Below are 115,343 nucleotides of genomic sequence, written 5' to 3' on the forward strand. Positions count from 1 at the left end.
TTGTTTATAATTCCACCAATACTAGGCACCGCAATCGCCGCAATAATCCCTAGAATAACAATAACCGCTAAAAGCTCAATTAAAGTCAAACCTCTCTCATTCTTCAACATCTTTCTCATTTTCTTCAACATTTTCATTATTCCTCCTCGACATCATATGTAGTACTTTAGTACTCTTTTAAACTATCTTTATTATACAACATGGAAAATAAAAAATAAGTCTAAATGTGTAAAATATTATCAAAATTGCTAGAAATTTTGAACATTGTTAAATATTTCAAACATCGGGACCATGATGGCCGTGACGATGGTCCCCACAAGACCCGCTAACAGGACGATCATCAGTGGTTCGATTAGGGCTTTCAATTGATCCGTTGAGTTTTCGACTTCCTTTTCGTAGAAATCGGCCACTTTCGAAAGCATACTGTCAAGTGAGCCCGTCTCTTCTCCTATCGATATCATCTGGGAAACCAGGGGAGGAAAGGCCCAATGCTTTTTCATTGGCTCCGTCAATGTCCCGCCTTTTTCCAATGACTCCCTTGACTCCCTGAGAACCGCTGCCATCACTTCATTTTCCACGACCCGTTCCACTATCGCCAAGGACTGTAGTATAGGGACTGAGCTTGAAAAAAGGGAGCTCAACGTTCTGGTCATTCGGGCGAGAACCGCTTTTTGAATCAATTTACCGAAGACGGGGATCCTCAAGATGAAGTAATCCAGGTAGTATTTCGTTTCTTTTCTTTGCCGCACCATCCCGATTCCCGTGATGATAAGTATGACTAGGAGCAAAATCACATACCAAAACCTCTGGACGGTTTCACTTGCCCCAAGGACGAAGCGGGTGATTAAAGGTAGTTCTCCCCCGAAATCGTCAAACATATCCACAAAGGTGGGAACCACGGCAGCAAGCAGGAAAATGACAACGCCGATGGCAATGACCCCGACGACAGCAGGATAGGAAAGGGCAGCGATTACTTTTTGTCGTGTTCCATGCTGTTTTTCATAATGATCTCCCAGTCTTTCAAGGGTTTCATCCAGACTACCCGTCGCTTCCCCCGCTTTAAGCATATTGATGAAGAGAGGCTCAAATACTTTCTGATGCTTTCCGAATGCTTCAGAAAGTGGATGTCCTTCCTTCAGCTCAATTTCTATGTCCATGAGGATTTTTGTCAAGGCTTTGCTATCCGTTTGGCTGCTCAAGATCCGGGTCGCATCCACGACTGTTACCCCCGCTCTTAAAAGGGTGGAAAATTGCCTCAGGAAAATCACCAGATGCTGAAGCTTGACAGGATTCCCGAATGTGATTTCTTTTGTTAGGAGGGTTTCCGGGATTTCCTGCACGGAAATAATGCGAATGCCTTGATTTTTCAGGCGAAGCATGGCGTCCTTTTTGGAAGGAGCCGTGACCTGGCCTTTTTTCTTCCCTTTTTTATCCCGTCCCTCGTACTTGAATCTGGCCATGATTAACTATTCTCCCTGAGAAACGGAGAAGCGGTTTCTTTTGAAATGATGCCAGCATGGAGGAATCTGCTTACATTCGCTTCGAATAATTCCATCCCAAGTGCTTTAGAAGTTTGCATCACTGTCGGGATCTGATGGATCTTCTCCGACCGAATCAGGTTCGCCACTGCTGAAGTATTCAGAAGGATTTCTGAAACGGCGATTCTTCCCTCCTTATTAGCCGTAGGCAGCAGGCGTTGAGCGATGACACCCTGAAGAACGGATGCGAGCTGGACGCGGACCTGGGATTGCTGCTCTCCAGGAAAGACATCGATGATCCGTTCAATTGTTGAAACCGCACTGGATGTGTGAAGGGTCCCCAGAACTAAATGCCCGGTTTCGGCTGCCGTAATGGCGGTTTGTATGGTTTCCAGATCGCGCATTTCCCCAACAAGAATGACATCGGGATCCTGCCTTAAGGCACTTCTGAGACCGTAGGCAAAGGACTTGGTATCAAACCCGACTTCCCGTTGATCGATTAAGGAAGAACCGTGCTTATGTAAATATTCGATGGGATCCTCAAGTGTAATGATATGCTTCCTCATGGTCTGGTTCATATAGTGAATCATGGAAGCAAGGGTAGTGGACTTCCCGCTTCCAGTGGGACCCGTTACCAATACCAACCCCTGATGTTTTTCGGCTATTTTCATGATGACAGGAGGAAGCTTGAGCTCTTCCAGTGTCGGGATATTCCTTGGCACTACCCGCAACGCGATGGAAATGCAGGAACGTTGAAAATAGGCATTCACCCTGAAACGCGAAACACCCGGTAAAGCATAGGAAAAGTCCAACTCTCCCCTTTCCTTGAAGTCACTCCATAGATGCTCAGGGATTATGGCTCTTGCCATGATCTCCGTATCTTCAGGTTTCAATGGTTCCTGGCCGTACCTTTTTAAATCTCCATGAATGCGGAAGACAGGGGCTGATCCTATCGTTAAATGAATATCAGAGGCCTTTAATTCATATGCTGCCCTTAATAGTTGATCGATTCGTTCCTTCATGCCATACACCTTCTTTACTCTATTGCTACTCGCAGAATTTCTTCTGTCGTGGTCAATCCTTGCTTTACCTTAAACAACCCATCATCCAGAAGAAAAATGGTTTTGTTTTTTAATGCTACTTCCCTTAAGGTATTAAGAGATTGATTGTTCATGATGATCCTTTTCATTTCATCATTTACGACCAGTACTTCATGGATGGCCATCCTGCCCTTATAGCCGGTCATGTTGCATGACGCACAGCCTTTGCCCCGGACAATCCGGTCAATCGTCATGCCCCTTCGTTCAAAGATTTCTTTTTCCCTGTTAGAAGGTGCATCTTCACGTGCACAATCCCGGCACACTTTCCGGACCAGTCTCTGGGCCACAATTCCACTGACGGACGTGGCAACCAGGAAGGGCTCTACCCCCATATCGATCAGCCGGGACACCGTACTTAACGAATCGTTCGTATGAATGGTACTGAGTACCAGATGCCCCGTCAAAGAAGCCCGTATCGCCACTTCCGCCGTTTCACGATCGCGCACCTCCCCTACCATGATGATATTGGGGTCCTGCCTCAGTATGGACCGGAGACCTGTTGCGAAAGTAAGGCCAACATTTGAATTGACCTGTATCTGGTTGACTCCTTCTAATTGATACTCCACTGGATCTTCAACGGTAATAATATTGACTTCTTCACTATTCAGCTTATTCAATGCGGCATAAAGAGTAGATGACTTACCTGAACCGGTCGGACCTGTAATAAGGACAATTCCGGTCGGCCGGTCAATCAGATCCTGAAATCGTTTCAGGTTCAAGCTGTTGAATCCCAGCTGAGCCAAATCATTCAAGGATGAACTCAGGTCCAGTATACGGAGGACGATTTTTTCTCCATAAACCGTCGGAAGCGTAGATACCCTTAAGTCGATGGGACGAAAATCGATATTCGTTTTGATCCTTCCATCCTGAGGGACCCTGTGTTCTGTGATATCCAATTGAGACATAATTTTGATCCGGGCCGTCAACATGCTTTGCATGTGTTTAGGAAGGGCTCTATCCGTTCGCAGAATGCCATCCACCCGGTAGCGAATAAGTACTTTTGTTTCATGAGGATCAATATGAATATCACTTGCCTTTTGGGTCATGGCGTTCGACAATAATTGATTCACTAATTTGGCGATGGGCGAATCCTGATCTGTTAATGTTTCATCCTCGAGCTGGGGACGATCATTTTCCATCCCTTTCAGCTCTTCAAAGCTTTCATCCATGTCATAATACTTATTAATCGATCGCAGAATATCATCCTTTGTTGCGATCGCTGTTTCAATATAGAATCCTGTGGACAATCGTAAATCCTCTATCGTATAGAAATCCATTGGGTCCGCCATGGCAACAAAAAGCTTATCTCCTTCTTTTTTTAAAGGGATCATTAAATTCCGCTTGGCCAATTCTTTGGGGACGAGATGGAACAACTTAGGATCGAATGGATACCTGAATAGACTGACATGTGGAATACCCAGCTGAAATTCGAGCACTTCGATTAACTGTTGCTCCGTTATATACCCCCTTTGTAAGATGGCATCTCCAAGTTTCTGATCTTTTCCTTTTTCTCGTAATGCGGATTGAAGCATTTCTTCGGTTAACAAACCCGATTCAACCAATAAGTCCCCTAAACGTTTCCTCTCTTGGGCCATGATATTCCACCTGACTTCTTTTTATTTCATATTTGATAATGAAAGATCTGTTTCAGATGGAAGGACATCCTCACCATCTGCATTCTCAGGTGAGGCAGCCCCCCCTGTTTCAATCGGGTCTGAAGGACCATTTTGATCGGTTGAATCTGAACTTTCCCGAGCGGGCACAACTTCATTCCTGGAATCGGTCCCATTCTCATTTGTTTCTGTTGTGGGTCCAGGTCTCTCAACCACATAGTCCTTCATGCTATGTATCTCTTCTTTAAATACCGGAAGATAAAAGTCCTCAGAAATTCTCTCTTCCTTAAGAAGTTCACCGTTCTTTGACTCGAAACTTCTCCATACTTCGATTTTCATCCCGTTACGTCCTTCTTCTTTTACCTTCACTTCCCCTTTATTCAGATAAGGACTGTACTGTTTAATCACTTTCGGTTTGAACGTTTGCTCATTCCGACGGTCTACGATGACCGTATAGGGCATTTCTGCACCGGTGAGGGCTAGGGAAAAACTGTCCCCTTGTCTAGTCAATATAATTTTATACACGGCATCATTTGGATTGGTGAAAATAAGATCATCACCCTGGTCCTGATTGACGTATGCCTCAAACCCTAAATCAATATCGACTGGAATTTCCCTTCCCTGGTGTCTCTCGATCACTTCAAAATTGGTAGGCAGGATCAACTGATATAAATAGGATGCAAAAGTACTTAATTCTTGATTGGACATGCCTGTAAAAGCTTCTTCGTCCAAGAATGTCAATAGAGAGAACGGGGAGGTTCCTTCTAATTCTATTTCTTCGTATGTATCAAATAGGGTCTGAAGTCCGGGAGTGGATGTTACACCTTCCATATTGATTTTAGAAATAGTTTCAATAGAATCAGACTGAATGAAAAAATCTTCTATATGAAGGTTTTCGCCAGTTTCATCTAAATTCGCTGCATGTTCCATGATTTTTTGCCCTAGTCCTTCTAAATCGAGCATGCTGGGATTCACTTCGTTTGAAGATAGGAGTGAGTCAAGTCCTTCAAAGTTGACCAAAAGCGGGGTTTCCCCTTCTTTAGTCGCTCTTTGAACGGACGTGGCAGGATCGAAATGAAATAATTTGGAGTCTAAAGGTATGGCTGTGTCCATATAGGAGAGAGTCATGGACTGATTTTCCTTCCAATCCTCTATTTTAATATGTAGTTCTTCTTCTGCTTTTGCGTAAGAAAGGGTGGATACATCGATATTCCCAATCTTCGTCCCCTCTGGAAAGGCCTGATTCGGCGAAAGTAAACGATCATATGCAAAAGCTCCCAAATGAGCAAAACTGAACACATAAATGCTGCATAACACAAAAAAAACGGATAGTTTCGTAAATGGAAACGTTTTGCCCATCAGAGATGCCCCTTTTTAACTAGTTTCGTTTAATTATTTGATTCGAAAAATAAGCGATTATATTCTTCCTCTTCTTCTTTAGAAAGTCCCGAAGAGGGAATCAAAGTAGACGATTCGCGATCCCCTTGTTTTAAATGAGTGTCCCAATCTTGTAATTGCAGTTCGAAATCATCCAGTTCCTCCCCTTCCATTTGAGAAGGATTGTCCGGGTATTTCTCTGCTTCTTTATACAAGTACTCATCTGGCTTTTCTTCTTTATTACTTACTGATAAAGGGAATTCTTCTATAAACCCTTCTTTTTCAACCACACTCTCTACCTTTGAAAGAGTAATAGTATCCTGACTAGTCTCTTCCAATATTTCTTGTTTACTATTTTCTTTGTTGTATGATTCGAAATGATTTTCAGATGGATTTGAGGAATGAAGGAATAAAGGTCTTAATCTCGTCTCAAGGAAGTAGGTACTTAGAAGCAGTAACAAAGTAAATATAATCATTGTCTGATAAAGAGGAATAAAGCTGCTGATCACAATACACAATAAAGTAAGGAAAAAAGCCCCTGTTGAAATCAGGACTTTATGCTTAAACGTCCATTTCATAGGGTTGAATACGATCACAGGGAGCAACAGCAGATAAGCTACCACAGCAAATGCGACTAAATCAATCATTCTCATCCCTCCATTTCATGATTGATTCGATGAAAAACAACAAAATTCGACTACTACTATTTTAGTATAAAGAGGAAATAATTGAAAGTCATTGTCTCTTGGAAAAATTGAATTAATTGAAAAAACTTTCCCATTTTCGAGTTATTTCAACAATATTGTAAGTTATTCAATAAATTGGTTGAAATTCAGACCAAATAATACATTCTAGAGTATAATGGTGATATGAGCATATTATCCTAATTCTTTAAGAGGAAAATGCATACATCTATGATTTAAAAAGGTTTAAATAAATTGATTTAAGGTGGTTAAAACTTGAAGCGCAATGGATTTACACTAATAGAAGTATTAGTAGCCACTACATTAATAGTAATCATTCTAACTACTTTTCTTGGTTTCATAAGAATGTCATATAAAAATACATCTTATAACGAAGAAAGCTTGAAATCTTTTAACACCTCAGAAATGGTCCTTACCTATTTTCAAGAAGAAAAAAAAGTCCCAGTGAAACAAGATTATCCTGATATTAAATTATTTCATATTACCCAAAATACATATGAACTTACAGTTGAAGGTAACAAACTTTATGTAGTAATTAAATTCCCTCAGGCAGCTGATAATTCTCTGCAAGATGAACTTCAGAATATTTCCAATCTCACACCTGTAGAGGTAAATGTTTATAGTGATGAAACGTTAATGGATGAGACATCACGATCAATTGGGTTTATAGAGGTGATAGAATAAATGGTTAATAATCAACGAGGGGTTACTTTAATTGAAGTACTCGCGGTTTTAATTGTGTCTAGCATTGTGATGACCGTTTTGTTTAGCATCTTCAATTCTTATACGAAGACAAGTAATAATAATCAAGCTCAGCAAATGTTACAACAGGAAGTTAATTTGTTTATAAGCAGTATTAACCAATACCAAAAGAAAAAGGATTTCAGTGAGTTAGCCATTCTACTCAAAAACCCCGAAACTCTTAATGGTGAACAATATTTTTCTACTGTCGAACTGGTAGATAAAAAGCAATCTGAAACTGATGACGCAGACAGACTAATAAAAAAATTAAGTGCTGATAATTATCTATATCAACTTTCGCTAATTAATGACGAAGCATCTTTAGATACTTTAATCACCCCTGCCAACCCGTATTTCTTAACGGATTCATTTATACTCAATATAAAGATCATTAATAAATCAAACCCCAATGGAAACCACTATTCAGCTGCTCACGGGTTCCATAGATTAGACTGAACAGTAAAGGAGACTCATTATGGCTAGAAATGAGAGGGGGTATGCCCTTGTATACTCACTTTTTATCATCGTAATCATCACGATCATAGGTTTAAGTTTATTAACTATGACTGTAAATTTATTTAAACAAACGAATATGACTAAAGCCAACGCTGTTTCAGAGAATCTAGCTGAAATGAGTATTCAACTTAAAGAAACAGATATTAGAAATCAAATTAAAGTAGCCTATAACCAATTACTAACAGAAGAGATGCTAAAACATGATAGGCCTTCTAAAAATAATGGGAAAAATAAAGATAGTACCGATGTCTTGTATATTAATTATAAAGACATTGACAAAAGAATATGTGAACGCATCCAAAACGATTCGATATTTAAGTACGGTGAATACGAAGAACGTGAATATGATTTCTCAGCTATAATTACTAACCTGAGTATAAGTGAATGTTCAGATAGTGGAGGCTTGTATACTGTTGAGCTCCAAGGCAAAGGGCAGTGGAATGGTAAAGAAGAAATAATTCTATCACGATCTACCTTTATACTTAATATACCTACATACGAAGATACTGCAGATTTAGAAAAGAAATGCTACAACAAGCACGGAAAAGAAATAGGCCACGGAGCATGTAAAAAGAATGGCAATGGCAATGGCAACGGTAATGGCAATGGCAATGGTAACGGCAATGGTAACGGCAATGGCAACGGCAACGGCAATGGCAATGGCAATGGCAACGGCAATGGCAATGGCAATGGCAATGGCAACGGCAATGGCAATGGCAACGGCAATGGCAACGGCAATGGCAACGGCAATGGTAACGGCAATGGAGTGAATTATGGAGTTGGTCTAGGAGGCTGTCCTCCAGGTTGGAGAAAAAAAGGGTGGTGTAATAATGATGACGATTCAAACCCTAATACTCCAGACTTACCCACAAAAATAACGATTGATGACGTTAGTATCATTAGAGAAATTGAGTACAAATAAAGGAAAAGACCCTCTTACTTCCGAGAGGGTCTTTTCCTTCCTTATTTCACATACTGCGCCACCCGGTTCCTCCCCGCCTGCTTCGCTCCCGTATAAAGGGCACGGTCGGCATGACGGATGAGGGCCATGGTGTCATCTGCATCCTCGGGTGCGGTCGATACGCCGATGCTCGCCGTGATCCTGACCATCATCTGTTTGTTGGATTCGTCCAGGCTGTCATGGAGAGTGAACGGCTGATTGGCAATCGTGCCCCTGACATATTCTGCGATGCGCAGTGCCTCTTCCCGTTCCGTGTCGGGAAGGAGGATGACAAATTCCTCCCCGCCGTATCTTGCCACGGTTCCTTTAGTGGATATCAATGCACGTAAGCGTTCGGCCAGCTGCATCAGGATTTCGTTACCGCTCTGGTGACCGTAGTTATCATTGATCACTTTGAAGTGGTCAATGTCCAGCATGATTAAAGACAGGTTCTTTCTCTTTCCTGCCTCGAGATTGTTGTATTCCATGGATAGTAGATCTTCGAAGTAGCGGTAATTGTAAAGGCCAGTAAGAGCACATCGTTCACTGTTCTGTTTTGTCCGCTCATGGTGCCTTGCATTGGCAATGGCAATCCCGAAATAGGAGCATAGGATATCGACGATCATCAATTGGAATTTCTCATACGCTTTCTTTTTGGAGGAAGCGAGCAGGAGGATCCCTCTCACCTTCTGGCTCCTGACGATGGGCACGCATAACACGCTTTCCACATCCTCCGGCATATACCCTTCGGCGATATCGGTCCATTCCGAACGGGAAGTGTACAGGACGGATTCTCCCGTTTCCCAGACCACTCCGCTGATCCCCTGATTTTTCTTGAGGGGACGAAGATTATTCGATTTCATTTCGCCATTTTCAAAGCGTCTGAGCAGGACCAACCCCTCCTCTTGGCAATCGAGGATATACGCATATTCGACAGGGAGTGTCTCGATGATCTTCTCGATGAAAATATCCAGGACTTCTTTGACCTTGAGGCTTTCTGTGAGTTGATGACCGATTTCCCCTGCTTTCTGGAGGTATTCATTGATATTCTCGGATGAATTATAGAGCTTTAAGATGATGGAGAGACTGACGAACGGGACTCCAATCAGCAACGAGGCAAACGCCCCCAGTTCAAATGTCAAATAGTAGAGTGAGAGAGAAAGAGGGAACATGATCATATTGGCGGTGAAATCCCACACAAAGTCCTTACTGTAAAAACGCACGTCATTGTTAGCCACATAATGATGGTAGAGAAGGAGGAGGACCTGATTGATCATAATGGATACGATCTGGTAACAAAGGATCGGTAAGATCAGCTGACCAAGTTCCCTCTCGGCGATTTCCCCTCCAACCATAAAATAGATCAGCCCACTGATGTATGAAACCAAAAAGAACATCAGTGAATTCAGCGGGATCCTGTGCCAGTCGCTTTTCGTCACCCGGAGCCTTATGAGCAGGGGGATGATGGAGAACTGCATCAGTACGATTTCAATAAATAGACCATACTTGATGAAACCGACGAGAGTCACCCACTGGATGAAGAAGATGGTCGCACCGTTGATGACGATCGGCATAAGAGGGATAAAAGTGGCAAATGCCACCAATGTTATAAACTCTAGCTCATTACCTGCAATATTCTCAGGAGGATAGTATTGATATGTAAAATATAAACCAGCCGGTACAACCGCAAGCCATGCGAGCAATATGTACAGCTTTCTCTTCAATGGTAACGTCATATCTATCCCCCATAGGTTTTCAATGAATTTAATATAGTCTGATCATACTATACTAGTTAAATAGTCACAAGTTTAAGAATATTTTATCAAAGCACCCGAATAAAGTCACTTACTTTTTTCTGTAATTTTCCAATAGAGGAAGTAAATATGGTTTCACTTCCGATAAAAAGTACAAGGAGCCTGTTATGAGCAGGACTTCATCGTCTTCCATCACGGCGATTTTCTCTTCAAGATACTTCTTCCAATCATGGACGCCTTCCTTATTTGGGTGTGAGGAAGCTTTGTAAAGTTCTTCAACCGATGCCACTCTCGGAAAATCAAAGGTCGTGAATCCGATGTCATCTACGGCTTCTTCCAATTGAGCGATCATCGGCCTTAACTCTTTATCGTGAAGTGCCGAGAACAGGACGGTCACTTTTTTATGAAGGAATCGTTCCTTGATCGTCTTCACAAGGGCATCCACCCCTTCCGGATTATGGGCACCGTCAATGTAAATCTCACGTGTATCGGATAATGCCTCCATCCTCCCTGGCCATGATGCTTTCTTTAATCCTGTCTTGATGTGCTCCTGATCTACTTTCATCCCCTGATTTTTCACAAGGAGCTCGACGACTTTGATGGCAAGGGCTGCATTATTGATTTGATGGGTTCCGATCATGGAAAGATCGAACTCGTCATGCTGCAAGGGAGAATTATACTCGAATTTTTCCCCCTTATCCAATAAGGCGACACGCTCGGCAGTAAAATCCTGTCCAAGTTGAAATAGCTCACTTTCCTTTTCAATGGCTGTTTCTTTGATTACGCTCCTTGCTTCAGGTTGATGGACCCCTGAAATGACAGGTACACTGTGCTTGATGATCCCCGCTTTCTCAAATGCGATATCTTCCAATCTGTTCCCAAGAAACTGCATATGATCCATTCCGATGCTCGTGATCACTGAGACCATGGGAATGATGACATTCGTCGAATCCAGTCTTCCCCCGAGCCCAACCTCATAAAGGACGAGGTTGACGGGTTGCAACTCTGCAAAATAATAAAAGCTCATGGCCGTGATGACTTCAAATTCCGAGGGCGCACCCCATTCCGATTGTTCCATCTTTTCTGCGATAGGCTTAATCTTTTCGACAAGCAGCGTTAAATCATTGTCGCTCACGGGATCTCCATTCATGCTGATGCGTTCATTGAAGCGTTCAAAATAAGGAGAGGTAAACGTTCCGACTGTATATCCTGATTCCTGTAACACATTCCTCAAATAGGTAACGGTAGACCCTTTTCCATTCGTACCGGCAATATGGACGGTTTTCAACTTTTGATGAGGGTTCCCGAGTTCCTCCAACAGGTGATTCATCCGCATCAATCCCGGCTTGATTCCAAGTCTTAGTCTTGAGTGGATCCACGCGACAGCTTGTTCATAATTCAACAATTTTTTCACTCCCACATAGGCTTCATTAGAAAAAGGGCCCCAATCGGGTCTGGTTGATAAGGGATCCCCCCTTCCAATCAGACCCGATTTTAAAGCCCTCTTCCTTACCTTCTATTTATTCAGTAACATTAAACCGATTTAAGCTCTTCGATTCTCGCTTTTACAGTCGCTTGTTTCTCTAAATAATCTTTCTCTTTCTCTTTTTCCTCGTCGACTACCTTCTGAGGGGCTTTGCTTACAAACTTTTCATTGTTAAGCTTGCCTTGGACACGGGATACTTCCTTCGTCCATTTATCCAGTTCTTTTTGAAGACGTGCGATTTCTTCCTCGATATTGATCAGTCCTTCTAATGGAAGGTACAGATCCACGCCTGTCACGACTGCCGTCATCGCTTTTTCCGGTGCTTCTAAATCCGTTCCCATCTCAAGCTTTTCCGGATTACAGAATTTCTCTATATAGGATTGATTCTTTTCGATGATCGTCAGGGTATGTGCATCTTTAGCTTTCAGCATCAGGTTGATTTGTTTACTCATCGGCGTGTTCACCTCGGCACGAACATTCCGTACGGCACGGATGATATCAACCAGAAGCTTCATCTCTTCTGCTGCCCCTTGATCTGTCAGCTTATCGTCAACCGTCGGCCAAGCCGCTACAGTGATCGATTCGCCTTGATGCGGCAAGTTCTGCCATATTTCCTCGGTAATAAACGGCATGAATGGGTGCAGTAGTCTCATCGTGTTGTCGAGAACATAAGCCAGGATTGAACGGGTCGTCTTTTTCGCCGCTTCGTCTTCGCCATATAGAGGCAGCTTCGCCATTTCAATGTACCAGTCACAGAAATCATCCCAGATGAAGTTGTATAGTAAGCGTCCAACTTCACCGAACTCATAACGGTCTGCCAGGCGCGTCACCGTTTCAATCGTTTCATTTAATCGGGTGAGGATCCATTTATCCGCAACAGACTTCTCACCTGATAAATCAATTTCGTCGTATGTCATGCCATCCATGTTCATCAGGGCAAATCGGGATGCGTTCCAAATCTTATTGGCAAAGTTCCAAACCGACTCAACCTTTTCAAATGAGAAGCGCAGATCCTGTCCCGGTGAGCTTCCTGTGGTCAGGAAGTAACGAAGGGAGTCAGAACCGTATTTTTCGATGACATCCATCGGGTCTACACCGTTTCCAAGTGATTTACTCATTTTACGCCCATCTGCATCCCGGACCAAACCATGAATAAGAACATCTTTAAATGGTCTTTCTCCAGTAAACTCTAACCCTTGGAAAATCATACGTGATACCCAGAATCCGATAATATCATAACCTGTTACAAGTGTATTGGTCGGGTAGTAACGCTTAAAGTCTTCTGCATTCAGATCCGGCCAGCCCATCGTTGAGAAAGGCCATAGTGCTGAGCTGAACCAAGTGTCCAACACATCATCTTCCTGTGTCCAGTTTTCAATGTCTTCAGGTGCTTCCTTCCCTACGTAAATCTCACCAGTTTCATTGTGATACCATGCAGGGATTCTATGACCCCACCAAAGTTGACGGGAAATACACCAATCACGTGTGTTTTCCATCCAACGCAAGTAAGATGTTTCAAATCGATCAGGAACAAAGTTAATTTTGTTTTCACCTTCTTGCAGTTTCACCGCTTCTTCTGCCAATGTATCCATCTTAACGAACCATTGAGTAGAAAGATAAGGTTCAACCACTGCCCCGCTACGCTCCGAATGCCCCACCGAATGCATATGCTCTTCAATCTTGAACAATACACCAGCATCTTGAAGATCCTTCACAATTTGCTTACGGCAGTCAAAACGGTCCATGCCGTTATATTTATCAGCTTTCTCGTTCATCGTACCATCTTCATTCATCACAAGGATGCGTTCAAGATTATGACGGTTCCCGATTTCAAAGTCATTCGGGTCATGTGCAGGTGTGATTTTCACCGCTCCGGAACCGAATTCCATATCCACATAATCGTCACCGACGATCGGGATTTCACGTCCTACGATTGGAAGGATGACGTTCTTCCCGATCAGGTGCTTGTAGCGGTCATCTTCAGGGTGTACGGCAACCGCCGTGTCCCCAAGCATCGTTTCAGGTCGGGTTGTAGCAATTTCAATGTGGCCGCTTCCGTCTGCCAATGGATATCTCATATGATAGAATGCACCCTGTACATCTTTATGAATAACCTCGATATCGGATAGTGCCGTTTTTGTCGCAGGATCCCAGTTGATGATATATTCCCCGCGGTAAATCAAACCTTTGTTATACAGGTCGATAAATACCTTTTGAACGGCATCGGACAGGCCTTCGTCAAGTGTGAAGCGCTCGCGGCTGTAATCGAGTCCCAGCCCGACTTTCGCCCATTGCTGGCGGATGTGCTCGGCATATTCTTCTTTCCATTTCCACGTTTCTTCCACGAATTTCTCACGACCGAGGTCATAGCGTGAAATCCCCTGGCTGCGGAGTTTTTCGTCCACTTTTGCCTGTGTGGCAATCCCGGCATGGTCCATACCCGGCAGCCACAGTACATCGTATCCCTGCATCCGTTTCATTCTTGTCAGGATGTCCTGTAATGCTGTATCCCAGGCATGCCCCAGATGAAGTTTCCCCGTTACGTTCGGCGGAGGGATGACGATGGTGTAAGGTTCCTTTTCCTTATCGTTTGTCGCTTCGAAGTATTTGCCTTCGAGCCACCATTTGTACCGGCCCTGTTCAATGGCATTCGGATCATATTTTGTCGGCATTGATAATTGTTGATCTTGAGTTTCCATGTGATTTCCTCCTATATCGTTCTGAAAAAAATAAAAAAATCCCCCGTCCTGTGAAAAGGACGAAGGATTCCATTCGCGGTACCACCTTTTTTCTCAGGAGAAAGAAGACTCCTGAACTCTCGACGATCATAACGGCTTTTAACCGGCTTCTACTACTCTCATTTCATAGAAACAGCTCTTCAGGCGACCTTCCATTGTCTTATCGTAGAAAATCTCTCAGCAAACGATTTTCCTCTCTGAACGTAAGGATCAATGTACTCTTCCTGTTCATTGCTTTTCATGATTATTTATTTACTCATTATAGTATAGGATAAGATAAACTTTCGTCAATCATTATTGGCATTTTCATTGAAAAATATTCATTTTGCCCATACATAGGCACCATTCCATCAGGGTTTCATAAGATAAAGTAGTGAATACACCCAGGAAAGTGAGTGGATGATGATGAAAAAAATCAACCAGTACACGTTACAGAAATGGATGGGGAACGCCCGATTAATATGTAAGCAATTCATCATACCCTTTACCATCTTTCAAGGCATCCGCACGATTCTGCTCCCGACCACGTTTGACGTCCTTCTGTTAACCCTGTTTATCGGTATCGGCCTCGCCATATATTTTGATTGGATTTAAGGAACTGACGAAAAGTGGATTCGTCAGTCCTTTTTTTATTCAGCCTGTTCGGCCTGCTCTTTCTTCTGCTTTTCCATCTCATCGAGACGCATGACCACGTATTCAGTATTCTTCAAGAGCCAGTAGTGACGTTGCAGTTTCTTCAGGGACTTCCGTTCATTTCTCTTATCCTTCGGGGTATGGAAGTATTTTTCCACCACGGCAATCACGGAGCTCGGATATGCCAGGTAGCTCATGAACAGGAGCCTCTCTTCATTCCGGACGGTAAAATGCTGAAAGTAAGTGGTGAGCCATTCAATACATTCCTCATAATACTTAGGATAGGTCTTCAAGGTTCTCGATAAAAACGGCAGCAGATCATGAAAAGGAGACGCCATCTTGGAGTTCTCAAAGTTATGGAAATACCCCAAGCCCCTTTCATCGAATAAAAAATGCTCCGTCGAAACCTTCCCGTGAGTGATCACGGTCCTTACCTTTTCGAGCTCCTTCGTCTCCTCATACCATTCATCCAGCATTTTACGGGAAAACTTCAATGCTTGTGAAGCATCTTTGTAATACATGCAATAATGAAATTGAAAAGGGGACATGTAGGTGGTCTTTTCACAAGCTTCCACATATTCATCCAGGAACGCCTGCTCTTTATCCCATCTTGACGTGAGCTGCTCATAATGGGACTCTCTCTCTTCCTTATCGATTTTCACTTCGTGGGAGGAAAGAGTATGGAGCCTCGCCAATTCCCTGAACATCTTCTGATGCTTTTCAAACTGATCTTCTCTTTCCTGGTTCATCATCCACGGCATGACGTAGTATAAATCCCCCTGATTCCACACAGCATAGCGGCCATCCATGGTGGGATAAATCGGGACGATCCGATTATAGCCCCGCTGAAACAGCATTTGAACATTCCGGACGAAGTCCACTCCATTTTGGGCTGGAAGCTGTTTGACGGCCAGAGTGCCTTTATTTGAAAATACCTTCGAAATCCTTCCGTAACTTTCAACAAAATGAGGTTCGACCCCATAAGGTTGCAAGACAGGCTTCAATCCCTCCAGCGTTTGCGCCATTTCTCTCACCTTCTACGATTACTTTTCTAAAAAAAACGGACCAACCCCAATGAATTTGGTGTCAGCCCCGTCATTTCCACTATGATACTTTGACTCGCTTCTATGGTCCTCTGATGGGAGTGACCTTGCTATTTTCCTTTATCCCTTGAAAACGAATTCGCTGTTCGGGATATATAGAACCTGACCGGCATATACGTCCTGATTCGCTTCGAGTTGATTCACCCTTAATAGCTGTGGAATGGTCAAATCATATTTTTCCGCTATATAATCCAGGTTTTCTCCCTCCTGGACGATGCACACCCGAAGAGTCGCTCCCCGTTCTTCTTCTTTCCGGGCAAAGAAGTCAGTCAAGGAAATGGATTCATACTTCTTTTTGCCCTTCGTCTTTTTCTTTTCTTCCTTTTCTTCCTCTTCCATCTCTGCTTCTACGGCTGATGAGGAAGATGACTCTTCTTCTTCCATTTCCTGCTCCTTGTACTTAGGTGCAGGAGGCGGCGTATAAGCGGCCTTCGGTTCAGCAGGCTGCTCCTCAGACGACTCACTCAGCTCATGCTGTGGAAGCTGGAATACATTTTCTTTCCGGTAGTCGACTTCCTCATAGGAAGGAGCCGGCTGTGTATCGTATTGAATCTGGACAGGAATTTCATCTTCCTGTTCAGCCGGTGGAGTCCTTCCCTCCAGATTAAACGGCTGATACTCGTCATCCTGGTCCTCTTCTTCCTCATCTTCTTCAGCATAACCCGTGATCTCTTCTTCATTGTAGTTTTCGTATTCATACACTTCTTCTCTTTCTTCTTCGGTTTCCACATCTTCTTCCACTTCTTCTGCTTCTTCTGCTTCAGCTACGGCACTTGAACGGTAAAGGGGCTCGAATTCTTCTTCTCTCTCATACTCTGCTTCAAGAGGAGTGTGGGCCTGCTGTTCACCGTAGATGCCGGTGATGGTCAAGTCTGCGTTCAGCTTTAGACAGGCATTTTCAGGGACGATGTAGTCAAATGACTCGACATATACATCAATATCCCCCAGATTCGCGATACGATTTTTGGGGATCGTGACGTCCACCGGGAACCTGTGGACAAATTCATATTCACCCCTCTCCCTCTTTTCCACTGTCTGCACGAACTTGCCGCCTGCTTCGAACTCATCTTCCTCTTCTTCTCTGAGTGATGTCGGTAAATACTCACCCGTCAGATCAAGGCTGCCCCTGATAAGTACGTACTGCTCTTGTTCTTGTATCGTTATATGAGGATCTAAGGAGATAGATAGCAATTCTTCAACTTCCTGTCCTTTTTTGAACCAAATTGATTCTTCCAAAGAAAATCGTAAGCACGATTGTTGTTCTTGTGACAAAGAAAATTCCTCCTTTCAGGTTCCAAACAAAGAAATAGTAAACAATGCCATTATCACTTTATGAAACGGGAAGGAGGAATATGATAGGAAAACGAAAATCCATAAAAAAGAGCCGACCCCAAAAGGATCAGCTTCTACCATTACTTCTTACTGATTTTTTCAAACGCTCTTTCCGCTGCCTGCAGCGTCTTTTCGATATCTTCATCCGTATGGGCTGTCGATAAGAAAAGTCCTTCAAACTGAGACGGTGGCAGGAATACCCCTTCATGGGCCATTTCACGGTAATAGTCGGCAAACATTTCAAGATCGGATGATTTGGCACCTTCGTAGTTCGATACTTCGTCATTTGTAAAGAAAATCCCGATCATGGAGCCTGCACGATTGATTCTGTGAGGAATGTTGTATTTTTCCGCAGCTTTCTTTAAGCCTTCCTCCAGTAAATCTGCTTTGCGTGCAAACTCGGTATACGTTTCTGGAGTGAGCTGGCTAAGCGTTTCGTATCCAGCCGTCATGGCTAACGGATTCCCTGAAAGGGTTCCGGCTTGATAGATCGGTCCGCTCGGCGCGATCCTTTCCATGATTTCCGCTTTTCCGCCGTATGCCCCGACAGGAAGTCCCCCGCCGATGACTTTACCAAGGCAAGTTAAGTCAGGTGTCACATTGTAAAAGCCTTGTGCACAGCCATAGCCGACACGGAAGCCCGTCATGACTTCATCGAAGATCAACAGTGCGCCATGATTTTCCGTCACCTCACGCAGGCCTTCCAGGAAGCCCGGTTGTGGAGGGACGACACCCATGTTACCGGCAACAGGCTCGACGATCACACCGGCAATGTCATCACCATATTGTTCGAAGGCATAACGGATGCTTTCCAGGTCATTGTAAGGCACCGTGATCGTATTCTTTGCAACCCCTTCAGGAACACCGGGACTGTCCGGTAAACCGAGGGTCGCGACACCGGAGCCTGCTTTAATTAATAAAGAGTCCCCATGACCGTGGTAACAGCCCTCGAACTTGATGATCTTATTGCGCCCAGTGTATCCACGGGCCAGCCGCAGGGCACTCATCGTCGCTTCCGTACCCGAAGATACCATACGGACGATCTCGATGCTTGGCACCCGGTCGATCACCAGTTGAGCAAGCTTATTTTCAATTTCTGTTGGAGCACCGAAGCTCGTCCCGTTTTCGGCCACTTTTTTAATGGATTCCACGACCCGGTCATTGCTGTGACCAAGAATGAGCGGACCCCAGGAAAGGACATAGTCGATGTACTCATTCCCATCGATATCATAGATTTTCGATCCTTTTCCCCTTTCCATGAAAATCGGATCCATCTTGACGGATTTAAACGCACGGACGGGACTGTTCACTCCGCCGGGCATAAGGTTTACTGCTTCCTTGAATGCTTGTTTCGATTTCTCATATGAACGCAATATCGGTTCCTCCTTTAGTGATCGTTCAGTCATCCTGACAGGAATTCTCCACCAATTAGGATAACCAGTTTGCTACGTCTTTTGCAAAATACGTAATGATGAGGTCTGCCCCTGCACGTTTCATGCTGGTCAGTTTCTCCATGACGATTTCCTGTTCGTTCACCCAGCCGTTTTGAGCCGCTGCTTTCACCATGCTGTATTCCCCACTTACGTTATAAGCGACAACCGGTGCATTGAAACGGTCTTTCACTTCACGCATGATATCCAGATACGAAAGGGCCGGTTTCACGATGAGGAAGTCGGCACCCTCTTCCATATCAGACTGCGCTTCTCTCAGGGCTTCCATGCGATTCGCCGGGTCCATTTGATACGTTCTGCGATCTCCGAATTGAGGTGTTGAGTGAGCCGCGTCACGGAAAGGACCATAGAAGCTTGATGAATATTTCACAGCGTATGACATGATCGGCACATCATGATAGCCTGCTTCGTCCAGTCCGTGACGGATAGCTGCTACGAATCCATCCATCATGTTGGACGGAGCGATGATGTCTGCACCTGCTTCAGCCTGGCTGACCGCTGTTTTGGCCAACAGATCAAGGGTTTCATCATTCAGGACTTTCCCGTCTTTGACGATCCCACAGTGACCGTGACTGGTATATTGACAGAGGCACGTATCGGCTATGATAACAAGATCCGGGTATCGTTCCTTTACAAAACGTGTTGCCTCCTGGACAATTCCATGGTCATGATACGCCTGTTTACCCAGCTCATCTTTTTCAGCAGGAACACCGAAAAGAATGATGGCCTTGATCCCGAGTGAAACCACTTCATCCATTTCAGCTTGTAAATTATCGAGTGAAATATGATAAACACCCGGCATGGATGGAACCACATTCTTGATGTTTTCCCCTTCCACGACAAATAACGGGTAAATTAAATCTTCTTTTCTTAGATGTGTTTCCCGCACGAGGGCACGCATCGTTTCCGATTGACGTAAGCGGCGGTGTCGATTAAATTGCAGGTCTTTCATAATAAAAGCCTCCTAATTGTTTGATAGCTAACAGGCAGAGATGAACTTTTTCATCTCATTCACCATTTCATTTACAGTATAAACGCTTGGACAGATTTTTACATGTAATCCGTATTGCTCTGCGGTTTTTTTTGTGATCGGGCCGATGCACGCGATGGGAATGTCCCTGATGTGATCATAGAGAGAATATTGACGGATGACCTTCATAAAATGATGGACCGTCGATGAACTGGTGAATGTAATGATATCCACTTGTTCTTTTTCAATGATGGTTTTCAACTGCACGATGCTGTTCTCTGGAAGGACCGTTTCATAGACGATCCATTCCTGACAGCTGACTCCGACTGAGGCTAATTCCGTTGCAATCACATTCCTTGCCAGATTCCCTTTTGGAATCAGGACGTGACCATCAGGCTTCACTTTAGATATGAACTCCTCGGCGAAGTCATCGCCTGTGAAATTTTCCGGGACAAATGAAATCGGTATTCCGTATTTATGACAGTACTGCTCCGTCTTGGTCCCGACGGCCGCGAATTTTCCCGTATAAGAGGATAAAGTGATCCCCCGTCTTTCTAATGCTTCCAGGAAGAACTTCACCCCATTTTTACTGGTGAAGATAATCCATTCGTATGTATGCAGGGTAGTGTGAAGCGATATTTCCAACGGATCTATGTGGGGGTGAAAATGAAGGAGCGGCACCAAGATGGGTACCCCTCCCTCGTTTTCAATGAGAGACCCGGTTTCACTGGATCCCTCATTCCCACGAGTAATCAAAACCTTTACTTGTTCTAAAGGCCTCTTACCCTTCATTATTGATCCAGCTCCTCTTTCACCTGATCAATCAAGGCTTTTGCACCTTGTTTTGTTAAACTTTCAGCCACTTTTTCTCCAACTTCCTTCGGATCCGGACCCGTCATGTATTCTTTGTAGATCGTCTGTCCGTCCGGAGAAGCGACAAGTCCGGTCAATGCAACATCTCCATTGTCTTTAAGTTCCGCAAACCCAGCAATCGGCACCTGACAGCCACCTTCCATCTTATGCAGGAAAGCTCGTTCAGCCGTCACGGTACTCGTTGTCTCTTCGCACGCGAACTTCTCTAGCAGTTCAAGAACTTCATCGTCATCATTTCTGCACTCGATTGAAAGGGCCCCTTGACCGACCGCCGGCAAGCAAAGGTCCGGATCAAGGAATTCCGTTACGACATCCGACGTCCATCCCATGCGTGATAATCCAGCCGCTGCCAGGATGATGGCATCGTAATCTTCGTTTTGAAGTTTGGTAAGGCGTGTATCGATGTTGCCGCGGATCCACTTGATTTCAAGATCCGGTCTCACAGACAGGATCTGAGCCCCTCTCCTGAGACTGCTCGTTCCGACGATCGCTCCACCAGGGAGGTCTTTGAGGGCAACATGATTCTTACTGATAAACGCGTCGCGGTGATCCTCACGAACCGGGATGCTTCCGATGGTCAGTCCTTCAGGCAAAACCGCCGGCATATCTTTCATACTGTGAACGGCCATGTCGATTTCTTTATCCAGCATCGCCTGCTCGATTTCTTTTACAAATAAGCCTTTACCGCCCACTTTGGATAAAGTGACATCCAGGATCTGATCCCCTTTCGTCACAATCTCCTTCACTTCGAAATCGAAAGAAGGATCGAGTGCCTTCAACTGATCGATTACCCAATTGGTTTGGGTAAGGGCTAATTTACTTCGTCTTGAACCAACAATGATTTTTCTCATAATGACCTCCTGAAAACTTATGAATACCAGAAATGAAATGAAGACAACCGACTAGCTAAGAAAAAGTTGATCAATATAATCAAGAAGGCTGCAACATTAAGAAACGCTAATGATTTACCAAAGACATTCTTTTTAATGCGAAGGTATAAATAAATGCTATATAAAATTAATAGAATGAATGATCCCACTATCTTGGGATCATACCATAGAAATTCCGGGAGCTTGATGTATGCCCATTGCAGTCCCAATATCAGGCTCAACAGGAGCATCGCTACCCCGATGGAATTAGAGATATAGGATATCTTCTCAAGCTTCGACAAATCACTGATCCTCCATAACCTCTGCCCCCATTTTTTCTCCTTTAATAATTTAAACTGAAGGAGATAAAGAAGGGAAAACACAAAGGAAAGACTGAAAGCCCCGTAAGACAGGATGGCCATCGTAATGTGAATCAGTAATAACTCTGATACCATCTGTTCTGCCATCGCCTGGGACTCCACCTGAACGGGCGCAAATGTATGGATCGCCATGATGATGAAACCGAGTACATTTGTAAAGAAGACGGTGAAATCCACCCTTAGCAATCGGTTGATGATAAGGGACAGGGTGATGAGCACCCAGGCATAAAAATAAAGCCCCTCAAAGATGGTGAGGACCGGAAACCTGCCTGTATTCATCATGTATAGAAATAAAAAGATTGTTTGAAGGACCCAAACAATCGCAAGTAACCAGAAGGCAAACAGGTTCGCCTTCCGGTTTTTGTTTAAGAAATCTATAAAATAAAAGAGAATACTAATAGCATACAGAACAATCATAAGTTCGTGCAGCCTAGTCATCGTTTGTTCAAACATCGACATTAACCTCACTTATGCTTGAAAAGAGGGTTGTGGTGTAAAGCTATGATCGCTCTCAGTCTTTTCGTTGGCTGCTTTCACTTGTTTCTGCTCTAACACTTCTTGTTCAATGTTAAAAATGTTGATGAATAAATCCAGCTTATCTTCAGCATCCGGCAGTCCGGCAAATTCCTTTGCCTGGAGGATCGGATCTTTTAATAACTGATTGATGATGCTCTTCGTGTGCTTATTCAATACTTTGCGTTCACGATCGGTTAAATCAGGTATTTTACGTTCGATGCTTTCCATCGTATCTGCCTGGATGGAGAGTGCCTTCTGCCTAAGGGCAGAGATGACCGGCACCACACCGAGCATATTCAACCATTCTTTGAAAGCCACGATTTCCGCTTCAATCATGATTTCAATTTGCTCAGCCGCCTTTTTGCGTTCGGCGAGATTCGCCTGGACGATGCCTTCCAAATCATCGATATCATAAAGGAATACGCTCTCGAGCTGGCCGATCGCCGGGTCTAAGTCCCTCGGTACCGCAATGTCCACCATGAAGAGGGGACGGCCCTTCCTCATGCTTTCCACATGGGACATCATTTCTTTCGTGATGACAAAATCCTTTGCTCCTGTAGAGCTGATCATGATATCCGCTTCTACAAGGGCGCATTGAAGCTCCTGCATCGTTTTCGCATTACCGCTGAAACGCTCTGCCAGGGTTTGGGCCTTCTCATACGTACGGTTGATCACGGTCACCTTGGTGGCTCCACTTCCATGGAGGTTCTTGATGGCAAGTTCCCCCATTTTCCCGGCACCAAGTATGAGGACATGCTTCCCCTCAAGGCTGCCGAATACCTTTTTGGCCAATTCAACGGCCGCATAGCTGACTGATACTGCATTGGAACCAATCTCTGTTTCCGAGTGACCCTTTTTCGCAACCGTCACCGCCTGCTTGAACAGGTGATTAAATACAGTACCCGTCGCTCCCGACTCCTGGGCATTCAGGAAGCTTGAACGGATTTGACCAAGGATCTGGGTTTCCCCGAGTACCATGGAGTTCAATCCACAGGCAACCTTAAACAGGTGTTCGACCGCTCCTTCCTGTTCATAAATGAACAGATAAGGCGTGAACTCCTCTTTATCTATATCAAACCATTGAGATAAAAATTCTTTAATATAATAACGACCTGTATGAAGCTGATCCACTACCGCATAAACTTCCGTTCTATTACATGTAGAAACAATCACATTTTCAAGGATGCTTTTCTTTTCCTTTAATGTTTTCATGGCTGATGGAAGGTCAGTTTCATTGAAAGATAAACGCTCACGAATCTCTACAGGGGCCGTTTTATAATTTAAACCAACGACTATTGTATACATGCTATGCACTACACCCCCAAGTAAAATCATTACTGTTATTATAACATGTCCAAATAAGTCCTCAGGCCCTGAAATGTGAACAGAAATTGAAACCTGTGCTACAGTTAAAGGGGGGTAGAATCTAATGATTCTTCCGGGACTTGCTAAACATTAATTTCATCATTACATTTAAGTAGAAGAAAGAAATAAGCTTGAAAGCATTTTCAATTCTTCATAAATCTTTTAAATTTCGACATTTCCCTACTAATGTAGGGTACCAAAACTAGCCTAAAGAATCAAGTAATGGAAAGGTTTCTCACGATTCATCGGAGAAAAGGGATTGATTTTTCATATTATGTGTCATTTTCCCTTAAAAAATAGGAATTAAAACCGAAATTTTACTCATTTCAGGAGGAAAAGGATGAAACAGCAGCGGATATTCCCAGGAATCATCTTAATTGGCTTTGGAGCTTACTTTTACTTACAACAGGCAAATATTGTATTATTTCAGGAGTTTTTCACGTGGCCCACTTTGCTTATCATTGTCGGACTTGCTTTTCTTGGTCAGGGATACGGAGGAAGGGATTATGAAGCCATCCTGCCCGGTACGATCCTGGTGGGATTCGGCCTGCATTTCCATGTGGTTAACAAGCTTGACGTTTGGCCGGATCATATGGGGACCTTCATCCTCATCATTGCCCTCGGTTTTCTTCTCAGATATCAGAAGACACGTGCAGGGTTATTTCAAGGAGTTCTCTTTCTGACACTCTCTATCATTCTTCTATTCTCTGATAAAGTGGTGCGATGGTTCGGTTTCATTGAAGGAAGCGTGGGAAGCGCTTGGGAATTCTGGCCCATTGTCATTATCGGGATCGGTGTCTATTTATTATTTGTAAGAAAAAAGTAGGCAAGAAAAAGCCCGGAATGGCATCCGGGCTTTATTACGTCTATTAGAGAACCGAATCCAAAAATTCTTTCGTCCTCTGTTCTTTTGGAGAATGGAATAATTCCTGAGGGGGTCCCACTTCGACGATGCGTCCATCATGCATATAGACGACCCAATCGGCCACTTCACGGGCAAATCCCATTTCATGTGTCACGACGACCATCGTCATCCCTTCCAAGGCAAGCTCCTTCATGGTAGCGAGTACCTCACCGACCAATTCCGGATCAAGTGCCGAGGTGGGCTCATCGAACAGCATGATATCCGGCTTCATGGCAAGGGCCCTGGCGATGGCGACACGCTGCTTCTGTCCCCCGGAAAGCTTGGACGGATAGACGTCTTCTTTATCCCCAAGTCCGACCTTCTTTAACAGTTCTTTGGCATCCTTCCTTGCTTCCGCCTTAGAGACACCCTTTACATACACCGGTGCCTCCATCACGTTTTCCAATACGGTCTTGTGGGGGAATAGATAGAAATGCTGGAACACCATCCCTACCTTTTGACGGATTTTATTCAAATCATGGGTATCCTGATTGACTTCATCGCCTTCGATGACAACCTTCCCGTTATCTTTCAGCTCAAGGAAGTTCAAGCAGCGAAGCAGTGTACTCTTCCCTGATCCACTTGCCCCAATGAGGCAAACCACGTCACTTTCCCTTACGCTGATATCAATATCCTTTAATACATGTAAATCACCAAAGGATTTATTTAATTTTTCTACTTTAATCATTTCCTGACTCATACTAAATCCCTCCTGCGTCATTCTTAATCACTGATGGACATACGTTTTTCAATTACATTGACAATCGTTGAGAATAGTAATACAAGAACCAGGTAATAGATCGCTACGACGAGCAAATATGTCATATAATCGAAATTATTCGATCCGAGTGTCGTCGCCACACTGAACAATTCGAACATCCCGATGAATGAAGCAAGGGATGAGTCCTTCAATGCAATGATGAATTGATTTCCAAGAGGCGGCAGGGCACGTCTGAATGCCTGGGGAAGGATGATCCTTCTCATGGACAAGCCAAGGGACATCCCAAGGGAACGCCCGGCTTCCATTTGCCCTTTGTCGATGGACTGAATGGCTCCGCGGAAGATTTCTGCGATATAAGCCCCGTTATGGAAAGCAAGACCCATGACGACGGACCAGAAGCCTGAAATATTCAATGAAGTCAAACCGAAATAGAAAATGAAGATTTGAACGATTAATGGTGTACCCCTTACAACGAAAATGTATAAATCCGCAATCAGGGACAAAGGCTTGACCCCTGAAATCTTCAGGAAAGCGAAAAACAGACCGATCACGATCGCAATCAGGACAGAAACAAAGGTTAACTGGAATGTTAACAACATCCCTTTCAGAAAAACATCATATGTACCTGCAAAGGTTTCTAAAAAGTGCATGGACTTCCCTCCGTTCGATTTTTTCTACTTTAAGACAAAAAGCGAATGCGCATAGAAGCACATTCGCTCTGTGTCATGCTGCTCTTACTCTTTCTCGGGATCTGATGTAATATCGGTTTTGAAATATTTTTCACTGATTTTCTTCAATGTACCGTCTTCTCTTAATGCTTCAAGAGCTTGATTGACTTCTTTCAATAGTTTTTCATTATCTTTACTGACGGCTATCGCTTGCTCACTGCGGCCGATCAGTTCACGTGCTTCGATATTGAGGCCTGAAGCAATCGCTTCTTTACCTGTAATGAAGTCTGTAATGACGGCATCATGTTTTCCTTTGTTTAACGCTTCAAGTGCAACAACGTCACTATCATATGCCTGAATTTTATCCGTTACTTTCTTTGCGGTATCTGAGTACGTCGATCCCTTGGATACGGCAATTTCCTTATCCTTCAAATCATCCAGGGTTTCAACATCACTGTCTTTACGGACGAAAATCTGTGGACCTGAATAATAATAAGGAGTTGAGAAGTCTACTTCCTTCAAACGATCTTCCGTGATCGTATGACTGGCGACCGCCACGTCGAAACGTCCGGATTTGACCCCTTCTACAATTCCTGCAAATTTAAATTTCTTCTGTTCGGGTTCAAGACCCATTTCTTTGGCAACGGCTTCTGCCACATCAATATCGAAACCTGACATGGTTCCATCGTCATTCGTCACACTGAATGGCTTGAATTCACCGGAAGCTGCATAAACGAATTTGCCTTCCTCCACTAACTTCGCACCATTCTCGGTTGTAGCTTTGTCTCCGCAAGCGGATAGAAGAAGTGCAGCAAGTACTAACAAGACCAGGCTTTTCAAATTCTTCACTGTCTAGAGTCCCCCTTATGTAGCTTGTAATATTTTTAATCTTTCATAATTTTATCAACAAAAGAGAAAATTCTCAAAATTCAAATATAGCTTCCACAGCTTATAATTATCCATTTTGGTGGATGAACTCGATTCAGCTTTGATATGGATACATATACGTCCCTATCCTTTCATTTCCTTTCATATGCTTTCATCATATAGGCCAAAAAACCTTATACGGATTTCGGTAGACCATCTTTATTACTACTTTTTCAGTCAAAAAAAGAACCGATCTCCATAGATGGAAATCGGTTCTTTATAAGTTTATTTATAATACGATTTGATGGCGTCCCAGGCTTTGTCTTTTCCAAGGCCCGTTTCGGAGGAGAACATGATAAGGTCGTCTTCACTGTCCATGTTCAGGGTTTCTCTTGTGACTTTCAGGTGCTTCTGCCATTTACCTTTCGGGATCTTGTCCGCTTTGGTGGCAATGACGATACATGGAAGCCCGTGATGCTTGAGGAAATCATACATCATCACATCATCTTTGGTCGGGGCATGGCGCAGGTCCACGATCAGAATGACCGCCCTTAACTGCTCACGGGAAGTGATGTAGGTTTCAATCATCTTTCCCCATGCTTCCCGCTCTGTTTTGGAAACTTTGGCAAAACCGTAACCGGGCACATCTACATAATAGAGGGTTTCTTCTATTTTATAAAAGTTCAGGGTCTGGGTTTTACCAGGCTTGGAGGAAATCCTCGCCATGCTCTTCCTGCCGATCATTTTATTGATGAATGAGGATTTCCCTACGTTTGAGCGCCCCGCTAAGGCAAACTCAGGAAGGATATCGCCAGGGTATTGTTCAGGCCTGACCGCACTGATGACTAACTCAACTTGATTTACTTTCACTTCTTTTCACCTACTAATGCTTTCTCTAAGACTTCACCGATGTGGGATACAAGGATGAACGTTAATTCTCCCCTCACACTTTCAGGAATATCATCTATATCCTTTTCATTATCTTTCGGAAGGATAATCGTTTTAATTCCGGCACGATGAGCGCTTAATGTTTTTTCTTTCACTCCGCCGATTGGAAGGACTCTTCCTCTCAGGGTCATTTCACCTGTCATCCCCACTTCACGGTTCACGTATTTCCCTGTCAGGGCTGATACGAGTGCCGTTGTGATCGTGATCCCGGCTGAAGGACCGTCTTTCGGGACTGCTCCTTCGGGAACGTGGATATGAATATCGTGTTTCTCGTGGAAATTCTCATCAATCCCAAGTTCCCCCGCCTTCGAACGTACGTAGCTGAAGGCTGTTTGAGCAGACTCCTTCATGACGTCTCCCAGTTTCCCGGTCAGGACAAGCTTCCCTTTACCTGGTGCGAGGGATACTTCAATTTGAAGGGTATCTCCACCAACCGTCGTATAGGCAAGGCCAGTTGATACACCGATCTGATTCTCAATTTCTGCCTGGCCGTAACGGAATTTTCTCTTTCCGAGGAACTCTTCTATATTGCTTGAAGTGATCACGACTCTCTTCTTATCACCCGAAACGATGATCTTCGCCGTTTTTCTGCAGAGAGCGGCCAGCTGACGCTCCAGGCTCCTTACACCGGCTTCCCTGGTATAATAGCGGACGATATCAACGATCGCTTCATCTCTCACTTGAAGCTTGGATTTAGTTAAACCATGATCTTTGATTTGCTTTTCCAGTAAATGATGCTTCGCAATGTTTAACTTTTCAAGCTCTGTATAACCGGCAATCGTAATGATTTCCATCCTGTCCCGGAGTGGTCCCGGTATGGTGGAAAGGTCATTGGCCGTTGCGATGAACATGACTTTTGATAAGTCGTATGTCTCTTCAATATAGTGATCACTGAAGTTAGAATTTTGTTCAGGATCCAGTACCTCAAGCATCGCAGAAGAAGGATCTCCCCTGAAATCACTGGACATTTTATCGATTTCATCGAGAAGGAACACAGGATTGATCGTACCTGCCTTTTTCATACCGCGGATGATCCTGCCGGGCATGGCCCCTACATACGTACGTCGGTGACCCCTGATTTCGGATTCATCGCGGACGCCTCCAAGGGAGATGCGTACAAAATTCCGTCCCAGGGATTCAGCCACGGAACGGGCCAAGCTCGTTTTCCCTACCCCTGGAGGTCCGGCCAAACAAAGAATTGGTCCTTTCAGGGATTGAGTCAGCTGCTGAACGGCAAGGTATTCTAGAACCCTTTCCTTGACCTTTTCAAGACCGTAATGATCCCGATTTAAAATCTGTTCAGACCGCTTGATGTCCAATTGATCTTCCGTTTCGGTGGACCATGGTAAAGAAACAAGCCACTCGATGTAATTTCGGATCACAGAGCTTTCAGCAGAGCTTGAAGGCACTTTCTCATAGCGGGCGAGCTCCTTTAATGCTGTAAGTTCCACTTCTTCAGGCATATTGGCCTGTTCGATCTTTGCCGTTAAATCTTCAATCTCACCCGTTTTACCTTCTTTGTCACCCAACTCTTTTTGGATGGCTTTCATTTGCTCCCGAAGATAATACTCTTTCTGGGTCCTTTCCATTGAACGTTTGACACGCTGCCCGATTTTTTTCTCTAAGCTCAGCACTTCTTTTTCATTGTTGATCGTTTCGATCACCATTTGAAGCCGCTTCTTAATATCGAGTGTTTCAAGGACGTTTTGCTTTTCCTTCATCTTGAGGGGCAGATGGGATGCCACGATATCTGCGAGCCTTCCCGGTTCTTCAATATCTGAAACGGTTGAATACGTTTCGGCTGAAACTTTCTTTGATAGCTTTATGTATTGTTCGAAATAATTGAGTAACGTCCTCATCAAGGCGTCTGTTTCCGATTCCTTCCCTTGAGAATCATGAAATTCCTTCACCGTTACTTCATAGAAATCCTTTTGCCCGGTGAATGAAGTAATAGACGCACGATTCATTCCCTCGACTAGCACCCTGATGGTCCCATTTGGCAGTTTGAGCATCTGCTTGACCTTTGTAAGAGTACCCATCTCGTAGAAATCTTCCTGTGTTGGCTCATCTATATTCATATCTCTTTGAGTCGTTAAGAAAATTAAATGATCATCCATCATCGCTTTTTCTAAAGCTTGAACGGAGCGCTCACGTCCAACATCTAAATGCAAGACCATTGTTGGATACACAAGTAAGCCTCTTAATGGAAGGAGGGGAACCGTTAAATTATTTTGTTTTGTCACATATAACACCTCCGAATTTTGCTCATGAGTCTTTGTACAATTCTAACTTATTTACTAGGTAGTGTCTATTAAATAGGTATTTACAACTTTATTCGAAAGGGGTGTCGCTTATTCCTTTTCAATCTATTCAAAAACAAACCGATTCGGATAGACCCGAATCGGTCAACAGTCTATACACTTTTCTTATTTTGTTCAGGCACGAGGTCAGGTGACGATACGTGATCCTTCATCAGGGCCAGATCAAGAACTTCCTTGAGCTGTTTGACCGGTACCACTTCAATTCCTTCTATCTCTCTTAACATTGCCTGCTGGTTGTCGTAAGGAATGATGGCCATGGTGGCACCGGCGAGTTTTGCGCCTTTCACCTTAGGATATACCCCTCCGACAGGCTTAACAGATCCATGTATACTGATTTCACCTGTGACCGCAATCGTATGCTTGATGGGTATCCGGTAAATGGCCGAGTAGATCCCAAGAGCCATGGCAATCCCTGCAGAAGGACCGTCGACCGGCACCCCGCCTGGAAAGTTCACATGGATATCATACTGATCGGCAGGTACTCCCATGGAACGAAGGACGGTGATCACATTTTCGATCGAGCCTTTCGCCATGCTTTTTCTCCTGATGGATTTACTCCGATCACCGATGCTCTCTTCTTCCACGATTCCCGTCACATTGATGGTACCCTTATCGACAGCTGGAATCACGTTTACTTCAATTTCTAGTAGAGAGCCGGTATTCGGTCCTGTCACGGCTAACCCATTGACTAGACCAATCGTTGCCTCTTCATTGATTTTTTTCTGATAGCGCGGGGAAAGCTGACTGGATTGAATGATCCACTCGAGCTCATGATCATAAATTTCTTTTCTATTTTCTGTGATGGCAACCCCGGCTGCTATCTGAACCATATTGACTGCTTCACGTCCGTTACGAGCGTAAGATGCAAGGGTTTCGAGTCCTTTGTCGCTGATGGTCATTTCTACTTTCTCAACGGCTCCTGCCGCTACCTTCTTCACTTCATCATGCTCAAGCTCCCTGAAGAAAACTTCCATGCACCTGGAGCGGATCGCCGGAGGCAGTTCGTTCGGTGTACGGGTCGTCGCACCGATCAAGCGAAAATCAGCCGGAAGGCCGTTTTTGAAAATATCATGTATATGGGTGGGAATTTGATGATTCTCTTCATTGTAATAGGCGCTCTCAAGGAACACTCTGCGATCTTCTAACACTTTTAAGAGCTTATTCAATTGAATGGGATGCAATTCCCCGATTTCATCAATGAACAATACGCCTCCATGGGCATTCGTCACAGCCCCTTGTTTTGGTTGCGGGATCCCGGCCTGTCCCATGGCTCCTGCCCCTTGATAGATGGGATCATGGACAGAACCAATCAGCGGATCGGCAATTCCCCGTTCATCGAAACGTGCCGTGGTGGCATCCAATTCAACAAAAACGGCAGAAGACCTAAATGGGGATTTCAAATTTTTCTTTGCTTCTTCCAGGACCAAACGGGCTGCTGCCGTTTTTCCGACACCGGGCGGTCCATAAATGATGACATGCTGTGGATTCGGGCTGCATATGGCTGCTTTTAATGCTTTGATGCCATCTTCCTGTCCGACAATATCTTCAAAGCTTGAGGGTCTTACTTTTTCGGCAAGGGGTTCGGTTAATGAAATGGACCTCATCTTTCGGAGTTCTTCCATCTCCTTTTTTGATTCACGGTCAATGGAAACTTTTTGCGTTCGCTGGTTTTTCAACAGATTCCAGAAGTACAATCCAATGATGATTCCGAAGAATAATTGGATGAATAAAGCGATGCTAGTAAAGCTCATTCGTCTCCCTCCAAGTAGATACAAGTTGTTATCGGTTAGTATCTCCTTGACCTTGTGGGAATAAACAAAAAAATTCGGTGATGGGATGGTTCAAAAAGGGATATTTCATTAACTAATACAATCAATTTAACGTTACTTCTCTAATAATTGACAATCTTCTATATCCAAAGACCAGAGTCCTGAGTTTAAGACTATTCCTGATTTTACTAGGTGGATTTTTTTTGAGAAGATTGGACCGTCCAGGACGAAGGTGTGGTATTCACCCGCTTCTCCCATGACGCAGCAGTCTTGTTTGTTGTGAATGCTCTGGTAAAATTCCCAATCGAGCATTCTGCCGGCCCATGATGGATCGAATACTTTGGCGGAAGCCCTGCAGATGACTGCAGAGAATCCTAGTGTGATGAATTCTTTCAGTAATTGACTGCTTTCCCCCTCCGATATCCATACGGGAAATGAGGGTTTCAGGCCCGCTTTCATTGCCACTTCTTCATTCCACTTTCGATCTTCTTCTGCATACAAGCTTCCAAAGACGATTTCTTCCACACCCCTTTTTTCCTTTAATTCTGATAGCTCCTGAATGAGGGCTTGTTCGTAATCATCCCCGGAATTCACCAGTACGAGTGGGAGTTCCAATGCTTTAGCCTGTTGCTTCAGGATTTCCAATCGCAGACCATGGGCATGATTCCGTTCATATTTTTCAGAAACCATAGAAACGAGACACTCTACTTTATTGCCGGCTTTTAATGCACGATACAATGCCAGACACCCGTCTTTCCCTCCACTCCAGCTGATGGCCATCTTGGTCTTCATATTGTCCAATTGTCCCATCTCCTTTCTATATCTTCAGGCGTTAAAAAAGCCGGGAATGAAGGATCATTCCCGGCTTTACGTTAAGCTATTAAGCTGATGTTTTTTCTTCGTTTGGATCGATCATGGTGCCATCCTCAAGCAATAAATGAGGAGCTGCATCTTCAAGGATCGTCTCTTTCGTAATGATACATTTTTTAATATCGTCACGGGAAGGAAGATCGAACATTACATCGAGCATCATTGTTTCGATGATGGATCGCAGTCCACGTGCACCTGTTTTACGTTCAATTGCTTTTTTAGAGATTTCAAGCAGGGCATCTTCTGTGAACTCAAGCTCGACATCATCCAATTCAAGCATTTTTTGGTATTGTTTTACCAATGCGTTTTTAGGTTTAGTCAGGATTTCAACCAGTGCTTCTTCATCAAGAGGCTCAAGGCTTGAAATGACCGGTAAACGACCGATGAATTCCGGAATCAATCCGAACTTCAATAAGTCTTCAGGAACAACTTTAGAAAGCAGGGACTTATCTTCTTTCACTTCAGCGTTTTTAGGATCCGAACCGAATCCGATTACCTTTTGACCTAAACGGCGTTTGATGATTTGTTCAATCCCGTCGAATGCTCCACCACAAATGAATAGGACATTGGACGTATCGATCTGAATGAATTCCTGGTGAGGATGCTTGCGTCCGCCTTGTGGTGGAACGCTTGCTACCGTACCTTCAAGAATTTTCAATAGGGCTTGTTGTACCCCTTCACCTGATACATCTCTCGTGATGGATGGATTTTCAGATTTTCTTGCCACTTTATCGATTTCATCGATGTAGATGATCCCTTTTTCAGCTTTCTCCACATCGTAGTCAGCTGCCTGGATCAGTTTCAATAGAATATTCTCTACATCTTCCCCAACGTAACCGGCTTCTGTTAAAGAAGTCGCGTCCGCGATGGCGAAAGGAACGTTAAGAATACGAGCCAGAGTTTGGGCGAGTAGGGTTTTCCCGCTACCAGTCGGTCCAATCATGGCAATATTACTCTTAGACAATTCAACGTCATCGACTTTACTGCTGGAATTGATGCGCTTGTAGTGATTGTAGACGGCTACGGCAAGTGATTTCTTCGCCTGGTCCTGTCCGATGACGTATTCGTCGAGAATTTCCCGGATTTCACGGGGTTTCGGTACGTCTTTAAATTCCACTTCTTCTTCTGTACCCAGCTCTTCTTCTACGATTTCTGTGCAAAGCTCGATGCACTCATCACAAATATACACACCTGGTCCAGCGACTAGTTTACGAACTTGGTCTTGAGTTTTTCCGCAAAAAGAACATTTTAATTGTCCTTTTTCATCATTAAATTTAAACAATGATTTTCACCCCTTCGTTAAAACTTCATAAAATCGTGCCTGTTTCATCAAACGAACGATTCCTTACATCCCTATTACCTAAAGTTATGTACTGCATTTTATCATATTATATGTTCGTAAAGAAATTGATACGATTCTTAAGAATCATCTTATTATGTATCGTGCATTTTAGCAAATCTTTTACATTGCTAAAGTTTATTTTGTCCAATTGAAGTAAGGTGATGTAAGGAATCTTATTATGTATGTTCATGGTGAAAAGTAATACAACCCCGCTTCATAAGCTTTTTCCAAAAATAGTGGTTCTTATTCTTAATTGATGGAGAAAGTTTCTTAATCAACAGAGTATAGTATTTTGGCTCATTTTGCCACAGAAACAAAAAACGCCTGGAGCAACCTCTTGAGCTCGTAAAAAATATTGGAATGAAGCTTAGTGTAATGGTGGTTTTGGCTCATTTACGCCATCATCATCAAAAGCGATGGAGCAAACTCGTTTGCTCTTTCGCTTTTGATGATGATGGCTACTTTTCAGCTGCGCTGAAAAGCGTGTGAAACATTCGTTTCACACGAATGAGCCAAAACCATGGAGTTTCTTTACTTCATTGTACAAAACAAGGCACGAATGATTCGCGCCTTGTTTGCTATTTTTATTATGCTACAGTTTTACTGTTTTCAACAAGGAATTCTACTGCTTTACGAACTTTAAGGTCAGCTTTTAGTGTGTCAAGGCCGCCTAGTGCTTGTTTGATGTTGTCAGCAGACATGTTGTATTGTTCAGCCATTTTGTTTACTTCTTCTTCTGCTTCTTCGTCGGTTACTTCAAGGTTTTCCGCTGCCGCGATTGCTTCAAGTGTTAAGTTTGTGCGAACGCGTTTGCCAGCGTCTTCTGTCATTTGACCGCGAAGATCTTCTTCTGTTTGACCAGAGAATTGGAAGTAAAGGTCAAGGTTCATACCTTGCATTTGAAGGCGTTGACCGAATTCCTGCATCATGCGGTCCACTTCAGCTGTCACCATTACTTCTGGGATTTCAACTTCAGCATTGTCAGAAGCTTTATTTACAAGAGTTTCACGCACCGCTGTTTCAGCTTCGTTCTTTTTAGACTCTTGAAGGCGTTTTTCGATTTTTTCTTTTAGTTCAGCAAGCGTTTCAACTTCTTCGTCAGCGTCTTTTGCGAACTCATCATCAAGAGCCGGAAGTTCTTTTGCTTTGATTTCGTGAACTTTCACTTTGAATGTAGCAGGCTTGCCAGCAAGTTCAGCTGCATGGTATTCCTCAGGGAAGTTTACTTCTACTTCTTTCTCTTCTCCTGCTGCAACACCAACCAGTTGCTCTTCGAATCCTGGGATGAACTGACCAGAACCTAATTCAAGTGAGTAGTTCTCAGCTTGGCCGCCTTCGAATGCTTCACCGTCAACGAATCCTTCGAAATCCATTGTCACTGTGTCGCCTTCTTCAGCTTTTCCATCTTCTTTGACAGCAAGCTCAGCTTGTTTTTCCTGAAGTGAAGTAAGTTCTGCTTCAACGTCTTCAGCTGTTACTTCTGTTTCCATTTTTTCAACTTCAAGACCTTTGTATTCGCCAAGTTTCACTTCTGGTTTCACTTGTACTTTAGCAGTGAAGATCAGGTCTTTTCCTTTTTCCATTTGCTCAACATCGATTTCAGGACGGTCGATTGGATCGATTCCTGTTTCTTCGATTGCTTTTGCATATGCTTCAGGTAAGATGAAATCTAATGCATCTTGGTAAAGTGATTCTACACCAAAACGTTTTTCGAACATTCCGCGAGGCATTTTCCCTTTACGGAATCCTGGTACGTTCACTTGTTTCACAACTTTTTTGAACGCCGCGTCCAAACCTTCGTTTACTTTCGCAGCTTCTACTTCAATTGTAAGTACTCCTTGGTTTCCTTCTTGCTTTTCCCATTTTGCAGACATACTGTTCCCTCCAACAAATCTATAGTTGATCTTAATTTTTTTACGCATAGTAGTAGATAGTCCCGTGTGAATATAGCACTATCATCGTAAATATATGAAAAACTTTTACATTACAACCATTACATTATAACATACAGCCACTGTCTTTCAACAGAGGGGGTTTAAATATTCGGAGAGGAAATTTCCTCTAGTTCCGTAAGCCTTGATAAAATCCCTTCAGCTTGACTGTTTTCAACCTGCTCTTTCAACTCTTCCTCAAGGATCGCATCGGCAAACATCCCGGCGGTGTAATATGCGTATACCGCAGCGATTTCTTCCGGCTCTTCTTTAAGTGTAAAAGGATAGAGCAGAAAGGCATGACGTTTCAATAATTCCTCTGCATGCTGAAACAGAGTAGGATTCGTTTGTGCCAGAAGCTCATCCAGGCAATGCGTGACCCCGGTGAAGAAATCCGACTCGAAAACGTCTTCCAATGCTGCGGGATAAACCCGATCTTCCATCCCTACCTTCACCACAACTACTTCTTTATCCATTCCATGCTCTTTTAAAACATTTAAAATCATCGTTTGTAAAAATGGATGAGCATCAGGATCCTGTAAAACCCCTTGCAGTTCCCCGATGAACGGGTGAATATTACGATGAACGAGCTGAGCCACGATCAGCGTCTGTTCCTCGAGGCTTTTCCCTGTCAAGATGGACGGTTGATCTTCGGTCTGAACTTCTTTCTCAGGAACAGCCTCTTTCCCGTTCACTACCTTTTCACTGAAATGGAGAAGCTTCCTGAAGTGTTCTTCCTTTTCAAAGGGTACTTCCCTTTCATCAAAAAGGGCATTAATTGTATCGATCACTTCTCTGTGCTTGAGAAGTTGTATAAGAATCATTAAATACATATCAACGACCTCGAAATAGTCACCGATTCCTTCGAGGAGCATCTCTTTACATATGGATCCGGCCTGATCGTATTGCTTGCTTTCATAAAGCGATAATACGAGTGCCGTATTGATATCCGGGTTATCCGGTTCAAGTTCATAGGCTTGTGCGAGGAGCTGGGAAGATTCATGGACTTCCCCTTTTTCCAGGGCCTGCACCCCTTTTTCCAGCAGCCGGTCCTTCAATCCTGGAAACTGTACGATCTTTCCTTTTCCTTCTTGGTTTCCCTTATTCATAAAACGTACCTGCCTATACTGTTTAGTTTGTATTAGTTTAGCACGATATCATTTGGATAACAAAAAAAGCCTACCTCATTGTGGTAAGCTTTGCGTATGTAGGGTTTATGGCGTCCCAGAAGAGATTCGAACTCCCGACCTACAGTTTAGGAAACTGTTGCTCTATCCTGCTGAGCTACTGGGACACATTGAAATGCTGGCAAAATGACTCAAAAAGCATCGTGCCATGTATCGGATAAAAAAAGAGATACCTCACAATTTACTGTGTCAGTACCCCTTGTTAGTCAAAACCCTGATCTCAAGGTTCGTATGTAATGATTATGGCGTCCCAGGAGAGATTCGAACTCCCGACCGACGCCTTAGAAGGGCGTTGCTCTATCCAGCTGAGCTACTGGGACGTGATTTTTTGTTATTTGTTTTTCAAGGACAATATTTATTATATTCACATAGCATAAATAAGTCAACAGATTTTCAAAAAAAGTTTTATTTTATTTTTCAGCCTTGCTTTTTACATCTCAAAATATAATGGGAACCCGTACGAGACGGGTTCCCACACTATATTTCACAAGCTAAATGTTTGCGTCAATTCATCCAGCACCACATGATCGTGGGTCAGAAATGTGACGTTGATTTCTTGACCTTCCGTCTCTACTAATGCGTAGGTACGTTCTCTTCTCCCCCGTGGCAGCAGGATGCTTCCAGGGTTCAGGAATAATGTGCCGTTAATTAATTCTGCCGCCAGAGTGTGCGAGTGACCAAAGAACACAAACTCCGCCCCGACCTCTTCCGCTCTGTATCGGAGTTTCATCAATGACATCTTGATTCCATAGTGATGGCCGTGAGTCACCATGATGGTGTGGTTGTCTACCTTTTCTACCAGGTCGTCAGGTAATCGTGCATCCATATCACAGTTACCCCGGACAATGAGATAAGATGACAATGCAGGATCATCCGCACTCAACTCCGAGTCTCCACAGTGGATCATGGCGTCTACACTGGACTTGTACTTCTCTGAAAGATCCAACAATTCTTCCTTGGATCCATGACTGTCACTTATAACTAATAATCTCATTCAGATTCACCCTTTAAACTAAGTCTGAAATCATATTTCTGAGCTTTTCTAGTGCGTTGCCGCGATGACTGATCTGACTCTTTTCATCTTGTGTCAATTCGGCCATGGCCTTCCCAAGGGAAGGGACAAAGAAGATCGGATCGTAGCCAAAGCCGTTCGTCCCCCTCTTCTCACGCAGGATCATCCCTTCGCAAGTTCCTGTCACCGTTTTCGTTTCCATGTCAGGGCCGGCAATGGCCAACACACAGTAAAAACGGGCCGTGCGGTCGGATTCTTCCACTGACTCAAGCTCCTCCAATACCTTCTCCATATTCGCTTCGTCGCTTTTTTCTTCCCCGGCATAGCGCGCAGAATACACGCCTGGACGACCTTCAAGGGCATCGATGGCGAGCCCTGAATCATCGGCAATCACAAGTTCCCCTAATTCACTGGCTACGGTTTCCGCTTTTAAAATCGCATTCTCTTCAAAGGTTACGCCTGTTTCTTCCACGTCCTCAATATGAGGAAGGTCTAGTAATGTTTGTACCTCATACCCGTAGGGCGCAAACATATGTTGGAATTCTTTTGCTTTTCCCCTGTTCTTTGTGGCTATGATCACTCGTTTTGTCATCGGTTCTCTCATCCCTTTATTGAAATCTTTTTACGATATCACCTAATGATTGCTGCTGGATTTGGAATATTTCGTGAATCCCAACTTGTCCGAGCTTTAATAATTGATGCAATTGATCCATTGTAAAAGTGGCTTCTTCACCGGTTCCCTGAAGCTCTACAAATTCACCCTCACCCGTCATGATGATGTTCATATCCACCAATGCACTGCTATCTTCAATATAATTCAAATCAAGGACCGCTCCGTGTTCTTCCACAATCCCCACACTTGTCGCTGCAAGAAAGCTCTTGAGTGGGAAAGAAGAGATCTTTTTACTGTCCTGAAGTTTTGCAAGGGCGATTGCCATGGCAACGAATGCCCCTGTGATGGAAGCCGTTCTTGTCCCGCCATCTGCTTGAATGACATCACAATCGATCCAGATCGTGCGCTCTCCCAAAGCATCCAAGTCAACGACCGCTCTAAGGGCACGTCCAATCAAGCGTTGAATTTCCATCGTCCTACCTGAGATTTTCCCTTTGGACGATTCACGGATATTTCTCGTTTCCGTCGCTCTTGGAAGCATGGAATATTCCGCCGTGATCCACCCTTTTCCACTGTTTCTCATAAACGGAGGCACCCGCTCTTCGATACTGGCGTTACAAATGACCTTCGTTTCACCAACCGTTATCAATACAGAACCTTCCGGATGCTTGACGTATCCTGTCTCGATTTCGATATGACGCAATTGATCCTTTTCTCTACCGTCTGTTCTCATATAATTCCCTCCTGTTTGTTCGTACGTTATGTAAAAAATGGCCTAATCAAAAATAGAAGAGGCGGCAATCTGCCAACCTCTTATCAGGTGATTCTATTCATAGTATATCAAAAAATCGCGATTTAAAAACTAATTGTATTCACATTTTCTGGTCTTGTCACCGGTTCAATCACCGTTTCCCCATCTTTTGAGACGGTGGTCGCTTCACCATTCACGAGTACCGAGACCCCTTTGATGCCCTTTTGCTCGGTCAGGGAGAGAACGAGGGAATTCAGCATATGCTCAGAAACCATTTTTTCTTCAAGGCTTCCATACACCGCTTCATTAAAGTTCAGCGTCACGGTTCCATCCTCTAGCTTCGGATCATCCAACAGCTTCGCCCCCGTAAAGTCACTTGCCAGGGAAGAGGAATAACCCGGTCCTTCGATCAACTCATTCACCACTGCCTTGACATCATCCGCGGATTTGGAGCTGACGCGTTTCGTCACAGGAACATAATAGGTCTTATCATCTGATTGGGATACATAATACACCGTAAGGGGTTTGGTACTCGTCGGATCCACAACGCCGGAAGTATCCACATTGATCCCGACTTTTCTCGTTAATCCATTTTCGTCGATCGGCGTACCATTCACCGGCATCTCCGTTAAAGGATACCCGTTAACTCTAATTTCGACTTTTTCAACCGAGTCGAACTGGGTCAATGTCCATGTCACGGACTGCAGGATCTTCTGTTCATCTTCAGGCTGATAATTATTGAATTCCGGAGAAAAATCGGCGATCGCCTTTCCGTCTTTAATATCAACCGTCACTTGTGTGTCTGCCGGCAGTACGGCCCTGAATCCGTTTGGCAGGATGTTTTCGACAGGACCATTCTTCACAAGGTATTCCACGGCCTGTTTGGCCACGCTTTCCTGATTCGGAAGAGGGATGGACTGGGAAACGACATAGCCGTTTTTATCAATTAAATACAATTCCGTCATGACGGTTTCTGCACCCGCTTCTTCTTTGCTCACCTTTTTATCTGAATCCTCATTCTTAGCGGTATCGACTTTCTCCCCTTCTTTCAAGTAGGATAAGTCTTGAGGAGGATCGATCTTCTCCTTGTCATCACCGAAACTGAGTAATCCACAACCGGAAAGATATACAGAAGAAGCTAAAACCGTTACAGCAATTGACACCTTCGCTTTTTTTGCCATTGGGAAACCTCCTAAAAGACAGTTTGTACTAACATATATACGAGCCCCCTCCAAAAAATAGACCGAAACTTTTCACAATAAAAGCAACAAAATAAAAAACCACCCGACCACAAGATTCTACTCTTGTAATCGGATGGTTTCTGCTGTTACTTCCCCGACTGTCAGCCAATCGGATGCAATCCGGGAAAAAATCGCCGAAGACCCTGTGTTGAAAAAGCGGTGTTCCGGCTGAAGGACTCCCCTGTACAGGAGATTATAATAATCAAGGATCGTACTGACTTCACGGGCGGTTTCGTCCCCGGAACTGATCACACTGATCTCAGGGCCCATATAAGCCTGTATCTTCGGCTGCAGCAATGGATAATGGGTACACCCCAGGATCAACGTATCGATCCCGGACTCTTTAAGAGGATGGAGCGTCTCCCCTACAATATCAGTCGCCATGGAGCTGTCGTACTCTCCACTTTCCACTAGCGGAACAAATTTCGGGCAGGCGAGGGACGTGACGTCCAGACTTCCGTGAAGGGAGTGAAGGGCATCCACATAGGCGCCGCTATTGATAGTCCCCACGGTTCCAAGGACACCGATCCTCTTATTATGAGTATGCTTGATCGCTGCCCGGGCTCCCGGATGAATGACCCCAATCACCGGTATATCCAAATGGGTCTGTATTTCATCCAGTACCACCGCGGTGGCTGTATTGCAGGCAATGATCAGCATTTTGATATCATATTGCATGAGATATTGAGTCATTTCCCACGTGAACGCTTTTACTTCTTGAGCTGATCTGGGTCCGTAGGGACAACGGGCTGTATCACCTAAGTAATAGATGGTCTCTTTCGGAAGCTGACGCATCACTTCTCTCGCGACGGTGAGCCCCCCTACCCCAGAATCAATGATGCCGATTGGTTGAATCACATTATTCCCTCATTCTGGTTTAATTTCTTGATGTAGTTTTGCTAAATGATCTTTTAATAATAGCACTTCCTGATCAGAGAAATCCGTTAAGGCACTCTGTAAGTAATTCTGCCTTTTCTTGATCACTTCTTCAATAATTCTTCCGCCCTCTTTTAACATATGAATGCGCACGACGCGACGATCATTCTCATCCTTGACCCGCACGACTAACTGGTTTTTTTCCATTCTATCAACAAGATCCGTCGTAGTACTGCAGGCAAGGTACATTTTATTCGAAAGATCTCCGATTGTCATATCCCCATATTCGAATAACCATTGCAGCGCGATGAACTGTGGAGGCGTGATGGTGTACTGACTTAATATTTCTCTCCCTTTTTGCTTAATGATCGATGATATGTATCGAAGGTCTTTCTCGATATCTGCCACTACTTGTATATCTTCAATGGATTGCTCTTTAGAATTCGTCATTATTTCTCTCCTTTTACATTCAGAAACCGGACATTTACTCCTTATGAAAAACCGGAACGCATCTGCCTTCCCGTTTTAGCTTCTATATCTATTATAGGTCAAGCCAGGATTCCCCTTACTAGCATTTTCACCTTTTTCACGGAAAAATTCAAGACAAGTTCACAATGGAACAAAACTAAAAGAGACTGACTCTCATTCAAACATTAATAGGTATCATGTTTAGAAACCCGTTAATTGTTCGGCATCAGAATCAGTCCCTTACATTTAAAGCTTGAGTTCCCCCATGCGAAGAAGCTCTACAACAGCTTGAGATCGCCCCTTCACTCCAAGCTTTTGCATGGCGTTGGAAATATGATTTCGAACTGTTTTCTCGCTAATAAATAGATCACTAGCAATTTCTTTAGTTGTTTTGTCTTGAACCAACAGTTCGAATACTTCTTTTTCTCTTTTGGTGAGCAACGGTTTGTGTGTAAAATCATTGTCCTTCAATTATGGTAACCCTCCTTGCCTTCGCCAGCTTTAAACCGCGGGGATGGGTATTGTTGGTCGTCAGAATATCATATGTGACGGTAGGGTTTAGAGTGACATAGAGAAGGAAGTTAAATGAAAAATAGGCAGCGGTTTCTTTCACGTCCTAAACCGGGCTCGAGACCACCTTTTCGCTATGGAGCTTCGCCTTCATTTCTTCCGTCCAAGGGACACCTTTTCCAGTTTCCTTCGATATTTGCACCATGGTTCCTCTACCAGTAAAGCAAACCTGTTCTTCTTCATTCAGACCCATATAATGTAAATCCACTGAAGAACGACCAACGCGATCTGCCTTCACATATACCTTCAACGTCTCGTCGAAGAATACTTGCTTTACAAAATCACATTGTAAATCTGCAACGACAGGGATCGTATCATGCTCCGGTTTAACCCAGTTTTGCATAAATCCAATGTGTTTTAAATATTCGATCCTGGCTTCTTCAAAATAGGTGAATGGAACGGTGTTATTCATATGTCCAAACATATCAGTCTCAGAAAACCGGACCTTTATATGGATTGAAAATGAAAATTCTTGTTGCCATGTTTCTATATCTTCAATGTATGTAAAATGTTTCAAATTGGCTCCTCCTTTTAGTAAATGAAAAATGAATGATGATTCATTTTATTATACCTTTTTTCTGAAAAATAAGAAACCTATATGCATAAAACAGAGCCGGCAGGAAAAAACCGGCTCTTCTTCTTATTCAATTCCTTTCACGATCCTTCCCTCCACTTGCGGGGAAACGGGGGAATGGGTGGTGAGATACTCACTCATCACCTCATATAGATTGAGGTGCAGCTCGGATATCCTGCCGTTTTCCTTCGCTTTTCTCAATACGGTAAAACCATCCCCTCCACCTGCAAGGAAGGCGTTGACTGCCACCCCGTACATCTTGGAACGGTCAAGAGGAGTCCCTTGGATGTTCATTTCCGTTATTCTATTACCAACGGGCTTTGAAGGATCAAAGCGATATATCATGCCAGATACCTGGAGGAACTGACCTGCTTCCCCATCCACATTCGCAACACTATGTTCCAATGCAAGAAGGATTTCCTCCCCCGTCAGGCGCAATGTGACAAGGGTATTCCCGAAAGGCAGCACCTCCAACACATCTCCCAGGGTAACGGTCCCCGCACCGATGGAACTCCTGATACCACCGCCATTTTGAAATGCGATTTGAGTCGGGCTATATTGATTCGCTTTTTCCAGCATGGCATCTGTAATGAGGTTGCCCAGATTGGTCTCTTTGGTCCGAACGTCCCGACGATCTCCATTTAATGAAATGTTGGTTGTACCAACATCCATGCTCTTTAACTTTTCAATGGGCCCCCGTAAATGCTCCAATCTCTTTTGTGCCCATGGATCAGGTGGATACACGTCATTTCCTTTTTGATCTTTGCCCAACACATCCAGCAGCTCACCATTCCACCCGGTCAGTACACCTCTTTCAGAAAATACAGCCGTTAATTTACCAAGTGACTTCCCATACTCATCACCCTGAACGATCAGTGTCGGTTCTGATTTCAGATTGTACACAAGCGGCGATTCCAATCTTGTATGGGAATGGCCGCCGACGATGATATCGATTCCTTTCACCTTTGGAGCCAGGATTTTGTCCTGCCGTAATCCCAAATGAGACAGCAGGATGAGGTGATTCACTCCCTTTGCCTGTAGTTTCGTCATTTCTTCAAGCACTTTCTTTTCGGCATCCTGAAAGACTATCTTCTTATCTGGTGAAGAAAGGAAAGCCGTATCTTCGGTTGTGAGTCCGATGATGCCGATTTTGACCCCATTGACTGTTTGAATGATAGAAGGGTAGACCTTTCCACTTTCTGATTGTTCCGGGATTCCGCTTTTCATTAAAGGAGCAAGGTTAGGATCAAGCCGGACATCCACATTGCTGCTCACCACGGGAAAGGAAAGTTTACTAATAAAATCCGCCAGCACCCCACTTCCTTTATCGAATTCATGATTTCCCAGCGTCATGGCGTGGTAGCCAATTTCATTCATGAATGCAGCATCTGCCTGTCCCAGATATTCATTAAAAAACAACGTCCCTGAAAACACATCCCCCGCGTCCAGGAGAAGGGCATCCCCATCCTTTTTACGTTCTGCTTTAATCGCTGTGTGCAAATACGGAACGTTTTCCAAATGGGAGTGAACATCATTCGTATGCAGGATCGTCAGACGGAAAGGTCCCCCATCTTCCATTTCCATTGCTTCCACTTCATCAAGGTATACAAGGGATATATTGAATAACAAGATTATGAATATCAATCCGATTCGCTTCACACTCATCACTCCATACGCTCTTTTGTAGTCTACTATGCGACAATCGACTGCATTTTATGAGCCATAACAAAAAAGCACTCCCCCGAAGGAAAGTGCTTTTCATTAGAAAATATTAATCAACCATATGGTCGCTTCCGAAGAAGTTTTTGAACATTTGGAAGGTGGTTTCACGGTTAAGTGCCGCAATCGAAGTCGTCAAAGGAATTCCTTTTGGACAAGATTGAACACAGTTTTGTGAGTTACCGCAGTTGGCAAGTCCACCGTCGCCCATGATAGACTCAAGGCGCTCATCCTGATTCATGGCACCTGTTGGATGCGCATTGAACAAGCGTACTTGAGAGAGCGGAGCAGGCCCGATGAAATCGGACTTACTGTTTACGTTCGGACAGGCTTCCAGACATACACCACATGTCATACATTTTGATAATTCATATGCCCACTGACGCTTTTTCTCAGGCATACGCGGTCCAGGACCCAGATCATATGTCCCATCAATCGGAATCCATGCTTTCACTTTCTTCAAGCTGTCGAACATGCGGCTGCGGTCTACCTGCAGGTCGCGGACAACAGGGAATGTGCGCATAGGCTCAAGACGGATCGGCTGTTCGAGTTGATCGACCAAAGCCGTACAAGACTGTCTCGGTTTACCGTTGATCACCATTGAACAGGCTCCACAAACTTCTTCCAGACAGTTCATGTCCCAGTTGATCGGAGTTGTGTGTTCCCCTTTTGCATTGACCGGATTACGACGGATTTCCATCAAGGCGGAAATGACGTTCATATTCGGTCTGTAATCAAGTTCGAACTCTTCTTGGAAAGGGGCTGATTCCGGGCTTTCTTGACGAGTAATGATAAAACGGACTTTTTTATTTTCACTCATCATTTACTTCCCCCTTTACTCTTAGAATAGTCACGCTTACGCGGTGCGATCAGAGATGTATCTACTTCCTCATAATGGAATTCAGGAGTATTTGTTGCGGCATTGTATTTTGCCATCGTTGTTTTCAGGAACTCCTCATCATTACGATCCGGGAAGTCAGGTTTGTAATGGGCTCCACGGCTCTCGTTACGATTTAATGCACCGATTGTGATGACGCGGGCAAGTTGCAGCATGTTCCACAATTGACGGGTGAATGTCGCCCCTTGGTTGCTCCATTTAGCCGTGTCATTGATATTGATATTTTGGTAACGTTCCATCAATTCCCGGATCTTTTCATCCGTTTGTTGAAGCTTGTCATTATGACGTACAACCGTTACGTTATCCGTCATCCATTCCCCAAGCTCTTTATGGATGACATAAGCGTTCTCAGTGCCATTCATGGACATGATGTTGTTCCATTTTTCTTCTTCCTGTTTCACATAGCGGTCGAATAGTGAAGATGGAACAGATTCTACTGTTTTCTCAAGTCCTTCAATATACTTAATCGCATTAGGACCTGCCACCATACCGCCATAGATAGCGGATAGCAATGAGTTAGCCCCTAAGCGGTTACCACCATGCTGGGAATAATCACATTCACCAGCTGCGAATAATCCAGGAATATTTGTCATTTGATCATAATCGACCCATAGTCCACCCATTGAATAGTGAACGGCAGGGAAGATTTTCATTGGTACTTTACGCGGGTCATCACCCATGAACTTCTCATAGATTTCTATGATTCCGCCAAGCTTGATATCAAGCTCTTTTGAATCTTTATGAGACAGATCGAGGTAAACCATGTTCTCTCCATTGATACCAAGTTTTTGGTTTACGCACACATCAAAGATTTCACGTGTTGCGATATCACGAGGTACAAGATTACCGTATGCAGGATACTTCTCTTCAAGGAAGTACCACGGCTTACCGTCTTTGTATGTCCAGACACGTCCACCTTCACCACGTGCCGATTCACTCATGAGACGAAGCTTATCGTCACCAGGAATGGCTGTCGGGTGGATCTGGATGAACTCACCATTTGCATAATACGCACCTTGCTGATAAACGATCGATGCGGCAGAACCTGTATTGATGACAGAGTTCGTAGACTTACCGAAGATGATCCCCGGTCCACCTGACGCCATGATCACGGCATCTGCTGCAAATGATTTGATTTCCATCGTTTGAAGGTTCTGGGCAACGATCCCTCTTGCGACTCCTTCGTCATCAATGACGACTCCAAGGAATTCCCAGCCTTCGAATTTGCTGACTAATCCAGCCACTTCATGACGCCGAACCTGCTCGTCCAAAGCATATAACAGCTGCTGACCAGTGGTAGCACCAGCGAAAGCGGTTCTGTGATGCTGCGTCCCACCGAAGCGACGGAAATCCAGTAATCCTTCAGGTGTACGGTTAAACATAACACCCATACGATCGAGTAAGTGAATGATCCCTGGTGCTGCTTCCGTCATTGCTTTAACAGGCGGTTGATTCGCTAAGAAATCCCCACCATAAACCGTATCATCAAAATGTTCCCAAGGAGAATCCCCTTCTCCCTTTGTATTGACGGCTCCGTTAATTCCACCCTGTGCACATACAGAGTGAGAACGCTTAACGGGTACCAGTGAGAATAAATCGACTTGCGTTCCTTTTTCTGCTGCTTTAATTGTGGCCATCAGGCCGGCTAAACCGCCACCGACAACGATGATTTTACCTTTACTCATCGTGACTCACTCCTTTTCCTACCATACTTCGAGAGCACTTGCTTATCTATCAGACTCGTATATTTTTCTGCTTATACGAAGGCAAAGATTGCACGCATACCGACAACCGATAACGCGACAAAAATCCCGATCGTAACATATGTAGCAATTAATTGAGAACGAGGTGTAACCGTAAGTCCCCAGCTAACGCAGAATGACCATAATCCATTTGCAAAGTGGAAAATCGTTGAAAGAACACCAAGCACGTAAAATCCTAACATCAACGGATTGGATAAAATGTTTTCCATCATCTGAAAGTTCACTTCAGCTCCGAACGCTGCAGCGACCCTTGTTTCCCAAATATGCCATGTTACGAAAATAAATGTGATCACTCCAGATACACGTTGAAGTAAAAACATCCAGTTACGGAAATAACCAAATCTGCTTGCATTATTCTTTGAAGTGAATGCAATGTAAATTCCGTAAATTGCATGGAAATACAATGGAAGGAAGATGATAAAGATTTCAAGGAAATAACGGAAAGGAAGACTTTCCATAAAATGCGCCGCCTGGTTAAATGACTCTTCCCCACCAGTGGCAAAATGGTTCACGACTAAATGTTGTGTTAAAAATAATCCAACTGGAATAACACCTAGCAATGAATGAAGCCTGCGATAATTAAATTCTCGATTTCCAGCCATGATTTACCCCCCTTAATGATAAAATATGAATTCGTTTTCTAATGCCTTTCATTGATGATTAGACAACGATACATATTTTATATTGTAACAATAATGTGACATGTTCATTTTACTCCCAAGGAGTGGAAGCGTCAAGAAAACGTATACATAAATTCGACAATACCGCAAAAATATTTTCAATATATCAACAACGGAAAACATGAGGTTTTGCCCAATTAAATGTTCGAAAATTCTAATAAATGAACAATAAATATTATAGCACCAAAATATCCCAAGGTCATTTTTTCAAGGTATGGGATGATAATTACCTCTTTCATGTATATAATAGTTTTATAGAAAGAGGGGATTTACTTGGAACAGAAAAAAGAAGAAGTACATCAGCCGTCCGTTCCAATCTTCGGATATGAAATGTTACGCGACATCTTGATTCCAGACATACTGGGAAAACACACACCCGATATCCTATACTGGGGAGGAAAGCAGCTCTCGAGGAAATTCCCCCTTCAGTCAACGGAAGAAATATCTTCCTTTTTCGATGAAGCTGGATGGGGTACCCTTACACTTCTGGAACAAAAAAGAAATGAAATGACATTTGAATTGAACGGACCTGTGATCGAACGGCGTCTGTCACTGAAAACGGATGTGAACTTCAAACTGGAAACGGGCTTTATTGCCGAACAGATTCAGCTTCAAAGAAAATGTGTGGCAGAAGCTGCTGACGAATTACATAAACGGAGCCAATCGGTCAAAGTAATGGTAAGATGGGACGACAAAGACCGTATCGAGTAATCATACTCCCAATAAAGGGTTGCCTGGAATATTCCAGGCAACCCTTTTACATGTTGATCTTACAGCGTGATTTCTTCCAGTTTCACGGCATCCAGATGAAAGGCCGTATGTAAGACACCTGCTGCCTTTTGCATATTCTCTCCATCCACTACTGTGGACACTTTAATTTCAGAAGTGCTGACCATTTTCACCACGATGTCGTTTTGAGCCAGTACTTCAAACATTTCCGCTGCCACACCCGGGTTTGAAATCATTCCAGAACCGACAATGGAGACTTTCGCAAGCCCACTTTCATGCTCGACGTGTGTGAAATTCAACTGTTCCTTATTTCGTTCAAGAACAGCAAGGGTTTCATCGAGATCGTGCTCCTTGATGGAGAAAGATAGATTGGTCGTATTCTGATCCGTCTGGGTCTGGATGATGATGTCTACGTTCAAATGATTTTCCGCCAACGTAGTGAACACGGATGATAGTCCTGTCAATGCATTTCCCAGTCCGAAAACGGTGACCCTGGTAATCTCATTCTCAAATGCTACTCCTCTTACAATCAAGTTCTGTTCCATGCTTGCTTCCTCCTCAATATACGTTCCTTCCACTCTTTCGATGCTGGATCTGACTTCCAACGGGATTTGATAATTCTTGGCAAACTCCACCGCCCTTGGATGGAGGACCCCGGCCCCGAGATTTGCAAGTTCGAGCATTTCATCATAGGAAATCGACGGTAACTTCCTTGCTCCTTCTATATAGCGGGGATCTGTCGTGTATACCCCGTCTACGTCCGTATAGATGTCACAGCGCTCCGCCTTCAGGGCAGCCGCGATCGCAACGGCCGTCGTATCCGACCCGCCCCGTCCGAGTGTTGTGATTTCCCCCGTTTCTGTCATGCCCTGGAATCCCGCTACGATGACCACTCTTCCTTCCTGAAGGTGAGCCGCCATTTTATCGGTATGAATATTGGTTATCCTTGCATTGCTATGGACTGATTCCGTTTCGATGCCGGCCTGCCAGCCAGTGAATGAAATGGCATCATGCCCCGATTGGATAAGGGCCATGGTCAGGAGTGAAATGGTCACCTGTTCCCCGGTTGAGAGCAGCATATCCATTTCTCTTTTGCTCGGTTGAGACGTGATTTCCCTTGCAAGACCAACGAGTGTATCCGTCGTTTTCCCCATGGCAGATACGACGACGACCACATCATTCCCTCTTTCTTTTTCTTCAATGATCCTTGACGCAACATTTTGAATTCTTTCCACAGACCCTACTGAAGTCCCGCCGAATTTTTGAACAATAATACTCACGACTTCTCCCTCTTTCTGAGCGTCTCCGCTCCTTTTGATGATGAAGAGTACAATCACAATCATCCTACACGTCCATAGGACAGGATCTTTGTCACGAAATCCTGCGCTGATAATAAAAAAAGCAATGAGAATAATATCTCATTGCTTTATGAACATACAGCAGAACATACAAATAGGTTCATCGGCATTGTGAGATAGCTCTCCAAGATTGAATCATCTTGACAATCCTGCATTTCTTAAACGCAGGACCAGCGGATATAGTATGAGACTATAACCACTTCGGCGATTCTCCCCTTTCCAGGCATGTCGGCGGGGCTCATACCCCTCTTTGCCTGTACTCTTGAAGTTCGCACCTCTATCACCACTTAAAAAGTGATAATGTTATAAATTTTTGTTTATTATAGCATAGGGGAAATATTGATTCAATGGCTAATTGAGTCAATATTCCATTTCATTGTGTTTTAGTTAGCTTTTTCGAATAAGCATACTGTGGTTGATTTGCGCTCCAGGTGCTCGCTTTCCGCGGGGCGTGGGTTGAGCCTCCTCGGGCTAAAGCCCTGTGGGGTCTCAACTTCCACGCGTTTCCCGCAGGAGTCGAGCACCTTGCGCTCCAATCAACTCTGCTTTTTCATTAGGTACTGCAGAAGCAATAAATAAACCAAACACTTTAATAAAAGGAATAAAGATGTTGAAAAATATTATTTATAGCAGTTCCTATTTCAATTTCTCTGCCAATTCCCTGGCTACGGCTTCCGGTATACCTATTTCAATAAACTCCTCCACGGTTGCTTCTTTCATCTTCTTCATGGATCCGAAATGTTTTAGAAGCTGCTTCTTCCTTTTCGGACCGATGCCGTCGATGTCGTCGAGGGTGGATTGGAATGCGCTTTTGCCTCTTAGCTGACGGTGGAAGGTGATGGCGAACCGGTGGACTTCATCCTGGATGCGCTGGAGGAGATAGAATTCCTGGCTGCGTTTTTCAAGGGGGACGATTTGCAGCGGATTGCCGTACAGCAGTTCCGATGTCTGATGCTTATCGTCTTTCGCAAGGCCTCCGATCGGGATGTCGAGACCCAATTCATTCTCGATCACGTCCCTTGCCGCTTCGATCTGACCTTTTCCCCCATCGATGATGATGAGGTCCGGTAAAGGAAGTCCGTCTTTCAGCACTCTCGTATACCTTCTCCGGACAACCTCCCTCATGGAATCATAATCATCGGGGCCCTTGACGGTTTTGATCTTGTATTTACGGTATTCTTTCTTGGCAGGTTTCCCGTCTAAGAACACAATCATCGCCGATACGGGATCACTTCCTTGGATATTGGAGTTATCAAAGGCTTCGATTCGGAAAGGTGTATAAATCCCCATATGTTCCCCAAGCCTTTCAATGGCTTTGATCGTCCGCTCTTCATCTCTCTCGATCAGTGCGAATTTTTCTCCAAGTGCCTGCTGGGCATTTTTCTCGGCAAGCTTCACAAGCTCTTTCTTTTTACCCCGTTTTGGCTGGGTCATTTTTACCTCGAGAAGTTTTTCCGCGAGTTCGATATCGATCTCTTCAGGCAAAAAGATCTCCTTCGGCTTAAAGTGGTTGGATTTGGAGTAGAACTGACCCAGGAACGTCAGGAACTCATCTTCGGGTTCATTATAAAGGGGGAATAAAGACACATCCCGCTCAATGAGCTTCCCTTGCCGGACGAAGAATACCTGAACACACATCCAGCCTTTATCAACGGAGTATCCGAACACATCACGGTCGGTGAAATCGGTCATCGTCATCTTCTGTTTTTCCATGGTCGCCTCGATATGGAGAATCTGATCGCGGAATTCCTTCGCTCTTTCAAACTCCAGATTTTCTGATGCTTCATTCATTTTCACCGTCAGCTGGTTCTTGATTTCCTTGTATCCGCCATTGAGGAATCTGGCTATTTCATCTGTCATATCACGGTACGTGTCTTTGCTCACTTCTTTAATACAGGGAGCGAGACATTGGCCCATATGATAGTAAAGGCAGGCTCGGTCAGGAAGCGTCGAGCACTTCCGTAGAGGATACAAGCGGTCGAGAAGTTTTTTCGTTTCATTTGCCGCTCCGACATTTGGATAAGGACCGAAATACTTTCCCTTTCCCCGCTGGACTTTTCTTGTGGTTATGAGTCTCGGGTGCCGTTCATTCGTTAACTTGATGAACGGATAGCTTTTATCGTCCTTTAGCATGACATTGTATTTTGGGTCATACTTTTTGATCAAATTCATTTCGAGGACAAGGGCTTCCAGGTCAGATGACGTCATGATGTACTCGAAGTCCTCGATCTCCCCTACCAGCCGCTGTGTTTTCGCATCATGGGAGCCTGTGAAATATGAACGCACCCGGTTCTTCAATACTTTGGCCTTTCCCACATAGATGATCGTCCCCTGCCTGTCCTTCATTAAATAACAGCCCGGTTGGTCGGGAAGCAGCGCTAATTTATTGGTGATATTCTGATTCATCCTTCTTCCTCCTCCCTCTGTTTCTCCCATTTATATAACGTCAAGTCATGATAGATCGGGTCGATGAGCTCACTGGAATGGAAATGCTTCTCGACTTTAAGGAACTCATCCATTTGGATCCCCTGCTTTTTAAACCCTTCGACTACTTTATCCGTCAGATAAATATCCCGTTCAGGGTAATATCGTGCGTCAGTGGTAAACACTTCATACGTTTGTACTTTCTTATGAATAAAAGGGACGTCAAGATACTCGAGTACCCTGGACTCTTCCCAGGTATATACGACGAGAGGCTCTCCTTGCCCTGCGCTCTCTAAATAATCGGCCATTTGATAAACAGCCGGAATATCCGATGCATGTTTATATAATAACGCACTTGTATGGTAAACCTGAAGCAGAAGGAATGAGAGGGCAAGAATGGAACCTGCCCATGTCAGTCGTTGTGAAAGTAACCTTCCCGCTCCAAGGAAAAAGGCAATGCCGATCAAAGGTAAAGCATGACGGGGCTTCATCACATTCTGGGCAAAAAGAGCCCAAAGGAAATAACTGCCCAAAAGCAACAGCATCAGGCTTGTCATATAACGATTCCCGTGTGATTCCTTCCTTGCTGCAGCCAAACCGACAACCAATAGAATGAGAAGGGGGAGGAACTCAGCGACACCCCCTACCCATATCGTGTTCACAAAGATCAGCTTCACTACTCTGTTCAAGAGGCTGAGATCTGAGGCACCGATCGTTCCCCCCCATTCTTGAAAATGTCCGTTCGTGAAGGAGAGGGCCAGTCGGAGAAAGCTTTCATATCCCCCTTCCGACATGCTGATCCCCGATACCCAGAGGAGCTGGAACAGGATTGCAATGAGTAGGTAAACGAAGGTATCCAGAAGTGTGACCACGCCACTCTTCCACTTTCTGTACAGGAGCATCAGGATCCCGATCCCAAGGACCAGATAAGATAACCTGATTCCAAGAAGCAGGCTGAATAGAAGCAGTGGAAGAATGAGGAATCCTTTATGATGTTTCTCATAGGCCAAAACCAAACTCCATATATACCACCACATCATCCCGACTGCTGCTCCCTCGGACATCGGCTGATTCACCATCAGGATCGTAAAGCTGCTCGTATAAACGATGGCTGTCGCCATTCCTGCAAAAGTCGGACGCACGATTCGTTTCATTAACAGAAAGAGAGGGATGATGGCACTTCCATACAGAATGATATTAAAAAGGGTCAGGGCTTGGACGGGATCCCCCACCATCAGATGAAGGACTTTCCCTCCCAGGATGAAATAAGGGTAACCGGGAAAGTGGGGCTGCATCTGGTACATATCGAAATGAAGGACTCCCAGTGCAAAATCCACCATATCCCATGTGGCCGCGTAGGATGGGATCCACATCACCTGAAGAACAAAAACAGCCGTCACAGCAAATGCCCCTGCCACATTCGGCCAACTCATATACTTCCCACTCTTCATTCTCAACGACTTCACCCTCATACTTAGTTAGACTCTCAATCATTAAAAAAAGTACCAAACATACATTCCTTTAAAGAGTGTACACCTTTCGAAAAGGGTGTTCAATCTTTAAGGGCAATGAGGTTTGGTACTGACATAATTATTTAGCTTGTGGACTCAAATCCTTCACTCCGCCTTTGACCTCTTCCTTTGCTTTCACCGACTCCCGCTTCGGTGCAGTCAGGAAGTAGATCGCTACGAAATAGCCGATATACGAAATTACTTCTTCGATGGACGGCATGGACGAATATCCGAACAACGCTTTAAGGAAAATGCCTACATCACCGGATAACAACGGGGCTGTTCCCGTATCACGAAGGAAATGGGCATAATCGATCGGATGTTCAGGCAGTAACCAGGTCAGATCGTAAAGGTGTGGAATCACACTGCCGATCAATCCTATATCCTGCATCATGGAAATCGCCTGTACAAGAAGTCCTGCAGATATGAGGATAATGAATGCCCCGGTCACTTTAAAGAAGCTCTTCAATGAAATTCTCATTGTGCCTTTAAAGAAGAAGTAAGCTACGACACAACCGATGACGACTCCCGTAATCGCTCCCCAGCCCTGCATGGCCGCTCCGATATCCCCGCCTGTAATGGCGGCGAAGAAGAATACGGTCTCCACACCTTCTCTGAGAACAACGAGGAACGAGTGGATCACCATTCCGACAATATTACCTGTCGAAATGAAATGCTTCATTTTCCCTTCCATATTCCCTTTAAGGTCACGGCTGTGCTTCGCCATCCAGAAGACCATCTGGGTAAGAAGGATGGAGGAGACCAGCATGATGCCGATCTTCAGATACATCTCGCTTCCCATGGCGGCAAATCCCGTAAAGACGACCTGAAAGAGCATCGCTACGCCGACACTGGCGATGATCGCTAATCCGGCACCAAGCCAGACAAACTTTGTAAACCGGCCATGATTTGTTTTCTTCAGATAGGTAGTGATGATCCCGATGATCAGTAACGCTTCCAGGACTTCACGAAAGGTGATCAGTAAAGCTTGTAATTCCACAATAGTTCCCCCTTACTTGCATATAGACTATTTCTATAGTGACCTTATTTACGTTTTCTGACGGCATATACAATCGCTGCTGCCAGAACCCCTACGATAATGATGATGGGTAACCAGTTCTTCAGGTTGGAAATATCCGTCCATTCCTGTTTCCCGCTTGATTCCTCAGTGGCACTTTCAGAAAAATGTCCGACTTCAAGGCTCTTAATGTCGAATTCTTTTTGCAGCGAATCCACGATGATCGTTTTACTTTCTTTAAACACATCCTGATCGGATTCCTTTGTTCCGACTCCGAACAATCCCGGGTTCCCGAGGGATTCCAGCGCTTGATCGAATTCAGTCCTGATCTTTTGATCCAATTCAGGGTTTTCCCCTTCTACTTTCGGGGATAACGTTTTATATGTAGCAAATGCTTTTGCGAGTAATCGCTTACTCGTATCATATTCCGAGAAGTTTTTATCAATGCTTTCAAGTCTTCTGGCAATATTGAGGACAAGGAGTTCATCCAGGTTTTCAATTGCCTCTCGCTTTTCTTTGTTATCAAGGTTCTGAAGGATGATCTTCGAAGGTTCTTCACCCATATGCTGATCGACTTCTTCTTGAACCGTTTCATAAATCTTTTTGGACTCTGAATAATTCGGAGGGTCTTCATCTAGCTTGATCATGATTTCTTTATACGCTTCTGCTATTTTCTCCTCACTCGGGTCGCCGTATGAATAGGCGGATGCCTGTGAAGACAGCAGGATATTTCCTAATAAAAACAATAGTACAGTGGTTATGAACGATTTTTTCATGTATGATTCCCTCCTGTTTTCAATGATAATGATTATCATTCGTATTGTCAATAAAAAATAAGTACTCAAGCATAGAAGCCGGAGTACTTATTTTTTACGAATGGAGTGGTTTTATGTTGTCATTTTGCAAAATGGTTCGTTCCTTCATCTGAAGGGATGTAATGGGCCTGTTCTTCCACATATACTTTCTCCACAGGTTTCTTCATCTCCTGAATAATGGCGGGAAGAACAGATGACATATAGGACTTGAACTTGATGAAGGATCGGCCTGTGGTCCTCACATAATACAAAATCGGGATTTCCTTCACCCGAAACCCTTTACGGACAAGGTTCAAGGTCAGCACTTGAGCGTAGTTGTAGTCATGTATGATTTCGGCATGTTCCATGGCCTGTCTCGAGAACGCCCTCATACCGGACTGCCCGTCGTAGATCCACTTTTTTAGGAGGACGCATTGAAGAAGGGTGAAACAATAGTTCCCCAATCGGCGGTGAAGCTTCATTCCATTGATGGTCCCCAAGAATCTCGACCCCATGGTATAATCCGCTTCCCCTTTAAAAATCGGCTCCAATAACTCCGGTATTTGTTCTGGCGGGTATTCTCCATCCGCATCAATCATGACCCCGATATGGGCATGAAGGTCAAAGGAGGCCCGCAGTCCTTCCCGCACCGCAGCACCCAGACCCCGATTTTTCTCAAATGTAATGATATGATCGGCACCTGCCCTTTCAGCCACTTCAACCGTTCGATCCGTTGATCCATCATTGATGACCAATACCTCTACATCTACGGATGGGTGGAAGGAACGGGGCACACGTTTAATGACATCCCCGATCGATTCTTCTTCATTATGGGCCGGCATAAATACGATGACTTTCTGCTTATTCATGTTGCTTACAACGCTCCTTTAACGCCTCGTTGAGGACAGGTCCCCTGCTGTGACTTGGAAATGGCGCCCCTAATAAATGGGCGATGGTAGGGGCCATGGAAACGAGACTGTGTTTCTCCTGGACTTTCTCTCCCTGTTTGATCCCCGGTCCTACCATAAAGAATGGGACGTATCTTTCCCCTTCATCGAGATGACCATGTCCGCCGATTCCATCTGCCTGTCCATGATCCGCACATATCATAAGGGTCGTGTTCTCCATCTTTCCTTCCGTTTCCAGCCACTCGACGTATTCTTGTATCAGGCGATCCGCCTCTTCAATCTTTTCGATGTATTCATCATATAAGACTCCCCTGCTGTGCCCGATTTGATCAGTACCGATCAATTGGACAATGAATAGATCAGGGTCCTGTTCTTCCATGATGACTTTCGCTTTATTGATAATATTTCGATCTGCTTTGTCTTTATGCATCACGGCAGTCACTGTTTCTACATCTTTACCGAAGGAATCCACCAGGTGGGCAATCCCCAGCATCTTCCCTTTTTTCCCTACTTTCCTTAGAGAATCAAAGATGCTTTCCACCTTGATCCCGAGCTTCCAGACCATATTGGATTTCATGCCGTGTTCCTTCGGATAAGTGCCTGTGAACATGGACGAAAAGCAGACAACCGTTCTTGCAGGATAGACGGTTTCCATATTCAAATACTCGGTCCCCTGTTCCATCAATGAATCAAGATATGGCGTATTCGCTTCATAGAAGCGTTCTTTCCTCATCCCGTCGATCACGATGACAACCACTTTTTCATTCGTCATCTCCTCATCCATCGCTTCACCGGATGTAAAGGAGTCATACTGCTTCGGCTTCCAGTCAAAAAGGAAATGGTGCAGAATGAACGCTAAAGCGAATACAGCACCGCAAAATACGGAATAATGGGTGGCAGGAAGCAGTTCTCCGTTGGCTAGATTCATCATCATTCCATCCCACACCGCTAAAAGGAGCAGGAATTTCGGCAGCTGCTCCTGGGCATTTCCGCTCGTTGAGTCGCTGTTCTTCAACACCAGTTTCCAAAACCGGGTGAAATTCAGCCAATCCGTCCCGATCCGGAGATGGTAATAAAATGTTCCCCAGAAAAAGACGGTGAAAAAGAAATAAAGACCAATCCCGAAGCCCCAGAGAGCTAAATTGGGTGATTCAAAGAATAACAGATAGCCGATGATCGGGATCCATAAATAGTTCCTCAGGAACAACGGAAAATCATAATAGAAATACAAAATAAATAGAGGTAGGGTAAACAGCAAGCTTATGAGGAACGGAAACCATTCCCCTTGCAGCAACCCCTGTAAATGAAAGAGTGTCATGGTCCCTATTACGAAAATTGGGGTGAATGGTTTCCCTTCATTCAGCAGGTTCCAGCATCTGGCCGCCGTTTTTTCAAATTTTGATGCGCTTTTCAATTTCATTCATCCTTTCATCCTGCTCCACCGTTTCACATTTTTGATGGAAACGGGGCATACCGCGATTACGATTCCTCCAGCTATAAAGGAGAATATAAACTTTAACCCATGACTCACGATCGCCATGGAAAGACCAATGCCAAGTGGGATACCGGCAGAAAGCAATGTATAGCTCATGACCGATTCATACGTACCAAGTCCTCCAGGTGCAAATTGAAATAACTGGCCGATGATTGTCACACTGTTGACCCAAACCGCTTCCCCCATAGATAGGGGTTCAAGCATGATCAAGGAAACACCATAAAGAATGGCCCCTTCCAATATCCAGCTCAAGAATACAAGGGTGATGACCATAAGCCCCCTGACGCCTGATAAGGCAGCTTTCAGCATACTAATCTGTTCTGAGAGAAAATCGGAAGGGACGTACCTGATAAGGAGTACCCCTATCAATACGGAACACCCGACCAATCCAAACGAGTATAGACCTGGCAGCTTTAGTGGCAGCGGAATAAATAGCAGACCGATACCTGCCAGAATCATGAGAAATAAAATGTCCATCACTCTCAAAACGAATACAGAATGAAACGAGCGTGCAACACTGATTTGCTTTTCACGCTGATTCATCACCATAACCCGCAGCCCGTCTCCTACCTTCAAAGGAAACAGATGATTAAACAACAAACTGTAAAACAAACCGATTAAACAGCTTGATAACCTCACATGTTCATTCAGGTAGATCTTCCACGCCATCCCTTTCAGTAAAAAGGATAAAAAATAGATTCCTAAAACACAGAATAGGATAAAAGGGTGCTGGAGCATCTGTCCGATGGCTTCCATCATAAACTCTTTGTCAAAATAGAAACCGACCAAGAAGAAGAACAGACCCAATAATACGAATCTAATCGCATTCTTTGCGAACTTATAGACCGTTTTGTTCATATTTCTTCATCCATTGAACCGTTCTTTTTATTCCTTCTTCAAAGGAGACGGAAGGAGAATAGCCGAGGATCTCTTTAGCCTTCATACTATCCGCATAGGTAGATGTCACATCCCCTGCTCTTCTATCCGTGACGTGGAGCTTGAGGTAAGGGAAGTGTGTTCTTAGTTCACTTATCAGTCCCTCCATTGAAATCGGAGAACCATTCCCGAGGTTAAACGTTCCCGACTCTTCACTTCTGATCGCCTTGTATGTACCATCCACGATATCATCTATGTACGTATAATCCCTCTTATTCTCCAGTCCATAAATCGGGATTTCCCCACCATTCATAAGCTTTTTGATGAAAGAATAGATCGCCATGTCGGGTCTGCCCCATGGCCCATAAACCGTAAAGAAACGAAGGATCGTCAAGTCCATTCCATAAATGGACGCATAGGCTTTACAGAACGATTCGGCACTGTACTTTGCAGCGGCATATGGGGACACCACCGCACCGGTTGCGTCATCTTCTTTGGATGGTTTGTGATCGGTATTTCCATAAACGGATGAAGAAGAAGCAAAGACAAATTTCCTGATGCCGCTCTCCCCCGCCATCCGCAGCGTGTTGATCGTCGCTTTGATGTCATAATCGACATATTCATTCGGCACATGCAAGGAATGGGAGACGCCTGGAATCGCCGCCAAGTGCACGACGCAATCGGCTTTAAAATCATGGAATACATCTTGTAATTCCCCTTCATCTAGTAGTAAATCCTTTTGGACGAAGCGGAACGAACCCATTTCCCTCACAAAGGACAACTGTCTCTTTTTTCTTTCAGGTGAATAATAGGGATGAAAGCTGTCTACGATCAACAGCTCGTGTTTCTCTTCAATGAGCTTTCTTGATAGATGGGATCCGATGAACCCGGCCCCTCCTGTAACAATAATCTTCAATTCCTTACACCTCGTACATTACGATTTAATCATTTCTATATTGTACCTCACCTGAGTGAGAAAGTGAAAAAGGGTTGACCCCAATGTGCAAAAAAGCACCATCCTCCAAGCAGAACTTGAAGGATGGACTTTACGCACGGGTCAACCCAATAAACTATTTATTCGCTTTCGCCACCACATCATTCAATACGTTCTGAATGTTCGTTCTGAGCGTTTCTGCTTTCTCTTTGTCCTGTGACTTAACAGCTTCTAAGTAGCTTTGAGCATCGCTTGATAGAGATTGATATTCTTCTTCACCGATAAGACTCTTTAGATCTGATGAAATAAGATCAATGAACAGTGCACCTTCCAAGGCTGTGATCGCTGCCTTATCTTCGCCCCAGTTCTCTCCACTTTCCTCATATTCGTGTATGGCGATTTTAGAGAAACCGCGAACAAATGCATGATTCACTGCTTCAGGGTCGATGGATGTCACATCCGTTTGCAGATCGAATTGTGTGTTGATCATTTTTGCTTCTTCCGGGGCATTCCCTGATAGATAACTATCAAGAGATTGATAGAAAGCCCAACCTTCTGCCTGCTCGGCTTTTGCAGCTTCAGCATTTCCCTTCGCTTCTTCAGACGCCTTCATGGCATAACCGTTCGGAAGGGCACCTGCAGCAAGATAAAATGTCTTCATGAGCGTCTTATCCACGACTTGTTTCCCCAATTGGAAGCCGAGCTCATTATCCTCTTCAACCGCCTTCTCCATTTCATTGAATCCACCATTTATCGCATCAATCATTTTCGTGTCATAAGCCTGGTCACGCTTTTGAACAGTCGGCTCTAAAATGGCATAGAATTCTTTTGCTTCTTCTATTTCTTCGTTCACTTCTTCTTTATTTCCCCAGTTTTCCGCTACTTCCGTAAATTCATGCTTCATCGATGTATAAAATACTTTTTGCATTAATTTATCAAAAATCTGCGCTACCACGACTTGATCGAGTGAACCATCCTTACCTGCTTCAAGAGCTGTGGAAATATGTTCATCCACTTTACCTTCTGTTTCCTGATCACGTTTTTGCACTAGCTCCTGTAAGTCATCCTTATAAATGGACGTCACTTTATCATAATCGACTTCTTTGTCTTCTTTTGCTTTTGAAAGTTCAGCCTTCGCTTCTTCAAATGAGGCAGAGAAATCAATGTCTGCTTGTTCAGTTTCATCTTCTTTTTCAACCTGTTTTGAATCATTTGAAGCAGACGATTTGTCTTCACTGCTCTTCTCATCTGTTCCACAACCCGCCAAAACAGAACCTGTTAATAAGAATGCTGCAAAAATCTTCGTTAAATCTCTCTTTCTCATATGTATAAACCTCCGACTGTTTAATTGATAATGATTTTCAATTCCATTTAAATTATATCGAGAACGATTCTCATAGTCAACGAGTTTTTGAAATTTTTTGGCGGGGAACTCTTTAGGGGGCGCTGCAGTTTATTGAGGGGTGGGCCTTTAGACAAAACAAAAAACCGGAGCTGAACTTCAGCCCCGGTTTTTCATCAACATTTCTTATACGTGTTTGTTTAATAGTTCAGCAAGTGCTTCCTTAGGTTGGAAACCGATTACTTTGTCTACCACTTCGCCGTCTTTAAGGACAACTAAAGTCGGGATGCTCATTACTCCATATTTTCCTGCTGTTTCCTGGTTTTCATCAACGTCGACTTTGACGATCTTCACTTTGTCGCCCATTTCGCTATCAAGCTCTTCCAGTACAGGTGCGATCATTTTACAAGGTCCACACCAAGGAGCCCAGAAATCTGCAAGTACCAGTCCAGAGTTTGTATCAGTTGTGAATGATTGATCAGTAGCATGTGTAATAGCCATATATATGCGCCTCCTAAAATCTTTGAATGTAACGTAAGTATATCACCGTTTTTTTATGGATGCTATCTTTCTGCTCGTAGGTAATATTCCCGATTGATTATGGAATATACCCCGGTAGAAAAAATAAGGCGCAGCCCGTGATTCAGCTACGTCCTTATTTGTATTATATTATTCTCATACCCGTTAATCGTTCCTGTAAACGTATGGACGGATTAAGAAGAAGATACTTTTAACTTCTTGAATTCTTCCGTTAACATCGGTACTACTTCGAACAGGTCTCCAACGATTCCGTAGTCCGCTACGTTAAAGATATTCGCTTCAGGATCTTTATTGATCGCAACGATGACCTTGGAGTTGGACATACCCGCCAAATGCTGGATAGCTCCTGAAATACCACATGCAATATACAGATCAGGTGTTACGACTTTACCTGTTTGACCAATTTGTAATGAGTAGTCGCAATAGTCAGCGTCACACGCTCCACGGGAAGCTCCGACAGCTCCACCAAGCACGTCAGCAAGTTCCTTAAGAGGATTGAATCCATCTTCACTCTTCACACCGCGTCCGCCGGCGATGATGACTTTCGCTTCGGAAAGATCCACCCCTTCGCTCGCTTTGCGAACGACTTCTTTAATGATGGTACGTAAGTCTTTAATATCGACAGAAAGGGATGTAACCTCACCACTACGTGACTCATCCTTCGCCAAGGGCTCGATGTTGTTTGGACGGATCGTCGCAAAGATCACTCCGTCAGTCACAATTTTCTTTTCAAATGCTTTCCCAGAATAGATCGGTCTTGTGAAGACGAGGTTACCGCCTGCTTCCTCAAGATCCGTTGCATCGGAAATCAATCCTGTGCTGAGCTTGCTTGCCACTTTAGGAGACAGGTCCTTTCCAAGTGCCGTATGACCGAAGATGATCCCTTCAGGCTTCTCTTCATCGATGACTGACAGGATTGCCTGTGAATATCCATCTGACGTATACTGTTCCAGTTTATCATCTTCCACAACCACTACTTTATCGGCACCATACTGGATCATTTCATTTCCTAAAGCGCTTACACTTTTGCCGATTAAAACGCCGACAACTTCTCCGCCTTCAGATACTGTCTTACCTGCCGCAATCGCTTCAAAGGAAACATTACGTAATGATCCGTCCCGAACTTCTCCAAGTACTAATACTTTTCTCGCCATGTTAAAATACCCCCTGAATGTTAGTTATTCCTGTGACTCCCGCTTATATAACTTTCGCTTCATTGCGAAGAAGGGAAACAAGCTCTGATACTTGAGCGTCCAATTCGCCTTCTAATACTTTACCGGCTTCCTTCTTCGGTGGAAGGTAGATTTCAATTGTCTTGGTCTTAGCTTCTACATCATCTTCGTCTAAATCGATATCGTCCAATTCCACTTCATCCAAAGGCTTCTTCTTTGCCTTCATGATTCCTGGAAGGGATGGGTAACGAGGTTCGTTCAATCCTTGTTGAGCTGTCACTAATAATGGAAGAGACGTTTCGATGACTTCTGAATCCCCTTCAACGTCACGCGTGACCGTTACCGTTTCACCATCGATTTCCAGTTTCGTGATCGTCGTTACATATGGAATATCAAGCTGTTCTGCCACACGTGGCCCGACTTGTCCAGATCCACCGTCAATGGCTACATTACCTGCAAGGATCAAATCTACTTCCTGCTCTTTTAAATAGTGAGCAAGGATCTTGGCCGTTGTGAATTGATCTCCATGATCAAGATCATCCTCTGTATTGATAAGGACTGCTTTATCAGCGCCCATTGCTAAAGCCGTTCTCAATTGCTTTTCGCTTTCTTCCCCGCCGACGGTTACCACTGTCACTTCGCCGCCATGTGCATCACGGACTTGAATTGCTTCTTCGACTGCATATTCATCGTAAGGATTTATGATAAATTCAGCTCCGTCTTCGGCAATTTGACCGTTTTGGATCGAAATTTTCTCCTCAGTATCAAACGTTCTTTTCAAAAGTACATAGATGTTCATTCGTAAGTCCCTCCTAATAATGTAAACATTCTTTCCCTTAAAAAGATTTCGACAATTTAACCCCTTTGAATGGGCAGCATTGATATTCAACACTGCCCCTCAAGTAATAGTTTACTATATTACTAGAATGTATTCTAGCCTTTAAAGTGTGGTTCTCTCTTTTCAACGAATGCCGAAATTCCTTCTTTGGCATCGGCGGACACAAATACTTCACCAAAAAGATCCGATTCTCTCATAACACCTTCATAGAAACGATCATCTTTCGTATAACTTAACAGCTCAATGGCAGCCTTCATCGCTCCCGGGCTCTTCTTCGCAATCTTATCGGCCATTTCTTTCGCCTTATCGAAAAGCTCGTCTTCCGGATAAGCCTTATTGGCAAGACCCCACTGAACCGCTTCTGTTCCGCTGATCGGGTCACTCGTCAACAGCATTTCTGCCGCTTTCGCCCGTCCAACCAGTTTCGGAAGGCGCTGGGATCCGGCAAATCCTGGAACCAGCCCGAGTTGAAGCTCAGGTAAGCCGAGTTTGGCATTTTCACTCACCAATCGGATATGACAGCCCATTGCGAGTTCCAGTCCGCCACCTAAAGCGGCACCATGAATGGCTGCAATGATCGGTTTCGGGAAGTTCTCCATCCGTTCAAAGACGTCCTGGCCTTTTTTCGCAAGCTTGGAGAATTCTTCACCACTTTCGATCGTCGTGAATTCCTTGATATCGGCACCAGCCGAGAAGAACCGTCCTTCACCTTTCAGTAAGATCACACGGACATCCGAATTGGTTTCAAGTTCATCAAGAACCGCGTCGATTTCCTTGATGAGTCCACTTGCGAGTGCATTTGCGGGAGGTCTTTGAATCAGGACGGTTGCGACCTGTCCCTCTAAGACCCATGATAAACTTTCCATCTCTAATCCCCCTAAACTAGTTTAGTTCCTGCCTCCGCATCCATGAAGCAAAAGCTTATGAATAGCAGGGACTTGTTCGACTAAGTCGTATTTTTGATCGTTCATCACCCATGTTGTCGCCATTTCATCCAGAGTGCCAAAGATCATTTGGCGGGCGAGGCGAACATTCAGATCACTTGAGAACTCGCCTGATTCGATCCCGCTGATCAGGATCTTATCGACTAATTCCAGATAGCCCTTTAACACATCATTGATTTTCAATCGGATATCTTTATTCGATTGTCTAAGCTCCAATTGTGTGACGATGGCAAGATGATGATCATCCGACAGTATCCTACAATGATTTTCAATCATCACTAATAATTTCTCTGAAACTGTCTGTTTTCCTGCAATAACTTCTTCAATTTTTTCGACAAAGAGAACCATTTTTTCTTTAAACAACGAAATCAGGATATCTTCTTTGTTTTTAAAATAAAGATAGATGGTTCCGTCAGCCACCCCTGCCTGTTTTGCAATCTTTGACACCTGTGCCTGATGGTACCCATTTTCTGCTATCACAATAACAGCAGCATCGATTATTTGCATGTATTTTGGTTTATTTCGTTTCATAAGTTTTGACCTGCCTTAACAAAATATGAATGACCATTCATTCATATTTCAATAATAAAAGGTTTCTCATTGATTGTCAAGAAGGGATCCTTGTCCCACTTCCAATCAAAAAGAAAAAGCTCAAGTGGGTGACATCCTAACTTGTTTTCTGCTCTTCCTCGATCTTTTTCCGCTCCTCATCCACGAGGGCCCTTCTCAGGATTTTCCCGACAGCTGTTTTAGGCAGTTCCTTCCTGAATTCATAAATCCTCGGCACTTTATAGGCAGCCAGGTATTTACGGGAATATTCATTCAGTTCCTCCTCGGTCAGGGACTCTCCTTCTTTCAAGACAACGTATGCCTTGACGGTTTCCCCTCTATACGGATCGGGAACCCCTGCTGCGACAACTTCCTGAATGGCAGGATGCTCGTAGAGGACTTCTTCAATTTCCCGTGGATAGATATTAAAGCCGCCGGCAATGATCATATCCTTCTTGCGATCCACTACGTAAAAATAGCCCTTTTCATCCATATAGCCTATATCTCCCGTCAACAGCCATCCGTCCTTTAACGTTTGTTCCGTTTCCTCAGGCCGGTTCCAGTATCCTTTCATCACCTGTGGACCCTTGACGACGATTTCACCCATCTCATTTGGAGGCAGGGGTTCTCCCGTTTCCATTGAGAAGATGGCACTGTCCGTACCCGGCCATGGGACACCGATGCTTCCCTTTATCCTCGCTTTATCCCAAAGGAAATTGGAATGAGTGACTGGGGATGATTCGGTCAATCCGTATCCTTCGACGAGCTTCCCACCCGTGACTTCCTCGAATTGCTGCTGCACCTCAACCGGTAATGGCGCACTTCCACTGAGACATGAATCGATGGATGATAAGTCATATTTCTTTAAATCCGGGTGATTCAAGAGTCCGATATAGATCGTAGGGGCTCCTGGAAACAGGGTAGGCTTCAGTTTCTGTATCGTCTTCAATGTTGTTTCTGCATCAAACTTAGGAAGCAGGATCATCTTATATCCCTGCATGACGGAAAGAATCAACACGGCAGTCATGCCATACACATGAAAGAATGGCAGGATCCCAAGCATCTTTTCTTCCCCTTTTTTACACTTATACAGCCAGGCATCGCACATGGAGGCATTGGCCACCAGATTTTTGTGGGTCAGCATGACGCCTTTAGGGAAACCTGTCGTACCGCCTGTGTATTGAAGCAGGGCCAGATCATTTTCAAAATCGAATTCTTCCTGGGAAATCGCTTCAGCCACCGCCGTTTTCATGATTTCCGTGAATAAATGATTCTGACCTCTATGATCCACTTTCACGACGATACCATATTGTTTCTTCTGGATGAATGGGTAAATGAGATTCTTAGGGAAAGGAAGATAGTCTTTGATAGCGGTTACAATGATGTGCTCAAGGTCGGTGTTTTTCATCACTTTTGATACCCTGGGGTAAAGAATGTCCAATGTAAGGATCACCTTGGCTCCGGAGTCATTCATTTGATATTCGATTTCCCTTTCCATATATAATGGATTGGTTTGTACCACCACTCCGCCTGCATAAAGGATGCCGTAATAGGCGATGACGGATTGGGGGGTATTGGGAAGCATAATCGCCACCCGATCGCCTTTGTTGATCCCGAGTGTCTTAAGGTAGCCGGCGAATTTGAGAGCCGATTCGTATAGCTCCTTGTATCCTATTTCCTTGCCCATGAAATGAATCGCTGCTTTATCTCCATACAGAGAAGCGGCTTCGGTCAAATAGGACTGCAAAGGTTTTTCAACAAGGTTGAGCTCCTTTGGTATTTCCGCCGGGTATTCAGCAAGCCATGGTTGGTTCATTGTAATCCCTCCTTCTGAATAGTTAGAAAATTTATTCTATTCATTATTATAATATAAGGGGACTTCAGTTACAATTTGAAAAAATCGCTGACCATACTTTCTTCCTATCCATGAAGCTTGACCTTTCTTACAGAACTTTTTTCAAAAGAAAACAGACTGCCTATTCCACCATATGACAGTCTGTTTGTACAATATTATTATTTTGGGATTGTGTTTTTCCCCTGAGTGTCCCAATCAAGTAAAGAACAGCATATAGATGATGCCGACGACTATAAAGCCGCCGCACAGGGTGAGCAGAACTTTCGCCAATGTTTCCATATTCTCTCTCCTTACGATATACCGGCACCTATAACATAGGATAATCCGACTGAAATGACCAGTGAAATGAAGCCTACCGCCCGGTTATCATTTTCAATTTCCTCATCGATCCTGAATTTCGGGGTCAGGAATTCATAAATGAAATACCCGATCAACAGCAGGAAAAAGCCAAACACACCCCACCCGATCGTCGTGAGGATGGTATCGTTATGACTGATGGAATGCCGGAAAATATTCGCTATCCCGAATATTTTCCCTCCCGTAGCCATGGCCACTGCCATATTTCCTTTTTTGATTTCTTCCCAGTTCCGATATTTCGTCACCAGTTCAAAGATCGCTAAGAACAACACCAGACAAAGGATGACCACACTGTAATTCCCCGCCGTCTGAACAAATTCATTTTCCCAAAAGTTCTCCATCGTAAAGCTCCCTTTACCTTGTTATTTAAATTGAACGACCGTTACGCCCGTTCCACCTTCACCTGCATCCCCGAAACGGATGCTCTTGACAGACCGGTGATTCTTCAAGTACTCCTGTACTCCCTGTCTTAAAGCTCCCGTCCCTTTTCCGTGGATGATGGAAACGCGTGGATAGCCTGCAAGCAGCGCGTCATCAATGTACTTCTCAACCCTCGATAAGGCATTTTCAAAACGCTCTCCGCGCAAGTCAAGTTCAAGGCTGACATGAAAGTCTTTCCCTTTCACCGTAGCGAGGGGTTTCGTTTCGACCTTTTGTTGGGATTGAATGAATTCAAGATCCGATTCCTTCACTTTCATCTTCATGATACCCATTTGGACCTGCCATTCCTTCGCCGATACCCGCTCGATCAAATGACCCTTTTGATCGAAGCTAAGTACTTTGACTTCGTCCCCGGCCTTCAGTTCATGCTTGGATCCAGTCGCTTTCTTCTTTTGACCCGTTTTCAACTTAGGTGTCGCATCTTCAAGCTGCTTTTTCGCCTGGATCAATTCATGTTCTTTGATCTGGGCTGACTTTTCCTGCTGCATTTTCCGCAGATCCTTGATGACCTGCTCAGCTTCCGCCTTCGCTTTTTCAACGACCTCACTGGCTTTTTGCTGGGCTTTTTCGTAAAGGGCATCCTTCTTCTCGTAATACTCCATCATTTGCTTCTGCATGTCTTTATGCATCTTCTCAGCCTGTCTCAACAGCTCATGGGCTTCCTCGAGCTCCCGTTCACCCTGGCGTCTGCTGTCTTCAAGTGAAGCGATCATATTCTCGACTTCTTTGCTATCGGTACCGATATGGGACTTCGCCCGTTGAATGACACCATCTGACAATCCAAGACGTTTGGAAATGTCAAAGGCATTACTTCTTCCCGGGACCCCAAGCAATAGCTTATACGTAGGACTTAATGTCTCTACATTAAATTCCACACTGGCATTCACGACTCCTTCACGATTATACCCATACGCCTTCAACTCGGGATAGTGAGTGGTCGCCACGACCCTTGCCCCTGTTCCATGAACTTCATCAAGGATGGAAATCGCTAATGCCGCCCCTTCCTGAGGATCGGTACCGGCACCAAGCTCATCGAACAGCACCAGGCTCTCATGATCGACCTTTTTCAGGATGTCGACTATGTTCACCATATGGGAAGAGAAGGTACTCAAACTTTGTTCAATCGATTGCTCATCCCCTATGTCAGCGTAAATCGTCCGGAATACACCGACCTCGGAACCATCAAGTGCCGGTATCGGAAGACCGGCCTGGGCCATCAAGCTTGTTAAGCCCAGTGTTTTCAATGTGACGGTTTTACCCCCGGTATTCGGACCGGTGATGACGATGGAGGAAAATTCATTCCCAAGTTCGATATCATTCGCCACTGCCTCATCGATTGGCAAGAGGGGATGACGTGCTTTATTCAGCTTCACCCTGCGTTCATTATTGATCGTAGGCTTTGACCCTTTGATCGATCGTCCGAATTTCGCCTTGGTAAACATGAAATCCACGTCTGACAGGACGTTGACGATCAGAAGCAGTTCTTCCCCCGATTCTTGAACGCTTTCAGACAGTTGCTGAAGAATCTTCTCGATTTCCGTCTGCTCTTTCAAACGGAGCTCACGGAGCTGGTTATTCAGCTGAACAATCGCTTCAGGCTCGATGAATAACGTCTGTCCCGAAGAAGATTGATCATGGATGATCCCGCCATATTGACCCCTGTACTCCTGTTTGACCGGGATGACGTATCGATCATTCCGGATGGTGATGATCGCATCGGATAACATCTTCTGTGCGTTGGATGAACGGATCATCCGCTCAAGCTTCTCCCGGATCCGCCCTTCGTTGGCACGGAGCTGGGTACGGATCGTGCGGAGGGTTTCACTCGCCGTATCCAATATTTCACCGTTGTCATCCACCACTTTACGTATATCCTGCTCTAAATGAGGAAGCGGGATGACCGTCCCCATCTTACCTTGTAAGAGGGGAATATCCACCTCTTCCTCCAAGAGCTCTTCTACAAAAAGGGTCAGCTTCCGGCTTGCCCGGATCGTACTTGCCACCTGGACGAATTCAGACGGCGAAAGCATACCGCCGATTTGGGCACGCTTCACGTGTGGCCGGATATCAAAAATCCCGCCAAGTGGAGCATGACCTTTCAATCTGAGAATCGTCATGGCTTCATCCGTCTCTTCATGAAGAGCGGTGATCTCTTCATAATCCACCGACGGCATGAGGGAGGAAACCCTTGCATGACCAAGGGCAGATGCTGCAAATTGCTTTAATAATTCTTTGATTTTATCAAACTCTAACGTTTTCAATACTTTAGAATTCACGGAATGTATTCCACCTTTTATCAGTTTCGCTTAATGTATTGTATGAACTCATTTTTATCCCATGTATTGATGACCGTGTCTTTCTTGATCCATCCTTTACGTGCCGTACCGACACCCACTTCCATAAACTCAAGGTGATCGATACTGTGGGCGTCCGTGTTGATGACGAGCTTCACACCCTGCTCCTGTGCATTCCGGATGTTTTCAGCAGACAGATCCAGACGATTCGGATTGGCATTCAGTTCAAGAGCCGTACCGGTTTCTTTCGCCAATTGAATAAGAAGATCCATATCAACGTCATACCCTTCCCGCCTGCCGATGATCCTGCCCGTAGGATGGGCGATGATATCCACATGGGCATTTTCCAATGCAGTCTTCAGTCTCTCCATGATTTTTTCACGGGGCTGGGAGAAGCTTGAATGAATGGAAGCAATGACGAGATCTACTCTTTCCAGAAGGTCATCATCATAGTCCAGGGTACCGTCAGGAAGGATATCCATCTCGATCCCTGAGAGGATTTCTATATCATCATACTTCTTATTCAGTTCCTTTATTTCATCGATCTGCTTCACCAACCGCTCGGGAGTGAGGCCGTTCGCCACCCGCAGATACTGTGAATGGTCTGTGATCGCCATATAGTGATACCCCTTGGCACGGCACGCCTCCACCATCTCTTCTATGGAATAGGCACCGTCGGACCATGTGGAGTGCATGTGAAGATCACCCTTTATATCATTCAGTGTAAGGAGCGGGTAATCCCTCTTGAACCCCTCCACTTCTTTTCCATCTTCCCGGAGCTCAGGCGGGATCCACGGAAGGTCGAAGTGATGATAAAATGCTTCTTCGGAATCGAATGTTTTCACTTCTCCTGTTTCACTATCCTCAACGCCATATTCACTGATCTTCTCTCCGCGCTCTTTGGCAAGCTGGCGCATACGGACGTTATGATCCTTCGATCCCGTGAAATGATGCAGGGTCGTGGCAAATTCTTCAGGCTTCACGATGCGAAAATCGATGCTCACATCCCAATGGTACGCGAGGGTCAATGACACCTTCGTGTCCCCGGCTGCAATCGTCTCAACGATATTCGGCAACTTCAAAAGCCCTTCCTTCACCTTTTCCGGGTGCTCGGTCGAGACGATGAAATCCAGATCTTTAATGGTTTCTCTCATCCTTCTTAAGCTTCCGGCTCTCGAATACGTTCCAATGCCGTCGATTTCAGAAAGAAAGCCTTCGATTTCTTCCGCGATCCCCATCATAAAGCCGATTGGAAGCCGGTCCGGCCTTTTCCCAACCTGTTCAATGGAAGCAAGGATCTTTTCTTCGGTCTTTTTCCCGAAGCCTGCAAGTGCCTGTACTCTGTTTTCTTTACACGCTTCTTCCAGGTCCTCTATGTTTTCGACCCCAAGCTCACTGTATAGCTTCGCGATTTTCTTCCCTCCAAGACCCGGCAATTGCAAAAGAGGGATCAACCCCTTCGGAACTTCTTCCTTCAGCCCTTCAAGAACAGAGGATGTCCCTTCATTTATGTACTCTTCAATAACGGAGGCCGTCCCTTTGCCGATTCCGGCGAGCTTCGTGAAGTCGCTGATTTCCTGCAGGCTCCGGTCATCATTCTCAAGGGCCGCTGCCGCTTTTCGGTAGGCGGATGTTTTAAACGAATTCTCGCCTTTCAATTCCATATATATCGCAATGTTTTCTAATAATTTTATAATATCTTTTTTATTCAAGGGAATCACCTACAATCATAGAATTAACGATCAGGAATCACGTTCATTTAGAAATCCAGAACGTCTCCAATTATATAGTAGCAAAACTGGTAGAAAAAGAAAAAAGACTGACTTATAAGATGAACAAATCGTTAGTTAATGGCTTCCCTAACGAATGTAAGTTGCATACTTATAGTCAGCCCTTTTTCAGGCTACATATTCAATCCACCAGGATTTCACCATATCGGAGAAAACAGGAGTATGTTTCACCATCGCTTGTGCAATGAATGAGTTATTGATGAATGTTTGAACCGACTCGATCGGCAATAATACCGCAATATACAAGAGTATGAATATCATTAAGTAGGATTCAACAAAACCGAGTATCCCACCGCCAAGAACATTCAGCTGCTTCAATAGTGGAAGATGGGCGACAAAGTCAAGCATCGATCCAATGATTTGAAGAATGATACGCACTGCGAAGAAAATCATCGCAAACGCGATTACACGGTAATATGCCTGATCCAGATGGGTCGATTCAAAAATCATATTTAACGTGGATTGCTCGTCCAAAACAGGATAAGGAATCCATAAAGTCAGCTTTGGTGCAAGCTGATCATAGTATATGTATGCTACAATGAAAGAAACGATAAATCCGAAAATGTGGATGACCTGCAGTATGAATCCACGTTTTAAACCTATTAAAAACCCTATCACCAGGATGACCAACAAAGCTAAGTCCAACATCTTTATTCAATCCTTTAATCGTTTGATTTCCCGTTCAAGCTCTTCAAACTTTTCCTGAAGTTTGAGATAATCATTCACGGCATTGACAGCTGTCAAGACCGCAAGCCTGCTTGTGTCGAGAGATGGATTCATGGAGTTGATTTCTCTCATTTTGTCATCCACTTTAGAACAAACGTATCGGATTTGACTTGTTGATTCAGTCCCAACAATCGTATATTGTTGACCATATATGTCCACCGTGGTGCGATTTTTTTGTTCTTCAGACAACCTGAAAGCCCCCCATTCATAAGAATCCTACACATAATCATACCATGAAGTCTTTTGATTATGGAAGGAATTTGTCATATGCACTCACATTTTTTATTAAATTCAAGAAATTTGTCATAAGGAGAGAGAAACTTGGCCAATACCGTCCTACAAACAACGAAAGATACAATCGAGAAAATGAAAAGTCATTACAAACATGCCTTAATCGAAAAACTGCCGCCGGGGGCAGTCTTTGTCGCAAAGCCATCAGGCTGTACGATCACCGCCTATAAATCCGGCAAAGTAATGTTTCAAGGGGCAAACGGTGAAGGTGAAGCAAGCCGGTGGGGAAGCAGCGCACCAGCCAAGGTGAAATCCCCTTCCAAAGGGACTGCCAGCCTCCCCGAGAATTTCGCAAATTGGTCCGTCATCGGTTCTGATGAAGTAGGGACAGGAGACTTCTTCGGCCCGATCACCGTAGTGAGCGCTTACGTAAAGAAAGAGCAGATCCCACTCATGAAAGAGCTCGGGGTCAAGGATTCCAAAAACTTATCCGACCCTCAAATCATCAGTATTGCAAGGGATCTGATTTCAACCATTCCCTATTCACTGCTTATCCTCCACAACCCGAAATACAATGAGATGCAGGCAAAAGGAATGACCCAGGGGAAGATGAAGGCACTCCTTCATAACAAAGCCATACTGAACCTGCTGGATAAGATGGCACCGGAACAACCCGAAGGCATCTTGATCGATCAGTTCGTCGAAAAGAATACATATTTCAAACACATCGCTGCCCAAACGAAAATCCAGCGGGACCGCGTGTACTTCAGCACAAAAGGCGAAAGTATCCACCTGGCCGTCGCAGCTGCATCGATCATCGCCCGCTACGCCTTCTTAAAAGAAATGGACAAGCTGAGTGCGAAAGCAGGTGTGGAAATACCGAAAGGCGCCGGAAAACACGTGGATGTGGCAGCCGCGAAGATCATCAAACGAAAAGGGATCGAGGAATTACAATCCATGACAAAATGGCATTTCGCCAATAGTGAAAAGGCCATGAGGTTGGCAGGGAAATGAGGATGGCCCCACTGGTTGTAGCTGGTGGGGTTTTTTGTTTGTGTTTTTTGGCGTTCAGCATGAGAATTTTGGTTGGGATTCAGCTGCTGATTTTTCTTTGTTTTTCAGCAGCTGAAGTTTGGTGTTTTTTTAGCTGTTGAATATGTAACGTATTTCACCTGCTGAATCCCCCCATTATTTCTCCTGTCAAAATCCCCTCTATTTTCAACAGGCAAACAAGTTCCCCACCACACAAAAAAAGATGCCAGACCAATGTCTGACACCTCTCTTTAAAAGCCCAATTATCCTCTCAATTCAGCTCCTGCTTTTTCTTTCACGGCTGCAAGTACTCCATCATGCACTTTCACCACTTCTTCATCGGTCAATGTTTTTGCCGGATCGAAGTATTTCAAGGAGAATGCAAGTGATTTCTTGCCTGCTTCCATATGCTCGCCTTCATAAAGATCGAAGACGGACACTTCTTTCAGAAGTTTTCCACCTGCTTCTTTGATGATGGATGCCAGGTCCCCGGCTTTCACATCCGTGTTCACTACAAGGGCGATATCCCTTGTGATCGATGGGTGGCGAGGGATCGGCGTGTAGCTTAATGCCGGCTTTTCATAATGGAAGACAGGTGATGCCTTCAGTTCGAACACATACGTTTCGTTTAGATCCAATTCTTTTTCCGCTTCCGGATGGATCGCTCCGACGAAACCGATCACTTCGTTGTCAAGGAGGATTTCGGCCGTACGTCCAGGGTGCATGCCGTCTACGGTTGCCTGACGGAAGGAGACGGCTTCTGATACACCGATTTCTTCGAACATTCCCTCAAGGATCCCTTTGGCTACATAGAAGTCGACAGGCTTTTTCTCGCCTTGCCAAGGGTGCTGGTGCCACAGGCCTGTCAGCGCTCCTGCAATATGCTCTTCTTCCTGAGGAAGTTCTTCGCCTGTTTCCGTTAAGAATACAGATCCTACCTCATAAAAGGCAAGAGAATCATTTTGACGGGCTTTGTTATATGAAACCACTTCAAGAAGCTGTGGAATGATGCTTAAACGAAGGTTGCTGCGTTCTTCACTCATCGGCATCAATAAGCGGACAGGCTCCCTTACGTCCAGTGCATAAAGACTTGCTTTCTTGTCGTTTGTCAATGAATACGTGATCGCCTGCAGGAGTCCCGCTCCTTCCAGATAACGGCGAACCGTACGGCGCTTCAGCTGGTGATTCGAAAGGCCGCCAGGTGTTGCCTCTCCTTCTGGAAGTGTCATCGGAAGATTGTCATAGCCGTAAAGGCGGGCCACTTCTTCCAGTAAATCTTCGGGGATGGTGATATCCCCTCTTCTTGTGGGAGCCGTTACGACGAATGTTTCGCCATTTACTTCTGCATCAAATTGAAGTCGGCGGAAGATATCTTCCACTGTTTCAACGGTAATGGATGTTCCAAGTGAGGAATTGATCTTTTCTAACGTAATCTCCACTTTAACCGGCTCTACATCCAATTCATTAAATAAAACAGTGCCTTCAAGAACTTCTCCACCGGCATATTCGGCCATCAGCCCAGCCGCTCTTTCCCCGGCTTTCAGGACACGATTCGGATCGACACCTTTTTCATAACGGGTACTGGCTTCGCTTCTGAGTCCGTGGTCTTTCGATGCACCTCTGACAATGGAACCGGTGAAGTAAGCTGCTTCAAGAAGGACAGTCGTCGTGTCATTCTGGACTTCTGAATTGGCTCCACCCATCACTCCGGCAAGGGCAACGGGATCAGTCCCGTTTGTAATCACAAGCTGGCTGCTTGATAGCGTTCTTTCCGCATCATCCAGTGTCACGAATGTTTCGCCGTCGTTTGCCCGGCGAACAAGGATTTCCTTTGAACCAAGGCGGTCGTAGTCAAAAGCGTGAAGAGGCTGACCGTATTCCAGTAACACGTAGTTCGTAATGTCGACTACGTTATTATGTGGACGGATCCCGGCTGAAATCAGTGCATTTTGCATCCAAAGTGGAGATGGACCGATTTTGACATTCTTGATGATTTTTGCCCCGTAAAGAGGATTATCTTCTTTCGCTTCTACTTTTACCGATACATAATCCGATGCTTTACCGTTGCCTTCTGAAACTTCGGTTGTCGGAAGCTTTACGTCACGGTCCAGGATGGCGGCGACTTCATACGCCACTCCAAGCATGCTTAAGCAATCAGAACGATTGGGTGTCAATCCTAATTCGAGGATCGCATCATCCAGGTTCAATAATTCAACCGCATTGCGACCAACTTCAGCCTCATCACTGAATACGTAGATTCCCTCTGCATGCTCTTTCGGTACGAGCTTTCCTTCGACTCCAAGCTCCTGAAGGGAGCAGATCATCCCGTGGGATGCTTCGCCGCGGAGTTTGGCTTTTTTGATTTTGAAGTTACCAGGAAGGACCGCCCCTACTTTTGCGACAGCCACTTTCTGGCCTTTTGCCACGTTCGGTGCCCCGCAAATGATTTGGACTGGCTCTTCTTCCCCTACGTCCACAAGGCATTTATTTAACTTATCCGCATCGGGATGCGGCTCACATTGCAGGACGTGCCCGACGACCACATTTTTGATCTCTTCGCCGATCCGTTCGACACCTTCGACTTCAATCCCGCTTCTTGTAATCTTCTCCGCCAACTCTTCAGGTGTTGTGCCTGATAAGTCTACATAATTTTCTAACCATTTATATGAAACAAACATGTGTTAGTACCTCCCTATCGTTTTTCTTTACTCTTGTGTTCCGAACTGTGTCACAAAGCGAGTATCGTTTGTGTAGAAATGACGGATGTCGTCGATCCCATATTTCAGCATGGCAATACGCTCTGGTCCCATACCGAAGGCGAAACCTGTATATTTCTTCGAATCGAATCCGGCCATTTCAAGGACATTCGGATGAACCATCCCTGCTCCGAGGATTTCGATCCAGCCCGTTCCTTTACATACACGACAGCCTATTCCTCCGCAGATCTTACATGAAATATCCATTTCGACAGATGGCTCTGTGAATGGGAAGAAGCTCGGGCGCAAGCGGATTTCACGGTCTTCACCGAACATTTTCTTGGCAAATACATTCAGCGTCCCTTTCAGATCACTCATCCGGATGTTTTCGTCGATGACAAGGCCCTCGATCTGGGTGAATTGATGTGAATGGGTCGCGTCATCCGTATCACGTCGGTACACTTTACCAGGGCAGATGATCTTGATAGGGCCCTTCCCTTTGGCCAGTTCCATCGTTCTTGCCTGAACCGGTGACGTGTGGGTACGCAGAAGGGTTTCTTCCGTAATATAGAAAGAATCCTGCATATCACGTGCCGGATGTCCTTTAGGGAGATTCAGGGCTTCGAAGTTATAATAGTCCTTCTCCACTTCCGGTCCTTCAGCAACCGTGTAGCCCATGCCGATGAAGAGATCTTCGATTTCTTCCACGATCATCGTCAGGGGATGGTGATTCCCTTTTTTCACAGGGCGACCGGGTAACGTGACATCGATCGTTTCAGATTGAAGCTTCTTTTCGACCGCTTTTTTTTCAAGAACAGCTTGCTTTGCTTCGATGGTTTCGGTAATCGCTCCACGGACTTCATTTGCAAGAGCCCCCATTTTAGGACGCTCTTCTGCTGAAAGTTTCCCCATCCCTTTCAAGGCTTCGGTGACAGGTCCTTTTTTGCCTAAATAAGCAACACGGATGTTGTTCAGTTCTTTCAGATCTTGTGCTTCGTTCACTTTTTCGATGGCTTCTTGTTGAAGGGATCGTAATTTGTCCTCCATTGTTCTTCCTCCTTTAATGTATATCGTCCGAATGTTTCCTTGGATTGGTTTTTAAACAAATAAAAAAACCCCATCCCAAAAAGGGACGAGGTTTATATCGCGGTACCACCCTTATAAGCAAATCCACAGGGGGATCTACTCACTTCATTCGGATAACGGCTTATGCCGGAGCATCTTTACATTCGCAGGTGGAATGGTCCCGATGCCAACTCGAGAGGTGAAATGTTCACATCATGTTTTCTTAAGAATGCTTACAGTCCAGGGCATTCTCTCCCTTGAAGAAGGTCATGTGTTACTTTCCTCTTTCAACGTCTTTTAAGTTATATGTGCATTATTATAGTGAATTTCACGGCATAATTCAAACCTTTTCACGAAATTCACTGCCCTTTTTTAAAATGATACATTAAAATGCCTGCCGCAATGGCCACATTCAATGATTCACTCTTACCGTAGATAGGGATGTAGAGGTTCTGGTCCGTTTCCTTTAAAAGGTCCTTCGACATGCCGTTCCCCTCATTCCCTACGATGAGGGCATAAGAAGATTGCGGGCTGATCGAGGTATACTCCACTCCGTTTTCAAGAGCCGTCCCGTAAACAGGGATACTGCGCTCTTTCAGGGCTGAGATGGTTTCAGACAGTTCTTTTCTGACGATCGGAATATGAAAATGACTTCCTTGTGCCGAGCGTAAAACTTTCGGATTATAAGGGTCAACTGTCCCTTTACCTAACACGACCATATCGATTCCCGCCGCATCGGCTGTGCGGATGATCGTGCCGATATTGCCGGGATCCTGAAGACCGTCGAGAAGTATGAATGTGCCTGCCTGATCAAGGTCATGCTCATCTTCTCTCTGCCTGCATATCGCAAAGATCCCTTGAGAGGTCTCGGTATCAGTCAGGATCTTCCCGACTTCATCCGATACTATGGTGACAGAAACCGAGTCCACCGTCCATTTCTGGGGAAGAACGATTCCTTCCACGAGGATCAACTCAAGGACCGTATCCTCCTGCTTTAATGCTTCTTCCACAAGGTGAAATCCTTCAATGATATATGTACGGGTAAGATCCCGTTCTTTTTTCGTCAATAATTTCTTCCACTGCTTCACTACAGGATTTTTCGAGGATTGAATATACTTCAATCGTATCCGCTCCTTTTGATTACTATTCAAGGTCTCATTATACCTTAACTTTCATACATAATAAATTCAATTTGAGACAAGATAACAATGAATTCCTCATCCTAGCAAAAAGGAGAAATGCGTGATGAATCTTAACTTACGTAAAGCGATCATACACAATGTATCTGGAAACAACCAGGACGAATTGAGAGACACCATCGTTGATGCCATCCAGGGGGGAGAAGAAAAAACCCTTCCAGGTCTCGGTGTACTCCTTGAAGTCTTCTGGCAAAACGCCGATCCAGAGGAACAGAAAATGGTCCTTGAAACATTAGAGGAGTCATTGCAGCAGCAACAAATGCAGTAAAAGCATGGGCAATCCTGAATCGGGGTTGCCCTTGTTTATTGGAAAGAACGTAAATTCCCCTGAATGGTTTTAGACTGACTCTTTCAGTGGTAATACAACATACATAAGGAAACGAAGGGGGAAACGAAGGTATGAGTCAGGAGAAAAGCGCATTATTGATCATCGATATGATTAATACGTTTGATTTCCAAGGTGGAGAGGTTTTATACGAAAACACAATGAACATCGTCGGAAACATCCGGGATTTGAAGAAGAAAGCGAAGGAAGCCGGGTTACCGATCATATATGTGAATGACAACTACGGCCTTTGGCAGGACAATATGAATGATATCATCGAGGAATGCAAAAAAGGGAAAGGCAAAGACGTAATCGAAAAACTCCATCCCGATACAGACGATTATTTTATCATCAAACCGAAACATTCCTGTTTTTTCGGGACACAGCTTGATATCCTGCTTCATCAGTTGGATGTGAAGCATCTGATCTTAACAGGGATCGCAGGTGACATCTGCGTGCTGTATACCGCCAATGACGCCTATATGAGGGAATATGACATGTCGATCCCAAAGGACTGCATGGCTTCCGAAACCGAAGAGGACAATGAAAGTGCCATCCGCATCATCAAGAAGACGATTGACGCCGATATGACCTCTTCGAAAGAAATGACGTTTAAATAAAGACAAATAAAGAGACCCTGATTTCAAAAGGGTCTCTTTCATTGCACTCAATCAAACGTAATCTTCGCCACGGTGTCGCTGTCGAGCTTCTTGATCACTTCTGTAATCAGCTTCACGGCGTTCTCGTAATCATCACGATGCAACATCGCTGCATGTGAGTGTATATAGCGTGTCGCAATGGTGATGGATAAGGCAGGAACTCCATTGGCTGTCAAATGGATTGCGCCTGAATCCGTTCCACCTCCTGCGATGGCATCGAATTGATACGGAATGTTATGCTCATCCGCTGTATCCGTCACGAAATCGCGAAGTCCCTTGTGGGAAACCATGGACGCATCATATAAAATGATCTGTGGACCTTCGCCCATCTTACTTGACGCTTCCTTATCAGAAACCCCGGGTGTATCCCCTGCGATTCCAACATCCACACCAAAACCGATATCAGGCTGAATCTTGGCGGCAGCCGTTCTCGCGCCACGCAGGCCGACCTCTTCCTGAACGGTACCGACTCCATATACGACGTTCGGATGACTCGCATCCTTCAGGTTTCTTAGTACATCGATGGCAATCGCACATCCGATGCGGTTATCCCATGCTTTCGCCAGGAGCATCTTCTCGTTGTTCATCACCGTGAATTCGAAATGAGGGACCACCATATCTCCCGGTTTCACTCCCCATTCCTGTACTTCTTCACGGCTAGAGGCACCGATATCAATGAACATATCTTTGATGTCGACGGGTTTTTTGCGTGCTTCCGGAGGCAGGATATGCGGCGGCTTGGAACCGATCACACCCGTCACTTCCCCTTGGCTCGTCACGATCGTCACACGCTGGGCAAGCATGACTTGGGACCACCAGCCTCCTACGGTTTGAAAGCGCAGGAACCCTTTGCTGTCGATCTGGGTGATCATGAATCCGACTTCATCAAGATGTCCAGCCACCATGATCTTAGGACCGTTTTCATCGCCCACTTTTTTCGCGATCAGGCTCCCCAGGTTATCTGTCGTCACTTCATCTGCAAATGGTTCTATGTATTTTTTCATGACTTCCCGTACTTCTCTCTCATTACCCGGTACACCCTTGGCATCGGTTAAATCTTTTAGCATTGTCAATGTTTCATCTAATTTCGCCATTGTTTCGACCCCCTAAATATTGTTTTACCTTTTCATTATACTAAAACCTGTGTGATTCATCAAAATTTCCTGAATCTTCTTTACTATCGCGGATTAATATCCTTCTTTTTGACGATTATAATTCACTTCATTTTTCTTCACATACGCATCGAACACTTCTTCATGTGTGAATCCGAGCAGTTCGCCAAGGTACACGTAGTGCCTGAATAGCTCCTGGAAATGTTCAACGGAACGCTCTTCAGCAAAGTGGTTGGCATATTTGAATACTTCCATGAATTGCTTTGTCACATCTTCATTCGTATAATTCGTCTCCCCTATATCGAATTGTTGAATTCCGATTTCGATTCCCAGTGACAGGATGAAATGGACCCCGTCCACAAATTCTTCGAGGATCACATCCTTTGATGAAGAAGGTTTCGTACTCCAGAACTTAAAGCTTCTCGTTTCATTGGCCAGTTCCCCTACCTCAACCAGGAGGGCAAGGATTTTTTTATCGATCAGATCTTCTTGTTCCAAGCCGTGTTCCTCTTCGATATGCTGATCAAGCTTCTTTTGCATGTCCAATAATTTTTCAATATTCATTGTGATATCTTCCCTTCGATGCCTTTATTTCTTACACACCCTCTTAGTATGACAAATTTTTAAACAAATTTATAATAATATGAAACCTTTTTCTGATTTAACCGTAAATAGTAGTGGAAGAAATATGCCTATGGAGGTAATGGTTATGCTTTGGCTTATTCGGTTAGTGCTTTTGATCCTTATTCTTTATCTTTTATACAGCAGCGTGAAATACATTATCAACCCAAAGCGAAAACTGGAGCTTGCCCAGGAGCAGAAACGTTTTTATTTTCTCGATGATCAGGAAAATGTCCGGAAGAATTTTCACATAACGTACAAAGGTGTACGATTTGAAGGAGAAAAATATCTTGGTGCAACCGAGAAGGCATTCGATGTGGTTTCCATATTCGTATGGACCAAACATGTTTCCTCCTTAAAAGGGCTTACCCGGGAAGATTTCGAATACCTCCAGAACGAAATCAAAGAAAGATACCCCAATGCCAAACTCGACTGGAAAAGTCCGATCCACGAATTTCTTCAAAAATCACAACAAAAAAACGACTAGCAGAGCTGGTCGTTTTTCATTTTTATTTACCCGGAAAAAACTCTCTCCATTGAATGACTCTGACTTTTTCTCTCAGGAGGTAAAATAGGACGATAAGTGCGATGAAGATCATGACGAGAATGGGTGGGGAAAATTGTTTGATGTATTGGCCGAACACCGTATAGAAAAACGCCAGGGGAATATTGGAAAGGACGGAGGCGCGTATGAAGGGCTTGAGCTCCTTCTTCCGCTCGAGCAGGCAAAGATTCAAGAGCTGGTAATGGACAAAGGGAATCAACCTGAGAACCGCAATCTGACCCGTGGTGAGGGTGGCATTCCGGCCGAACCACTTTTCTTTCAGCCTCAGGAGTTTTTCATAAAACGATTTGAAACTTTTGATGACAAAATAAAAAGTGACAGATAAGAGCGTTAATCCGATCAACGAATACAGTGTGCCGAAGAGACTCCCGAACAGAACCCCTCCCGCCATACAGACAAGGGCGACGGGGATGAACAGAAACTGCCTCAGGATATGAAATACGATAAACAGAATAGGAGCCATATATCCGCTTGCTTCCATCAGGGCGAATGCAGCAACCAACCGTTCGTCCATGGCTTATGCGACCTCCTTCTGCTATTCTAAGCTGTTTCTACAAACCCTCTTTATATAGTATGTATGAGAGACGGGTTAAAGAATGAAAACTTTAACGTCACAAATTCACGTTCAGCCAGATGAATAGCACACAATGGACGATGACAAGCAATGGGAAGCCGATGGCAAACGCTTTGTGCTTCGTTTTATGCCTGAACACCTTCATACCCAGATACGCTCCGACGCTGCCTCCGACAATGGCGACCTGCCACAGCACCCGCTCGCTGATGCGGTATTCATGCCGCTCTGCTTTCCGTTTATCTCTCCCCATGACCGTAAAGCCGATAATATTGATGATGACGGTATATAGATATAAAATCCCTGTTAATGCATCCATGATTTCTACCTGCTTTCTTAATGTAAATGATAGAAGAAAGGACCGGCCAGGGGCCGGTCCTTATTGTCTGCTGACTTAGTCGGCAGTTAATTATTTGTTTAGTTGAGCTTTAGCAGCGTCAGCTAATTGGTTGAATGCTTTTTCGTCAGAAATCGCAAGCTCAGCAAGCATTTTGCGGTTTACTTCGATACCAGCAAGCTTTAATCCGTGCATTAAACGGCTGTAAGAAAGACCGTTCATACGTGCAGCCGCATTGATACGTGTGATCCATAGTTTACGGAAATCACGTTTCTTTTGGCGACGGTCACGATAAGCATACATGTATGATTTCATGACTTGTTGATTTGCTACTTTATATAAAGTATGTTTTGAACCGAAATAACCTTTGGCTAATTTAAGAACTTTTTTACGACGTCTGCGTGTTACTGTTCCGCCTTTTACGCGTGGCATAATAATTCCCTCCTGTTTCTAATACTTCTTATTTTAGGTTGTCAAGCATATGACGAATGCGTTTGAAATCTCCTTTAGAGACAACAGCCGCTTTACGTAGCTTACGCTTTGCTTTAGTAGATTTGTTTGCGAATAAGTGGCTTGTGTAAGCGTGTGAACGTTTAAGTTTACCAGAACCTGTTTTCTTGAAACGCTTAGCTGAGCCGCGGTGAGTTTTCATTTTTGGCATGATGCTTTTCCTCCTCGGGTCCTTTATTTTTCGTTGACTGGTGCAAGCACCAAGAACATACTGCGACCATCCATTTTCGGTTTTGATTCAACGGTTGCTACATCTTTACACTCATCACTGAAGCGATCCAGAACGCGTTGACCAATTTCTTTGTGCGTAATCGCACGACCTTTAAATCGGATTGACGCTTTAACTTTGTCTCCTTTTTCAAGGAACTTACGAGCGTTACGAAGCTTGGTGTTGAAATCATGCTCATCGATCGTCGGGCTCAAACGAACCTCTTTAAGATTGATGATTTTCTGATTTTTACGCGCTTCTTTGTCTTTCTTCTGTTGTTCAAACTTAAACTTACCGTAGTCCATGATACGGGCAACGGGTGGTTTTGCATTTGGAGCAACAAGAACAAGATCAAGATTTACACGTTCAGCGATTTCAAGAGCTTCATTCTTGGATTTGATTCCAAGTTGCTCACCGTTTTGATCGATAAGACGCACTTCACGGGCACGAATGGTTTCGTTTAAGATCATGTCTTTGCTAATAATTAGCCACCTCCAAGGTTTATTAAAAGAATACACGGCTTTGGCCGACGCACCCGCTTCCTTTTTCCATGTACAGGACACAAAAAAAGATGCGAGTGTCGAAACACCCGCACCTGATTATTAAGCATATATAAATGGCTTTAATAGTCAATCACATACCTGGTAACAGCAATAACGCGTTATTCAGGTGAGAAGCGGGTAGCTCCTACTTGTACCAAACTGTATTCAATTCACCTTAGATACTATATCACATGACAATACCGCTGTCAAATAATCATTTAATATCACAACGTATTTCATAATATCAGACATCTAAAGAGAGTGCAACAGTTTTTTGAAATTAATTGGGGAGGGACGGACCTCCAACGGAAACATTATGGTAAACCACAATGACCATTTGGAGGTCCGTCCCTCTTCAGTTTTTAGCGATTCGCTTCTTTTGTGATGTGACCGATGAATTCGTCAAGGGAAATCGTTTCTGATTTTTGCTCTCCGTATTTACGGACGTTGACGGCCGTTTCCTTGATTTCATTGTCTCCCACGACAAGCATGTAAGGAACTTTGCTCATCTGTGATTCACGGATTTTGTAGCCGATTTTTTCATTACGGTCATCGATCTCTACACGAAGCCCTTCAGCCTGAAGCTTTTCTTTCACTTCTTTCGCGTAGTCGAAGTGAACATCCGGAGAAACCGGGATCACCTGAACCTGCGTTGGAGCAAGCCATGTCGGGAATGCACCTTTGTATTCCTCGATCAGGAAGGCAACGAAGCGTTCCATAGTGGATACAACTCCACGGTGGATAACGACAGGACGGTGCTGCTTGCCGTCTTCCCCAACGTATGTTAAGTCAAAGCGCTCTGGAAGTAGGAAGTCCAGTTGAACAGTGGATAACGTTTCTTCTTTCCCCAGTGCCGTCTTCACCTGCACGTCCAGCTTAGGGCCGTAGAATGCCGCTTCCCCTTCTGCTTCGAAGTACTCGACATCCAGTTCATCCATCGCTTCTTTGATCATGCCTTGTGCACGGTTCCACATTTCATCGTCATCGAAGTACTTTTCTGTATCTTCTGGATCACGATATGAAAGGCGGAAAGAATAATCATTCAGATCAAAATCTTTGTACACTTCCTGAACGAGGCGTACAACACGCTTGAATTCCTCTTTGATTTGATCCGGACGTACGAAGATATGGGCATCATTCAGAGTCATCCCGCGTACACGCTGAAGTCCTGACAGGGCACCGGATAATTCATAACGGTGCATCGTCCCAAGCTCAGCGATACGGATCGGAAGCTCCCGGTAGCTGTGGATGCCGTTTTTGTAAATCATCATATGATGCGGACAGTTCATCGGGCGAAGGACAAGATCTTCATTGTCCATTTCCATGACCGGGAACATGTTTTCCTGATAGTGATCCCAGTGACCGCTTGTTTTGTACAATTCTACGCTTCCCATGATAGGAGTGTAAACGTGGTCGTAACCCAGACGCTCTTCTTTATCGACAATATAGCGTTCGATGATGCGGCGGATCGTTGCACCTTTAGGCAGCCACATCGGCAGACCCTGTCCCACTTTTTGTGAGTTCATGAACAGGTTCAATTCTTTCCCGATTTTACGGTGATCACGCTCTTTCGCTTCTTCTAAAAGACGAAGATGCTCTTCAAGGTCTTCCTTCTTGAAGAAAGCCGTACCGTAAATCCGTTGAAGCATTTTATTATCACTGTTTCCACGCCAGTAAGCACCGGCAATGCTTAACAGCTTGAATTCTTTGATTTTATTCGTTGACGGGATGTGGACCCCACGGCAAAGGTCGAAGAATTCACCCTGCTCGTAAATGGAAACCTGCTCTCCCTCAGGAATGGCTTCAAGAAGTTCAAGCTTGTACTCATCTCCGATTTCTTCATACATTTTCTGCGCTTCGTCGCGGCTTACTTCTTTACGGACCACTTCCAGGTTTTCTCCTGTGATCTTCTTCATTTCCTTCTCGATCACCGGAAGATCCTCAGGCGTGAACGTATGCTCTGAATCGATATCGTAATAGAATCCGCCTTCAATGACCGGACCGATTCCAAGCTTCGTTTCAGGGTATAAACGTTTGATGGCCTGTGCCATTAAATGGGCCGTACTGTGACGAAGGACTTCAAGGGCATCCGCTGAAGGAGCCGTCACGATTTCAATCGCTCCATCTTCCTGAATCCCTGTACGCAGGTCGATCATTCCGCCATTTATTTTACCAGCGAGCGCCTTCTTCTTCAGTCCCGGACTGATGGACGCAGCAATCTCTTCTGTCGTCGTACCCTTAGGAAACTCCTTGACATTTCCATCCGGGAACTGCATTTTCACTACTTCTGACATGTGATTTCACTCCTTGAAATATCTTTATAAAACATAAAAAACCCCGCCCCTTCACGTTTGAAGGGACGAGGTTAATAAGTAAACTCGTGGTTCCACCCAACTTCTCATTGTCTTGGTTTGAAGACAATGACTTCATTGAAAAACGAATAACGACATTTAGCCGTCAATCATTACTGTGAACCGGATAAGGTTCCGTTCATGATTGAAGTTCCGAGGTGGTAAATATCACTACCGAATTAGGAAGCTTGCAGCCAAATGACTTCCCTCTCTGTGAATGAATAGGAATATTATTGTCCTCATCATAACCTTTATTTATTGACTTATTATGTAGGTATTATAATCGGTTATGTTTTGAAAAGCAAGCCTATTCATTCGCAATATCCCACGAAGGATAAAGAAGTGTATCGGGAAAATAACTCAACGGCAGAAGATCGATTCGTTCTTCAAAAATATTCTGCAGCGTCCTGATCAATTGATGATCACCATTTCCATAAACGAGTATCTTCTCAGGGGCAAGGGATAATAAAGGGGCAATGGTGAATGAATCTACATATAAGGGGTGATTGGTGAGCAGCCGTTTATCGATCGCCTTCGTCAGCTCCTGCCGTGTCACTTCTTTCATGTCTTCATCAAAGAAGCGAAATCCATAACCTGTCGAGTAAAGATGGACCGTGCGCATTTTCTGCTCCCTTGACGAGAGATATTCCCGCAGCATATGAACGAACATCTGATATTCCTGCTCCATCTTATATTCGTCTATGGCGAGATCCAGCATCAGTAAAAGCCTTTCCTGAAACTTCTTCAACCTGAACTTGCTGAACGAGTCGAATGAGATGGGTGCCTTCCCCTCTAACAGAAGCTCAAGGCTCTCATGGACGTATCCGGCCTCGTCCCATTCACCGATCAGCTCCATCAATTCGGGCCGTTCCCCCATCCTCATCTCTGACACGATTTCTAGTATTTGATTGATTTCATCAGCATCTTCGTACAAATAATTTTCTCTCAAGGCTGATTCGGACCAGTCCATGCATTTATCATTCATGACGAATTTGGAAACCCCGTTGAAAAGCTTTTCCCGCTCCTTGAAGAAGGGGGAAACCTCTATCGTCAGATTATAGTGAGTTGTATGTTGAAAGAGCGTTTCATGAAACCATGATTGGATGAACTCTTTATTGAGGTATTCTTGAAGCTTTACCGCATCATTTTTTTGCTTAAAAATAAATTCAATCAAACTTTCTCGCCTCCTTAAACCCAATTCCCTGATTTATATATATGGGAGGCTTGTATAAATTAGAAGTTGATGAGGGAAATTCTTTTGGGTGATACTGGATTGAAGTGAGTACAGCGGCAAGGTTTTCGTTTTAGGTTGCTTCTTTGGTTGGGTGCGGCTGTTTGATACCCCAACCTCGACTGGTTTGGCGTGCACCCGACTGCTGGATAGGACAAATCCAGCCGATTTCACCGTGAATCCAGCCGTTCAACGTGAAAATCCAGCCGAAATGCCTCATAATCCGGCGGTTTTTTGTAATAATCCAGCCAAACTCCCACATAATCCAGCCGTTTAACAATTTATGTAAATCACCCACATTCGCGTACATACCTCTCATCACGCCTCAACCAAAAAAAAAGAAAGGAAACCGCATGCGATTCCCTCTCCTTCAAACTATTCCCTTCGATTCCGCCCGTCAATCAACACAGGCTTAGATAAATATTTAATCCGCTCCATGATCCGCGCAGCCTTCAGTTTCTCTTCTTCCCCACGCTGACTGTAGGTCAGGTGATGGGTCAGCTCGTTGAAGTTGAAGTTGGAGGTGAAGAATGTCGGCAGGTTCTCAAGCATCCTGTACTGGAGGATGGTGCCGAGGATTTCATCCCTTCCCCAGCTGGACATGGTTTCCGCTCCGATGTCATCAAGCATGAGGATCGGGGCCGATTTTACCATCTCAAGCTTTTCATTCACTGTATTATCACCGAGTGATTGTTTGATTTCCCTGAAAAACTCGGGAACGTATACGATAAGGGATCCGATCTTTTTCTCAGCAAGTTCATTGGCCATGGCCCCTAACAGATAGGACTTGCCCACTCCGAACTTCCCGTAGAAATAGAGACCCTTCATTTTCGTCCCTTCTGTATAGGTCTCTACGAAATTCTTCGCAAGACGCACTGCTTCCAGCCGGCTTTTCGAATCAAGATCGAGGGTCTGGAAGGAGGCCTGTAAGATATCCTTAGGTACGTAAAGGCTTTTGATCAGACGCTGGGCACTTGTTCTTTCATCATGGATGACTTTCCGCGGGCAGCGATGATAATCGATGTCGATGGTGTTTCCCCTGATCACCAGATGAGGGTCATACCCTTCCATCATATTCTTGCATCCCTGCAAAGAAGGGCAATAACGGCATTCCTTGCTTTGAGAGATGTACTCATAAAGTTTCATCAGGCTTTCATTGACCATTTCACCTGTTACCCGGCCTTCATTCCTGCGGATAAAATCTTTTACATCATTATTTTCTAAGATTTCTTTTTTCATTTGTTCATATCTCTGTTGAAATGACCCGGAAGTCGCCAGCCTTTTTAAGGTGTTATTGATTTTCTCCATCGTTTTGTTCACCTACTTCCGAAAATTTTTGAGTTCTTCTTCGAGTTTTTTCTTTTCTGCTTCGAAGTCGTATCCTTCTGCAGTGGTATCGGATTCTTCCGCCGTTTCATCTTCCTTGAACCAGTCCGGAAGCTTCTCGGTACGGATCGGCTTTCTCCGCCTGTTCGATTTCGTTTCCTTTTTACCTTCAGCCCATTCGAGATACTGTTTATGTTCATTCTTCGCAAGTATCATCGCTTCACTTGCCGACGTTACCTTTTTCCTGGACCAATGGGAAGCGATCTTCTCCATATATCCTTTTGTCAGCTTCATGTCTGTTTTCAATAACACGTATTGAATCAAAACATTCATGACTCCGATCGGCAGCTTCTGGGACATGAGCACTTCCTCAACGGCTTGAAGATCAGCCTTGGAAGGAGACCCGCCATTCGAAATGTCCGATAACACATCCTTTGGTGAGGTGGTTTCCAGGTAGTCGATGAGCTCTTCCTCCTGGGAAAGTGGTTTATCCCGTTCTACCGCTTTCTTCGTTTCCACTCTCGTCGTCAAATCAGGCAATTGATCACCCGTTTGCATGCCATACCAGTCCCGGGCCGTTTTACGCAGCAATTCGATATCGATCGTATCATCCGCATCCAGGGAGCTTAAGACGATATTCTTCATCTGAAGAGGATCGATCCCGTACAGATAGCTCAGCTTCAATACCGTTTCCTTCACTTTCGGTGTAAAGGCTTTGCGTGGGACCATGGATTCCGATAACCCGGCCAGCAGCAGCTGAAAATCAAAATCGATTTCATCCAGGGCAAGTCCATCATTCTTGCCGTATTTCATATATTGTTCACCTGATCCGGTTTCCGAATCCACATTCGCATCATGGTGAAGGAAATTAATCGGTTCAGACGTGAAGACATCCTGGAAAGATCGGGTAATGTCTGTGTACTGATTTTTATCAGCTGATGCATCCGTGAAAAATTTCTTCAAACGCAAATAGTGGGTCCGGCCGATTTTACGGTACAAATACACATTCAGCATGCCATCATGAAAGAATTCCTGAGGAGAAAGGGGCGGCTGCAGTTCATATAGAAAACGGCGTTCTTCATCATCCTTTTTTTCATACACCTTCAACAATCCGATTCCCTCGAGCTTCATCCTTGCTTCGTAGACGTCCTGAAGATTGACGGACAGGACGTTCATCAAGTGATAATGGGTGGAATCCGTCGACCAGAGCCGATTCTCTTCCACTTCTCCCCATAGACTCATGTAGAGGCTGTAGCAAACGGTACCGATTAAAGGCTGGTATAGAAACGTAATGATTTTCCGGTCATATTCCTGAAGCATCCCATGTGTCCCTACCGTGTAGTGATCGATTGGCTGTATTTCATTCCAATGCTTCTTCATCATAGTTGGATTCTACCTTTCAATAAATAAAGAGAAAAGAGCCAAAGAATTCCATCTTCAGCTCATTCTTCTACTCTTTTTTTATTAATTCTTTTAACTCGTCTATAAATACATTAATATCCTTAAATTGTCGATATACGGATGCAAAACGGACATATGCCACTTCATCAACTTTCGCAAGGTGATCCATGACCATCTCACCGATCTTCACAGATTCTACTTCAGAGGCACCTTGATTCCGCAGGTCCTTTTCGATATCCGTTGAGATCTTCTCTAATCTTTCAAGAGGTACCGGGCGCTTCTCACAGGCCTTGATCAGTCCCCTCAAAATCTTTTCTCGACTAAACTCTTCTCTTACCCCTTCTTTTTTCACCACAATTAAAGGAAGCTCTTCAACCTTCTCAAAGGTCGTGAAGCGAAATGTACATTCTTCACATTCTCTTCTTCTCCTGATGGAACGTCCTTCATCAGCAGGTCGTGAGTCCACCACTCGGGTACCATTATGCTGGCAAGACGGGCATTTCATAATATCAGCTCCGTTATTACATACTATTACCTTCATCATATAAAAAAGCGGCAACTTACACAAGCTTCTATAGGATTTACCGTTATTTCACTTTTTTCAATTCGCCATCAAGCTGGTGATAATAATGGTTGATTTGCGCTTTTAAAACGGTATATGTACCAAAGATCTTCCCTTTATCCGCACTGACCTTGAAATCGACTGCCGTTTCAAGCGGGCGCACGGTAATGACCGTGGCAACGATAAATAATTGAGGCGTCCCGTTTTTCCGGACGGTGATTTCCCCTCTGTCCTTGGACTGGGAGATCACCTCGTATTCTGACGACGAGAATAATCCCAGCACGGCATTAAATGCACCTTGATGCATGGATTTATAATAACGTGATTGCAGTTCCTTATCTTCATGCTGATCGGACGTTTCACACTCCGATTGAAATCGCTTTAACAGGGTACGTATTCCACTCATATCAAGTTCCTCCCTTTAGTTACCCTTATTTTACACGAAAAGGCACGATTGAAAAACCCATAAGTGCACGTACGAAGGCGCGAAAAAAAAAGAGATGCATGAATCACGCATCTCTTCTGAGTTATTATCGATTAAAGGGCTTGAGCCTGGGACTTCTTCACTTGTACAGGACCCATTCCACGCGGCAATTCAATGGTTTCGCGTGTGTCAGCACCAAGAGCATCTGCAATATATTCAGCTGCGATATTAGGATCTAGATCACCGCAAGTATATACATCAATACTGGCATAACCATGTTCAGGAAAACTGTGGATAGTTAAGTGTGATTCAGAAATGATCACGACTCCACTCACACCTTGAGGAGCAAATTTATGGAAAGCCACCTCACGCACTTCTGCACCTGACTTAAGCGCAGCATCTACGAATGTTTTCTCAATTCCTACTACATCGTTTAATTTTTCAAAATCGCAACCCCATAATTCTGAGATTACATGACGACCCATTGTTTCCATTTTCGTATTTCCCCCTTTGACATAATTTTTTTCGTCAAAATGAACGAATCCTTTGGCAAAATCTTAACTACCACGGGGGAAAGTTAGTCCGAAGAGGTCCTAACCCTTTAAGTAGTTAAATCAGTATTCATTTGCTAATAAGAAGTTCACGAAAAATAGTATACTTTGTTTAAAACTCTTTTGCAATAAATTTTTATAAAGTTTTTTATATGGGTAGGTTATCTGATTAGGCTATGGTGTAAAAACCATGACCGTTCCTTTCCGCTGCAGGCACTCGCTTTCCGCGGGGCTGGCGGTGAGCCTCCTCGGCTGCGCCTGCGGGGTCTCGCCTGTCCAGCTTTTCCCGCAGGAGTCGAGTGCCTTCCGCTTCAATCCACTCTGTGATACTACATTAGATACACATATATATAGATAGTGCAATCAGCTTTTTTAAACACAAACAAACTTTAAACGGCAGCAACCAGATGTCCCTTCTATTAAGGCTACTTTCTTATGTACTTCAAAAATCATGTAAAGAAGAAAAGAACGCACCTGAAAAAGGTACGTTCTAGGGTTTTGCTTTATGATTTATGTTGGTTCTTTCAAACGTTGACTTCTTGTTTGGCGTTCATTTTGGTGGCGACGAATTTGGCCAGGTCGACGACGCGGCATGAGTAGCCCCATTCGTTGTCGTACCAGGCAAGGACTTTCACTTTTCGGCTGCCCATGACCATTGTGGACAAGCCGTCGATGATGGCGGAATGTGGGTTTGTATTAAAATCGATTGAGACAAGTGGTTCTGTCGTATATTCCAGGACTCCGTGCAGGGAACCAAGGGATGCCGTGACGAATGCTTCGTTGATTTCTTCAACGGTTACGTCCCTTTTCACATCCACGACCAGGTCCACCAGTGAAACGTTCGGAGTCGGTACACGCAGCGCCATGCCATGAAGCTTCCCGTTCAGTTGAGGAAGCACTAATGATAATGCTTTTGCAGCACCCGTTGTCGTCGGGATGATCGATTGGCCGCATGCTCTTGCTCTTCTTAGATCTTTATGTGGATTGTCGATATTCTTTTGATCATTTGTGTAAGCATGCACCGTCGTCATGAGACCGTTTTCAATTCCGAACTGCTCATCCAACACTTTCGCTACAGGAGCCAGACAGTTCGTCGTGCAGGAAGCATTGGAGATGACGCTGTGTTCTTCTATATTTAATGCGCTTTCATTTACGCCCATCACAATGGTAACGTCTTCATTTTTACCCGGGGCCGTCAAGATGACTTTTTTCGCTCCCGCTTCCAAGTGAAGACTCGCCTTATCTTTTGAATTGAATTTCCCCGTCGCTTCGATGACGATATCGATGTTCAGTTCATTCCAAGGTAATGCTTTAGGATCACGATTGCTTAATAGCAGGACACGTTTTCCGTTGATGATGAGTGCATGATCTTCCACCGCTACATCTGCCTGGAATGTACCATGATTTGTGTCATACTTTATTAAATGAGCTAACGTTTCAGCCGGGTAGCTTGCGTTAATGGCTACAACCTCTAAGTTTTCCTCTAATATCGCTTTTCTGAAAACCATTCTTCCAATACGTCCAAAACCATTGATTGCAATTTTCGCCTTCATAAATCCGGCTCCCCTCTATATTAATGTTATACTTATATGTTTATTTGCTAAAAATAGTATAACATATTTGGTGAATTAGTTAATAAGTATTTTGCGGATTTTAAATGTTTTATTATTCTGACAAATAGGCTTATTGTATGTATATTTTTGTGGTTGGGAATCATACTTGATTTGACGGTTTAATTCACACATTATCCCGGAGCATGTGCTGGTTGAGTTCCACTACACTAACCTATTAGAAAAAATTAAAAAACCGACAAGGGTTTCTTGTCGGTCATTTGTGTTGTTATGGTTGTAGGTCCCATTCTGTTAATAGAGCTTCTAGTTGTTCTTTTGTGTCATGCAGGGTTCCGTCGTTGTCGATGACTGCGTCGGCAAGGTTGACTTTGTCCTTGAGTGGGAATTGGGATGCGATCCGTGCTTGTGCATCTTCACGGTTCAAGTGATTGCGTTCCATTAAGCGTGATAGTTGTGTTTCTTCGTTCACGTAGACGACGAGGGTACGCTCCACCATCCACGTGAGGTCGCTTTCGAATAGCAATGGTATATCCATGAATATGGTGTTCTTGCCGGATGCGATGGCTTCGTCTTTATGCTGGAGCATCATGCTTCTGACGGCAGGGTGCACGATGCTGTTCAGCACTTTCCTTTTTTCTTCAGAGTTAAAGATGATTCCACCGAGTTTTTCGCGATTGATGGTCGAATCGTTTTCGTGAAGGATGCCTTCACCAAATTTTTCTACAATCGCCAGATAGGCAGGCTGACCCACCTCGACCACCATACGGGCTGCGAGGTCTGCGTCGATTATGGTATATCCTTTTTCATGTAACATGGTTGAGATTGTACTTTTACCACTTGCAATTCCACCTGTTAATCCTATAATACGCGCCATGATCGTGTCCTTTCCAATACTCGCCGGGTACTAGAACCTCAGGATCCCGATCAGGATGAGCAGAACGCCTGGAAGGAATGAAACGCGTTGAATCCAGCGCAAGTGAGAGAAGAATTCCCCCATCTTCAATCCGGAAAATAAGAACGCAAAGCTCATCACAAAAATCGCCAGGGTCAGTAGTAGTGGCGAGAAATGTAATAACGCGGCACCGATTCCGGCACCGAAGGCATCCAGTGACAAGGCGATCCCAAGCATGAATGCCTCGATTCCGGTAATCGTACCCGATTTATCAAAGTCCGCCGTGAGCGGTCTTCTTAATATTTGAATCACTAAACCTATGGATTTAATTTCAAAATTGATCAATGTTTTTTCATGTGACAGTACCGTCTCTTTTTCCGGTCTGAAGAACTGGTAGAGAACGGCTGCGCCGATCACGACAAGGATCAGTCCGCCGATTCTTCCCGCCCAGACCGGGGTGATGATGGACCCGATGGTTTGACCGAGTAACATCGCCAGCAATAAAGAGCTCGCTGAACAGATCGATATGATACTGATTGATTTTGTAGGGATTTTCACTTTTCGCAATCCATAAGTTAAACCGGTGCTAAAACTATCGAGACTTACAGCGAACGCCAGCAGTAATAAGGAGATTGTTTCACTCATCTAATAGCCCTCCCGAAAATCATTACAATACTATATGGTAAGGGCTTATCAAATGTTAAACGTTCTTTCTACCGCTGACAGCGAGGGCAGTAATGGGTCCCCCGCCCAGCCGAAACTTTCTTCTCGATGGCTGTACCGCAGTTCCGGCACGGCTCTTCTTTTCTGCTGTAGACATAAAGGTTCTGTTGGAACATCCCCATCTGTCCCTGGGAGTTCACGTAAGACCGGATCGTGCTGCCCCCCATTTCCACCGCTTCTGTCAACGTGTGGATGATTTCTCGGTGGAGCCGTTCAATTTCTTTCCGTGACAGGGACTTTGATTTCCGGTCGGGATGAATGCCTGCACGAAATAGGGCTTCATCCACATAGATGTTCCCAAGGCCCACCAACACCGTTTGATCCAATAAGGTGGCCTTCACGATCCTCTCCGTCCTGCCGAGCTTTTCAGCCAGATAGTCTGGTGTAAACTCCGACAGAAACGGTTCCGGCCCCAACTGAAGGAGGGGAAGGTGAAGGAGCTCTTCCCCCTTTTTAAAGAGATGCATCGTCCCAAACTTCCGGACATCACGGTATCTGAGTTCCGTTCCATCCGTAAAGTGGAAGATGACATGGGTGTGTTTTTCAATGGGATCCTCATGATCAGCCAGATTATACTTCCCTTCCATTCTCAAATGAGAAACGAGGGCAACATCATCACAAGAGAAGATCAAGAACTTCCCTCTTCTTCTCATTTCGTGAATTTCCTGACCTCTCAAGCTGTGGATGAATTCATCCGTTTCAGGTGGATTCTTGATCATTTTTGGCCAAAAGACACTGACATCCTTTATTTTCTTCCCTGATACAAGGAGCTCCAATGTCCTTCTGACCGTTTCTACTTCAGGCAGCTCGGGCATGGTGCCACCTCCTTCTCACTAAAACTACTTCGCGTCGTACCATGTTTGTCCGTACGAGTAATCAACCTTTAATGGAACCTCGAGCTCCATTGCGTTTTCCATCACTTCAGGAACGATTTTCTTCAATGTTTCGATTTCATCCTCAGGGGCTTCGAAGATCAATTCATCATGCACCTGTAAAAGCATCCGTGTTTGAAGTTTTTCTTCCTTTAAACGGGCTGCCATATCGATCATCGCTTTCTTGATGATATCTGCTGCACTTCCCTGGATCGGTGTGTTCATCGCTGTACGTTCTGCAAAGCTCCGTAAATTGAAATTACGACTCGTGATTTCAGGAAGGTAACGGCGTCTGTTCATCAGCGTCGTCACATACCCCTTCTGTTTCGCATCCTGTACGATGTCATCCATATATTCTTTTACGCCGGGAAAGCTTTCTAAATATTTCTTAATGAACTCCCCTGCTTCTTTCCGTGTAATATCAAGGCTTTGTGACAGTCCGTAGTCGCTGATTCCATAGACAATCCCGAAGTTAACGGCTTTCGCATGCCTTCTCATATTGGATGTGACCTCTTCCTTCTCCACTCCAAACACGTCCATGGCCGTTTTCGTATGGATGTCCATATCATTACGGAAGGCTTCCACCAATTTCTCATCCCCCGCTATATGGGCAAGCACCCGCAGTTCGATCTGTGAATAATCGGCAGCGAACATGACCCATCCCTTTTCAGAAGGAATGAACGCCTGACGGATCTTCCTGCCTTCTTCCAAGCGGATCGGAATGTTTTGAAGGTTCGGATCCGTTGAGCTCAGGCGGCCGGTTTGAGTGAGGGCCTGGTTGAACCGTGTATGGATCTTGCTGGAATCTTTATGAACGACCTTCAATAATCCTTCGAGATAAGTAGACTGGAGCTTTCCTAACTGACGGTAGTGTAGGATATGATCAATGATTTCATGCTTAGACTGCAGTTTTTCCAATACGTCTGCGGAAGTGGAGTAACCAGTCTTTGTTTTCTTCACAACCGGCAGCCCCAATTTTTCAAAAAGGATCACACCGAGCTGCTTCGGAGAATTGATATTGAAGTTCTCCCCTGCCAGTTCATGAATGTTCTTTTCCAATTCTTCCAGTCGGAGGGCAAGCTCTTCCTTCATGGTCATCAAACGATCCTGATCCACTTTCACACCTGTGAATTCCATCTCAGCCAGGATAAGGGCAAGAGGCAATTCCAGCTCCATGTATAATTCATAAAGATCATTTTCTTCCAGCTCTTTAATGCATGTTTCCTTTAAGTCTTGAAGGATGAATGCCTTTCGTGCCAGATGTTCGGATAATACGTCAGTGGTGGAAGGGACTTTCTGCTTGGCCCCTTTTCCATACACCGCTTCGTCTGATTCGATGGATGGCTGACCATGCCCTTTTGAGATTGAGGCGAAGTCCTCACTCGATTCAGAAGGATTGATGATATAAGACGCGAGCAGCAGGTCGAACCCGATGCCTTTGATGTCGATCCCTTGTCGCTTCAGGGCAACGACGGTCTCTTTCGAGTTATAGACGTTCTTCGACTTCGATCCGTCTTCTGCCCATTTTTTAAAGGCTTCTGATTTCAGTGCCGTTTCAAGGGTAAAGAAAATCGTCCCATTTTCGTTATGAATACTCATGCCGATGACTTCACCAAGATGATAATTCTCCTCAAGCATTTCGATGTATAGAGAGCTTTCGTTAGAAAGGTGATCGTCTGTAATGGTTTCCACCACTTCAAAGGAGATATCGTCCAGCTCCTGGGGCTCCTCTTGAACGGATTCTCCCATTTTCTCGAGAAGGGAGTTGAAACCAAGGTCCCGGTACACTTCCTTCAGTTTCACTTCATCCCAGCCTTCGTAATTCAATTCTTCAACCGTGACTTCGATGGGAGCTTCCCTCAGAATCGTGGCCAGTTCTTTACTCATGATCGCCTGGTCTTTATTTTCTTCAAGCTTCTCTTTCAGTTTCTTTCCGCTCACTTTGTCGATGGACTCCAGCAGCTTTTCAAGAGAATTGAATTCCTTCAAGAGCTTAATTGCCGTCTTCTCACCGACACCGGGTACACCAGGAATATTATCGGAGCTGTCACCCATCAAGCCTTTCATATCAATGATCCGGTCAGGGGTGATCTCCCATTTTTCTTTGATGTGCTGAGGTGTGTACACCTCGATATCCGTGATTCCTTTTCTTGTGATGCACACGGTCGTATCTTTAGAGCTCAACTGGGTTAAATCCTTATCCCCTGAGTACACTTTCACTTCAAACCCGTCTGACTCTGCCTGCAGGGAGAGGGTCCCGATGATATCATCCGCTTCATAGTTTTCTTTTTCATACCGTTTGATCCCGTAAGCATCCAGCAGTTCCCGGATATAAGGGAATTGCTCGGACAATTCAGGCGGGGTCTTCTGCCTGCCGCCTTTGTATTCCGTGAATGTCTTGTGACGGAACGTCGTTTTCCCCGCATCAAAGGCCACGAGGATATGAGACGGCTTTTCATCTTCTAGTATTTTCTGCAGCATGGTGGTAAAGCCGTAAACTGCGTTTGTATGTACACCCTTGTCGTTATTCAATAGCGGAAGGGCAAAGAATGCACGGTAAGCAATGCTGTTACCGTCAATCAGGACTAATTTTTTGGACATATAAGTACCTCCTGTACAGGCTTCTGTTTCTATATATTCATTCTATCATGTTGGGGAATGAAAGGAAAAACGGGGACCTTATTTATGGAATGGGGTGGGGGCTCTTACGATACTCCTCCTCAAAAAGAAAAAAAACTCTTTGAGAATGGATCATTCCACTTTCAAAGAGTCCTTCATATTATTCCGTATACCCCATCAACAGCCTCGCATACGGCGAATCGGATGGTAAGATGATGACGGTTTTATCATCCACGGTCTTCTTATACGTTTCGAGCGTTTTATAGAGGTCATAGAAGCTCGGGTCCTTCGAGAAGGATTTGTTGTAAATTTGCGCTGCTTCGGCTTCTCCTTCGGCCCGGATCACATTGGCATCTGCCCCCGCTTTTGCAAGGAGCTCTTTCACTTCGCGATCGGTTTCAGCCGTCACCCTTTGTTTCTCGGCATCCCCCATGGACAGGTATTCCTGTGCTTTAGAGTCCCGTTCCGAAATCATACGGGTGTAGACGGAGTTTTCATTCGCTTCAGGCAGATCTGTGCGCTTCATGCGAACATCCTGAACGACGATTCCATAGTTATCCCGCTGCAAAAGTTCATTTACCTTATCTGTTACTTTATCGTTTAAGCTTCCCCTTGATGACTTCTCATCATTGATGATTTCATCATATTCCAATCGACCGAGCTCTGAGCGGACAACGGAATAGATGAATTCTTCCATCTTGGTCTCGGCATTGATCACCGTTCTGGCATTTTTGATCATCTTAAGAGGGTCTTCAATGCGCCACACGGCATAATTGTCGATGAGCATCCGCTTTTTATCTTTGGTATTTATCTCTGCTTCTGTCACGTCATAGGTCATTTGGTGCTTCGGTAAAGTAGTGACCGATTGGATGAATGGGATTTTATATTTCATACCCGGTTCCTTATCGATCCGAACCACTTCCCCAAATTGACGGACAACTTTGTATTCTCCTTCTTTGACAATGAAGAGACTCGTGAAGAGAAGAAGGATGACAGCGATGAGGATCACGAAAAAGATTCCTAATTTCGTATAACGCTTCCACTCGATCGGCTCTTTCTTCTTTGTATTGATATCAAAAACGTTTTGATCACTCATTCTCATCACTTCCTTCCTGCTTCACCGGAGGATTCTGATTCTCCATTTGACGGATAGGGAAGTACTTCAGGGTTTCTCCACTATCCTTCATGATATAAATTTCTGCATCAGGCAGGACATTTTCCAATGTTTCCAACACGAGACGCTTTCTTGTAATTTCAGGATTCGATTTATACTCATTGTACAGTTTGTCAAATACTGCTACATCTCCGCGTGCCTGCTCCACACGTGCAATTTTATCCCCTTTGGCCCGTGAGATGATGGCATCCTTTTCCCCTTTGGCTTCGTTGGTCCGCTGATTTCGATACTTCTTGGCTTCATTGATTTTCGTATTCATCGTTTCCCTTGCATCCGTTACCGCCGTAAACGACGAGCGGACCTCTGCATTCGGCAGCTCAACATCCTGCAATTTCACTGCAAGAATGGAAATCCCAATATCGTAATCATCGATCAACTCCGTCAATAAATCCCTTACATCTGCCTCGATTTCGGCTTTCCCGGACGTTAAGGCATCATCGATCAATGAGCTTCCGATAATGCTTCTTAGTGAAGAAGAAGTCGCGTCGTACAGGATTTCTTTAGGGTTATCCGAATTGAATAAATAGCCTTCAGGATCCGTGATTTTCCATTGAACCACAAGATCGGCCAGCACAATGTACTCATCCCCCGTGATCATTTTTGTTTCTTTAGGAAAGTCCTTGATCTTCCCGTCTTTTTCTTCATATCCAAATTGAAGACTGAAGGTTTCCTTCGACAGGACTTCCACTGACTGCACCGGCCACGGCATCTTGAAATGCAGTCCAGGCTCCACAACCGGTTCGCCTGCATCCCCGAACGTCAACACCAGTGCCTGTTCTGATTCGTCAACGGTATACCAGGATGTCAGTAGTACAACAATTAAAATAATGGCTGTGAGCACCATTCCTGCCAGAGTATAAACACGCTTCAAGCTCATATGCACCCTCCCTTTTCCATCTCTATATCTTATTTTCTGCTTACTAAGATATACGGGCGTAAGACAAAAAGGTTTCAATAATATTAAGGGAAGATGACAAGAGAAACACAGAAAGCGTTTTCAAAAATAAAAAGCGAAAAGACGAGAACGGGGTTGGTTCTCGTCTTTTCGTAACACCTTGGATGAAGGGGTTTCACTTAGTATCGTAACACCCCATTGTTAAATGAATTTTAAGCTATTGTAAAAACAATGTAAATAAGGTGAAAAACGACTAAGGTTTTCCTTGATTTCCACCATGAGAGATGGACGAAGCGCGCTTATTCAATGTGACAGTGAAAGTCGTTCCTTTTTCAAGTTCACTTTCCACTTCAATATCACCTTCATGGGCTTCGATGATGTGCTTGACAATCGCCAAGCCCAAACCGGTACCACCTGAATTCCGGCTTCTCGCTTTATCCACCCGGTAAAAACGTTCAAAGATGCGTGGGAGCTCTTCCTGGCTGATTCCCATCCCGTTATCCTTCACTTTCACATATACCTTATCCTGATCGTCCTGCACCGTGACCGAGACATTTCCCCCTTTCGGAGTATAAGCGATCGCATTGCTGATCAGGTTGATGAACACCTGTTTTAACCGGTAGGAATCGACTTCTGCCGTTCCCCTTGATTCGAAAACGGCTTGAAGGGAGATGTCCTTCGGTTTTGCTTTTTCTTTTAAAATCGGAAGCACATCTTCTATCAGCCCTGCCACTTCCACTTTCTCGACGAATAGCTGGAATCCCTGCTTCTCAATTTTGGACAACTCCAGCAGATCCTGAATGAGGGACTGCAGCCGGTCACTTTCCTTTAGAATGATGTCTAAGAAGGATTTCAGCGTTTCAGGATCATCCATTGCCCCGTCCAATAATGTTTCTGAGAATCCTTTGATCGAGGTGATCGGCGTTTTCAATTCGTGTGACACGTTCGCCACAAAATCTTTGCGCATCTGTTCAAGCTTTTTAAGCTCGGTAATGTCATGGAATACGACGACGATCCCTTTCCATACGTCATTGTTGCCGATAATGGGGGCACCGTACACTTCATAGTGCTTTCGATCAAGCTTGTACGGAAGGAGAATCTGCTTTCGCAATCGCTCCTCCGTCATAAAGATTTCCTCCACAAGCTTATTCACTTCAGAATAGTGAATCACCTCATGGTACCGTACTTTCTTCAGTTGGCTTTCCTCCAGGTTAAAGAATTCCCTGAACGTCCTGTTCGTTAAGACGACAAAACCCCGGTGATCGATCAATAGGAGAGCACTCCCCATATTTTCAATCAAAGTCGTTAAGCGGTCTTGCTGCATCTCCTGGGCATTCACCATTTCCTGAAGGTTTCTCGCCAGAATATTGATGGAGGTGCTGAGCATACTCGTTTCATCCAGACGATCCTCGTAGGTCCTGGCACGGTAATTCCCCTTGGCAAGCTCCATGGCCACATTGGTCGCTGATTCGATGGGCTTGGTGTACCTCACTGTAATTCTTGAACCAAGAATGATGATGAGGACCAGGGCAAGGCCCAATGAAATGGATAATACAAACCAAATTTGCTGAGTGCCTCTTTTCAGGGCATCCACCTCTGCGCTCATAATGAGAAGTCCCATCATTTCACCGTTGGCACTTTTTAATGGATACCAGTAATACCGATATTCATTTTCAGAAGTGACGAGCTTTTTATGCTTCTGTTTTACATCCCACTTTTTCTGGATTTCCTGTACGATTTTCTTCTGCTGCTGACCAGCCGGTGAATCTGCCGTATCCGTATCGTGGATGACATCCCCGGCTTTATCGAGCACTGTAATCCGGACATCCAGTATGTCACTCAACCCTTTAATCATTTCAGGATCGATTTCTTTCGGTGTCCCGTTCTCCTCAATGGAGCTTGCCAGTAACCTGGTCTCCTTTTGAATCCTGGAGTTAAAGGTATCTAAATAGAAGTTCTTGAAAATCTGGCCCAAAAGCAGACCAAGCCCTATTAAGACAGCGATGATCAAAGTAATGAGAGCAAATAGGAGCTTTGTTCTAAATTTGGTCATCGATTTTTAGGCTCCTCCAATTTATACCCGAGACCACGGATGGTTTTGATATAGGTTGGTTTTTTCGTATTGGACTCGATTTTTTCCCTGAGATGGCTGATATGCACATCCACGATTCTCGTATCTCCGGCAAAGTCGTAGTTCCATACCGCACTAAGCAGCTGATCCCTCGTAAGGACTCTTCCTTTGTTATCCGTCAAATATAATAAAAGCTCGAATTCCTTTGGTGTCAGTTCGAGTAATTCTCCTTGGAAATACGCTTCATATTGCTCAGGATATACCTTTAGTTCCCCGACTTCCTTATAATCAGTCGGTTCCTCGGCAGCCGGTTCCGTTTCCCGAATGGCCTGGCTTCGCCTTAGGATCGCCTTCACCCTCGCCACCACTTCACGGGGGCTGAACGGTTTTGTCATATAGTCATCTGCACCAAGCTCCAAACCAAGAACTTTATCGAATTCATCATCCTTAGCCGTTAACATCAGAATCGGGATATTGATCTTTCGCTGCCGCAGTTCCTTGCATACCTCGATCCCGTCCATGGACGGAAGCATCAGGTCAAGGACGATCAAGTCCGGGGACTGTTCAATCGCAAGATCCCTTCCTTCCGCGCCGTCATGTGCCGTTGTCACCGAATAACCGGATTGCTCCAGATTGTACTTCAAGAGTGTTGCAATGGATTGTTCATCATCGACTACCAAGATTTTTTTGCTCATTTGTTGTGCCTCCATACCAAAGAAAATTAACCCCAACATCCAAACTGTTTATGTAATTGTACTTTCATTATAATATAATTCTCGGGGCTTACCATCATTTAATCCTTTTTAGTTTTTTAGTGGACTATTTTATAGAATGCACTTTAACCTATTTCTTTATCATTTCATGCATAAAAAAAGAGCTATGATGACATAGCTCCCTCCCGGCATTAGAAGTTTTCCAATGCATGACTATTCATTTTTTCCAGTCGATGAGGCGGGCACACCTTGATGGTTCCGTTGATCACCTTTTCATCTTCCTCGTTCGTGGCCGATACCTGGATCGTAACCAGATGGTTATGTGGATTTACTTCTGTCACTTCAAAGAGGAATTGAACCGTTGCGTAATGATAGACCGGTTTTGGAAATTCAATGGTTTGCTCGACGATATGGGAGCCCGGTCCCGGCAAATACTTCGACACCGCCGATGTAATGATCCCCGTCAGCATGATGGATGGAACAATCGGCTTTTTAAAGGGTGTCTGTGATGCATAATCGTGCTGGATATATAATGGATTGGCATCATTTGTGAGCCCAAGGTATAGAAGAAGTTCATTGTCTTCAATTTTTTCTGTGAGGGTCAGTTTTTCACCGACGGTCATTTCTTCGATTTTTCTTCCCAGTTTTCTCTTTTTCCCTAATAACATAAGAAGCACCTCCAAGTATGTAAACGATTACAATTTTAAATAATAAAAATTATTTTTATTGTCTGTCTATTAGTATTTTATCATTTTTAGGGTTACCATACAAAGAGTTTTTACGCGTGGATTGATCATTTCGTTTTCTGATTGATTTTAAAAGAAAGGCCAATAATGAGATGAGCGAGTGCTGGTTGATTTCCGCTGCAGGTGCTCGCTTTCCGCGGGGCGGGCGGTGAGCCTCCTCGGGCTTTGCCCTGCGGGGTCTCACCTGTCCCGCGTTTCCCGCAGGAGTCGAGCACCTTCCGCTACAATCAACTATCGGGGTGTATGTTAATACTCCTTCAAAATCTATTATTATAGAATCCCCTTCTAATAATCCTAAAATAGACGACAGAGATAATAAATGACAAACACTGCTGTAAGCGTAGCAAACACCCTATTTTCAGTAGTATTTTGTTGACAGAGCATTGTTGGTTTATTGATTACTAAAAATAGACGAAATCGTTAAAAGAGTTTATACAACAAAAAAACTGACCCCCATATTGGAAGTCAGCTTTGGTTATGTCGTTAAGCCAATGAAGCCATGACGTTTTTCACTGCGTCGGCTGAGTTGGCTAGTGCGGCTTTTTCGTCTTCTGTGAGTTCGAGTTCGATGATTTTCTCGAGGCCGTTACCACCTAGGATAGTCGGGACGCCGAGGTAGATGCCTTCGAATCCGTATTCGCCTTCAAGGTAGGCAATGGCCGGGATGACGCGGCGTTGATCTTTAAGGATGGCTTCGACCATTTGGACGAGGGATGCCGCCGGGGCGTAGTAGGCGCTTCCGTTACCGAGCAGCCCCACGATCTCTCCTCCGCCTTTACGGGTGCGCTCAACGATTGAGTCCAGGCGGTCTTTAGGGATCAATGTCTCCAGAGGGATGCCTCCAGCGTATGAGTAACGAATAAGAGGAACCATGTCATCACCGTGGCCGCCGAGCACAAAGCCTGTTATATCCTTTACGGACAGGTTCAATTCCTGCGCGACAAACGTACGGAAGCGGGCTGTATCCAGGACTCCTGATTGTCCGATCACGCGCTCTTTCGGGAAACCGGATTCCTTGAATACGGTATAGGTCATGGCATCCACGGGATTCGTCAGAACGATGATATAACAGTCAGGTGAATACTTGACGATTTGCTGGGTGACTGATTTCATGACTTTTTGATTGGTCTGAACCAGATCATCACGGCTCATACCCGGTTTGCGGGCAATCCCGGCAGTGATGACAACAATATCCGAATCCTTTGTATCTTCATAATTGGACGTACCGATGATGGTTGAATCAAAGCCCTGAACAGGACTTGCTTCAAGCATATCCAGTGCTTTCCCTTTCGTTGGATCCTCGTTTTGCGGAATATCAACCAATACCACATCTCCAAGTTCTTTCTGGGCGAGCATCAAGGCCGTTGTCGCCCCGGTGAAACCTCCACCGATTACAGATACTTTTCTACGTTTAATGGTCATCATGATTCCTCCTATTCGTGTCATTATGTAAAGGAAGGAGTGCTCCTTTACGAAGCACCCCAACCTTATGACTAATTATTATGCTTCCATGTTATCGATTAAAGCAGAACCGAACTCAGAGCATTTCACTTCTGTCGCGCCATCCATCAGACGGGCGAAGTCATATGTTACCACTTTAGAAGCGATTGTTTTTTCCATTGATTTTGTGATCAGGTTAGCAGCTTCTGTCCAACCAAGGTGTTCAAGCATAAGCACACCTGAAAGGATGACAGATGAAGGATTTACTTTATCCATACCTGCATATTTAGGAGCCGTTCCGTGAGTTGCCTCAAAGATTGCATGTCCTGATTCGTAGTTGATGTTTGCTCCTGGAGCAATACCGATTCCACCTACTTGAGCAGCTAGTGCATCAGAGATGTAATCCCCGTTTAAGTTCATTGTTGCGACAACATCGAACTCAGCAGGACGAGTAAGGATTTGCTGTAAGAAGATATCAGCGATTGAATCCTTCACGATGATCTTACCTGCAGCTTCAGCATCAGATTGAGCTTTGTTCGCTGCTTCCAATCCATCAGCTTCTTTGATCTTGTCATATTGAGCCCAAGTGAATACTTTATCGCCGAATTCTTTCTCAGCAAGCTCGTAACCCCAGTTTTTGAAAGCTCCTTCAGTGAACTTCATGATGTTCCCTTTGTGAACAAGAGTCACTGATTTACGGCCTTCAGTGATTGCGTAGTTGATTGCTGCGCGGACTAAACGGCTTGTCCCTTCTTCAGAAACAGGCTTGATTCCGATTCCTGATGTTTCAGGGAAACGGATTTTGTTTACGCCCATTTCATCTTGAAGGAAGCTGATTAATTTCTTCACTTCGTCAGAACCCTTAGCGTACTCGATCCCTGCATAGATATCTTCAGTGTTTTCACGGAAGATCACCATGTCAGTATCTTCAGGACGCTTAACCGGTGAAGGAACACCTTCGAAGTAGCGTACTGGACGCAGGCATGTGAAAAGATCCAATTCCTGGCGAAGAGCAACGTTCAATGAACGGATTCCGCCGCCGACAGGAGTCGTAAGTGGACCTTTGATCGCGATGAAATATTCACGGATCGCTTCTAGTGTATCGTTTGGAAGCCATTCACCCGTTTTGTTGAATGCCTTTTCCCCTGCATAAACTTCTTTCCATGAAATCTTGCGTTCGCCTTTGTATGCTTTCTCTACAGAAGCATCCAGGACGCGTTTGGCTGCTGCCCAAATATCTGGACCCGTTCCGTCACCTTCAATGAATGGGACGATTGGATTGTTAGGCACATTAAGTTGGCCATTCTGGTTTGTAATTTTTTCACCTTGTGTCATTATGTAACCTCCATTTATTCATTATCAAAGGGGATGACCCATAAGTTACCCTTTCAGAGTCATTCCCCTTCTCTTATTATTACACCAATATTTTTACTATTTGTAAATATTGATGATTAACCTCTTTGTTCAACCGGCACGTATTGTTGCTTGCCAGGCCCTACATAATCAGCACGAGGGCGGATCAGGCGATTGTTTGAATATTGTTCAAGGATGTGTGCCAACCAGCCCGATACACGGCTTACAGCAAAGATCGGAGTGAATAAGTCATGATCGATCCCTAAGCTGTGGTAGACAGATGCTGAGTAGAAATCAACATTCGGCGGTAAGCCTTTATTGGATGTGAATACATCTTCAACCTTAACGGATATTTCGTAGTATTTACTTTGTCCTGTCAATTCAGTTAATTTCTTGGACATTTCTTTCAGATGCTTGGCACGTGGATCTCCCTGACGGTAAACGCGGTGACCGAAGCCCATGATTTTTTCTTTCTTCTCTAATTTGTCGAGGATGTACTCTTCTGCTTTGTCCACAGAACCAATTTCAGTAAGCATCTTCATTACCTGCTCATTCGCCCCACCGTGAAGCGGTCCTTTTAAGGCACCGATCGCAGCGGTAACACCTGAATAGACGTCAGATAGAGTTGCGACACAGACACGTGCTGTGAATGTGGAAGCGTTTAACTCATGGTCCGCATGAAGGACCAGCGCTTTATTGAATGCTTCGACTTCAACAGGCTCAGGATCTTTCCCTGTCAGCATATATAGGAAGTTAGCTGCAAATCCTAAATCCTGACGTGGTGCAATCGGTTCCTGACCGTTGCGGATACGTGCAAAGCTCGTGACGATCGTCGGAATCTTCGCTTGAAGGCGAACGGCTTTCAGATAGTTTTCCTTATCTTCCATCACGTCTGCTTTATCATCATACAATCCAAGTAGGGAGACAGCTGAACGTAAAGCGGCCATCGGGTGGACTTCCTTGATGTTGTACATCTTGAAATGCTCGATGACTTCCTTAGGCAATTCAGCGTTAGCTGCCAAAAGCTCTGTAAACTCCTTAAGTTCTGATGCAGTAGGCAGTTTCAGATGCCATAATAAGTAGATAACCTCTTCGAAGCTTGCATTATTTGCTAAATCATCAATGTTGTAGCCAACATATGTAAGGGTATCGTCAATGATCGAACTGATGGACGATGTCGTCGCTACAACTCCTTCTAATCCGCGAGTTGCTGTCATAATAACCTCTCCTTTTGTTATATATTTCTCTTTTACCCATTTTCATATGAGTATAAAACCCTACAGAACGATCTATCAAGTCTAGTAGGGCTTGTTTAAAAAGAACGTAAAAAACGCTGAGCGATTGCTCAATTCCTATACAAAAAATGATTCCCGGCTCTTCCAATAGTATCATGAGAGCTTGGGATGCGCTTACATTTCCTATTATAAACAATTATCTGACTTTTGTGAATGAAAACGCATCAATTTCTATAAAAATTATTTTTCTAGAAAAATAAACCATCGAAAAAAAGAGGATCGAACAGGCGGATCCCCCATGCCTGTTCACAGAAATAATTCGTACAGTTTCATAGCAAGATACGCGATCCCGGCTCCGATCAAAGGCCCTACTGCAACCCCTTTGAAGAGAGCGACGGCTAACACTGTGCCAAGAACGAGGGCCGTCGTCAGGTGGGGGTCATCTTCCAATAGAATCAATCCGTTCTTCGCAATCAATGCCACTGCCATCCCAGAGGCGAGTGCAATCCAGGCATATGGGGACTTCAACGAATCAAAGAGATCCTTAAAGCCGATTTCCCCCGTCGCAATCGGTGCGAGTACGGCAATCGTAATGATCGTCACACCCCAATTGATACCTTTGGACTGTATCGCCGCGAAAATCTTCTCATCAAGCCCGAGCAGCTTTAATACTATAAGAAATGCTACGGCTATAATGATGGATTGATTTTTCGCCATCAGCCCGATTCCCAATAAAAGCAGTAAAAACATGAATGGCTGAGTCATATCATTCCCCTGCCTCTCCTTTATGTACTCCAATCATTATCCTACCATATCAACTTTTCACATCATTCATAAAATGCTCCAACCACTGCAAATATATCTTCCTTTCATTTCCTGTCTCCTATAAAATAGAAGTACTAGACCCGGTAGGAGGGAAACCCTTGAATTTAGATTATGTTTATCGAACGATCCGCTTTCTGATCGTTCTAGCGATCATTATTCTCTCATTGATTTCACTCTATTACATATGGAAACTTGCTTATCCATTCATCATCGCCGTTGCCATAGCCTTGTTGATTAATCCCCTGGTGAACGGGCTGGAGAAATGGCTCCCCAGGATATGGGCCGTCACCGTGTCCCTCATTTTGATCGTCGCCATCTTCGCAGGGCTCATTACGTTATTGATTGCAGAAATTGTCTCGGGGGCCAATTATTTGGCAGAAGAACTGCCTAAGCATGTTCAAACCCTTGTTACATATGCAGAGGATATCATCGTTGGGCACGTCATTCCTCTTTACAATCAGCTTGCAGGATTATTTAAAAATCTTGAAGCCGGCCAGCAGGATACGATACTCGAAAATGTCCAGACAGCCGGAACGAAAATTGCGACATCGGCTGGTGATTTCCTGCAAAACTTTTTCACAAAGCTGCCCCAGTTGATCTCGTGGATCCCAAATGCAGCATCTGTCCTGATCTTCGCGGCACTCGCCACATTCTTCATCAGCAAGGATTGGTATACATTATTCGCAAAAGCGGAGAAAATCATTCCCGGAAAGGCGATGAGCAGTGGGAGGAAAGTGTTCTTCGACTTAAAACGGGCACTGTTCGGGTTCATCCGTGCTCAATTCACCCTCATTTCCATCACGGCCATCATCGTGTTGATCGGGTTGATCATCCTCAGAGTAGACTACGCAATCACTATTGCCCTCGTGACAGGTCTCGTGGATATCCTGCCTTATCTGGGGACAGGGGCCGTATTCGTGCCGTGGATCATCTATGAATTCATTACGGGCAATACAGGATTGGGGATCGGGCTTTCCGTCCTGTACCTGGTCGTTGTCGTCCAGCGGCAGATCATGGAACCGAAAGTGCTGTCTTCAAGTATCGGACTCGATCCCTTAGCCACCCTTATTGCTTTATTTGTCGGGTTTAAGCTTATCGGTTTTCTCGGATTGATCGTCGGCCCTGTTGTACTGGTGATCCTATCCACTTTGAAAAGAGCCGGGGTATTCGAGGATACTTGGAAATTCATCATGGGTGTAAAATAGGAAAAAGCACTGCTCTCGAGGCAGTGCTTTTTTCTTTATCGATATATAATTACGTTCCCTTTGTTGATCCAACGTTTGAATAACCGGAAAAAGAATGGCTTGAACATTCTTCTCGTAGGAGGGAGTAATAATAAAAATCCAAAGCTATCGGTAACGAATCCCGGAGTCAATAAGAGGATTCCTCCCACCAGGATACACAGACCATCCATGATGGCCTCCCCGGGCATCTGTCCATACTGCATGTCCCGCTGAGCTTTCCTTATCGTCTCGATCCCCTGCTTCTTAGCCAGGTACGCTCCGAGGATCCCTGTCGTAATAATCAATAACACGGTCGGGACGAGACCAATGGCCTGACCGGAAAGGACCAATAATCCAATTTCAAGCGCCGGTATGATAATCAATAGTAAAAGCATATATCTCATGATGGATTCCTCCATTTGGTTTAATACTTGCTTGGTATTTATTATAGCATATTGGAGAAGTTGTGTTTTATGATGCGGTGCTTTTGAATGAATGGCTCCACCTAATGCAAAAAACCAGAGCCCTCAAAAAGACTCCGGTTTCCCCACAACTATTTACTTACAATACACTCGCATACCCATTATAAATCACGCCATGAGTCGCATCCACCGTGATTTCCTGGCCATTCTTGAATAATGAAGTGGCGTGATCAACCCCAACCACCACAGGAATTCCAAGGTTGATACCGACTACGGCTGCATGACTTGTCAGGCCGCCTTCTTCAACGATCAGTGCCGAACATTTTTCAAGGGCAGGCATCATTTCTTTATCCGTGCCGATTGTGACAAGGACGGCACCATCAGTCATATTCTTCACGGCTTCTTCAGCTGATGTGGCAACGACTGCTTTACCGTATGCTGATTTACGTCCGATTCCTTGACCTTTTGCAACGACATCGCCCACTACGTGGATTTTCATCAGGTTCGTCGTTCCGGATTCACCGATCGGAACACCCGCTGTGATGACGATGCGGTCTCCGTGCTTCGTCATACCTGAGTTGACGCTCTCTTCTACTGCCATATCAAGCATTTCATCGGTTGTCGTCACTTTGCGGCCGACTGTAGGGTAGACGCCCCATACAAGTGCCAGGCGGCGTGATACAGAGTCTGTACCAGTCACGGCTACGATTGGTGCTTTCGGACGGTATTTAGAGATCATGCGTGCCGTGTGGCCACTCTCAGTCGGAGCGACAATGGCATTCACATCAAGATTAAGAGCTGTATAGGCAACGGATTGACCGATGGCATCCGTCATATTGTGCTCGCTGTCTTTGCTGCGTGAAGAAAGGATGGCATCGTAATCAAGTGCCGTTTCTGCTCTTGACGCGATATTATGCATCGTTTGAACCGCTTCTACAGGGTAAGAACCTGCTGCCGTTTCACCAGAAAGCATGATCGCATCTGTCCCATCAAAGATGGCGTTCGCTACGTCACTTGCTTCCGCTCTTGTCGGTCTTGGGTTGCGCTGCATAGAATCAAGCATTTGAGTCGCTGTGATGACAGGCTTACCAAGTGAATTACATTTCTTGATCAGCATCTTCTGAACAAGTGGTACTTCCTCAGCAGGGATTTCCACACCAAGGTCTCCACGTGCAACCATCAATCCGTCAGATACTTCAAGGATTTCATCGATGTTGTCTACACCCTCTTGGTTTTCAATTTTAGGGATGATTTGGATATGAGACGCGTTGTGTTCTTCCAGTAATTGACGGATTTCAAGTACATCAGATGCACGACGTACGAATGATGCTGCGATAAAGTCAACACCTTGTCCGATACCGAATACGATATCGTTGGCATCTTTATCCGTGATTCCAGGAAGGTTCACAGAAACGCCCGGTACGTTTACACCTTTTTTATTTTTAAGTGTTCCACTGTTGGCAACATGTGTATGGATTTCACCGTTCACTTTGTCGATTTCGGTCACGTCCAACTCGATTAATCCGTCATCAAGAAGAATCTTGGAACCAACATGAACATCATCGATCAATCCTTCGTATGTAACGGAGAATTTCTCAGTTGTTCCCACTACTTCTTTCATGGAAACGATGATGTTGGATCCTTGTGTTAATTCAATAGCTCCGTCCTGCATATTGTTCGTGCGGATTTCCGGACCTTTAGTATCAAGCAGGATCCCGACTGTTTTACCGGCTTTTTCTGCTGCTTCGCGGATATTGATGATGCGCTGTCCGTGCTCATCGTGGTCACCATGTGAAAAGTTCAAGCGGGAAACGTTCATTCCGGCTTCGATCAGTTGTGATAACTTCTCTACACTTTCACTGGCAGGACCGATCGTACATACTATTTTCGTTTTTCTCATTTTCTTTACCTCCTGAAATCTTACAACAATTTAGATTGAAAGCTCTTTGGAAAGTCTGTACATGTTCAAATCAATTTGATGTGGCTTGGCAAGTGCTTCAATAATATCGTAATCAACTAGTTGATTTTTCTCAATTCCTACCGCTCTTCCGCCTTTACCCTGGGCCAATAGTTCAACGGCATGAGCCCCTAAACGGCTGGCAAGGACACGGTCTGCAGCTGTCGGCGTTCCACCGCGCTGGATATGACCAAGGACGGAGACACGCGTATCCATTCCTGTTGCTTCTGTGAAGCGGTTCGCAAATTCATTGGCAGACATGACACCTTCTGCAACAATGATGATACTATGTTTCTTTCCGCGTTCCTGTCCTTTTTTCAAACGGCCGACAACGTCGTCAAGATCGAATTTCTCCTCAGGGATCAGGACCGTTTCCGCTCCGCCGGCAAGACCTGCCCAAAGAGCGATATCCCCCGCGTTGCGTCCCATTACTTCAATGATGAACGTCCGCTCATGGGATGTAGCCGTATCACGGATTTTATCGATCGCATCGATGACCGTATTCAGCGCTGTATCGAAACCGATTGTATATTCAGTCCCTGGGATATCATTATCGATCGTCCCCGGTACACCGACACATGGGTATCCCCATTCCGTCAAGGCTTTTGCCCCTTGGTAAGAACCGTCCCCACCAATGACAACAAGTCCTTCGATGCCGTGTTTTTCTAATTGCTCGATCCCTTTTTTCTGGCCTTCTTTTGTTTTGAATTCTTCACAGCGGGCTGTATAAAGCATCGTTCCGCCACGGTGGATGATATCACCGACAGAACCAAGCTCAAGCTTCTTGATGTTCCCGTTGATTAATCCATTATACCCTTGATAAATACCATATACCTCTATATCCATGAAGATGGCTTTACGCACAACTGCACGGACTGCTGCATTCATACCGGGTGAATCTCCACCACTTGTCAATACACCAATCTTTTTCACTACGATCACCTCATTAAGAAATATGCCTTTATATGTAATTGAATGGTATTGTTAATCGTTTCACATAAATCAAAGAAAAGGAAAATTCCAGTTTTCATTCATTACATTATTATGGACCAATAGACTTTGGATTATTTCTAAAATAACACGAAGGTTCAAGGTTCTCAACAAGTTACTAGGAGGAATAGCAAAAGACGAAATAATCTATTAAATGGAAGCGTTTTAATTGTTAAAACCTTCAAAATATCGTCACAAAGCCCTTTATCCGGGTAGGAGTAAGGAAGATTGAATGAAAAAGACTGACAAATGGTATCTCCTATTTGTCAGTCCATCGTTTGTTATGATTTTACCCCGATAAGATCATTTAAAACCGAATATTCACCCATCGCCTTGAATTTTTCATAACGATGTTGGATGAGCTCGTCCTTCTTCATCGGAACCAACTCTTTCAGTGAGCTCATAAGGACGTCGTTGATATACTTTGCCTGTTCCTCGACATCTTTATGGGCTCCGCCTTTTACTTCCGTGATGATGTCATCGATGATCCCAAGCTCCTTAAGATCGGGAGCCGTGATCTTCATGGATTCAGCCGCGCGTTTCGCCTGGGTGGAATCCTTCCAGAGGATGGCCGCG

107 protein-coding genes, 2 tRNA genes, 1 riboswitch and 4 other annotated features (2 of these 114 cut by a window edge) are annotated in these 115,343 nt (G+C 44.5%); of the genes, 11 read left to right on the plus strand and 98 right to left on the minus strand.

The window, feature by feature from the left end; all coding sequences use genetic code 11:
• From V8G47_RS08155 to V8G47_RS08180, 6 genes are all read right to left on the minus strand, one after another.
• Positions 1-131: the 5' portion of a pilus assembly FimT family protein gene (locus V8G47_RS08155; protein ID WP_336199674.1), read on the minus strand. 316 nt of this gene lie to the left of the window's left edge; 131 of the gene's 447 nt are visible here — the first part of the coding sequence; its start codon is at positions 129-131; its stop codon lies beyond the left edge, outside the window.
• A 117-nt stretch (positions 132-248) separates the two neighbouring features.
• Complete coding sequence (locus V8G47_RS08160) at positions 249-1,460, minus strand: type II secretion system F family protein (protein ID WP_336199675.1); 1,212 nt, start codon at positions 1,458-1,460, stop codon at positions 249-251.
• Between the two features lie 2 nt (positions 1,461-1,462).
• On the minus strand, positions 1,463-2,500 hold the full coding sequence (locus V8G47_RS08165; RefSeq protein WP_336199676.1) for a type IV pilus twitching motility protein PilT: 1,038 nt from the start codon (positions 2,498-2,500) through the stop codon (positions 1,463-1,465).
• Positions 2,501-2,514: 14 nt separating this feature from the next.
• Positions 2,515-4,173 carry a GspE/PulE family protein gene (locus V8G47_RS08170; protein ID WP_336199678.1) on the minus strand — a complete coding sequence of 553 codons (1,659 nt, stop codon included), beginning with the start codon at positions 4,171-4,173 and terminating at the stop codon, positions 2,515-2,517.
• Between the two features lie 21 nt (positions 4,174-4,194).
• A complete protein-coding gene (locus V8G47_RS08175; RefSeq protein ID WP_336199679.1) occupies positions 4,195-5,550 on the minus strand; it encodes a G5 domain-containing protein in 1,356 nt (451 codons plus the stop codon).
• A 29-nt stretch (positions 5,551-5,579) separates the two neighbouring features.
• On the minus strand, positions 5,580-6,215 hold the full coding sequence (locus V8G47_RS08180; protein ID WP_336199680.1) for a hypothetical protein: 636 nt from the start codon (positions 6,213-6,215) through the stop codon (positions 5,580-5,582).
• A 312-nt stretch (positions 6,216-6,527) separates the two neighbouring features.
• Here V8G47_RS08180 and V8G47_RS08185 point away from each other — a divergent pair, with 312 nt between their 5' ends.
• Genes V8G47_RS08185 through V8G47_RS08195 form a run of 3 tightly spaced genes read left to right on the plus strand, consistent with a single transcriptional unit; the run spans position 6,528 to position 8,451 of the window.
• Complete coding sequence (locus V8G47_RS08185) at positions 6,528-6,956, plus strand: type IV pilus modification PilV family protein (protein WP_336199681.1); 429 nt, start codon at positions 6,528-6,530, stop codon at positions 6,954-6,956.
• Positions 6,957-7,469 (plus strand): type II secretion system protein, encoded by a 513-nt coding sequence (locus tag V8G47_RS08190; protein ID WP_336199682.1) that lies wholly within the window; start codon positions 6,957-6,959, stop codon positions 7,467-7,469.
• A gap of 19 nt (positions 7,470-7,488) precedes the next feature.
• Positions 7,489-8,451, plus strand: coding sequence for a hypothetical protein (locus V8G47_RS08195; protein ID WP_336199683.1), 963 nt, complete (start codon positions 7,489-7,491; stop codon positions 8,449-8,451).
• A gap of 41 nt (positions 8,452-8,492) precedes the next feature.
• On the opposite strand, the gene V8G47_RS08200 is transcribed toward V8G47_RS08195, so the two are convergent.
• From V8G47_RS08200 to V8G47_RS08210, 3 genes are all read right to left on the minus strand, one after another.
• The gene (locus tag V8G47_RS08200; RefSeq protein WP_336199684.1) at positions 8,493-10,205 is read right to left on the minus strand and encodes a sensor domain-containing diguanylate cyclase; all 1,713 of its coding nucleotides are present in this window, start codon (positions 10,203-10,205) and stop codon (positions 8,493-8,495) included.
• Positions 10,206-10,314: 109 nt separating this feature from the next.
• On the minus strand, positions 10,315-11,625 hold the full coding sequence (locus V8G47_RS08205) for a bifunctional folylpolyglutamate synthase/dihydrofolate synthase (RefSeq protein ID WP_336199685.1): 1,311 nt from the start codon (positions 11,623-11,625) through the stop codon (positions 10,315-10,317).
• A 131-nt stretch (positions 11,626-11,756) separates the two neighbouring features.
• Complete coding sequence (locus V8G47_RS08210) at positions 11,757-14,408, minus strand: valine--tRNA ligase (protein WP_336199686.1); 2,652 nt, start codon at positions 14,406-14,408, stop codon at positions 11,757-11,759.
• Between the two features lie 52 nt (positions 14,409-14,460).
• Positions 14,461-14,688: a binding site (T-box leader), on the minus strand.
• A 164-nt stretch (positions 14,689-14,852) separates the two neighbouring features.
• On the opposite strand from V8G47_RS08210, the gene V8G47_RS08215 reads away from it, so the two are divergent.
• Positions 14,853-15,041 (plus strand): hypothetical protein, encoded by a 189-nt coding sequence (locus tag V8G47_RS08215; RefSeq protein WP_034760497.1) that lies wholly within the window; start codon positions 14,853-14,855, stop codon positions 15,039-15,041.
• Between the two features lie 35 nt (positions 15,042-15,076).
• On the opposite strand, the gene ysxE is transcribed toward V8G47_RS08215, so the two are convergent.
• From ysxE to hemA, 8 genes are all read right to left on the minus strand, one after another.
• On the minus strand, positions 15,077-16,105 hold the full coding sequence (gene ysxE, locus V8G47_RS08220) for a spore coat protein YsxE (protein WP_336199687.1): 1,029 nt from the start codon (positions 16,103-16,105) through the stop codon (positions 15,077-15,079).
• Between the two features lie 138 nt (positions 16,106-16,243).
• Complete coding sequence (gene spoVID / locus V8G47_RS08225; protein ID WP_336199688.1) at positions 16,244-17,455, minus strand: stage VI sporulation protein D; 1,212 nt, start codon at positions 17,453-17,455, stop codon at positions 16,244-16,246.
• A 140-nt stretch (positions 17,456-17,595) separates the two neighbouring features.
• Positions 17,596-18,888 carry a glutamate-1-semialdehyde 2,1-aminomutase gene (gene hemL, locus V8G47_RS08230; protein WP_336199689.1) on the minus strand — a complete coding sequence of 431 codons (1,293 nt, stop codon included), beginning with the start codon at positions 18,886-18,888 and terminating at the stop codon, positions 17,596-17,598.
• 55 nt (positions 18,889-18,943) lie between these two features.
• On the minus strand, positions 18,944-19,918 hold the full coding sequence (hemB, locus tag V8G47_RS08235; RefSeq protein WP_336199690.1) for a porphobilinogen synthase: 975 nt from the start codon (positions 19,916-19,918) through the stop codon (positions 18,944-18,946).
• 27 nt (positions 19,919-19,945) lie between these two features.
• The gene (locus V8G47_RS08240) at positions 19,946-20,692 is read right to left on the minus strand and encodes a uroporphyrinogen-III synthase (RefSeq protein ID WP_336199691.1); all 747 of its coding nucleotides are present in this window, start codon (positions 20,690-20,692) and stop codon (positions 19,946-19,948) included.
• Between the two features lie 35 nt (positions 20,693-20,727).
• Positions 20,728-21,660, minus strand: a complete 933-nt coding sequence (gene hemC, locus V8G47_RS08245) for a hydroxymethylbilane synthase (protein ID WP_336199692.1) — start codon at positions 21,658-21,660, stop codon at positions 20,728-20,730.
• Between the two features lie 17 nt (positions 21,661-21,677).
• On the minus strand, positions 21,678-22,511 hold the full coding sequence (ccsA, locus tag V8G47_RS08250; RefSeq protein WP_098439715.1) for a cytochrome c biogenesis protein CcsA: 834 nt from the start codon (positions 22,509-22,511) through the stop codon (positions 21,678-21,680).
• A gap of 15 nt (positions 22,512-22,526) precedes the next feature.
• Positions 22,527-23,879 (minus strand): glutamyl-tRNA reductase, encoded by a 1,353-nt coding sequence (hemA, locus tag V8G47_RS08255; RefSeq protein WP_336199693.1) that lies wholly within the window; start codon positions 23,877-23,879, stop codon positions 22,527-22,529.
• A 400-nt stretch (positions 23,880-24,279) separates the two neighbouring features.
• Between hemA and V8G47_RS08260 the strand changes: the two genes are divergently transcribed.
• The gene (locus V8G47_RS08260) at positions 24,280-24,765 is read left to right on the plus strand and encodes a LiaI-LiaF-like domain-containing protein (RefSeq protein WP_098439713.1); all 486 of its coding nucleotides are present in this window, start codon (positions 24,280-24,282) and stop codon (positions 24,763-24,765) included.
• A gap of 43 nt (positions 24,766-24,808) precedes the next feature.
• Here V8G47_RS08260 and V8G47_RS08265 read toward each other — a convergent pair whose 3' ends face one another.
• From V8G47_RS08265 to V8G47_RS08380, 24 genes are all read right to left on the minus strand, one after another.
• The gene (locus tag V8G47_RS08265) at positions 24,809-25,543 is read right to left on the minus strand and encodes an amino acid ABC transporter ATP-binding protein (protein ID WP_336199694.1); all 735 of its coding nucleotides are present in this window, start codon (positions 25,541-25,543) and stop codon (positions 24,809-24,811) included.
• A 23-nt stretch (positions 25,544-25,566) separates the two neighbouring features.
• Positions 25,567-26,214 carry an amino acid ABC transporter permease gene (locus V8G47_RS08270; RefSeq protein ID WP_336199695.1) on the minus strand — a complete coding sequence of 216 codons (648 nt, stop codon included), beginning with the start codon at positions 26,212-26,214 and terminating at the stop codon, positions 25,567-25,569.
• 84 nt (positions 26,215-26,298) lie between these two features.
• A complete protein-coding gene (locus V8G47_RS08275; protein WP_336199696.1) occupies positions 26,299-27,081 on the minus strand; it encodes a transporter substrate-binding domain-containing protein in 783 nt (260 codons plus the stop codon).
• 303 nt (positions 27,082-27,384) lie between these two features.
• The gene (yihA, locus tag V8G47_RS08280) at positions 27,385-27,969 is read right to left on the minus strand and encodes a ribosome biogenesis GTP-binding protein YihA/YsxC (protein ID WP_224519403.1); all 585 of its coding nucleotides are present in this window, start codon (positions 27,967-27,969) and stop codon (positions 27,385-27,387) included.
• Positions 27,966-30,290, minus strand: a complete 2,325-nt coding sequence (gene lon / locus V8G47_RS08285; RefSeq protein ID WP_336199697.1) for an endopeptidase La — start codon at positions 30,288-30,290, stop codon at positions 27,966-27,968. Before lon ends, yihA begins: the two co-directional genes overlap by 4 nt.
• A gap of 170 nt (positions 30,291-30,460) precedes the next feature.
• Complete coding sequence (lonB, locus tag V8G47_RS08290) at positions 30,461-32,119, minus strand: ATP-dependent protease LonB (protein WP_336199698.1); 1,659 nt, start codon at positions 32,117-32,119, stop codon at positions 30,461-30,463.
• A 132-nt stretch (positions 32,120-32,251) separates the two neighbouring features.
• Positions 32,252-32,929, minus strand: coding sequence for a diphthine--ammonia ligase (locus tag V8G47_RS08295; RefSeq protein ID WP_336199754.1), 678 nt, complete (start codon positions 32,927-32,929; stop codon positions 32,252-32,254).
• 88 nt (positions 32,930-33,017) lie between these two features.
• Positions 33,018-34,289, minus strand: coding sequence for an ATP-dependent protease ATP-binding subunit ClpX (gene clpX / locus V8G47_RS08300; protein ID WP_336199699.1), 1,272 nt, complete (start codon positions 34,287-34,289; stop codon positions 33,018-33,020).
• A gap of 647 nt (positions 34,290-34,936) precedes the next feature.
• A complete protein-coding gene (tig, locus tag V8G47_RS08305; protein WP_061810227.1) occupies positions 34,937-36,223 on the minus strand; it encodes a trigger factor in 1,287 nt (428 codons plus the stop codon).
• 161 nt (positions 36,224-36,384) lie between these two features.
• Positions 36,385-37,389, minus strand: coding sequence for a tetratricopeptide repeat protein (locus tag V8G47_RS08310; protein WP_336199700.1), 1,005 nt, complete (start codon positions 37,387-37,389; stop codon positions 36,385-36,387).
• Positions 37,390-37,497: 108 nt separating this feature from the next.
• A tRNA-Arg gene (locus V8G47_RS08315) sits at positions 37,498-37,574 on the minus strand.
• Between the two features lie 136 nt (positions 37,575-37,710).
• A tRNA-Arg gene (locus tag V8G47_RS08320) sits at positions 37,711-37,787 on the minus strand.
• 164 nt (positions 37,788-37,951) lie between these two features.
• Positions 37,952-38,461 carry a metallophosphoesterase gene (locus tag V8G47_RS08325; RefSeq protein ID WP_336199701.1) on the minus strand — a complete coding sequence of 170 codons (510 nt, stop codon included), beginning with the start codon at positions 38,459-38,461 and terminating at the stop codon, positions 37,952-37,954.
• A 13-nt stretch (positions 38,462-38,474) separates the two neighbouring features.
• On the minus strand, positions 38,475-39,071 hold the full coding sequence (locus V8G47_RS08330) for an XTP/dITP diphosphatase (RefSeq protein WP_336199702.1): 597 nt from the start codon (positions 39,069-39,071) through the stop codon (positions 38,475-38,477).
• Positions 39,072-39,087: 16 nt separating this feature from the next.
• The gene (gene rph, locus V8G47_RS08335) at positions 39,088-39,825 is read right to left on the minus strand and encodes a ribonuclease PH (RefSeq protein ID WP_336199703.1); all 738 of its coding nucleotides are present in this window, start codon (positions 39,823-39,825) and stop codon (positions 39,088-39,090) included.
• A 122-nt stretch (positions 39,826-39,947) separates the two neighbouring features.
• On the minus strand, positions 39,948-41,024 hold the full coding sequence (locus tag V8G47_RS08340; RefSeq protein WP_336199704.1) for a GerMN domain-containing protein: 1,077 nt from the start codon (positions 41,022-41,024) through the stop codon (positions 39,948-39,950).
• A 117-nt stretch (positions 41,025-41,141) separates the two neighbouring features.
• The gene (gene racE, locus V8G47_RS08345) at positions 41,142-41,942 is read right to left on the minus strand and encodes a glutamate racemase (RefSeq protein WP_336199705.1); all 801 of its coding nucleotides are present in this window, start codon (positions 41,940-41,942) and stop codon (positions 41,142-41,144) included.
• Between the two features lie 9 nt (positions 41,943-41,951).
• Positions 41,952-42,410: a MarR family winged helix-turn-helix transcriptional regulator gene (locus tag V8G47_RS08350; protein ID WP_336199706.1), complete on the minus strand. Its 459-nt coding sequence runs from the start codon at positions 42,408-42,410 to the stop codon at positions 41,952-41,954.
• 264 nt (positions 42,411-42,674) lie between these two features.
• Positions 42,675-42,899, minus strand: a complete 225-nt coding sequence (locus tag V8G47_RS08355) for a helix-turn-helix domain-containing protein (protein WP_032087424.1) — start codon at positions 42,897-42,899, stop codon at positions 42,675-42,677.
• A gap of 145 nt (positions 42,900-43,044) precedes the next feature.
• Entirely contained in the window at positions 43,045-43,515 is a 471-nt protein-coding gene (locus V8G47_RS08360) for an acyl-CoA thioesterase (protein ID WP_079532502.1), read from the minus strand.
• A 123-nt stretch (positions 43,516-43,638) separates the two neighbouring features.
• Positions 43,639-45,237, minus strand: a complete 1,599-nt coding sequence (locus tag V8G47_RS08365; RefSeq protein WP_336199707.1) for a bifunctional metallophosphatase/5'-nucleotidase — start codon at positions 45,235-45,237, stop codon at positions 43,639-43,641.
• A 106-nt stretch (positions 45,238-45,343) separates the two neighbouring features.
• Positions 45,344-46,111, minus strand: a complete 768-nt coding sequence (gene sdhB, locus V8G47_RS08370) for a succinate dehydrogenase iron-sulfur subunit (protein ID WP_034760486.1) — start codon at positions 46,109-46,111, stop codon at positions 45,344-45,346.
• Positions 46,111-47,874 (minus strand): succinate dehydrogenase flavoprotein subunit, encoded by a 1,764-nt coding sequence (sdhA, locus tag V8G47_RS08375; RefSeq protein WP_336199708.1) that lies wholly within the window; start codon positions 47,872-47,874, stop codon positions 46,111-46,113. The genes sdhB and sdhA overlap by 1 nt, the downstream gene beginning before the upstream one ends.
• 71 nt (positions 47,875-47,945) lie before the next feature.
• Positions 47,946-48,554: a succinate dehydrogenase cytochrome b558 subunit gene (locus V8G47_RS08380; protein ID WP_336199709.1), complete on the minus strand. Its 609-nt coding sequence runs from the start codon at positions 48,552-48,554 to the stop codon at positions 47,946-47,948.
• Positions 48,555-48,905: 351 nt separating this feature from the next.
• On the opposite strand from V8G47_RS08380, the gene V8G47_RS08385 reads away from it, so the two are divergent.
• On the plus strand, positions 48,906-49,343 hold the full coding sequence (locus tag V8G47_RS08385; RefSeq protein ID WP_034757096.1) for a YslB family protein: 438 nt from the start codon (positions 48,906-48,908) through the stop codon (positions 49,341-49,343).
• A 59-nt stretch (positions 49,344-49,402) separates the two neighbouring features.
• On the opposite strand, the gene V8G47_RS08390 is transcribed toward V8G47_RS08385, so the two are convergent.
• The 21 genes from V8G47_RS08390 to zapA all read right to left on the minus strand — a co-directional run bounded on the left by V8G47_RS08390 (position 49,403) and on the right by zapA (position 73,716).
• A complete protein-coding gene (locus tag V8G47_RS08390) occupies positions 49,403-50,641 on the minus strand; it encodes an aspartate kinase (RefSeq protein WP_336199755.1) in 1,239 nt (412 codons plus the stop codon).
• 187 nt (positions 50,642-50,828) lie between these two features.
• A riboswitch (Lysine riboswitch) is annotated at positions 50,829-51,007 on the minus strand.
• A gap of 348 nt (positions 51,008-51,355) precedes the next feature.
• Complete coding sequence (uvrC, locus tag V8G47_RS08395; RefSeq protein WP_336199710.1) at positions 51,356-53,125, minus strand: excinuclease ABC subunit UvrC; 1,770 nt, start codon at positions 53,123-53,125, stop codon at positions 51,356-51,358.
• Complete coding sequence (locus tag V8G47_RS08400; protein WP_336199711.1) at positions 53,122-54,600, minus strand: hypothetical protein; 1,479 nt, start codon at positions 54,598-54,600, stop codon at positions 53,122-53,124. Before V8G47_RS08400 ends, uvrC begins: the two co-directional genes overlap by 4 nt.
• A 133-nt stretch (positions 54,601-54,733) precedes the next feature.
• Complete coding sequence (locus tag V8G47_RS08405) at positions 54,734-55,654, minus strand: FTR1 family iron permease (protein WP_336199712.1); 921 nt, start codon at positions 55,652-55,654, stop codon at positions 54,734-54,736.
• Between the two features lie 44 nt (positions 55,655-55,698).
• Entirely contained in the window at positions 55,699-56,448 is a 750-nt protein-coding gene (locus tag V8G47_RS08410) for a hypothetical protein (protein ID WP_336199713.1), read from the minus strand.
• A 119-nt stretch (positions 56,449-56,567) separates the two neighbouring features.
• Positions 56,568-57,335: a glycosyltransferase family 2 protein gene (locus tag V8G47_RS08415; protein ID WP_336199714.1), complete on the minus strand. Its 768-nt coding sequence runs from the start codon at positions 57,333-57,335 to the stop codon at positions 56,568-56,570.
• Positions 57,328-58,788, minus strand: a complete 1,461-nt coding sequence (locus V8G47_RS08420) for an alkaline phosphatase family protein (RefSeq protein ID WP_336199756.1) — start codon at positions 58,786-58,788, stop codon at positions 57,328-57,330. Before V8G47_RS08420 ends, V8G47_RS08415 begins: the two co-directional genes overlap by 8 nt.
• Before the next feature lie 6 nt (positions 58,789-58,794).
• Entirely contained in the window at positions 58,795-59,727 is a 933-nt protein-coding gene (locus V8G47_RS08425) for a lysylphosphatidylglycerol synthase transmembrane domain-containing protein (protein WP_336199715.1), read from the minus strand.
• A complete protein-coding gene (locus tag V8G47_RS08430) occupies positions 59,708-60,661 on the minus strand; it encodes an NAD-dependent epimerase/dehydratase family protein (RefSeq protein ID WP_336199716.1) in 954 nt (317 codons plus the stop codon). Before V8G47_RS08430 ends, V8G47_RS08425 begins: the two co-directional genes overlap by 20 nt.
• A 154-nt stretch (positions 60,662-60,815) precedes the next feature.
• Complete coding sequence (locus V8G47_RS08435; RefSeq protein WP_336199717.1) at positions 60,816-62,003, minus strand: hypothetical protein; 1,188 nt, start codon at positions 62,001-62,003, stop codon at positions 60,816-60,818.
• A gap of 204 nt (positions 62,004-62,207) precedes the next feature.
• Positions 62,208-62,522 (minus strand): thioredoxin, encoded by a 315-nt coding sequence (trxA, locus tag V8G47_RS08440; protein WP_034757073.1) that lies wholly within the window; start codon positions 62,520-62,522, stop codon positions 62,208-62,210.
• A 212-nt stretch (positions 62,523-62,734) separates the two neighbouring features.
• Positions 62,735-63,715 (minus strand): electron transfer flavoprotein subunit alpha/FixB family protein, encoded by a 981-nt coding sequence (locus tag V8G47_RS08445; RefSeq protein WP_336199718.1) that lies wholly within the window; start codon positions 63,713-63,715, stop codon positions 62,735-62,737.
• A 43-nt stretch (positions 63,716-63,758) separates the two neighbouring features.
• Positions 63,759-64,532 carry an electron transfer flavoprotein subunit beta/FixA family protein gene (locus tag V8G47_RS08450; protein WP_034757067.1) on the minus strand — a complete coding sequence of 258 codons (774 nt, stop codon included), beginning with the start codon at positions 64,530-64,532 and terminating at the stop codon, positions 63,759-63,761.
• A 134-nt stretch (positions 64,533-64,666) separates the two neighbouring features.
• Positions 64,667-65,437: an enoyl-CoA hydratase gene (locus V8G47_RS08455; RefSeq protein ID WP_034757064.1), complete on the minus strand. Its 771-nt coding sequence runs from the start codon at positions 65,435-65,437 to the stop codon at positions 64,667-64,669.
• Between the two features lie 21 nt (positions 65,438-65,458).
• Positions 65,459-66,046, minus strand: coding sequence for a TetR/AcrR family transcriptional regulator (locus tag V8G47_RS08460; RefSeq protein ID WP_098439682.1), 588 nt, complete (start codon positions 66,044-66,046; stop codon positions 65,459-65,461).
• Positions 66,047-66,182: 136 nt separating this feature from the next.
• Positions 66,183-67,880 (minus strand): AMP-binding protein, encoded by a 1,698-nt coding sequence (locus V8G47_RS08465; protein WP_442970815.1) that lies wholly within the window; start codon positions 67,878-67,880, stop codon positions 66,183-66,185.
• A gap of 329 nt (positions 67,881-68,209) precedes the next feature.
• Positions 68,210-68,617: a DUF350 domain-containing protein gene (locus V8G47_RS08470; protein WP_098439680.1), complete on the minus strand. Its 408-nt coding sequence runs from the start codon at positions 68,615-68,617 to the stop codon at positions 68,210-68,212.
• Between the two features lie 21 nt (positions 68,618-68,638).
• Complete coding sequence (locus V8G47_RS08475) at positions 68,639-70,993, minus strand: endonuclease MutS2 (RefSeq protein ID WP_336199719.1); 2,355 nt, start codon at positions 70,991-70,993, stop codon at positions 68,639-68,641.
• 20 nt (positions 70,994-71,013) lie between these two features.
• Positions 71,014-72,729 carry a DNA polymerase/3'-5' exonuclease PolX gene (polX, locus tag V8G47_RS08480; protein WP_336199758.1) on the minus strand — a complete coding sequence of 572 codons (1,716 nt, stop codon included), beginning with the start codon at positions 72,727-72,729 and terminating at the stop codon, positions 71,014-71,016.
• A gap of 180 nt (positions 72,730-72,909) precedes the next feature.
• A complete protein-coding gene (locus V8G47_RS08485; protein WP_034757049.1) occupies positions 72,910-73,449 on the minus strand; it encodes a CvpA family protein in 540 nt (179 codons plus the stop codon).
• Positions 73,450-73,455: 6 nt separating this feature from the next.
• Positions 73,456-73,716, minus strand: a complete 261-nt coding sequence (gene zapA / locus V8G47_RS08490; protein ID WP_034757046.1) for a cell division protein ZapA — start codon at positions 73,714-73,716, stop codon at positions 73,456-73,458.
• Between the two features lie 132 nt (positions 73,717-73,848).
• Here zapA and rnhC point away from each other — a divergent pair, with 132 nt between their 5' ends.
• The gene (rnhC, locus tag V8G47_RS08495) at positions 73,849-74,772 is read left to right on the plus strand and encodes a ribonuclease HIII (RefSeq protein WP_336199720.1); all 924 of its coding nucleotides are present in this window, start codon (positions 73,849-73,851) and stop codon (positions 74,770-74,772) included.
• A 281-nt stretch (positions 74,773-75,053) separates the two neighbouring features.
• Here rnhC and pheT read toward each other — a convergent pair whose 3' ends face one another.
• The 3 genes from pheT to V8G47_RS08510 form a co-directional block, all read right to left on the minus strand.
• A complete protein-coding gene (gene pheT, locus V8G47_RS08500; protein ID WP_336199721.1) occupies positions 75,054-77,468 on the minus strand; it encodes a phenylalanine--tRNA ligase subunit beta in 2,415 nt (804 codons plus the stop codon).
• Between the two features lie 27 nt (positions 77,469-77,495).
• Complete coding sequence (gene pheS, locus V8G47_RS08505; protein WP_336199722.1) at positions 77,496-78,533, minus strand: phenylalanine--tRNA ligase subunit alpha; 1,038 nt, start codon at positions 78,531-78,533, stop codon at positions 77,496-77,498.
• 78 nt (positions 78,534-78,611) lie between these two features.
• Positions 78,612-78,851: a binding site (T-box leader), on the minus strand.
• A gap of 59 nt (positions 78,852-78,910) precedes the next feature.
• The gene (locus V8G47_RS08510) at positions 78,911-79,672 is read right to left on the minus strand and encodes a TrmH family RNA methyltransferase (protein WP_336199723.1); all 762 of its coding nucleotides are present in this window, start codon (positions 79,670-79,672) and stop codon (positions 78,911-78,913) included.
• Positions 79,673-79,796: 124 nt separating this feature from the next.
• On the opposite strand from V8G47_RS08510, the gene sspI reads away from it, so the two are divergent.
• Positions 79,797-80,018: a small acid-soluble spore protein SspI gene (gene sspI / locus V8G47_RS08515; RefSeq protein WP_034757033.1), complete on the plus strand. Its 222-nt coding sequence runs from the start codon at positions 79,797-79,799 to the stop codon at positions 80,016-80,018.
• 131 nt (positions 80,019-80,149) lie between these two features.
• A complete protein-coding gene (locus V8G47_RS08520) occupies positions 80,150-80,695 on the plus strand; it encodes a cysteine hydrolase family protein (RefSeq protein ID WP_336199724.1) in 546 nt (181 codons plus the stop codon).
• Positions 80,696-80,742: 47 nt separating this feature from the next.
• On the opposite strand, the gene V8G47_RS08525 is transcribed toward V8G47_RS08520, so the two are convergent.
• Together V8G47_RS08525 and V8G47_RS08530 are read right to left on the minus strand one after the other, a co-directional pair.
• Positions 80,743-81,828: a M42 family metallopeptidase gene (locus V8G47_RS08525; RefSeq protein ID WP_336199725.1), complete on the minus strand. Its 1,086-nt coding sequence runs from the start codon at positions 81,826-81,828 to the stop codon at positions 80,743-80,745.
• A 93-nt stretch (positions 81,829-81,921) separates the two neighbouring features.
• On the minus strand, positions 81,922-82,410 hold the full coding sequence (locus V8G47_RS08530; RefSeq protein WP_336199726.1) for a dUTP diphosphatase: 489 nt from the start codon (positions 82,408-82,410) through the stop codon (positions 81,922-81,924).
• Positions 82,411-82,555: 145 nt separating this feature from the next.
• Here V8G47_RS08530 and V8G47_RS08535 point away from each other — a divergent pair, with 145 nt between their 5' ends.
• Positions 82,556-82,954, plus strand: coding sequence for a hypothetical protein (locus V8G47_RS08535; RefSeq protein WP_034757022.1), 399 nt, complete (start codon positions 82,556-82,558; stop codon positions 82,952-82,954).
• Between the two features lie 22 nt (positions 82,955-82,976).
• Here the strand turns inward: V8G47_RS08535 and V8G47_RS08540 are convergent, their stop codons facing one another.
• The 27 genes from V8G47_RS08540 to V8G47_RS08670 all read right to left on the minus strand — a co-directional run bounded on the left by V8G47_RS08540 (position 82,977) and on the right by V8G47_RS08670 (position 110,115).
• Complete coding sequence (locus V8G47_RS08540; protein WP_336199727.1) at positions 82,977-83,546, minus strand: TVP38/TMEM64 family protein; 570 nt, start codon at positions 83,544-83,546, stop codon at positions 82,977-82,979.
• A gap of 97 nt (positions 83,547-83,643) precedes the next feature.
• Positions 83,644-83,922, minus strand: coding sequence for a DUF1294 domain-containing protein (locus tag V8G47_RS08545; protein ID WP_336199728.1), 279 nt, complete (start codon positions 83,920-83,922; stop codon positions 83,644-83,646).
• 90 nt (positions 83,923-84,012) lie between these two features.
• Positions 84,013-84,372 carry a 50S ribosomal protein L20 gene (rplT, locus tag V8G47_RS08550; protein ID WP_034757014.1) on the minus strand — a complete coding sequence of 120 codons (360 nt, stop codon included), beginning with the start codon at positions 84,370-84,372 and terminating at the stop codon, positions 84,013-84,015.
• Between the two features lie 28 nt (positions 84,373-84,400).
• Positions 84,401-84,601, minus strand: coding sequence for a 50S ribosomal protein L35 (rpmI, locus tag V8G47_RS08555; protein WP_032087387.1), 201 nt, complete (start codon positions 84,599-84,601; stop codon positions 84,401-84,403).
• Positions 84,602-84,624: 23 nt separating this feature from the next.
• The gene (infC, locus tag V8G47_RS08560) at positions 84,625-85,128 is read right to left on the minus strand and encodes a translation initiation factor IF-3 (RefSeq protein WP_336199759.1); all 504 of its coding nucleotides are present in this window, start codon (positions 85,126-85,128) and stop codon (positions 84,625-84,627) included.
• Between the two features lie 89 nt (positions 85,129-85,217).
• Positions 85,218-85,357 (minus strand) — a sequence feature (ribosomal protein L20 leader region).
• Between the two features lie 205 nt (positions 85,358-85,562).
• Positions 85,563-87,494 (minus strand): threonine--tRNA ligase, encoded by a 1,932-nt coding sequence (gene thrS, locus V8G47_RS08565; protein WP_336199729.1) that lies wholly within the window; start codon positions 87,492-87,494, stop codon positions 85,563-85,565.
• A 58-nt stretch (positions 87,495-87,552) separates the two neighbouring features.
• Positions 87,553-87,806: a binding site (T-box leader), on the minus strand.
• A 52-nt stretch (positions 87,807-87,858) separates the two neighbouring features.
• On the minus strand, positions 87,859-88,725 hold the full coding sequence (gene ytxC / locus V8G47_RS08570) for a sporulation protein YtxC (RefSeq protein WP_336199730.1): 867 nt from the start codon (positions 88,723-88,725) through the stop codon (positions 87,859-87,861).
• A gap of 130 nt (positions 88,726-88,855) precedes the next feature.
• Positions 88,856-89,080, minus strand: a complete 225-nt coding sequence (locus V8G47_RS08575; RefSeq protein ID WP_336199731.1) for a hypothetical protein — start codon at positions 89,078-89,080, stop codon at positions 88,856-88,858.
• 77 nt (positions 89,081-89,157) lie between these two features.
• Entirely contained in the window at positions 89,158-90,090 is a 933-nt protein-coding gene (gene dnaI, locus V8G47_RS08580) for a primosomal protein DnaI (RefSeq protein ID WP_336199760.1), read from the minus strand.
• 12 nt (positions 90,091-90,102) lie between these two features.
• On the minus strand, positions 90,103-91,488 hold the full coding sequence (locus V8G47_RS08585) for a replication initiation and membrane attachment family protein (protein ID WP_336199732.1): 1,386 nt from the start codon (positions 91,486-91,488) through the stop codon (positions 90,103-90,105).
• Between the two features lie 70 nt (positions 91,489-91,558).
• Positions 91,559-92,014: a transcriptional regulator NrdR gene (gene nrdR, locus V8G47_RS08590; RefSeq protein ID WP_034757001.1), complete on the minus strand. Its 456-nt coding sequence runs from the start codon at positions 92,012-92,014 to the stop codon at positions 91,559-91,561.
• An 82-nt stretch (positions 92,015-92,096) separates the two neighbouring features.
• The gene (locus V8G47_RS08595; RefSeq protein ID WP_051758182.1) at positions 92,097-92,477 is read right to left on the minus strand and encodes a hypothetical protein; all 381 of its coding nucleotides are present in this window, start codon (positions 92,475-92,477) and stop codon (positions 92,097-92,099) included.
• 131 nt (positions 92,478-92,608) lie between these two features.
• Positions 92,609-92,989, minus strand: a complete 381-nt coding sequence (gene speD / locus V8G47_RS08600) for an adenosylmethionine decarboxylase (RefSeq protein WP_034756998.1) — start codon at positions 92,987-92,989, stop codon at positions 92,609-92,611.
• Positions 92,990-93,570: 581 nt separating this feature from the next.
• Positions 93,571-94,599: a glyceraldehyde-3-phosphate dehydrogenase gene (locus V8G47_RS08605; protein WP_336199733.1), complete on the minus strand. Its 1,029-nt coding sequence runs from the start codon at positions 94,597-94,599 to the stop codon at positions 93,571-93,573.
• A gap of 286 nt (positions 94,600-94,885) precedes the next feature.
• The gene (gene coaE, locus V8G47_RS08610) at positions 94,886-95,491 is read right to left on the minus strand and encodes a dephospho-CoA kinase (RefSeq protein WP_336199734.1); all 606 of its coding nucleotides are present in this window, start codon (positions 95,489-95,491) and stop codon (positions 94,886-94,888) included.
• Between the two features lie 30 nt (positions 95,492-95,521).
• On the minus strand, positions 95,522-96,154 hold the full coding sequence (ytaF, locus tag V8G47_RS08615) for a sporulation membrane protein YtaF (RefSeq protein ID WP_336199735.1): 633 nt from the start codon (positions 96,152-96,154) through the stop codon (positions 95,522-95,524).
• 68 nt (positions 96,155-96,222) lie between these two features.
• On the minus strand, positions 96,223-97,047 hold the full coding sequence (gene mutM, locus V8G47_RS08620) for a DNA-formamidopyrimidine glycosylase (RefSeq protein ID WP_336199736.1): 825 nt from the start codon (positions 97,045-97,047) through the stop codon (positions 96,223-96,225).
• A 24-nt stretch (positions 97,048-97,071) separates the two neighbouring features.
• Entirely contained in the window at positions 97,072-99,705 is a 2,634-nt protein-coding gene (gene polA, locus V8G47_RS08625; protein WP_336199737.1) for a DNA polymerase I, read from the minus strand.
• 178 nt (positions 99,706-99,883) lie between these two features.
• Positions 99,884-100,819, minus strand: a complete 936-nt coding sequence (gene hflC, locus V8G47_RS08630; protein ID WP_061811472.1) for a protease modulator HflC — start codon at positions 100,817-100,819, stop codon at positions 99,884-99,886.
• Positions 100,812-101,774: an FtsH protease activity modulator HflK gene (gene hflK, locus V8G47_RS08635; protein ID WP_336199738.1), complete on the minus strand. Its 963-nt coding sequence runs from the start codon at positions 101,772-101,774 to the stop codon at positions 100,812-100,814. Before hflK ends, hflC begins: the two co-directional genes overlap by 8 nt.
• A gap of 271 nt (positions 101,775-102,045) precedes the next feature.
• Positions 102,046-103,845, minus strand: a complete 1,800-nt coding sequence (gene pnpS / locus V8G47_RS08640) for a two-component system histidine kinase PnpS (protein WP_336199739.1) — start codon at positions 103,843-103,845, stop codon at positions 102,046-102,048.
• Positions 103,842-104,558: a response regulator transcription factor gene (locus V8G47_RS08645; RefSeq protein ID WP_061811469.1), complete on the minus strand. Its 717-nt coding sequence runs from the start codon at positions 104,556-104,558 to the stop codon at positions 103,842-103,844. Before V8G47_RS08645 ends, pnpS begins: the two co-directional genes overlap by 4 nt.
• A 209-nt stretch (positions 104,559-104,767) precedes the next feature.
• Positions 104,768-105,244 (minus strand): MaoC family dehydratase, encoded by a 477-nt coding sequence (locus V8G47_RS08650; RefSeq protein ID WP_336199740.1) that lies wholly within the window; start codon positions 105,242-105,244, stop codon positions 104,768-104,770.
• Between the two features lie 561 nt (positions 105,245-105,805).
• Positions 105,806-106,744 carry a malate dehydrogenase gene (gene mdh, locus V8G47_RS08655; RefSeq protein ID WP_336199741.1) on the minus strand — a complete coding sequence of 313 codons (939 nt, stop codon included), beginning with the start codon at positions 106,742-106,744 and terminating at the stop codon, positions 105,806-105,808.
• Between the two features lie 78 nt (positions 106,745-106,822).
• Positions 106,823-108,097 (minus strand): NADP-dependent isocitrate dehydrogenase, encoded by a 1,275-nt coding sequence (gene icd / locus V8G47_RS08660; protein ID WP_336199742.1) that lies wholly within the window; start codon positions 108,095-108,097, stop codon positions 106,823-106,825.
• Between the two features lie 116 nt (positions 108,098-108,213).
• Positions 108,214-109,332 (minus strand): citrate synthase, encoded by a 1,119-nt coding sequence (gene citZ, locus V8G47_RS08665; RefSeq protein ID WP_336199744.1) that lies wholly within the window; start codon positions 109,330-109,332, stop codon positions 108,214-108,216.
• A 324-nt stretch (positions 109,333-109,656) separates the two neighbouring features.
• The gene (locus tag V8G47_RS08670; RefSeq protein ID WP_336199745.1) at positions 109,657-110,115 is read right to left on the minus strand and encodes a DUF441 domain-containing protein; all 459 of its coding nucleotides are present in this window, start codon (positions 110,113-110,115) and stop codon (positions 109,657-109,659) included.
• A gap of 158 nt (positions 110,116-110,273) precedes the next feature.
• Here V8G47_RS08670 and ytvI point away from each other — a divergent pair, with 158 nt between their 5' ends.
• Positions 110,274-111,380 carry a sporulation integral membrane protein YtvI gene (gene ytvI, locus V8G47_RS08675; protein ID WP_336199746.1) on the plus strand — a complete coding sequence of 369 codons (1,107 nt, stop codon included), beginning with the start codon at positions 110,274-110,276 and terminating at the stop codon, positions 111,378-111,380.
• A 35-nt stretch (positions 111,381-111,415) separates the two neighbouring features.
• Here the strand turns inward: ytvI and V8G47_RS08680 are convergent, their stop codons facing one another.
• The 4 genes from V8G47_RS08680 to accA form a co-directional block, all read right to left on the minus strand.
• Positions 111,416-111,802 (minus strand): FxsA family protein, encoded by a 387-nt coding sequence (locus V8G47_RS08680; protein ID WP_336199747.1) that lies wholly within the window; start codon positions 111,800-111,802, stop codon positions 111,416-111,418.
• Positions 111,803-111,959: 157 nt separating this feature from the next.
• Positions 111,960-113,720: a pyruvate kinase gene (gene pyk / locus V8G47_RS08685; protein ID WP_061809329.1), complete on the minus strand. Its 1,761-nt coding sequence runs from the start codon at positions 113,718-113,720 to the stop codon at positions 111,960-111,962.
• Positions 113,721-113,750: 30 nt separating this feature from the next.
• Complete coding sequence (gene pfkA / locus V8G47_RS08690; RefSeq protein ID WP_034756932.1) at positions 113,751-114,710, minus strand: 6-phosphofructokinase; 960 nt, start codon at positions 114,708-114,710, stop codon at positions 113,751-113,753.
• Between the two features lie 338 nt (positions 114,711-115,048).
• Positions 115,049-115,343, minus strand: the final stretch of a protein-coding gene (gene accA, locus V8G47_RS08695; RefSeq protein WP_336199749.1) for an acetyl-CoA carboxylase carboxyl transferase subunit alpha. Its footprint extends 686 nt past the window's final position; the window shows 295 of its 981 coding nt (coding positions 687-981); the start codon falls outside the window, past its right edge; its stop codon occupies positions 115,049-115,051.

The organism is Rossellomorea sp. LJF3 (assembly GCF_037046045.1).
Lineage (GTDB): Bacteria > Bacillota > Bacilli > Bacillales > Bacillaceae_B > Rossellomorea.

Coding starts and splice junctions, on each gene's coding strand:
- V8G47_RS08160 (WP_336199675.1), bottom strand. CDS start 1,460: ATGGCCAGATTCAAGTACGAGGGACGGGATAAAAAAGGGAAGAAAAAA.
- V8G47_RS08165 (WP_336199676.1), bottom strand. CDS start 2,500: ATGAAGGAACGAATCGATCAACTATTAAGGGCAGCATATGAATTAAAG.
- V8G47_RS08170 (WP_336199678.1), bottom strand. CDS start 4,173: ATGGCCCAAGAGAGGAAACGTTTAGGGGACTTATTGGTTGAATCGGGT.
- V8G47_RS08175 (WP_336199679.1), bottom strand. CDS start 5,550: ATGGGCAAAACGTTTCCATTTACGAAACTATCCGTTTTTTTTGTGTTA.
- V8G47_RS08180 (WP_336199680.1), bottom strand. CDS start 6,215: ATGATTGATTTAGTCGCATTTGCTGTGGTAGCTTATCTGCTGTTGCTC.
- V8G47_RS08190 (WP_336199682.1), top strand. CDS start 6,957: ATGGTTAATAATCAACGAGGGGTTACTTTAATTGAAGTACTCGCGGTT.
- V8G47_RS08195 (WP_336199683.1), top strand. CDS start 7,489: ATGGCTAGAAATGAGAGGGGGTATGCCCTTGTATACTCACTTTTTATC.
- V8G47_RS08200 (WP_336199684.1), bottom strand. CDS start 10,205: ATGACGTTACCATTGAAGAGAAAGCTGTACATATTGCTCGCATGGCTT.
- V8G47_RS08210 (WP_336199686.1), bottom strand. CDS start 14,408: ATGGAAACTCAAGATCAACAATTATCAATGCCGACAAAATATGATCCG.
- V8G47_RS08215 (WP_034760497.1), top strand. CDS start 14,853: ATGAAAAAAATCAACCAGTACACGTTACAGAAATGGATGGGGAACGCC.
- ysxE (WP_336199687.1), bottom strand. CDS start 16,105: ATGGCGCAAACGCTGGAGGGATTGAAGCCTGTCTTGCAACCTTATGGG.
- hemB (WP_336199690.1), bottom strand. CDS start 19,918: ATGAAAGACCTGCAATTTAATCGACACCGCCGCTTACGTCAATCGGAA.
- hemC (WP_336199692.1), bottom strand. CDS start 21,660: ATGAGAAAAATCATTGTTGGTTCAAGACGAAGTAAATTAGCCCTTACC.
- ccsA (WP_098439715.1), bottom strand. CDS start 22,511: ATGTTTGAACAAACGATGACTAGGCTGCACGAACTTATGATTGTTCTG.
- hemA (WP_336199693.1), bottom strand. CDS start 23,879: ATGTATACAATAGTCGTTGGTTTAAATTATAAAACGGCCCCTGTAGAG.
- V8G47_RS08260 (WP_098439713.1), top strand. CDS start 24,280: ATGAAACAGCAGCGGATATTCCCAGGAATCATCTTAATTGGCTTTGGA.
- V8G47_RS08265 (WP_336199694.1), bottom strand. CDS start 25,543: ATGAGTCAGGAAATGATTAAAGTAGAAAAATTAAATAAATCCTTTGGT.
- V8G47_RS08270 (WP_336199695.1), bottom strand. CDS start 26,214: ATGCACTTTTTAGAAACCTTTGCAGGTACATATGATGTTTTTCTGAAA.
- lonB (WP_336199698.1), bottom strand. CDS start 32,119: ATGAGCTTTACTAGCATCGCTTTATTCATCCAATTATTCTTCGGAATC.
- V8G47_RS08295 (WP_336199754.1), bottom strand. CDS start 32,929: ATGAAGACCAAGATGGCCATCAGCTGGAGTGGAGGGAAAGACGGGTGT.
- tig (WP_061810227.1), bottom strand. CDS start 36,223: ATGTCTGCAAAATGGGAAAAGCAAGAAGGAAACCAAGGAGTACTTACA.
- V8G47_RS08310 (WP_336199700.1), bottom strand. CDS start 37,389: ATGAATAAGGGAAACCAAGAAGGAAAAGGAAAGATCGTACAGTTTCCA.
- V8G47_RS08325 (WP_336199701.1), bottom strand. CDS start 38,461: ATGAGATTATTAGTTATAAGTGACAGTCATGGATCCAAGGAAGAATTG.
- V8G47_RS08330 (WP_336199702.1), bottom strand. CDS start 39,071: ATGACAAAACGAGTGATCATAGCCACAAAGAACAGGGGAAAAGCAAAA.
- rph (WP_336199703.1), bottom strand. CDS start 39,825: ATGAGAACAGACGGTAGAGAAAAGGATCAATTGCGTCATATCGAAATC.
- V8G47_RS08340 (WP_336199704.1), bottom strand. CDS start 41,024: ATGGCAAAAAAAGCGAAGGTGTCAATTGCTGTAACGGTTTTAGCTTCT.
- V8G47_RS08350 (WP_336199706.1), bottom strand. CDS start 42,410: ATGACGAATTCTAAAGAGCAATCCATTGAAGATATACAAGTAGTGGCA.
- V8G47_RS08365 (WP_336199707.1), bottom strand. CDS start 45,237: ATGAGTGTGAAGCGAATCGGATTGATATTCATAATCTTGTTATTCAAT.
- sdhB (WP_034760486.1), bottom strand. CDS start 46,111: ATGAGTGAAAATAAAAAAGTCCGTTTTATCATTACTCGTCAAGAAAGC.
- sdhA (WP_336199708.1), bottom strand. CDS start 47,874: ATGAGTAAAGGTAAAATCATCGTTGTCGGTGGCGGTTTAGCCGGCCTG.
- V8G47_RS08380 (WP_336199709.1), bottom strand. CDS start 48,554: ATGGCTGGAAATCGAGAATTTAATTATCGCAGGCTTCATTCATTGCTA.
- uvrC (WP_336199710.1), bottom strand. CDS start 53,125: ATGAATCAGAATATCACCAATAAATTAGCGCTGCTTCCCGACCAACCG.
- V8G47_RS08410 (WP_336199713.1), bottom strand. CDS start 56,448: ATGAAAAAATCGTTCATAACCACTGTACTATTGTTTTTATTAGGAAAT.
- V8G47_RS08415 (WP_336199714.1), bottom strand. CDS start 57,335: ATGAATAAGCAGAAAGTCATCGTATTTATGCCGGCCCATAATGAAGAA.
- V8G47_RS08425 (WP_336199715.1), bottom strand. CDS start 59,727: ATGAACAAAACGGTCTATAAGTTCGCAAAGAATGCGATTAGATTCGTA.
- V8G47_RS08435 (WP_336199717.1), bottom strand. CDS start 62,003: ATGAGAAAGAGAGATTTAACGAAGATTTTTGCAGCATTCTTATTAACA.
- trxA (WP_034757073.1), bottom strand. CDS start 62,522: ATGGCTATTACACATGCTACTGATCAATCATTCACAACTGATACAAAC.
- V8G47_RS08445 (WP_336199718.1), bottom strand. CDS start 63,715: ATGGCGAGAAAAGTATTAGTACTTGGAGAAGTTCGGGACGGATCATTA.
- V8G47_RS08450 (WP_034757067.1), bottom strand. CDS start 64,532: ATGAACATCTATGTACTTTTGAAAAGAACGTTTGATACTGAGGAGAAA.
- V8G47_RS08455 (WP_034757064.1), bottom strand. CDS start 65,437: ATGGAAAGTTTATCATGGGTCTTAGAGGGACAGGTCGCAACCGTCCTG.
- V8G47_RS08460 (WP_098439682.1), bottom strand. CDS start 66,046: ATGAAACGAAATAAACCAAAATACATGCAAATAATCGATGCTGCTGTT.
- V8G47_RS08465 (WP_442970815.1), bottom strand. CDS start 67,880: ATGAACCAACCATGGCTTGCTGAATACCCGGCGGAAATACCAAAGGAG.
- V8G47_RS08470 (WP_098439680.1), bottom strand. CDS start 68,617: ATGGAGAACTTTTGGGAAAATGAATTTGTTCAGACGGCGGGGAATTAC.
- V8G47_RS08485 (WP_034757049.1), bottom strand. CDS start 73,449: ATGTTGGACTTAGCTTTGTTGGTCATCCTGGTGATAGGGTTTTTAATA.
- pheT (WP_336199721.1), bottom strand. CDS start 77,468: ATGTTTGTTTCATATAAATGGTTAGAAAATTATGTAGACTTATCAGGC.
- pheS (WP_336199722.1), bottom strand. CDS start 78,533: ATGGAGGACAAATTACGATCCCTTCAACAAGAAGCCATCGAAAAAGTG.
- sspI (WP_034757033.1), top strand. CDS start 79,797: ATGAATCTTAACTTACGTAAAGCGATCATACACAATGTATCTGGAAAC.
- V8G47_RS08520 (WP_336199724.1), top strand. CDS start 80,150: ATGAGTCAGGAGAAAAGCGCATTATTGATCATCGATATGATTAATACG.
- V8G47_RS08525 (WP_336199725.1), bottom strand. CDS start 81,828: ATGGCGAAATTAGATGAAACATTGACAATGCTAAAAGATTTAACCGAT.
- V8G47_RS08530 (WP_336199726.1), bottom strand. CDS start 82,410: ATGAATATTGAAAAATTATTGGACATGCAAAAGAAGCTTGATCAGCAT.
- V8G47_RS08535 (WP_034757022.1), top strand. CDS start 82,556: ATGCTTTGGCTTATTCGGTTAGTGCTTTTGATCCTTATTCTTTATCTT.
- V8G47_RS08540 (WP_336199727.1), bottom strand. CDS start 83,546: ATGGACGAACGGTTGGTTGCTGCATTCGCCCTGATGGAAGCAAGCGGA.
- V8G47_RS08545 (WP_336199728.1), bottom strand. CDS start 83,922: ATGGATGCATTAACAGGGATTTTATATCTATATACCGTCATCATCAAT.
- rplT (WP_034757014.1), bottom strand. CDS start 84,372: ATGCCACGCGTAAAAGGCGGAACAGTAACACGCAGACGTCGTAAAAAA.
- rpmI (WP_032087387.1), bottom strand. CDS start 84,601: ATGCCAAAAATGAAAACTCACCGCGGCTCAGCTAAGCGTTTCAAGAAA.
- infC (WP_336199759.1), bottom strand. CDS start 85,128: ATGATCTTAAACGAAACCATTCGTGCCCGTGAAGTGCGTCTTATCGAT.
- thrS (WP_336199729.1), bottom strand. CDS start 87,494: ATGTCAGAAGTAGTGAAAATGCAGTTCCCGGATGGAAATGTCAAGGAG.
- dnaI (WP_336199760.1), bottom strand. CDS start 90,090: ATGGAGAAAATCAATAACACCTTAAAAAGGCTGGCGACTTCCGGGTCA.
- V8G47_RS08585 (WP_336199732.1), bottom strand. CDS start 91,488: ATGAAGAAGCATTGGAATGAAATACAGCCAATCGATCACTACACGGTA.
- nrdR (WP_034757001.1), bottom strand. CDS start 92,014: ATGAAATGCCCGTCTTGCCAGCATAATGGTACCCGAGTGGTGGACTCA.
- V8G47_RS08595 (WP_051758182.1), bottom strand. CDS start 92,477: ATGAGTGGAATACGTACCCTGTTAAAGCGATTTCAATCGGAGTGTGAA.
- speD (WP_034756998.1), bottom strand. CDS start 92,989: ATGGAAACAATGGGTCGTCATGTAATCTCAGAATTATGGGGTTGCGAT.
- V8G47_RS08605 (WP_336199733.1), bottom strand. CDS start 94,599: ATGAAGGCGAAAATTGCAATCAATGGTTTTGGACGTATTGGAAGAATG.
- coaE (WP_336199734.1), bottom strand. CDS start 95,491: ATGGCGCGTATTATAGGATTAACAGGTGGAATTGCAAGTGGTAAAAGT.
- ytaF (WP_336199735.1), bottom strand. CDS start 96,154: ATGAGTGAAACAATCTCCTTATTACTGCTGGCGTTCGCTGTAAGTCTC.
- mutM (WP_336199736.1), bottom strand. CDS start 97,047: ATGCCCGAGCTGCCTGAAGTAGAAACGGTCAGAAGGACATTGGAGCTC.
- polA (WP_336199737.1), bottom strand. CDS start 99,705: ATGTCCAAAAAATTAGTCCTGATTGACGGTAACAGCATTGCTTACCGT.
- hflC (WP_061811472.1), bottom strand. CDS start 100,819: ATGAGTGATCAAAACGTTTTTGATATCAATACAAAGAAGAAAGAGCCG.
- hflK (WP_336199738.1), bottom strand. CDS start 101,774: ATGAGCTTGAAGCGTGTTTATACTCTGGCAGGAATGGTGCTCACAGCC.
- pnpS (WP_336199739.1), bottom strand. CDS start 103,845: ATGACCAAATTTAGAACAAAGCTCCTATTTGCTCTCATTACTTTGATC.
- V8G47_RS08645 (WP_061811469.1), bottom strand. CDS start 104,558: ATGAGCAAAAAAATCTTGGTAGTCGATGATGAACAATCCATTGCAACA.
- V8G47_RS08650 (WP_336199740.1), bottom strand. CDS start 105,244: ATGTTATTAGGGAAAAAGAGAAAACTGGGAAGAAAAATCGAAGAAATG.
- mdh (WP_336199741.1), bottom strand. CDS start 106,744: ATGACCATTAAACGTAGAAAAGTATCTGTAATCGGTGGAGGTTTCACC.
- icd (WP_336199742.1), bottom strand. CDS start 108,097: ATGACACAAGGTGAAAAAATTACAAACCAGAATGGCCAACTTAATGTG.
- citZ (WP_336199744.1), bottom strand. CDS start 109,332: ATGACAGCAACTCGCGGATTAGAAGGAGTTGTAGCGACGACATCGTCC.
- V8G47_RS08670 (WP_336199745.1), bottom strand. CDS start 110,115: ATGACTCAGCCATTCATGTTTTTACTGCTTTTATTGGGAATCGGGCTG.
- V8G47_RS08680 (WP_336199747.1), bottom strand. CDS start 111,802: ATGAGATATATGCTTTTACTATTGATTATCATACCGGCGCTTGAAATT.
- pyk (WP_061809329.1), bottom strand. CDS start 113,720: ATGAGAAAAACGAAAATAGTATGTACGATCGGTCCTGCCAGTGAAAGT.